Origin of the sequence: Halomonas sp. 5021, assembly GCF_036663435.1 — a bacterium.
Classification (GTDB): Bacteria; Pseudomonadota; Gammaproteobacteria; order Pseudomonadales; family Halomonadaceae; genus Vreelandella; species Vreelandella janggokensis.
This window is the reverse complement of the sequence record NZ_JAXOVU010000015.1, coordinates 1-93620: the sequence shown is the minus strand read 5'-3', so window position 1 is coordinate 93620 and position 93620 is coordinate 1. Positions and strand designations below refer to the sequence as shown.

Below are 93620 nucleotides of genomic sequence, written 5' to 3'. Positions count from 1 at the left end.
GAACTCAGCAGTGAAACCGCTTCGCGCCGATGGTAGTGTGGGGTCTCCCCATGCGAGAGTAGGTCATCGTCAGGCACTTATTTAACGAAGCCCCGGCCATTTGGTCGGGGCTTTGTTTTTAGGGGTCTCCCCATGGACCCGTTTGTCGGGAACAAACGGGAACCGCTTTAGCGGGCCCGAAGGGCGAGTCTCAGGATGAGACGAGTAAAGTAGCGGAGAGCCGCCCTGATCATCGTCAGGCACCTATACTGCAGAAACCCCCGAGCACATCGTGCTCGGGGGTTTTTGTTATGGGGCAAACAAAATAAATCGAGTCTTATAAGTGCTATGATGCGCGTCGATGAAATCAACCAGCGGCTGATACCGTTTGTGATGGGTAAATTTGAGGTGAAGTGGTGAGTGAAGCGGTACCTACGTCATGGTTAGTCTATTGCCGTCCTGGATTCGAGCATGATGCACTGTCAGAACTGCAGCATCACGCCGCCTTAAATGAGGTTAACTGTGTACCGTCCTATGGTGAAGGATGGGTAAGTTTAACCCGTTCCGATGGTGAGCCGATCAACGACCTGCATCGCCAGGCCGCGTTTAACAGGCTGATTTTCGCGCGGCAGAGCCTGGCGGCTCTACCGGCACTGGCGCTATCCCGTGATGACCGTTTGACGCCGGTCTTGGAACAGATAAAAGCCAGCCGCTGGAGTTTTGAAGAGATCTGGCACGAAACGCCGGATACCAACGATGGTAAAGCGCTGGCGGGGCTGATCAAGGCGCTGACCAGGCCGCTGGAAAGCATGTTGAAAAAACGGGGGGCGTTAAGGCGGAAAGCCGGTGGGCGTCGGCTGCATATCTTCTGGACGGAGGGTGATCGTGTACAGCTGGGGATGAGCTTTCCCGGCAACAGAAGCGAGCTGATCAATGGTATTCGTCGTCTCCGCTCACCTTCACGTGCGCCCAGCCGTTCCACGCTAAAACTGGAAGAGGCGTGGCATGAGTTCATACCCCGTGAGGAATGGGATGCGCGTCTGGCGGATCATATGCAGGCGGCTGATTTGGGCGCGGCGCCAGGGGGGTGGACATGGCAGCTCGTTCAACGAGGTATGTACGTTTATGCTATTGATAATGGGCCCATGGATAAGCAGTTAATGGCGACAGGGCAAATTGATCACCTAAAGGAAGATGGTTTTACCTGGGAGCCCCCGCAGCGTCTGGACTGGCTGGTATGCGATATTGTTGATAAACCGGTACGTGTCTTGGCAATGGTAGAGCGATGGTTAACGCGAAAATGGTGCCGCGAAGCCATTTTTAACCTCAAGCTGCCAATGAAGAAGCGCTGGGAAGAGGTATCACGTTGCCTGGCGATGTTAGAAAACTCATTATCCCAGGCAAGCGTTTCGGCAGATATTGCGTGTCGTCATCTCTACCATGACCGTGAAGAAGTGACAGTGCACGTAAGACTGAAGCATTGACGTCATTAGTAACTGGCTTCATAAATTCGAATTGTTTCATCTTCTGTCAGAAGCGGTAGAATTTGCTGCATCGCGTTGGCTCGCGCTTCACTGTGGTGCCATTCATTCCAGGCACGCAGGTCGCGCCATTTGGTAATCATTAAACGACGGTCCGTGTGGCCAAGTTCAACAAGACTTTCGCCGCCGACAAAGCCGCGAGCGCCCAATGAAGCCCGCATGGCCTCGCGGGCGGCTTGTTCATACTCTTCTTCAAGGCCGGGCATAATACGCCGTTCAATGATGATTTTGATCATGGATTAAGTCTCAACTCCGAGGGTATCAATGTCTGAGATTATAAAGGATGTGCCACATCACGATGCGCTACTGGATACCAGTGGCCTTTATTGCCCTGAGCCGATTATGCTGATGCACAATAAAGTCCGCGACATGGCCTCTGGCGATGTATTGAAGGTCATTGCAACAGATCCAGCAACTACCCGCGATGTGCCCAAGTTCTGTCAATTTCTAGGCCATGAGCTATTGCAGCAAACTTCAGATTCTGACCAATATTGGTACTTTATACGCTTGGCATAGCCGATGTCTGGCCGCACGGGTTAGTTTGATAACCCGTGAGCCCCTTATTTCTGTGGCAAAACGACCATGGCCAGTGCGTCAAGGGTAGCGGGGTCTTCTTCCAGAATACGATTGGCAATATGGCGCTGAAAAAAGTAGACACTTTGATGCATCGACTTTGCGCTGTAAAGACAGTCATCCCCCAGCAAGATGGGTGTCATTTTTGCCCTATCTTCATCAGCAAGCAGTGCATCAACGCTACCGTCGCTATAAAGGCGCCAGCCGTAGACGGGCTTCATATGCCATGGGCTATTGGGCTGGTTCATGCATAACGCATGGGTGCCTAACGTATCGGGCAATTGCTGGATAAGAGTGATATCACCCGAGGGTTCGTATTCGAAATACTCCGCGGCGGAGGCAAGCTCATCGGCTTTGTGGTCTGGCGGGGAGGTGAAGATTTCTTCCGTTTCAGGGTCGCGATAGCCGATAAATCGGCCATCTTCATGGCGATGAAGTTCATGGCAATCGGTTAGCTGTTCCATCCACGGGACTAAACCGACGACATTGCCGTCTTCCCTGAGACCCCAGGCAAGCAGGGGCATCCCATAATAGCTGTCCGGATCCGACGCCAACTGATATACCATTTCCAACCCATCCAGCTCTGGCGCTAGACGCACAAGGGTCTTTTGCGCCAGTTGACGCTGACGTACAGAATCCAGGTCGATGACCTGGGCAGAGCGGGGTGACAGGGGTGCGCCCATAGAGTCCCTCCTTCGTACTGCGTGGCCACGACATTAGCAAACCAGACGTGCATCTGTTCGCCGCATACATCACCAATAGCACAGGTTGGCCTGAAGGTTAAGGGTAAACGACGTTTTAATTAGGCGTGCAATTAGAAAATTGAGCCCTGGCGCGTTCATGGGATTTTATGGTGGCCTGATAGCGTTGCCAGGGCGCATCGGGCGCCTGCAGTGATAACCATCTGGACTGGTAAGCCTGTATTGCTTCAGGCACCACGATGGGGTATTGATTAATTAAGCCATTGACCGCGATTAACCATTGTTGGGCAGCGTCAGACAGTGCAGCCAAACGTTGCTTGTTCCATCGGGGTAGGCAGGTTTCGTCTGGCGTGGCATGCTCATTCAGGTATTCGCTAGCGTCTTCAAGCCGTTGAGAGGCCAGCATGAGCGTGCGCAACATCTCGGCAGTCAATGGGCGCGCCCGTAGCGTATTAAGCTGTTCCTCCAGTCTTGATGAGTCCTGATGCCAAGCGAGACTGAATTGATGCTCCACCATTTGCTGCAAGTAGCGTACGGCTTCAAGCTGGGGCTCAATTGACGGTATGGCGTCGATCTTCAGAGGATGACTGGCCCGCGCAAAACTGTCGGTCCATTCGTCAGAGTCAAAAATGGCATTCCAACTGACATAGGGAAGTTGCGCTGTTTTGGTACTCATCAGCTTGTTCAGTCGTTCACGGTTTTCTGAGCTCAGCGTTTCAGGAACATCGCTTGTCCAGCATAATGTTAAACGTTGCCACAGCGTTCGTTCATAAAGCCATTGCTGGCTGGGGGGAGCGACTTTGCCCAGTTGATTATTGCGGGCGGCTACCAGGGATGTGATCTCGCATTCGCGTAAGGCATAGACGTTGAGCAATGAGTCGCGGGTTTCGTCGATGTCGAACAGGCGTGCTTCACGAGCCGGAAATGCACCGATATTAGGTGGTGAGCGCGTCTCGACAGGCCCGTCTGCTAGTGCGCTTTCAAGCTGCTGGTGGTAAGCCTCCCAAGGCGCCTCGGCTTGATGTGGGTCTGTGCAGCCGAGCAGCGTCAAGGGCAACACCCATATACAGTTAAAGCGTTTCATGCTGACTCCTTGATAGCAGAGGTGCGTCGGCTTATAACGTGTAGCCGCCAAGCCAGAAGGAAGGCAGCGGTGCTCAAGCCCGCAATCAAGCCGATCCAGTAGCCATGCACACCCAGCGGGCCAAGGACATTGCCGAGTCCTCGTGTGGCCAGCCAGTGACCCCCGCCAAGGCCCACCAGCCAATATGACAATACCGTAATGGCCATGACGATCCGCGTATCTTTATAACCTCTGAGGGCGCCTGCCAGATTCACCTGAAGCGAATCGGAGAGCTGGAAAATAGCCGCCAGGGCAATAATCGAGAGCGCCAGTGTCTGTATGGCTTGATTGGACGTGTAGAGTGCAATGACAGGAGCGGCCGTTATCCATAGCAACAGGCTATTTAATGCGGCGACAATGACGCTGATAATAATACCGTTCCAGGCCACACGGCGGGCATGCGACATGCGTTGTTTGCCTAGCGTATTACCGACACGGACGGTTAGCGCCATGCTGAGCGACATGGGGAGCATAAACAGAATGGTGGTGTAACTAAGAGCGATCTGGTGGGCGCCGACGGTGACTTCGCCAAAGCTGGCGATAAATAATGCAATTAGCGTGAAAAGGGTAACTTCGACGAAAATGGCCACGCCAATAGGGACACCGACCACCAGTAGTTCCTGGATGCCATGCCTATTGGGAAGCGATAAGCGCTGCCACAATGAGATGCCGTGATAGTGATCGGTGTAGTGGGTGTAAAGGCTCATCGCGATCGCCATGGTCCACATGGACAGCGCGGTGGCGATACCGCATCCCAGCGCACCCAGGGCAGGTAGTTGTTGTACTGTATCAGGTAACCATGGCCCTAGCAGGCTGACCAAGCCGTCGCCACCGTTAATCAGTAGATAGTTGGCAGGTATGTTGACAGCTAAGCCAACCAGGCTGATCCATAGGGCAGGCCGGGTATGGTTCATGCCATCCGAAAAAGCCCTGAGCGCCTGGAAAAGGGCGATGCCCGGCATGCCAAAGGCGACGGCGGCAAGATACGCAGCGGAGGAGTGTGCCACCTGCGTCGGCACTTCCATCAACTCGAAAATGGGCAGTACGCTTACCCAAAGCAGCAGTGCCGCCAAAAGCCCCAGTACGATGGCAACCCAAAGTCCCTGGTGCACCGCTGGGCGAATAGCGTTGTGGCGCTGTCCGCCCAGCAGGTGCGCGACAATGGGCGTCAGCCCCATTAGTGTGCCGGTCATGAACAGCATTAACGGCATCCACAGACTGGACCCCACCGAGACAGCAGCCAGCGCAGTGGCATCATGGCGACCTGTCATGATGACATCGACCACGCTCATCCCCGCCTGGGCCAACTGAGCGCCACAGATGGGAAGGGCCAGACGAACAAGTTGGCGCGTTTCAAGCCAGTCGACCGGACTGAATTTTTCCAACACACGACCCACGGGTTAACTCCTGAGCAAAGCGGCCCTCAAAGCTCGCTAGATTAGCAGGTATACTGAGCAAAATTATGCTGCAGATGAGGCTAATGTGAGTAACACCCAACCGCAATGGACGCTCGACGACGTGATGGCATTATTTGATGGCGTCTTTTTCGAACGTTACCAAACCCGCTTGGTAAAAGGTGACGAGGAGCCCCTTTATCGACCGGCCGATGACAAGACGCCTTATCATCAAATTATTTTTGCTCATGGTTTTTTTGCCAGTGCGTTACACGAAATCAGTCATTGGTGTATTGCAGGCGCCGAGCGTCGACAAAAAGAAGACTATGGTTACTGGTATTTGCCTGATGGCCGGGACGCTGAACAACAGCGGGCGTTTGAGCAGTCTGAGGTAGGCCCACAAGCGCTGGAGTCGCTGTTTGCCGAGGCGTGTAGACGTGAATTTCATGTCAGCGTCGATAACCTGGGTGGCGATGCCGCGGTTGACCGTGAGGCATTTGCCGAAAAAGTGTCCCAGCGTGCCGCACGCTACAAGGAAGAAGGCCTGCCAGTGCGCGCCAACGCCTTTGCTTGTGCGTTGGCGCGTTATTATCGCCACCAGGGTACGTTAACCGAGGCCGTGGCCCATGGACATGCCGTGCTGGACCAAGCGGACTCAATGGCGAGCGCTTAATCGTCCTCGGTCAGCCTCTGATGCAAAGACAGCATGACCTCCAATTCATGCTCGGGCCGCATGGGTTCCAGCCCCAGCTCGCTGAACGTTTCTCGGCGCTGGCGGTGCCATTCGCCAGGCGTAATGGAAGGATAGAGCGCCGATGCCGGCGCCAGCTCCACAAAAGGGTCCAGTCCATAGGTGTCGAAGAGGCGTGCCAGAGCGGCTTCGTCATCGCCGTTATCGCTGGTATATAGCGTCGTGGAAAAGTGGTCGTTCTCAAGCTCACGGATCACTTCAAGGGGGCTGACCCCCAGGCTCTCCAGCTCTTCGATGCTGTAGGCACCCATGGCATTGGTATCTTCCTTGATCCAGCTATCGTCCGGGTGAATCAATGTCTGTTTAACTCGACCATCGGTTAGCGACCAGGCAATGGCTAGGGGGAGGCCATCATCTTCACCGGTCTCAATGGCAATAAACCCTGGATAATCGGCCACGCTAGTACTCCTTTAAAGATTCCGTGGGAAGGCGGAAAAAACGTTGGGCGGTCTGTGTGGTGGCAGCCCCCATGTCAGCCTCGCTGATGCCTCGGGACTCGGCAATTTCCCTGACAATCCATGGCAGCAGGGCAGGTTCGTGGCGGCGCCCTTTAAGTTTTGCCGGCAGGTTACGCGGCAGCAAATAGGGGCAATCGGTTTCCACCATCAGCCGGTCAAGTGGTATCTCACCCACCAAGGGGCGTAGATGATGGCCGCGCCGCTCGTCACAAATCCAGCCCGTCAGGCCTATATGCAAGTCTAGATCGAGATAGCCAAATAGCGTATCGCGGTCGGCGGTAAAACAATGCACCACGGCCTGGCTGATTTCATCACGCCAGGCATGCAGCATCTCGCGCATTCGGTGGCCGGCGTCCCGCTCATGCAGAAACAGCGGTAAACCGCTCTCAGCCGCCAGAGCAAGCTGTGCTTCAAACGCATGCTCCTGTTCACGGGGCGTCGAGAAATTGCGATTGAAATCAAGCCCGCATTCACCCACGGCAACAACTTCCGGCCTTGCATGCAGCCTGGCCATTTCACCCGCTATCGCGTTATTCCACTGGCTTGCATCGTGGGGGTGTATCCCGGCGGTGGCGTAGAGGCCTGGAAAACGCTGCGCGAGAGAAACAGCCTGCTCGGCGTGCTCAATGTCGGTGCCGGTAACGATCATTGTGGTTACCTGGGCTGCCTGCGCCCGTTGAATGACGGCTTCCAGGTCCCGCCCAAAGCTTTCATGGGTCAGGTTGGCCCCGATATCAACCAGCGGCGCGCTCGGACGGAACTGCAGTGCGTCGGGTAAAAAATCATCGATATAAGCGGTTCCCAAGCGGTACTCCCCTTAAGTCGTAAATGGACCATTGTAACGCCACGCGTCAGCTGACGGCTATCGGTGGTTCGAGGCATAAGGAATTTGTGCCTTATTAACGTTGTCCGCCCAGTCCGCGCATGCGTTACACTGTGCGCCTCATAATGAAGGAGGACACTGCGTGACCCTGTTACGACTTGAACAGCTGCAACTTGCCTACGGCACCCAGGTACTTCTCGACCGCGCCGATCTCACGGTTGAGAGAGGCGAGCGGCTGGCGCTAGTCGGTCGCAATGGCACCGGTAAGTCTACCTTGCTGAAATTGGTCGCCGGCGATATCCAGGCTGATGACGGCTCAATCTGGCGGGCACCTGGCTTGAAGATTGGCGTGTTGGCCCAGGAGCTGCCCGACTCTTCCGGCATGACGATTTTTGACATGGTGGCGCAAGGGCTGCCAGAGGCCGGAGAGTTACTGTCAGAATACCAGCATTTGATCAATGACCCTGATCCCGACATGAACCGCATGGCCACCTTGCAAACCCGCCTGGAAGCGATTGATGGCTGGTCGTTCCATCAGCAGATTGACGTGGTGCTGACGCGCTTGGGGCTGCCTCCGGAAGCCGAGATGAGCGCACTTTCCGGTGGCTGGCGGCGCCGCGTCGCATTGGCCCGGGCGTTGGTTGCCCAGCCTGACCTGCTGCTGCTTGACGAGCCGACCAACCACCTGGATCTGGACACCATCGCCTGGCTGGAAGAGCAGTTGCTAGCGTTTAACGGCGCGGTGTTGCTGATTACCCACGACCGGGCATTCCTCTCCAAGCTGGCGACCCATATTCTGGAATTGGATCGTGGCAAGCTTGGGCGCTATCCCGGTGACTATGCTGAGTACCAGGCGCGTAAACAGCACGAACTGGAGGTCGAAGCGCGGGAAAACGCCGAGTTCGATAAAAAGCTGGCGCAGGAAGAAGTCTGGATTCGTCAGGGCATCAAGGCACGCCGGACGCGTAACGAAGGCCGGGTCAGGGCGCTTGAGGCGATGCGCAGCGAGCGCAGTCAGCGCCGTGAGCGTCAGGGAACGGCCAATCTGTCGGTGGATAGCGGAGAAAGGACCGGCAAGCGCGTCGTCAAGCTGAAAGGCGTCAGTCAGCGGTTCGGCGATGACACCATCATCCGCGACTTGAACCTTGAGGTGATGCGCGGCGATCGAATTGGCTTTCTGGGGCGTAACGGGGCCGGCAAAACAACGCTGCTCAAGATATTGTTAGGCGAGATTGAGCCCACAGAAGGTACTGTTCAGTTGGGCACCAACCTTAAGGTGGCTTACTTTGACCAGCTTCGCGCAGGACTTGAGCTGGAGAAAACGGTCTACGATAACGTGGCGCAAGGGAGTGATCGGGTCAGTGTCGGTGGCAAAGACCGCCATGTCATGAGCTATCTCCAGGATTTCCTGTTCACGCCTGACCGCGTACGTCAGCCGGTAAAAGCACTCTCGGGTGGTGAGTCAAATCGGCTGTTGCTGGCCAAGCTGTTCACCCAGCCGGCCAATGTGCTGGTGCTCGATGAGCCAACCAACGACCTGGATATGGAAACCCTGGAGCTGCTTGAAGAGCTGCTGCTGAATTTCGAAGGAACGCTGCTGTTGGTGTCCCATGACCGGACCTTTATGGATAACGTGGTCACCAGTATGCTGGCGTTCGAAGGTGAGGGCGTGGTTCGCGAATACGTCGGCGGCTATACCGACTGGATTCGGCAGGGCGGCAAATTGCCACCTGCTCCCTGGGAAGGGGCGGCAAGGCAGAACACCGAACCGACTGCAACGGCGGCTAAAGAAAAGCACAGCGCAACCGCTGCTCCGGCGCAAAAGCCAGTCAAGCTTTCCTATAAGCTACAGCGTGAACTTGATGCGTTACCTGCCGAGATAGAGCGGTTGGAGAACGATGTGGAAGCACTGGAACAGGAAGCCGCCGACCCGGCATTCTACCAGCAGGACGCTAGCGACGTGACGACCAAGCTGCAGGCGTTAGAGCAGACGCAGCAAGCGCTAGATGCGGCCATGGAACGCTGGATGTCACTGGAAGCGATGGCCAACGGTGAATAATCAGCCTGCTGAAGGTGCCGGCATCACCGGCACCTTCAAACGCATAAGGCATTATTCGTCGCTTTCTTCACCTTTTTTACCTACGCGAACCGCCAGTACGTCGCACTGTGCGCCGTGCAGTACGCCGGTAGAGGTGGAGCCAAGCAACAGGGCAAACCCATGGCGTCCGTGAGAGCCGACGACAATCAAGTCAACGCCGTGCTCTTCAGCAAAGCGATGGATTTCAGTATCCGGCATACCGACCACCACGTGTTGATCTGCCTCGGCAATGTGGGGAGCCGCTATGTCGGCCAGGCGTTTCTTGGCGTGATCGTCAAGCTGGTCCTGAATGCTGGTCAAATCCATCGGGATATCGCCGCCGTAAGCAAATCCCAGGGGTTCAAGCGTGTGCATGATAGAAATTTTGGCGCGGTCATTACGCTCGGCAATCGCGATGGCCCGATCCAGAATTTTCTTAGAGTCTTTGGTCAAGTCGACGGCAACCAGAATATGGTGATAGCTCATGGCCTATCTCCTCAGTGAGTAACAAGCAGTCTTCTGTATCTAATGCTCTCTACTTTAAGTGGCGTGCCTCATCTTAACAACGACCTGGATCATGGTTTTTATGCACTCTCCATTCAAGTGTGGCTCAGTTTGAAGGAAATGTAGAAATGGAATGGTTGATTATTGTGTTTATCATGCTGTTTGTCTTGGCGCCGGTGATGTGGCTAAAACCGAGCCCACGACAAAAGAGAACCATGGCCATGCGCCTGCACGCCAGCCGAAAAGGGGTAACGATCAAGCAGCAAAAGCCACCGCTTCATGGGTTCAGAGGCACCATGCCTGCTTACCGCTGGTACTACCCCCAGCAGCAACCCGGGCCTGATTTCGTGCTCGTCCGCGACCAGCACGCCAGCCAGGAACTCGAGCCCTACCATGCAGGGTGGCGCTGGCGCATAGCACCACTAAGGCCCATTCCCGGTGCTGCTGAAGCGCCACTTAAAGCGCTGCTGGAACGCCTGCCACTGGATGCGCTGGTGCTTGAGTCAACGCCCAATTCACTGACGCTGTGGTGGTGGGAATCGCAGAATGCCTCGCGCTTTGATACCTATCTGGATGATTTTAATCAGCTACGCGATCAAATGTCGGGCCAGGCAGATAGCCTTCCTCAAGAACCACCCTCGTCAGGAAGCCGCTTCCTGTAGATCGCGCGCCTGAATGGCCAGTCCGTTTTGCTCAATGCGTTCCAGCCATTCACCCAGTTGTTCCAGATCCTCCTCCGAGAGACCTTCGAACATTTCTTTGCGGGCTTCCTTTGCCACATTGTCAATCTGTTCAAGCAGTGGCATGGCCGCATCTGTCAGGTGGATACGTTTGCTGCGACGGTCGCTATCGCAAGCGCGCCGCTCCACCAGGCCCTGGGCTTCGAGCTGACTGAGTGTCCGAACCAAGGAGGGAGCCTCGACACCTATGGCCCGTGCCAAGTCACATTGCGGCTGGCCGTCGCCCAGGCGCCACAGATGATAAAGCGTCACCCAACGCGTCTGTGTGAGGCCAAGCGGCGCCAGGCGGCGATCCAGTATGGAACGCCATAGATGGGGCAGGCGAGCAATGCGAAAACCAATTGATGATGCCATGATCTGCTAGTTACCAGTCAAAATGAATAGACGGATTGTCATAATCTCGAGCGATGAATGCAAGACACGATCACTACTCTGCGTCGGTTTGGTCAACGTCTCGATCACGACCAGGGATAAAGCGCTGAAGATTCAACCTGCTCAAACCCGCCGGCCGAATGTCACTATCTGCCATCGTCGCCTTTTCGGTATCTTCGCTGACGGTAAACCGGATCAGGCCTAACCGCTGGCCGCTGTCTGTCATGATATCCACCCGCCAGCGGCCAGATGGATTCTCGGGGAAGTTCAGCTTGTGGCTCCAGGCTCGGTAACCTTCTTCCCGCCCGCCATTGATATCCAGATCGACGACGTCCAGCTGTTCACCATTTTGATGCCATACATGGGAAATCGTTTCACTCAACCCCCGTGGGGCACGAATGGCGGTATACACATAAAGACCGTTTTGCTTAACCGCCTGGGGGGTCAAGGCAATGGAGCCGCGGGGTTCTCGTTGCTGAATATTGAGGGCCGGTGACAACGCCGTGCCGGTCATCCATAAGCTGGCTGGTGGCACCCAGGCGCGCCCGAACCAGGCCAGGCCCGCCACTATTAACATCATGGCGAGTAACGGAAACCAGCCGCTGAATGAGCGTTGCCTCAGCAGATGCCAAAAGCTGGGTATTGCGACCACCAACATGGTCGCAATGGCCAGTAGCAAACTCTGCCCGGTGGTTAAGTGAAGCATGATCGGCAACGTGACCAGCACCACCAAAAACACGCACAGCGCATGGAACATGAAGTAGGCACTGCGCCAGCGGCCAGCAACCTTGTAATACAGAGGATCAATAATCGACAGCACCGCCATGGCCACGACGCAAAGTGAGAAGAGACTTTGGCCGCTGTTCCATACGGTGGTGATCAAAATAAACGGCAGTGTGAAAAATAGCGTTTCCTGGTGGATCATCTGGGCGATGAACGAGGCAACGCCTTTGGGTAGGGTGGGATAGCCTCGACGGGCAAGCCAGCGACCGACCAGACTTTCTGAGAGAAGCAACAGCCAGGCGAACAAAAGCCCCAATGCCAGCGCTGCCCCCAGCCATTGCTGGCGATCCACAAGAAAGAAACTGCCCAGGCCAGCCGCAAAAGCTAAAGGGGGCCACAGCCAGCTCCATGGTTTTAAACGAACGACGAGTCGTTCCACAAATGATTGCAAAGCGGCGATGCGCGCCTGTGTGAGCAGCGTGCCCATATAAAATAACCCGGATGATCAACGAGCCGTGATCCTAACAGTCCGAACGCCCGGCGGGGAGCGCTGGTCGAAGAAGTTTATAGAATTAGCCAAAAGTCAGGGCTTGACGTTCTTGGGTAACTCAACCAAGCTTACGCAATCAAACGACCGTATGAAATGCGAGGTGCGTCCCGTTGATTGGGACCACCCGAACTTGTGGAGAGAGCGCGGATGATCTATCAAGGCAATGCCATCACGGTGGAGCGTCGTGACACCCAGGGTGGCAATGACATCGCAACGCTCACTTTCGATTTGAAAGATGAGTCCGTCAACAAGCTGTCCAGCGCCGTGGTGACAGAGCTGGGAGAAGCGGTAAAAGCCCTTCAGGCAGAAGCCGGTTTGCAGGGACTGGTCATTGGCAGTGCCAAAGAAGCCTTTATTGTCGGTGCTGATATTACCGAGTTCCACACCCTGTTCGATAAAGGCGAAGAGTACCTGGTGGAAATGAACCTCAAGGTTCATGACATCTTCAACGCCATTGAAGATTTACCTTTCCCCACGGTCACGGCGATCAACGGGCTGGCGTTGGGCGGCGGCTGCGAAGTACTGCTGACCACCGATTTCCGTGTGATGAGCGAAAAGGCCAAGATTGGCCTGCCGGAAACCAAGCTGGGCATTCTGCCGGGCTGGGGTGGTTGCGTTCGTCTGCCGCGGCTGATCGGCGCCGACAATGCGATTGAATGGATCGCCGGCGGTACGGAAAATCGTGCGGACGCTGCGCTCAAGATGGGAGCCGTCGATGCCGTCGTCGCCCATGAGCTGCTCGAAAGCGCCGCGCTGGATATCCTCGACCGCGCTAATGCCGGCGAGCTCGACTATCAAGCGCGCCGCGACGAAAAGACCAGCCCGCTCAAGCTCAATGCCATCGAGCAGATGATGGCGTTTGAAACCGCCAAGGGTTACGTGGCAGGCAAGGCGGGGCCGCACTATCCCGCGCCGGTCGAAGCCATCAAGGTAATCCAGAAGGGCGCTGGTGAGGAACGTGGTCGCGCTCAGGCGATCGAGGCCAAGGCCTTTGCCAAGCTGGCGCTGAGCAGCGTGGCGTTCAACCTGGTGGGTCTGTTCCTCAACGACCAGGTGGTCAAGAAAAAAGGCAGCCAGTACGAGAAACAGGCGCAGCCGGTCAACCAGACGGCGGTGCTGGGCGCGGGTATCATGGGCGGCGGTATCGCCTATCAAAGCGCCTCGAAAGGCACGCCCATCCTGATGAAAGATATCAAGGATGACGCCATCGAGCTGGGCCTCAAGGAAGCCCGCAAGCTGTTTGCCAAGCAGGTCGAGCGTAACAAGCTGACCACCGAGCAAATGGCCGAGAAGCTGAGCAATATTCGCCCAACGCTCTCCTACGGCGATTTCGGCAATGTCGACCTGGTGGTCGAGGCCGTGGTCGAAAACCCCAAGGTCAAGGACGCCGTGTTGACCGAAGTAGAAGGTATGGTCAGCGAGAATACGATTCTTACCTCCAACACCTCGACCATTTCCATCAACCGCCTGGCCAGGAACCTCAAGCGTCCGGAAAACTTCTGCGGCATGCACTTCTTCAACCCGGTGCACCGTATGCCGCTGGTGGAAGTAATCCGCGGTGAGAAAACCTCGGATGCCGCGGTAGCCGCCACGGTCGCCTACGCGCGTGCCATGGGCAAAACGCCGATCGTGGTCAACGACTGCCCCGGGTTCCTGGTCAACCGAGTGCTGTTCCCGTACTTCGGTGGTTTCAGCTTCCTGGTCGAGCAAGGCGCCGACTTCCAGCACGTCGACAAGGTAATGGAGAAGTTTGGCTGGCCGATGGGCCCTGCGTATCTGCTGGACGTGGTCGGTATGGATACGGCGGTTCACGCCAACGAGGTCATGGCCGAAGGCTTCCCGGATCGAATGGCCCGTGACGGCAAGACCGCCATCCAGGTCATGTACGACAATGAGCGCCTCGGTCAGAAGAATGACAAGGGCTTCTACGCCTACGAAGAGGATAAAAAGGGTAAGCCCAAGAAAGTCACCGATGAAGCGGCCTACACCTTGGTCAAAGAAGTGGTAAAAGAGCACAAGGAGTTTTCGGACGAGGACATTATCGCCCGCATGATGGTGCCCCTCTGCCTGGAGACCGTGCGCTGCCTGGAAGACGGTATTGTCGCGACGCCCGCCGAAGCTGATATGGCGCTTATTTATGGTATCGGGTTCCCGCCGTTCCGCGGCGGGGCGTTGCGCTACATTGACGCCATGGGTGTGGCCGAGTTCGTCAAGCTGGCCGAAGGCCTGGCCGATGAGTTGGGACCGCTCTACGCGCCCACCGACAAGCTGCGCCAGATGGCTAAGAATGGCGAACGCTTTTATACCGCCGACGGTCAGGCCTAAATCACCACGTACAGGAGAAATATGATGAGTTTGAATCCGAGAGATATCGTGGTGGTCGACGCCGTACGTACCGCCATGGCCAAAGCCAAGAATGGCGCGTTTCGTAACGTGCGGGCAGAAAATCTATCAGCGGCCGTCATGCAGGCCTTGTTTCAGCGCAATGCCAACCTGGATGCCTCAGAAGTCGACGACGTGATTTGGGGCTGTGTTAACCAAACGCTTGAACAATCGATGAACATTGCGCGTAACGCCGCCATCATGACCGGCATTCCGCGCTCGGTGCCGGCGCAGACCGTCAACCGCCTGTGCGGCTCTTCCATGAGCGCGCTGCATATCGCCTCGGCCAATATCAAGGCCGGTATGGGGGATTTCTACATCATCGGCGGCGTCGAGCACATGGAACACGTGCCAATGACCCACGGCGTTGACGTCAATCCCGCGGCCAGCAAGCACGCCGCGAAAGCCGCTATGATGATGGGCCTGACCGCCGAGCTACTGGGTAAAATGCACGGTGTCTCCCGTGAAGATCAGGACAAGTTTGGCGTACGCTCCCACCAGCGTGCCCAGGCGGCGATGGAAAAAGGTTACTTCGATAACGAAATCATCGGTGTCGAAGGCCATGACCAGCAAGGCTTCAAAGTCATGGTCAAGAACGATGAAGTGATCCGTCCCGATGCCAGCATGGAGTCAATGGCTAACCTCAAGCCGGTGTTTGACCCCCGCAATGGTACCGTGACCGCTGGCACGTCTTCGGCGCTATCGGTGGGCGCTTCCGCGATGGCGGTGATGAGCTACGAGCGTGCCCAGGCCCTGGGCCTCGAGCCGATTGCCAAGGTACTGTCTACTGGTGTGGCGGGCTGTGATGCGTCCATCATGGGGTATGGCCCGGTGCCTGCTTCCAAGAAGGCGCTGAAAGCCGCTGGGCTTTCCGCGGCCGACATTCAGACCGTCGAGCTTAACGAAGCCTTTGCCGCTCAGGGCATTCCCGTCCTGAAAGACCTGGGTTTCCTGGATGCCATGGACGAGAAGGTCAATCTGCACGGCGGCGCCATTGCGCTGGGGCACCCGCTGGGCTGCTCGGGGTCGCGCATCTGTACAACGCTGCTTAACGTCATGCAGCAGCGCGACACCACCCTCGGTCTCGCCACCATGTGTATCGGCATGGGGCAGGGGGTTGCCACGGTATTTGAACGCCTCAGATAACCATGGCGTTAGCCAGAGCGTAAAACGGCACCCTTCGGGGTGCCGTTTTTTTCCGCAAGCGCTTGGGGTATCGGCTATTCGGCCTGAAAGGCGCTGCGATGGAAATTGGCCGCTGCCTCGACGTCTGCAATACCGCAGCTGTCCGGGACGGGGATTGTCTGGCCGGCAAGTACGGCAAGGACGGCGCGCGTCCCGTTGGCCAGCGATTCGAGGTTGTAGCCGCCTTCGAGCACAAAGACCAGGCGGCCGTCGCAGTGTTTTTCGGCCAGCTGCTGTAAAAAGCCGGTCAAGGCACCAAACCCGTCGTAGGAAACATTGAGGGCCAGGTCGTGCCAGTGCGGGTCAAAGCCGGCGGAGACAAGAATGATATCGGGTTTGAACCAGTCGGCTGCCGGCGCCAGGATGTCTCGAAACGCCTTGAGATAGGCTTCATCTCCGGCGCCCGCCGGTAATGGCACGTTGACGGTGGTGCCTTCGGCAAGGCCCGCGCCGACGTCTTGCAGATGGCCGGAACCCGGATAGAAGGGCGCGGCGCGGTGGATATCAAAAAACATCACGTCGGGCTCGGCCCAGAAAATATCCTGGGTGCCGTTGCCGTGGTGAGCATCCCAATCGACGATCAAGACCCTTTCGCACCCCAGAGCGCTGCGCGCATGCGCTGCCGCGACTGCCACATTGTTGAACAGACAAAAGCCCCGTGCGCGCACGGGCTCGGCGTGGTGACCTGGGGGGCGAACGAGCGCAAAGGCGCTCCGGGTACGTTTTTCCATGACGGCCTCAACGGCGGCAATGGCGGTGCCGGCAGCGACTTCGGCGGCGTCCACGCTGCCCGGTGACACGGCGGTGGTATCCACATCCAGCCAGGCATTCTTGCCTCTCAAATTGAAGATGTCGCTCAGGTAGGAGGTCGTGTGCACCCGGGCCAGCTGTTCATGGGTGGCAGCTTTGCCACCTTCGAAGACAAGCCCCTCGATTGGGGCTTTGTTGAGTAACTGTTGAATAGCTTTTAGCCGACCGGGGTGTTCCGGGTATTTCCAGGGAACAGAGAGCCCCGACAGCAGCTGTCGAATCCGTTTATCAATGCGGTCAGGTAGAAAATCGGCATCAATATTGGGTTCGTGGGCAAGGACGCGATCATCATAGAAGGCGATAACGTTATGCATGGTCATATACCTGAGTTAGGGCGCGCGCAGTGCAGGCGTGTCACTTGTTGGTACCCCAAGCGCTAAAAAGGTTGCTTATAGTAAGGCAGGCTTGACGGCGTTATACAATGCCATTATCCAGGCTAAACGCTAAATAGAGCCCCAACTCCTCCACCTGGGTGGCAAAATCATCCTGCCACTCGCCCTGCAGGGTGAGTGGCGGCTGTACCCAGCGCCAGCGCAGGCCGGAAACGATGCTCTCAACCGCTCGTCTAGTGCCTGTACCGTCAAGCCCGGCACGAATGTACAGGGCACATGGCAGGCCCTGTTTTTCCTCTATGACCCCGTAGTAGCTGCGATCGAAAAAATCCTTGAGCGCACCGCTCATGTAACCCAGGTTTTCCGTGGTACCTAACAGTATGCCATCGCAGGCCACTACATCGTCAGGACCGGCTTCGAAAGGGGTCTTGACAACGCATCGCACGTTTTCAAGGTCGCTGTGCGTCGCGCCGCGATAGGCAGCATCACTGAGCGCCTGGGTATTCGGTGAAGGGGTATGAGCAACAATAAGTAGTTGTTTCATTAGTTAACCTGTGGGGATGAGGTTTGCGTCTTTGCAGCGACATGCCACACTAAGCGTTAACCTATTCCAAGAGCCTATATGCCCACGAATGCCATGATCAATGTGTATTATGATGCGATCTGCCCTGGCTGTCGCAAGGATCGACGGCGCTTTGAACGCTGGGCAGGCAAGCGTGCCAGAGATATTGATTGGCTCGATGTGACCGAGCATCAGCAGCTTCTGCGCGACAAGGGGATTGCGCCGGAAGCAGCTTTGCGATCGTTGCATATCGAGCTGAGTGACGGGCGCATGATTGAGGGTATTGATGCCTATCGATTACTCATGCAGCGTATACCGTTATTTTATCCCGTGGCATGGTTGATTGGTTTGCCTGGTATCAAGCAGGCGCTGCGTCGTTACTACGATCACTGGGTGAAGAAGCGCTTGGAGCGTGAGGGCCGCTGGCCGCCCCAATAAGGCATTCTGTCGCCTGATGACATTGACAACGACGCGCTTTTCGACAAGGCTTTTGGCACTTCTCACTGGATGATCAAGGAGAAAGAAAGCTATGGCGTTTGCTCTATCTTCAATGCAGGTAACCAGCAGTGCTTTTGCGAATCATCAAGCGATTCCGGCTAAACATAGTGCCGAGCAAGATGATGTATCGCCTGCACTGGCTTGGCAGGGCGCACCTGACGGTACCAAGGGGTTCGCCGTTGTGTGCCACGATCCCGATGCGCCGCTGGTTAAAGACGGCACCTACGGGTTTGTTCATTGGGTGCTGTATAACCTGCCGGGCGATCTCAACGAGCTGAGTGAAAATACGGCGCTGGGTACCGCCGGTGCCAATGACTTCGGCAACCAGGGATATGGTGGTCCCATGCCGCCAGAAGGCCATGGTACGCATTATTATTATTTTTGGGTGCTGGCGCTTGACCATCAAACGGCCTTGCCCGAGGGCCTGACACTCGCCGAGTTGCTGCGTGAAATTGAACCGAACCTGCTAGGTATGAATCGACTGGTCGGCACCTATCAGCGCGACTGATGCTGCCATAGTAACCGGGGAGCACCATTCTCCCATCGTTTTTTGACGAAACCCGCGAATTTACTCGCGGGTTTTTTTCGCTCAGCATCTCGATAGTTTTATTGAATGATAATGATTAGCTTTTTTGATGTTATCAGCGGCGAACGTGTCAGGAAATTGCGCTATTTGATAAGGAATTTGCAGAAGGGCTTCACATCAAATTTATACAGGACTAAAATGGTCCTCAATTGAGTGGACAGGCCAAATGCAATGGCTAATGGGAGTCGACATGCTTAAGCTTTCCCGGCTGACAGACTATGCCGCCGTGGTCATGGCGCAGATTGCTCGTCAGCCACAGGCGTCACATGCGGCGGCAGACTTGGCCGATGCGGTGCAGCTGCCTCATCCGACGGTAAGCAAAACGCTCAAAATGCTGGTAAAAGCAGGACTTCTTGAATCACAGCGTGGCGCCCAGGGTGGCTACCGGCTCGCTCGGCCTGCTTCCCAGATTACGGCGGCAGACATTATCTCCGCGATTGAAGGCCCAGTGGCAATGACCGAGTGCAGTCAGGCAGAAGGTGACTGCGATCTCGTGGCCACCTGTGGCGTGGCGGACAACTGGCAGCGCGTATCGCTTGCCATCCGCACACTGCTTGAAAGCGTGACGCTTGCACATTTGGCCGATACCACGCCGATCAAGCTACCCGTACAGCTACCAATTCAAAGCATAAGTCTATCGGCAGCTACTGCATGACCAGCATGACCGATACAGGCACTTATCTCTTATTGACGGCGAGCTAACCTCGCCACCCAACTGCCCGGAGGGTATGACCATGGCAACCGAAGAAATGGAACAGTTGGTTCGTCGCGATTACAAAGAAGGCTTTGTAACTGATATCGAAAGCGACACCCTGCCACCTGGCCTGGACGAAAACACCATCGCCTTTATTTCTAAAAAGAAAGGCGAACCGGAGTGGATGCTGGAGTGGCGTCTGGAGGCGTTCCACAAATGGCAGGAAATGAAAGAGCCATCCTGGGCGCACCTGAATTATCCGCCGATCGATTACCAGTCGATTTCCTACTTCAGTGCACCGAAGCGTCCCGAAGATCGTCCCCAGAGCCTCGACGAAGTCGATCCCAAGCTACTGGAAACCTACGAGAAACTGGGCATTCCGCTGCATGAGCGGGCAGCGCTTGCCGGTGTTGCGGTAGATGCCGTGTTTGACTCGGTGTCGGTCGCCACGACGTTCAAGGAGCAATTGGCAGAAGCCGGGGTGATCTTTTGTTCGATTTCTGAGGCGATTCGCGATTATCCAGAACTGGTCAAACAGTACCTGGGGACCGTGGTGCCGCAGAACGACAACTATTTTGCGGCGTTGAACTCTGCCGTGTTCACCGACGGGTCCTTTGTCTTCGTGCCGGAAGGCGTGACCTGCCCGATGGAGCTGTCGACCTACTTCCGTATCAATGCGGCCAACACCGGCCAGTTCGAGCGTACGCTGATCATCTGTGAAAGCCGGGCTCAGGTTTCCTATCTGGAAGGCTGCACCGCGCCAATGCGCGATGAAAACCAGCTGCACGCGGCGGTGGTAGAGCTTGTTGCATTGGACGATGCCTATATCAAGTATTCCACGGTCCAGAACTGGTATCCCGGTGATGAAGACGGCAAGGGCGGCATTTACAATTTCGTGACCAAGCGTGGCGAATGCCGCGGCGCGCGTTCGCGGATCAGTTGGACGCAGGTGGAAACCGGGTCAGCCATCACCTGGAAGTACCCCTCCTGCGTACTACGCGGTAAAGACAGTATCGGCGAATTCTATTCTGTCGCCGTGACGAATGGGCGCCAGCAGGCCGATACCGGTACCAAAATGATCCACATCGGGGAGGGCACCCGCTCCTATATCGTTGCCAAGGGTATCTCTGCCGGCAAGAGCGATCAGTCCTACCGCGGTCTGGTGAAAATCGGCCCACGCGCCAAAGGAGCCCGTAACTTTACCCAGTGCGACTCGCTGCTGATTGGTGACAAGTCAGGTGCGCATACCTTCCCGTACCAGGAAATAGGTAACAGCACGGCCAAAATTGAACACGAAGCGACCACGTCCAAAATTGGTGAAGACCAGCTGTTCTACTGTCAGAGCCGGGGTATCACCGAGGAAGACGCGGTCAGCATGATCGTTAACGGCTTCTGCAAGGATGTGTTCCAGGAATTGCCGATGGAGTTCGCGGTCGAGGCCGAGGCGCTCCTGAACGTGACACTGGAAGGCGCGGTAGGCTAAGTGCGCGCTACGGTACCAGACAACTTTTATGAGCGTCGCGTAAGCGATCTGTAAGCATTTGAAGGGTTTTTACTATGTTGGAAGTTAAAGATTTACACGTCACCGTCGAAGGCAGCGAGATTCTCAAAGGCCTCAGCCTCACAATCAACGAGGGTGAAGTGCATGCCCTGATGGGGCCTAACGGCGCGGGTAAATCCACGTTATCGGCTGTGATTGCGGGTAAGGATGGTTACGAAGTCACTCAGGGCAGCATTACCTTCAAAGGTCAGGACGTGCTGGAAATGGAAATCGAAGAGCGCGCCCAGGCAGGGCTGCTGCTGGGTTTCCAGTACCCGGTCGAAATCCCTGGGGTAAAGAATATCTACCTGCTCAAAGCAGCGCTCAACGCCCAGCGTGCCGCGCGGGGTGAAGATGAGTTGCCAGCGCCTGAGTTCATGAAGCTGGTAAAAGAGAAGCTTGGCCTGATGAAAATGGATGCCAGCTTTCTTCAGCGTGCGGTCAACGAAGGCTTCTCTGGCGGCGAGAAGAAGCGCAACGAAATTCTGCAAATGCTGGTGCTTCAACCCAAACTCGCCATGCTTGACGAGATCGACTCGGGGCTTGATATCGACGCCATGAAAGTTGTTGCCGACGGGGTTAACAGCTTGCGCGCCGAAGACCGTGCGATTCTGCTGGTTACCCACTACCAGCGCCTGCTCGATTACATCGTTCCGGACAAGGTTCACGTCCTGGTCGACGGGCGCATTGTCAAAACCGGTGATGCAGAGCTTGCCAAAGAGCTGGAAGCCAACGGGTACGAAGGCATTGAGGAGTCTGTGGCATGAGCGACACGCAAACGTTTTTGGACACGCTGAACGCGCGTAGCCAACAGCGCGACGCTGAGCCGACCTGGATCGCGGCTCGCCGTCAGGCTGGCGCGGCACGCTTCGAGGCCATTGGCTTTCCCACTCGCCGTGATGAAGAGTGGAAATACACCGATGTTCGCTCTATTGCCCAGGGCAATTTTGCCCTGGCGGAAAGTGCCGAGTTCTCTCAGGCTCAGGCAGCCGCATTGACGCTGCCCCTGGATGCCTACCGGCTGACGTTTGTCGACGGTGTGTTTTCATCAGCGCTTTCTGATCTGGACGCATTGCCCGATAGCGTTCAGGTGCTGCCGCTGTCCAAGGCATTGACCGACAACCATGAAGCTGTTGGCGGGCCGCTGGGTCGCCTGACAAGCGTTGATTTTTCCGCCTTTGCGGCACTCAATACGGCGTTTATGGAAGAAGGTGCCGTGGTGCGCATCGCACCGGGGACGGTGGTTGAAAAGCCAATCCTGCTACAGTTCCTTTCCCGTGCCGGTACGCCAGTGATGAGTCATCCGCGTATTCTGGTAGAGGCGGGCGGACGCAGCGAAGCGACGCTGATTGAGCACTATGCCGGCGAAACCGATGCCACAAACTTCACCAACGTGGTGGCTGAGTTGATGCTGGACCGTGGTGCGATTCTGAACCATTACAAGCTTCAGGAAGCCCCGCTGGGTGACATGCACGTGGCCAGTATCCACGTAGAGCAAAGTCGCGATACCCGGTACAGTTCCTACAACCTGAATCTGGGCGGTGCGCTGGTGCGTAACGACCTGATCAGTGATTTGAACGGCCAGGGTGCGGAAACCAATTTCCTCGGGCTGTTCTTTGGCCAGGGTCGCCAGCACGTCGATAACCACACCAAGGTCAACCACAATGCGCCGCTGACGTTCTCCAACGAGAACTACAAGGGCATCCTGGATGACCGTGCCCATGGCGTGTTTAACGGCAAGGTGTATGTCAAGCGCGACAGCCAGAAGATAGAAGGCTTCCAGAGTAATCAGAACCTGCTGCTCTCCGACCGCGCGCACATCGATGCCAAGCCCGAGCTTGAAATCTATGCGGACGACGTCAAGTGCTCCCACGGCACGACCACCGGCCAGCTCGATGAAGAAGCCATCTACGCATTGCGTACCCGGGGAATCGACGAAGCGACCGCTCGTGGCCTGCTGACGCTGGCGTTTGCCGGTGAAGTGCTGGATCAGGTGGCGCTGGATGCCGTGGCAGAGCGCGTGGAACTTGCCGTCGCCGGTAAATTGCCAGAGCGCTTTAACCTCGCCGGGTTGGTAGAAGCAGCGGTTTCGCTCAACGACTAATCAAGGAGCTATCGATGCCCCATACCGTGATTGAGACGCCCTTGGAGCAAGACAGCGCACGCTACGACCTGACCGCACTACGCCGGGAATTCCCGGTGCTGGAACGCGAGGTTAACGGCAAGGCGCTGATCTACCTGGACAATGCGGCGACCAGCCAGACGCCGCAGCCAGTGATAGACGTATTCAGCGATTACTATTCGCGCTATAACGCCAACATTCACCGTGGGCTGCACACTCTGGCGGATGAGGCCACCGCGGCGTTCGAGGGTACGCGTCAGCGGGTGAAAGGGTTTCTCAATGCGGAAGACGCGCGTCAGATTATCTTTACGCGGGGCACCACCGAGGCGATTAACCTGGTAGCGCAAAGCTGGGGGCGTAACCAGTTGCATCCAGGGGATGAAGTGTTGATCTCGATGCTGGAGCACCACTCCAACATCGTGCCCTGGCAACTGCTGGCAGCCGAGCGTGGTTTTACCATCAAGGTCATTCCCGTCGACTCAGATGGCGCGCTGGATATGGACGCCTACCGGGAGCTGTTAAGCGAGCGCACCAAGCTGGTCGCGGTCAATCACGTGTCCAATGCCTTGGGCACGATCAACCCCGTTAAAGAGATGGCAGCGCTGGCGCATCAGTTTGGCGCCTTGATCCTCATTGATGGCGCTCAGGCTGCGCCGCATCAACGGGTTGACGTGCAGGATATTGATGCCGATTTCTATGCCTTCTCGGGGCATAAGGTCTACGGACCTACCGGCGTTGGTGTGCTGTATGGCAAAAAAGCGCTGCTGGAAGCGATGCCCCCCTGGCAGGGCGGCGGTGAGATGATCGACACCGTTTCCTTTGACGTCGGCACTACCTTTGCGGCTATTCCGCACAAGTTCGAGGCGGGGACGCCGGCGATTGCCGAAGTCATTGCCTTGGGCCGCGCCCTTGAGTGGATGGAAGGTGTCGGGGTCGAGGCGATTAGTGCCTGGGAAGGCGTTTTGCTTCATCATGCCACCCAGGCGGTCAGCCAGGTGGACGGATTACGTATTCTGGGTACCGCACCGAACAAGGCCGGCGTGCTATCCTTCGTGGTTGACGGGGTGCATGCTCAGGATATTGGCCTGTTGATCGACCAGTTGGGCGTGGCAATCCGCACGGGGCATCACTGCGCTCAACCGCTCCTGCATCACTTCGGGGTAGACGCAACGTGCCGGGCGTCATTTGCTGCGTATAATACCCTTGAAGAGGTAGAGACGTTTGTGGCGGCGCTCAACCGCGTGATCGGAATGGTGCGCTAAGGGAGTTTATGGATATCGAGCAAGTAGCCAGTTTGCAGCGTGGACAAAGTTTACCGCTTCAGCGTGATGTGGAGGCGATCGCGATACCGTTTGGCAGTACCGAACAGTTGCCGGAAGATAGCGTTGTAAGCGTCATGCAGGCCAAGGGCAGCACGGTGAGCGTTGGTTTTGAGGGTCGGTTATTCTTGATCGAAGGCAGTAATCTTGATGCGCTGGGACTTCCACCACTGCCGCGACCGACGCTGCACGAAGATGCCACGGAAGACGAAATCGAGCAGTTCGTCTGGGATCAGTTGCGGACATGCTTTGACCCGGAGATACCCGTCAATATCGTCGACCTGGGGCTGGTTTACGGCTGCCGGATTGAGCGACTGATCAGCGGTGAACGAATGGTGACCATTCGTATGACGCTGACCGCCCCTGGCTGTGGCATGGGTGATGTGATTGCTGCCGACGCGCGTAACAAGATCCTGGGGGCGCCGCAGATCAGCAAGGTGCATACCGAGATTGTCTTCAGCCCGCCCTGGAGCCGTGACATGATGAGCGAAGAGGCGAAGCTTGAGCTGGGTATGTTCTAACGGCGGGATGGCGCTCTAGATGCGTATACTGCTGATCAGATGGATATCGCGCATGTTAATGTCGCTAGGAGCATTGCTGCTTCTGGCGACATTGCTATTTGTAGGTGGCAATCTATGGGTTCTGGGGCGAACAAGCGCTTATATCCATGAACAACTTTCCCAGTGTGTACCCGCAGAGGTAGGCGTCGTGTTTGGTACCTCGAACTGGACACGCAGCGGTATGCGCAACCCCCACTTCCATGCGCGAATGCGCACCGCGGCCCAACTGGTTGACCATCAAAAGGTACAGCATCTGCTGTTGTCAGGCGATAATCGTACTCAGGCCTATAATGAACCGCGGGCCATGTGGCGAGACTTAACACGCCGAGGCGTAGCGCCTGAGCAGTTGACAATGGACTTTGCCGGTTTCAGTACCTACGACACCCTGGCAAGAGCGCGTGACGTTTTTCAGCTAGACCAGGCGGTATTGATTACCCAGGACTGGCACTTACCCAGGGCGATCTTCATCGCCCAGGCATTGGGCATGCAGGTAACGGGCTGTGTCGCTGAAGAGCGCGATGGAGCGGGTGGCTGGCACGTGCTGATGCGTGAGTGGGCGGCCAGGGTAGCAACACTCGGTGATCTGTATATCTGGGGACGCGAGCCTTACTTTCTAGGCCCACCTGAGCCTATTCAAACCTTACCCGAGCGCACTGATTAGCTTCGTGACTTGCGTTTTTGCAGTTCGTATAGCTCGCGAATCAACTGACGACAGCCCTTCATGCAATCTTCGATAACCGGCTCAATGGGGGCGGGTAGCGGATGAGTGAAGAGCGTTGACAACGCCTGCATCAAAACACGTTCCTGCTCCAGTAGCTCATTGATCAGCACCTGACTGTCGTTGCCGACAAAACTTTTCAGACGGCTCCAGAGCCATAAAAAGTCGTCTCGCTCAACGTCAGCATCTCGGGGTAGCATCTTCAGATGTGTCCGAGCCAGGTCTTGTAACTGGTGCATGGATTCTAGGCGTGCAGCGTAATGCGGCTTCAATGCTTCGCGCAGGGAAGGGCGCAGGCGTTCTATATTGTCCTGAAAATAATCAATGCTATCGGCCAGCGCTTCCAATGCGCTGTCCATCGCCACTTGGCGATTGTCGAGAAACATGAGCGTCTACCTCCTTCGGTGACGCAGATTGTGGCGGGGGCGCGCTAGATTTGCCACCCCCTTGACGAATTATTTTTGCACAGACCGGTTAGCCTTTCGGCTTGGGGGGTGCTTTACGCGCCGGCATGGCATTTTTTTCGATGTGCTCAATAATCATGCTGGCGATATCTTTGCCAGTGGCACTTTCGATGCCATGCAAGCCAGGCGAGGAGTTCACCTCCATGATCACCGGACCATGATTGGAACGCAGCAAATCGACACCCGCAACCCGCAGCCCCATGGCTTTGGCCGCACGGATGGCGGTGGAGCGCTCTTCAGGCGTAATCCGGATGACGCTGGCGGTGCCGCCGCGGTGAAGGTTCGAACGGAATTCACCGTCGGCCGCCTGACGCTTCATCGAGGCCACGACTTTATCACCGATCACGAAACAGCGGATATCGGCACCGCGTGCTTCCTTGATGTACTCCTGCACCATGATGTTGGCTTTCATGCCCATAAAGGCCTGAATAACCGATTCCGCCGCCTGATTGGTTTCAGCCAATACCACACCAATGCCCTGGGTGCCTTCCAGTAGCTTAATGACCAGCGGGGCACTCTTTACCATGGTGATCAGGTCGGGAATATCATCCGGTGAGTGGGCAAAGCCGGTAATGGGGAGCCCCAACCCTTTGCGTGACAGTAACTGGAGTGAGCGCAGCTTATCCCTGGAGCGCGTAATCGAGACATTATCGTTGATAACGTAGGTGCCCATCATTTCAAACTGACGGAGCACCGCGCAGCCATAAAAGGTGACGGATGAGCCAATCCGCGGGATGACCGCATCAAAAGGCTCGATTTCCTGCCCCTTGTAGTGAATCGACGGATGGTGAGAGGCAATGCTCATGTAGCAGCGCAGGGTGTCGACCACTCGCGCCGTGTGTCCACGACCTTCAGCCGCTTCCACCAGGCGGCGCGTGGAGTAGAGGTTGCGATTACGGGAAAGCAAAGCGATATGCATGCGAAACTCCAAGCCTAGTCGAAGGGGCGTAGTGAAAGAGGAAGTGGAAAACTAGCGTGGAATGTTAACAAACTTAGGGTTCGCCGTGTAAAAACGCAGCGCCCGGTGCCACCAGCAAACGGCGCATCGCACGGCGTCCCAATAGCATGGGGTGTCGCATATTGCTACGGTCCGCCAGGCTTAGCTCAACCGGAAAGTTAAGATCGCCCAGGCGCATTGGGGTGCGGATCACATACCGCCATTCAGTGTGTCCGTTCGAGCTGGTCACCCGTCGGCGATCATGTAAATGCACTTTCAACCGGTGAGCCGGTGTTTCAGGCCCGCCACTATGGGTAATAAAACTGACCCATAGCTGACCATCTTCGTCTTCATGGGTCTCGATCTCCTCGGCGTGTAGCGCAGAGGTACGTGCACCCGTGTCTGCTTTGCAGCACAGATGAAGTGCCAGATCCGGCAAATAGACCATTTCTCGACGGCCAATAACCGCTTTGGCCTGGTAAGGGAGTTCTTTCAAAACCACTCCTTAGGAAGCCGATGATTAACAACATTGCGCTTTACTTTCATCGGGCGTTCCTCAGCATCATCAGTAATCAACCCTGGGATTATCCGCTATTGGCCGTCAGTTCAACCACGCGGGCGTGGATCCTTGAGCCTTCCGGTGCGTCACGCAGCGCCATCAGTAACGGCAGGCGTAGCCGGGGAATCAGCGCCAAGTCTTTTACCATCGCAATAAAATCGGTGCGTTCGTCATCAGCCAGTCGCGACAGGAAAAGCGGTAGACGTTCGCCGTCTTCCAAATGTGACCAGCCCCTTCCTGCCATCGCTGCCAGTACGTCGGGCCCACTGGTGGTCTCGTCGCGGAGCAACTGAGCATACCAATGGCCTACTTCGTCAGTTTCCGTGGCTCCGACGGCGCGCACACAGGCACACAGCATTTCCAGATCACCTGCAATGATGGCTTTTTCACCCCGTTGGCGCAATGCGGCGACCAAGCTGCCGGGCAGAGGCTCATGCTCCAGGCAAAGGCAAAATGCCTGAGCAACCTCTGTGGGTAAATGGGCGAGCTGGGTGGCTAACCGTTCCGCCGTCTCTTCATCGAGGCGGACTACCACGTCGGCGACACCCTGTAACCCCAACTGTTGCCAATCTAGCGCCTGTGGGTCACGGAGGTAAGCGTCAACGGGGTCAAAATGCTGGCTTGCAGGCAAGTCAAACGCATGGGTTGCCCTGGCATTAAGCATCGCCTGAAAAGGGGCGCTCGGGGTAAAGGCGAGCGGGTTGTCCTTCATCAGGTTGTCAGCTTCTGAGCCACGCGTCTGGCCTAGTTGTGAGACGTTGCGGCCCAGGGTTTCAAGTAGCCGATTCAGAAACGCATCGCGCTGGGCGGGCACCAGATAGCCTTCCTCGTCCAGCGGCAGGGCCAGAAACCAGATCGCCGGTTCGGGCATATCACCCAGACGAAACACGATGGCCACGCGCGCCTGACCTTGCCAGGGTGCAGGCCATGGGCTCTGGGCATTTTCAAGCTGGCGTAGTGCATCCATAGGGCACGGGGTAACGCACCGTCCCATATGATAAAGCGATACACTGGCGCCGCTGCGCTGAAAAAACTCGTCTAGGGTGCGAATTGGTTGCATAACGTCCTTTCCCATTGCAAGCCTGCACTCTACCTTGCGGATAGCAGCCTGTCAGCCGTAGGCATTGATAATATCACGCCTTTTTTACTGTCTGGTTAAAAATTAAACAGTCATCGCCAACCCGCATGGGGAACGCGGATGCGATACCTTTCCATAGCTTATCCACAGTCTCTTGCAGGTTTTCTGTGAATCTGTGAATAACGAAGATCTCGGTGGATGAGTGGCAACTCAGCCATAGAGTTGGGATAATGCCCTTTAAATATCTGATTCAACATAGGTGGTTTATGGGCGCACATCGCGAGCTTCATACCGCGCTTCTTGATCTTGAAGCGACGCTAAAGGCCGCTGACCTATGGCGTATGCCAATCCCTGAGACAGCGGCTTTTTCCAGCCAGCAGCCGTTCTGTGTCGATACAATGTCGCTGCTCCAGTGGCTGCGCTTTGTATTTATCGCGCGCCTGGAGTCGCTGGTTGAAGCTGGTGGGCCGATGCCGGCCAAATGTGAGGTGGCACCCGCCGTGGCGGCCTATTTGCAGCAGGAGCAGACACCCGCCCATCATCAACTGCTCGTTGTGCGGGCTGTGGAGAGAGTGGATAAGGTCGTCACTGAAAACTGAAGGCCGATGTAACAACAAAGCCCGCCGCAAGGCAGGCTTTGTGGATAACGCCTGAGAGTTATTGGCTGTCAGCCTAGAAACGATAGCTGAGGCCACCCATGACCACGACAGGGTCGATCTCAACGGTACCGGCCGCTGCACCGTTAATGCTGGCATCGGTATCAATGTCGATGTACCAAGCCGCGGCGTTCAGCGCCCAGTGGTCATCAATCAACAGGTCCACGCCTACCTGGCCTGCCGCGCCCCAGGAGTCATCCAGATCTAAATCACCAGTCGTCAGCTCTTCATCGGAGAAGTGGGTGTAGTTAACACCTGCACCCACATAAGGCTGTACCCGGGACTGCGTGCCGCCCAGCGGGTAATACTGGAGCGTCAGGGTTGGCGGTAGGTGCTTGGTGGAGGCGATATTACCACCGTTCAGGTGGATATCGTGCTCGAACGGCAGCGCCGCCAGGAGCTCCACGCCAACGTTATCGAGAAAGCGGTAGCCCAGGGTGAACGCAAACTCGGTTTCATCCTGTACATCCACGGCCAACGCACCGTTGGCCAGTGAGCCGTTGTCGCTTTTAGGCGCGACTTTGGCAACACCAACGCGGGTAAAGACATCACCCGCGCCGTAAGCGAAAGCCTGGCTGCTGGTTATCAGCGCCGCAGCGGCAACGGTGGATACAAGTAGGGTAGGCAGGGCGGCTTTACGCATGGGGGTACTCCTGATGTTAAAACAGACAGTTTCAAACGACTCGTTGCAACGCTGGACGGCTATTCGCTAGCCGTTTAACGATGTGACCAGTGTAACGAGATCCAGTGAGCGGATTATTGATCCAGGGCAAGGGTTGTTAGGCAGGTATTATCAAAGAGGAGAGGTATGTGGAGTGGCCTGATTCAGGGGCGGGCCACCGGTCAATTGGATAATCCAGAAAAACGCTATTGCCAATAAAAAAGCCACTCACGAGGAGTGGCTAACGATTGATTGCTGAGACAGCCTGGAAGGAGGAGGGCGCCGCATAAAACCGCTGCCCCCCTCCATGGCACTAACCACTCAATACCGGTCTATTCGGCGGTGGCCAGCAGGCTGGCGTTGCCACCGGCTGCGGTGGTGTCAATGCACAGATGGCGTTCGACCACGTAGCGATCCGGCGAGATGGTTTGGGTCTCGAGCGGTATGTTGGCGCCATCGCGCTTGGCCAGGGCTGTGCGCAGTTCACGGGTCCAGTCGCTGTCGCCAGCGGCGGCGACCGCCGCGATACCTTTGATGTCACTCAACGTCTCGGCCGAGACGCTTCCATCAAGCCCGGCGACGGGCACCCCGGCATCGATCAGCGGTTTCACCGCCTGTTCGGCGCCTGGCGCGACCAAGACGGCCGCACAGCCAGTACCGAGGGCCTGTGCGGCTTGGGCGATGGCAATATCCAGGGTTGGCCCGAGGCACAGAACCGCTCCCTTCGGGTACATCGCCAAGCGGTTACTTTCACCCGTTGGCCCCGGTAGCGTCTGCGGCGTCATGTCCAACGCAGCCGTCTCGTTGAGCGCCTTGCGTATCACGCCGCCTTTGCCGGATAGCGCCTTGCGTAGCACTTCGATCCGGTTGGGTCGCACCGCCCAGTTGCGCGCATCCAGTCCATCAAGCGCGGATTGGAGATCACCCAGTGAGACCGCTTTTCCTTCTGGTGCATTCCTGTGCTCGGCCTCCGCGGTGCGGCGGAAGCGTGTCACGTAGAGCGGGCCACCGGCCTTGGGGCCGGTGCCTGATAGGCCCTCGCCGCCGAACGGCTGGGAACCGACGATAGCACCGATCTGGTTACGGTTGACGTAGACGTTGCCGACATGGATGCGCTCGACGATCTGCTGCACGCGGTCATCGATACGAGTATGCAGGCCGAAGGTCAGCCCGTAGCCCTTGCCGTTGATGTCATCGACCACCTTGTCGATATCCCGCGCCTTGAAGGTGGCCACGTGCAACACCGGGCCAAAGATTTCACGCTCGAGATCCTCGATGCCGCCAACATCGATCACCGCCGGGGTAACGAAGGTGCCGGTCTCCGGCGCTGAAAGTTTCTTCAGCACCTTGCCGTTCTTCTCGTTCGTCGCTACATAATCGCTGATTTCCTGTTGGGCATCGGCGTCAATCACCGGCGACACGTCAGTATCGGTATTCCAGGGGTCGCCGATGGTCAGCGCGTCCATGGCACCGTAGAGCATGTTAAGCAACCGGTCCCGGGCCTCTTCCTGGACATACAGCATGCGCAGCGCGGAGCAGCGCTGACCGGCCGACTGGAAGGAGGAAATCAGGATGTCGCGTACCGCCTGCTCGGTGAGCGCCGTGGAATCGACGATCATGGAGTTGAGCCCGCCGGTTTCGGCGATCAGCACGGCATCAGGCCCGGCGTTCTCGGCCAGCGCCTTGTGGATGATCTGCGCCACCGGGGTCGAGCCGGTAAAGCAGACACCGGCAATTCGCGGATCGCTGGTCAGCGGTCCACCTACCGTCGGGCCATCGCCCGGGAGTAGCTGCAGCGCCGCTTCAGGCAAACCGGCTTCGCGCATCAACTCGACGGCACGGGCCGCGATCAGGGGCGTCTGCTCGGCTGGCTTGGCGAGCACTGCGTTACCGGCCACCAGGGCGGCCGCGATCTGCCCGGTGGTGATGGCCAGGGGGAAGTTCCACGGGCTGATGCAGACGAAGATACCGCGGGCGCTGCCGGGCTCTTCCGCTTCCAGCCGCTCGCCTTCGTTGGCGTAGTAGCGTAGGAAATCCACTGCCTCACGCACTTCGGCGATACCATCGAACATCATCTTGCCCGCTTCGCGGGTGGTGATCACGGTCAGTTCAGCGATGTGTTCTTCGTAGAGGTCGGCGGTGCGGCGCAGTACCGCGGCGCGCTCGGCCGCAGGGCGTGCCGACCACTCTTTGAAGCCTTGCTCGGCGGCGTCGAGGGCCGTGGCGACCTCTTCCGGGGTGGCTTCATGCACCTTACCGATTACCCGAGAGCCGTCGGCGGGGGAGACCGCATCACGTGCCGGGCCCTTGGGAGCCGGGTTGCCTGCCAGCATCGGGCCTGCAGTCCAGGTGGCGTCGGCAAAGGTTTCACGCGCATCGAGCAGCGGCAGGATCGAAGCCGGCTCGTTGATACGGTAGCCCTTGGAGTTCTTGCGATCAGGCTCGAACAGCTCGCCGGGCTGGCGGATCAGGGGGCTTGATACGTCATTGCCGAGCTGCTTAAACCCTTCAATGGGATCCTTCGAGACCTCGCTCGGGGGAATCGAACTATCCACTACCTGGTTAACGAACGAGGAGTTGGCGCCGTTCTCCAGCAGGCGGCGAACCAGATAGGCCAGCAGATCGCGGTGGGCGCCGACCGGCGCGTAGATGCGGCAGTGGGTGCCTTCCGACTCCTTGACGATGTGGTGCAGCGACTCGCCCATGCCGTGCAGGCGCTGAAACTCGTAGCTGTCCTTGTCATCGCCCGCCATCTCCACGACGGCAGCACAGGTGTGGGCATTGTGGGTCGCAAACTGCGGATAGATGCGGTCGCGCCGGTCGAGTAACATCTGGGCGCAGGCCATGTAGCTGACGTCGGTATTGACCTTGCGGGTGAAGACCGGGAAGGTTTTGACGCCCATTTCCTGGGAGAGCTTGATCTCGGTGTCCCAGTAAGCACCTTTTACCAGGCGTACCATGATTTTGCGATCGAAGCGCTCGGCGAGTTCGTAGAGCGTCTCGATCATCGGCGCTGCGCGGCGACCGTATGCCTGCACGACGACCCCGAAACCATCCCAGCCGTCCAGGCTGGGGTCGGCCATCAAGGCTTCGATCACGTCCAGGGACAGATCCAGCCGGTCTTGCTCTTCAGCGTCGATATTGAAACCGATATTGGCTTTGGCCGCTTGTTGCACCAACTCTTTAGCGCGGGGCAATAGCTCTGCCATCACCGTGTCACGGTGGGTGTATTCATAACGCGGGTGCAGCGCCGACAGCTTCACCGAAATGCCGGGGCTACCGCGGACATCACCCTTGGCCTGCTCGGCGATAGCAGAGATCGCCTTGGCATAAGCCTGGTGGTAGCGGACGGCATCTTCGTCGGTGCGCGCTGCTTCGCCCAGCATGTCGTAGGAGTAGGTATAGCCTTGCTTTTCGAGCTCACGGGCATTCTTCATGCCTTCTTCGATGGTCTGACCAAGCACGAACTGGCGGCCAAGGATCTTCATCGACTGGCCAACTGCTTTACGCACGACCGGCTCGCCCATGCGCCGAACCAGACCGCGCAGTGCCCGTGTGGGCCCCTTGGGATCTTCTTCCAGTACCTTACCGGTCAGCAACAGTGCCCAGGTCGAGGCGTTGACCATCGAGGATGCTGACTTGCCCAGGTGGGCGCCCCAGTCGGACGGCTCGATCTTGTCGTGGATCAGGTCGTCGATGGTTTCCGCATCGGGTACGCGCAGCAGCGCTTCTGCCAGACACATCAAGCCGACGCCTTCGGTAGTCGAGAGCCCGTACTCGGCCAGGAACGCCTCCATCATCGAGGGCGACCTTTCCTTGCGCACACGCTCTACGTACTTGGCGCCAACGGCGGCGACTTGCTTGCGGTCATCCTCCGACAGCTTGATACGCTCGATAAGCGCGTGCAGTACATCTGCCTCATTGGCGTCGTAATTCTTGCGAATGCGCGAGCGCAGGTCACTCACGTCGCTATGCAGATGAGGATTGGCTTCGTTCATAGGGGTCTCTCCTTGCTAGCCGACACGTAACGTTATTGCGTCGGTTAGGGTTTAGTCGGTCTTTTGGCAGCAAACACAAAAGATCAAACCAACAGAGGGCTCCTGGGGGGAGCCCTCCTGATACGTTGAATGTATCCTGCGCGCTCTTGCTAGCGGGTAATGTGCTGATACTCGCCGGCATCGGCCGTGGCGCTGCTTACCACCAGGATGGCAAGGAAGGCCGCGATGAAGCCGGGAATGATCTCGTAAATGCCCGGGCCACCCATGAAGGAAGCGTTCCAGCCCAGGGCAATCCAGATCATTACGGTGAGGGCACCCACGACCATGCCAGCAATGGCGCCATTGCCGTTGGTGCGCGACCACATCAGCGACAGGATGATCAGCGGGCCGAAGGCGGCGCCGAAGCCTGCCCAGGCGTTACTGACCAACCCGAGTACCTGCGAGTCTGGGTCCGACGCAATCACGGCGGCTATCAAGCCCACCAGGACGACGCTCACACGGCCCACGTTCACGCACTCCTTGTCCGTGGCCTCTTTACGCAGGAAGAGGCGATAGAAGTCCTCGGTCAGCGAAGAAGACGCTACCAGTAGCTGGCTGGAAATGGTGCTCATGACCGCCGCCAGCAGCGCTGCATACAGGAAGCCGGTGATCAGCGGGTGGAACAGCAACTCCGCCAGGATAATGAAGATGGTTTCCGGGTCTTCGACATTCATGCCGTTGCGAACCGCATAGGCGCGACCAAAAATACCCAGCGACACCGCGCCGATCAGCGAGATGGCCATCCAGCTCATGCCGATGTTGCGGGCAATCGGCACATCCTTGAGCGTGCGGATTGCCATGAAGCGCACGATGATGTGTGGCTGGCCGAAGTACCCAAGCCCCCAGGTCACCGCAGACAGCCAGCCGATAAAGGTCAAGCCTTCCGTCCACGACAGCAGCGTGGGATCGACTTCATTGAGGGTCTGTGATGCCTGACCGAAGCCGCCGCCGCCTTCGCCAAAGAGCACCACCGCCGGCATGATCACCAGGGCCAGCATCATGATGCAGCCTTGGACGAAATCGGTCATGCTCACCGCCAGAAAACCACCGACCACGGTGTAAACCAGCACGACGCCGAGGGTGATCAGCACGCCCGCACCATAGTCGCTCATGCCGCCAATGTTCACGACCCCCGCAAAGGCGCTTTCGAACAGCTTGCCGCCGGCCACCAGGCCCGATGCGGTGTAGACCGCAAAGAAGATGACGATCACGATGGCAGACACCGTGCGCAGGGAAAGCGACCGTGTCGGGAAGCGGTTTGCCAGGAAAGCCGGAATGGTGATCGCATTGCCATAGTGAACCGTCTGTTCACGCAGGCGCGGAGCGACCAGGATCCAGTTGAACAATGCCCCCACCAGCAAGCCAATACCGATCCAGGCCGATCCCAGGCCAGAAGCGAACATCGCCCCGGGCAAACCCAGCAGCAACCAACCGCTCATGTCCGACGCGCCAGCTGACAAGGCGGCCACTTTGGGGCTGAGGTTACGGCCACCCAGCATGTAGTCTTCCGAGGAAGAGGTAGCCTTGCGCATGGCATAAATGCCAATGGCAATCATGAGCGCAAAGTAGGCAATGAGACTAATCCAAACACCAATAGCCATGTAACTTCTCCAGTTCGTCAGGACGGCGTTAATTCCGCCCAGTTTGTGCGGTTACCGGGAAGTGCCCGGTAGTGATCCGCATTATTTTTATTAACCCTGTTTTCTACTCACACCACGAGGCCCAACGAGCGCCCGCTAGAACTAGAAAGAGTGTCAGAAGGGTTGATGGCACGGTTGTCAGCAACGACCCCAGTATTATTTTCGACCATAAGAGAGTTCCCTGTTCATGAGTTTTGGTTTGTCGATGATGAGCTGCTCACCCATCGCCCGGCGCCGAAAGCGGCGCATTTCCGCCCAGTGAAGCGGTAATATTGGTAACAGGACGTAAAGCCTGAGCTAACGCTCGAATGTAGAGCGGTGTGGCTATCGGTGTATGCCATTTCCGCGGGAAAATGTGTCAAATTCGAGGTAAGTCGATCACTTATAAGACGTTAGTTGAGTTTGGCAGGCTCTGCCAGCGGATTAAATGGACGGCTAGTCAACGGGCTGGAGAGTCTGCGGGATTGACGAAGCTGGCGGGGAGAAAGGCCATAGCTGCGGCGAAACGCATGCGATAGTGCACTCTGGTTGGCAAAGCCGGTTTGCAGCGCAATATCGGTCAACGACAAGTGGCTCTGTACCACAAGCTGATGCGCAGCATGCAGTCGCTGGCGCTTTACGTATTGCCACGGAGAGAGGCCTGTCTGTTGACGAAAACGTTCTGAAAAATGTGCCTCGCTCAGGCATACCAGTTTCGCCAGGTCGGCAACACGCAGATTGTCGGCCATATGCTGCTGAATAAAACGGTCAAGGTGGCGAATATCGAGGCGCGAGGGTGGTTCAGGGGCATTGCCCAGTCGCCCCTTGAGAGCACCTAGAAAGGTGGCAGCCAGTCGGTCATGTTGAAAGGGCGGCAGGCCAGGGGAGTCGGTCTGGCCAAGCTCGCATTCCATGAAGGCCAGGTAGTGGCGCAGTGAGGCATCCAGGGCAAAAAAACGTGGCGCATCGAACAAGGCGACAAGCTCGCGCTGCTCACCGGTAAGCGCCGGTGCATCTTCTGGCAGGTCCAGTATCAACTGTCGGTTATAGCCGCTGCCCGAGTAGTAATGCTCATGATTTGCGGGCACGATGCAACCCGAAAACGCATTGACACGCCCGCCCAGCCCCTCGATTTCAAACTCCGATGCACCGCACAGAGTAATAACGATCTGGTGAAAATCATGAGCGTGGTGACGCGTAGCGCTTTCCAGAGGAATTCGACGAATGGTGCTGGGCATAGGAGTCTCCGCCGCCACCTGAGTTAATGTGCATGGAGTTCTGTGTGAGCCGCCAAATGATCGCGCAGGGCTTTCAGCTCTGCCTGACCCTCTTCATTAAGCAGGGGCTTTCCCTGAGCCAGTTGCCAGCGCCTGCCATGTTGATCCATCAAGTGGGATGCCCGTCTCCGCACGCCCTCTAAGTATTCGTTATGCCGGATGGGGTAGCCGATCAGGGCGTTCCATTCCGTTTCGCTCACCTGGCTGGCCAACGCTTTGTCAAAAAGCGCCAGCAGATCTTTCGGTTCAGTGCGGTAGCGTGGCGTGCGCGAGGTCAGCAAAACGGCCAGGACACTGCCAATCACCAGAAAACACACCCCAAATACCAAAAGATAAAGTGCCATGCAGTACTCCCTTGGGGATTGAGCGTGAAATGACGATAAAGGCCATTATACCGTTCACATTTTTCGAAACGAAAATTTTGCAGATTGCCGAACTTTTTCAGAACAGCGTGTCTGAGTATGTACAGGCAACGTAGTGATAGCAGTCGCTAAAGGTGTTGCCTCGATATTGTTTTGATCCCTTGCTTCCGCTGCTCCATGAGCAGCGGTTTTTTTTGCCTGGCGATAATGGCTTCACGGCAGTGTGCTTTTGCAACGTTCTGCGACAGCCTTCTCAGTGACGGCGAATGGTTAGCAGGGCGACAAGAATATCGCGTCGTGTGACAATCCCTACCAGGCGGCGTTGTTCAACCACCGGATATATTTTGGGTTTTGCGCCCAGCATTTCCTGAGCCAGATCGGTGATGCTTTTCGCCGGGGTGACGCTGAGCACCTCATTGCGCATCAGTTCCTTGACCAATGGCGCCTCATCGTCATGGTACACGCTGTCAAGAACGCGGCCCAATACATCCTGTTCTGAAATAAAACCGATCAGGTTGTCGTGCCGATCAACCACAGGCGCACCCGGCAGACGATGCAGCGCGAGTCCCTGGGCCAACGTGGTGATCGACATTTCCGGCGAGACACGATAACAATCGCGAGACATGATATCGCGTACATTGTGTGGCGTGGGTTTTGACATTGCGGCTCTCCTTTTGCGTGAGCATGGCGAACGTTTTGTTAACCGTCACTTTATTCACTTTAGAAGATTTACATACAGATGCGATGATCATCCTGCAGGGGCATTCAACGTTTTAAAGGCGCTTGTAAAGGGGCGCGAGCGTCGCAATTGTTACTCTTATCTGGTCGAATAACCCAAAGGGCTAACGACAACTGACCCTAATGACTTAGCGTGAGGAAACATTATGGACGCACGTGAATATTTGAATCGTAAAGGGGTGCCGCTGGATCGCGATGCCGACCGCCCCAACACGCTGGAAGAAAAATCCTGGGAGCGTGCGCGTGAGGCCGGGCATCAACGTCCCAAGGTGGGGACACCCCACGATTGGGAAGAGTGGGAGCGTTATCATGATGATCTGGCGCACGACGCTGACGCGCTGACGCAAAAAATCGACAAGGACGCACACCGCAAGACGAAGGTTAACGAGTCCACCAAGGCTGAAGCGACGCCCACTGTTGATAAAAGCGTTGAATTTTACACTCCTGAAAAACCATCCGGTAATGAATCGGCGACGCAGCCACCGCCGCTGACAGACATGCCTTCATCGGTGAAGGCGGCGTATTATGCATTGGCAGTGCTATTCCCGCCATTGGCGGTAGCGCTGACGGATGGGGGCGCACGACGCGTCACCATCGCGACCTTACTGACGCTCTGTGTCTGGCTACCAGGGGTTGTTTTCGCTCTTGTATGGCTTCGCCGACAATAAGGCGCCAATTCCCAGGCAGATTCACCTACACAGGCGATGTTTTTGCCCGTCAGCCATTGGCAATAGCGATGCGCGACGTATAATCCACGTCAACTTTTATATTATCTGGGGTTTACGATGGCGTATCTCGTCGGTGTCACCGCGCTGTGGGCGTTCTCTTTTTCGCTGATAGGCGTTTACCTGGCAGGCCAGGTTGACAGTTATTTTGCGGTACTCCTTCGGGTAGGGCTTGCCGCCTTGGTGTTCTTGCCGTTCCTGCGGCCGAGCCTGTTAAAAGGCAAACAGCGTTTGGCACTGATGGTGCTGGGCGCCATTCAGCTTGGCATTATGTACACCTTCTTCTACCAGTCGTTTATATTGCTGTCGGTTCCCGAAGTTCTACTTTTTACTATCTTTACGCCTGTTTACATCGCATTGCTGGATGATCTGCTGTTTGGTCGCTTCACGCCGATCTACCTGTTAAGTGCTGCCCTGGCCGTGATTGGCGCGGCGGTTATTCGCTACGATGGGGTGGATAGTGGTTTTTGGGCAGGCTTTTTAGTCGTCCAGGGAGCCAATCTGTGCTTTGCCATTGGCCAGGTCGGCTACCGGCGTTTAGCGGCTGACTTGCCCGCTGACTTGCCTTGGCACAATGTGTTTGGCTGGTTTTTTATCGGCGCCATGGTGATTGCGCTGCCGGTCTTTCTAGTGTTCGGTAATAGCGCCGCCTTGCCAACAACCAGCGTGCAGTGGGGCGTGCTGGCCTGGCTTGGACTGGTCGCGTCGGGCGTCGGTTATTTTGCCTGGAACCAGGGTGCCACGCGGGTAGATGCAGGCACGCTTGCGGTCATGAACAACGCGCTGGTACCCGCAGGGCTGGCCGTCAACCTGTTGATCTGGAACCGTGAAGCCGATGTGGCTCGGCTGTTGCTCGGCGCGGGGATCATGGCAGCGTCGCTGTGGCTGAATCACTGGTGGCTGCAGCGCAAGCAGGCACACCCTGCCTAGGGCCTGTTGACGTTTCACTCACGTAAGTCCATTTGCCCGCACTGCCTGCTCTGGCCATAATGGCTTGATCTTACTTGTGTCGACTCACGACCCATCATGTTCAGGAAGCTGCTGTGCCATCGAATACGCCAAAGGAGTCAGGGCGGCCATTTAGTACCATCGGGCTAATTGGCCGCCTGGGCAGCGATAAAGTCGTCGACTCGCTGCAGCGCTTAGTTAACTACCTGGTTGAGCATCGCTACCGTGTGCTGGTCGAGGACCGCACGGCCACGGTAATCCCGCACCATGGTCAGCCCGAGGCCAGTCGTCGTGCGCTGGGGGAAATGTGTGACCTGGTGATCGTGGTCGGCGGCGATGGAAGCTTGCTTGGCGCGGCCCGCACCCTGTGCCATAGCGGTACGCTGATTCTAGGCGTTAACCGCGGGCGGCTGGGGTTTTTGACCGATATCTCCCCGGATGAACTGGAAACCCGCGTTAGCGAAGTGCTGGCCGGCGAGTTCGAGCGCGAAGAACGCTTTCTGCTGGATATGGCGTTATATCGCAACGGTGTGATGGTGGGGTCGGGGGAAGCGCTCAACGAAGTCGTTGTCCATCCTGGCAAAGCGGTGCGCATGATCGAGTTCGAACTTTTCATCGATGGCCAGTTCGTATACAGCCAGCGTAGCGATGGGTTGATTATCGCTACGCCGACAGGCTCTACTGCCTATGCGTTATCCGGGGGTGGGCCGATCATGCACCCCAAGCTGGATGTGATTACCCTGGTGCCGATGTTTCCGCATACGCTTTCAAGCCGCCCCATTGTGATTGATGCGGCCAGCGAGATTCGCCTGCACATCGGTGAGACCAACCAGTCCTATCCCCACGTCAGCTGCGATGGGCAAACCCGCTCGGTTGCCAAACCGGATGATGTTGTAGTCATTACGCGTAAGCCAGAGCGAGTCCAACTGGTGCATCCCATTGGGCATAATTTTTACGAGGTGCTGCGCAGCAAACTTGGCTGGAGCAACCGGTTGGGAGACTGAAGATGGTTCATCAAGTCGCCGCCAAGCCGGTGTTTGAAGGCTATGATCTGATTGGGGACGTGCACGGCTGCGGAGCAACACTTGCAGCGCTGCTCGAAAAGCTTGGCTATCGCCAGCGCAATGGCGTCTATCGCCACCCGCGGCGTCGGGTGATATTTCTTGGTGATCTTATCGACCGGGGGCCACGTATCCGTCTTGCCGTGACGATAGCCCGGCGTATGGTCGAGTCCGGCGAGGCCCAGATTGTCATGGGCAACCATGAATATAACGCCCTGGCGTATACTCACCCGGCACCGCCGGGTAGCCAGCAGCGCTGGTTACGCGAGCACACACCGCGTCACAACCGGATTATTCAAGACACGCTGGAACAATACCGCGACCACACCAATGAATGGGAAGATACGCTGGCGTGGTTTAAAACGCTGCCGCTGTTTCTCGAACAGGATGGCTTTCGGGTGGTACACGCCTGCTGGGATCATCAGCTGATAGAGCAGTTCAAACAGGATTACCCCGATGGTTGCATGGACGACGATTTTCTTGTCGCCTCGACCGATCCGACGACCCAGGCATTCCGCATCCTGGATCGCCTGACGCGGGGCAGCCATCTATCGCTTCCTGATAATGTCGCTATTCACTCGGGAGATGGGTTTACACGGCGCAGCTTCCGAACCCATTTCTGGGCGGCATCGCCACAGTACTGGGGCGATGTTGCCTTCCAGCCCGATAATTTACCCGGCGATCTAGAACAGCGGCCGCTTACCCAAAATGAGCGTAAGACGCTGAGTTATTACGGTCCCGACGAACCGCCTTTGTTTATTGGCCATTACTGGTGTGAAGGCATACCTGCGTTACCCACCGCGAACATTGCCTGTCTGGATTACAGTGCGGTGAAGTATGGCCGTCTGGTTGCCTATCGTTGGAATGGCGAACAAAACTTGAATGCTGACCAGTTTGTCTGGATTCGTGTCGCCAGAGAAGAGCAACGTGTTTTAAACACCTTGCAGGACGACGATGATTGAGCTGAATTGTTGTTGTTACATTAATTTACATAAATTTTGCAAAACATATGAACTAACGCTGCCGCCGCTCGTCAGATTAGGTGTTCCCTTGAATGATCCCTTGCTATTTACCCGGCGGCCCCCTCCGCCGGTTTTTTTTGGTGAAAATAATAACCACTGTATTGCCACGTCCAGGCGTGATCTATCCAATGGGTTGCCAAGCTTAGCGTTTGTATGAAAAGCCTATGTCGTTATCATAAAGGAAGCCTATGCACCCCGTAATGCGTTTACCCCCTGACGTCGACACCCAGGCGCTTCGCAAAGCGCTCTGGCGTTATCGTATTGGGCACCGGATTACCGCTGAAGGCGATGCCCAGGTGCTCTGGGTCGCCGACCCGGGTCAGCGTGAAGCGCTTCTCGCGCTGGTGGCCCGCTGGCAGCAGGGTGAACCTCTTGAGTTAGCGGAGCAGGTCTCAAAGGTGGATTCCCCGGCGCTATTCTCAACGCTTAAACGGTTGCCGGTTACCGTGGCCATGGTGGTGGCGAGTCTGGTGATCTTCGCGCTGATAGGTGTGTTTGGTGATCTGTTGATTGTGGCCCTCACCATTGTGCCGATTGGCATCGTGGGTGGTGAGCTAACCTACGGGTCGCTGACGGAGACGCTGGCCAGCGGCCAGGTATGGCGCCTACTGTCGCCAGCGTTTCTGCATTTTGGCTGGATGCACCTGATCTTCAACCTGATGTGGGTATGGTATTTCGGTCGGCAGGTTGAAGCGTTACAGGGCGGAAGGACGCTGCTCCTGCTGCTGGTCGTCGCAGGGGTGTTGGCGAATCTGGCCCAGTACGCGACGGGTACAGTGTTATTCGGCGGTATGTCGGGCGTCGTTTATGCCTTGCTGGGGCACGTATGGCTGATGTCTAGACGGGTTCCGGGAAGCGGTTTTTTTGTGCCGCAGATGCTCGTCGTGTTCATGCTGGGCTGGATGGTGTTTACCATGACCGACATGGCCGGGCTGGTAGGCTTTGGCAATGTTGCCAATGAGGCCCATCTTGGCGGATTGATCGTCGGCCTGATAACGGGCTGGTATTATAGCGCGCGGCGTTTACGGTCTTAACTGAGGAGTTTGGCATGAGCGACATGACCTTCGACAAAATGATCAACCAGATGACCCCGGCGATTTACGAGAGCCTCAAGCAGGCCGTATCGCTGCGCAAGTGGCCGGATGGACGCTACCTCACGGCTGAGCAGACCGAGTTGTGTCTGGAAGCCGTGATGCGCTATGAAGCGGAAAACAACGTGCCCGAAGCGAACCGTGTCGGGTATCTGGAACAGCGCACCTGTGGTGCTGGCGCCACCGGGCAGGGCGTTTCACCGGAAATGGCCGGTCTTGCCAAGGATGCGTCGCGTGACTGATGGGGTACAGGGGTGCTTGCGTAAAATGGCGGTGGAACCGGGCCCGACCCAGGCTCAACCTGTCAGCTACCAGCTGCGCGCGGGTGAACACCGCATTGACTTGAACGAGCGGTTGGGGTTGCCTTTACAGCTGCGTTGGAGTGGTGCTATCGCCTGCACCCACTGCGGTCGTGCAACCAAGAAAAGCTTTGCCCAGGGTTACTGCTACCCCTGCTTCAAGCGTCTGGCCCAATGTGATACCTGCATCATGAAGCCGGAAACGTGCCATTATTTTCAAGGCACCTGTCGCGACCCTGAATGGGGAGAGCAGCATTGCTTTCAGCCGCATATCGTTTACCTGGCCAACTCGTCGGGTTTGAAAGTGGGAATTACCCGTAAAACGCAAATGCCCACCCGTTGGCTGGACCAGGGGGCGATACAGGCCTTGCCGATTCTGGAAGTCGATACCCGCCAGCAATCAGGCTTTGTGGAGATGCTGTTCAAGGAACATGTCGGTGATCGCACCAACTGGCGGGCCATGCTCAAAGGCGATGTGGCGGAGCTTGATCTGAAAGCCGAACGCGATCGCCTGATGGCCGCAACCGCCAGCGGCCTTGGGCAACTTAGAAGCGAGTATGGGGCGGATGCCATTCGCGAACTGGATGGCCAATACCATGCCTTTCACTATCCGGTGGAGACCTTCCCACGCAAGATTATGTCGCACAACTTTGACAAACAGCCGGAGGTCAGCGGTATCTTGCAGGGGATTAAAGGCCAGTACTTGATGCTGGATACCGGCGTGATCAATCTGCGTAAGTTTACCGGTTATGAGGTTAGCGTCGCTTAATACTGCTTAGGCGTCACCGTAGCCCAGTGCCTCTTGCAGGTATTGGGCGTGACTTGCCACCCAGCGTGGGTCAATCGCCCCCCAATCACGTATCTGATAGCGGCCGATGTTATGCCGCTCTCCCTTATCCTTTTCGAACACACAGTCGATATCCAACTCAGCAAGCGAAGTAATGGTATCTTGCGCGGTGCGCCTTGGCATGCCGGTCGCCTCAATCAAGGCCGGGACGCTGGCAGCGCCTTGGTCAATCAGGTACGCCACGTACAGGCGACGGTAAAAGCTCGATTTGGTTTTGCTTAATGGCGCGGGCATGGCGCATCCTTTATGGGGTTCGACAGTAACGCTGCCCAGTCTAATAGAATAAATCCCCTTGCGCGCGCGGCGGGCGAAAATCGCGGGTATTCAATCCCTGCTCGGTGCGGGACTGCAACTTCCACTGGCGGCTGGCACGATTAAACCGCTGGCTGATCATTTCGGCAAACACCCCTTCACCGCGGAAACGCTTGCCAAAGCGGGCGTCATAATCCTTCCCACCACGGCACTGTCGAATCAAGCTCATCACTTTGGCAGCCCGCTCGGGGTAGTGGGCTTCCAGCCACGCCTCGAACAACGGCGCCACTTCATGGGGCAGGCGCAATAGCATCCAGGTAGCGGTGCGCGCCCCCGCTCGGCTGGCGGCTTCAAGAATCCGCTCAATTTCATGGTCGGTCAGCCCAGGGATAATCGGCGAAACCAGCGTGCCCACAGGAATCCCCGCCGTATTCAGCTCGCGGATGATTTTCAGACGGGCTTGAGGCGACGCCGTGCGCGGCTCCAGGGTGCGTTTCAGGTTGGCATCCAGACTGGTAAGGCTGACAAAAACCCGCACCAAACGGTGTTCGGCCATTTCCGAAAGCAACTCCAAGTCTCTCAGTATCAGGCTGCTTTTAGTCACAATGGTGACCGGATGGCGACATTCCAATAACAACTCAAGCAAGCGACGGGTGGTTTGGTGTTTCGCCTCCAGTGGCTGGTAGCAGTCGGTATTGCCGGAAAGGTTAATCGGACGGCATACGTAATTAGGGTGGCACAGCTCGTCGGTTAACCGCTCCACTAAACCGCTGCGGGCAATCAGCCTGGTTTCAAAATCCAGCCCTGGCGATAAATCCCAATACGCATGGGAAGGGCGGGCATAGCAGTAAACGCAGCCATGCTCGCAGCCACGGTATGGATTCAGCGAGCGATCAAACGGCAAATCCGGCGAGGTGTTCCACGACAGCGCGCTTTTGCTCACTTCCTCGCGCACCTCGGTTACGATACTTGTGGATGTTTCCTCCCGCCACCAGCCATCGTCTTCCGCAACGCTTTGGGTGGGTGCAAAGCGGTTATGCGGGTCGTACGTCGCTCCACGTCCTTTGCGCACCGAGGAGCTGCCATCAGCGTAATGAAAAGCCGTCATTTGCCACCCCGTTTATATATGGCTATATATACAGTATATGATGTTTTGTCCAGTGTGCAAGAATGAGTAAAGAGCCATGTTTGGTTGCTTCACCCTATTCCCAGCCAACCAGGGAAACAGGCTAGGTCAGGCGGTGGGGTAAGTCGGGATATCGAAAAATGGTTGTATGGACGGTAAATGCAAAACGCCTTGGCTCTCTAAAGCCAAGGCGTTTCGCGTTATCCAGTACGTGACTCGCTAGCGCTTAGCGTTTTTTCCGTGTGGTTTTTTTAGCGTCGTTGGCTTTTTCGGCGCTGTCTTCACTTCCCCCATTGCCGGGAAAATGGCCGCGCAATAGCTCCAGCAGTCCCTGGGTCGAGGCATCGAAGTCGGCGGCGTTGGTGTCGATGCGTTCGCTGATTTCACCGGCGATGCGCTTGCCCAGCTGCACGCCCCACTGGTCGAAAGAGTTGATGTTCCAGATAACGCCTTGCACGAACACCTTATGCTCGTAGAGCGCGATCAGGGCACCCAGGTTTTTCGGAGTCAGCTCGTCCAGCAGCAGGGTGCTTGATGGGCGGTTGCCGGGGCAGCTGTAGGGATCGTGCTGGCTGAGCTCCTTGCTGTCTCCCTGGCTGCCTTCCATAAAGGCGTTGGCCTGGGCGAGCATGTTGGTCAGCAGCGCGAAGTGGTGGTCTTCGACACCCGGCTCGGGCTTGAGTGAGGCGATAAAGTCGATGGGCACGTAGCGCGTGCCCTGGTGCAGCAACTGGAAGAAAGCGTGCTGACCGTTGGAGCCGGTCTGGCCCCAGACAATCGGGCCGGTCTTGTAATTCACCGGATGGCCGAAGATGTCCACTGACTTGCCGTTGGACTCCATATCCAACTGCTGGAGAAACGACGGCAGCTGGTGCAGGGCCTGGTCGTAAGGCACGATGGCTTGGGTTTCCGCACCAATGAAATTGATGTACCAGATACCGATCAGCGCCATCAGCACGGGCATGTTCTCGGAGAAGGGCGCTTCAATGAAGTGGTTATCCATCTCGTGAGCGCCTTCCAGCAGCTCGATGAAGCCCTCAAAGCCAATCGAGAGCGCAATCGGCAGGCCAATTGATGACCACATGGAGTAACGCCCGCCGACCCAGGCCCAGAACTCGAACACATTCTCTTCACGAATGCCGAATTCCATCGCTGCCTTGCGGTTGGTGGAGGCAGCGATAAAGTGCGCGCCCACATCGGCGTCTTCGCCAGCATTCTCCAGGAACCAGCGCCGCGCGGTCTTGGCGTTGAGCAGGGTTTCCTGGGTAGAGAAGGTCTTGGTCGAGACGATGAACAGCGTGGTGGCTGGGTCGAGACGCGACAGCACCTTCTGAATATGGGTGCCGTCTACGTTGGAAACAAAGTGGAAGTGCAACTCTGGGTGGCGGTACTTCAATAGCGCACGGACGGCCATGTTGGGGCCCAGGTCCGACCCGCCAATGCCAATGTTGACCACGTCCTTGATGCGCTTGCCGCTATAGCCTTTCCACTCGCCGCTGCGCACCGCCTCGGAAAACTGCTTGATCTGCTCGCGGGTACGGGTGATTTCGGGCATCACGTCCTTGCCGTCGACAAATACCGGATCATCGCCGAGGTGGCGAAGCGCGGTGTGGAGAACCGGACGGTCTTCGGTGACGTTGATGATATCGCCCGAAAACATCTGGGCTCGGCGCTGGACGAGGGCGGAGTGGTCGGCCAGTTCGATCAGTTTGGCCTTGACCTCGTCGGATACGTGGTGCTTCGAGTAGTCAAGGAAAAGACCGCCCACCCGCAGGCTCATTTTTTCAAAGCGCTGCGGGTCATTGGTGAAATAGTCACGAATGCGATCGTTAGCGGTTTTGTCGCGCAGGCGTTCGAGCGCCTGCCACGTCACACTGCGGGTCAGCTGAAACATAGCGGTGTCCGTTGTTGTAGGTCGGCGAGTTGCCTTGATGTTATGTGTGTAAAAATACTACATAAAACGCGTGCTGTGGCAAACCATCGTGAACAAAAGCATGTTGTACGGTAATAAAACCAATAGCGAGCCCAATAAAAAGGCGGGCCTTGGCCCGCCTGGCATTGTTTAGCTGGCAATGGCCACTTGAGTAGCGCCCCGTTTGATCATGGCATAGCTCAGACCGGTAATCAGCGAGCCGACCACAATCGCGCTCAGGTAGAGCAGCACGGGGGTAATGGCATTGGGGATCAGCAGGACAAAAATGCCGCCGTGGGGGGCCATCAGTTTAGCGCCTACCAGCATGGAAAGTGCGCCGGTAACGGCACCGCCCAGCATGCAAGCAGGGATTACCCGCAGCGGATCTTTGGCGGCAAACGGAATCGCCCCTTCGCTGATAAAGCACATGCCGAGTACAAACGATGCCTTGCCTGCCTCGCGCTCGGGCGCGGAAAATTTATTGCGTGCCACCAGACTGGCAATGCCCATGCCGATGGCAGGTACCATGCCAGCGGCCATGATCGCCGCCATGGGACCATAGGTTTCCGAGGCCAGAAGTCCGACGCCAAAGGTATATGCGGCTTTGTTGACCGGGCCACCCAGGTCGAAACACATCATGGCGCCCAGCAGAATGCCCAGCAGCACGGCGTTGGTGGAGCCCATGTTTTCAAGGAAGCTGGTCAGCGCGGTAAGAATGCCCGCCACCGGCTCGCCGACGATATAGATCATTACCAGGCCAGTCACCAGGCTGGCGATGAGTGGAATAATCAGGATCGGCTTCAGCGATTCGATGCTCGAAGGCAGTTTAACGTAGCGGGTAACCGCCAGGGCGACGTAACCGGCCAAGAAACCGGCCAGAATACCGCCGATAAAGCCGGAGCCTATATCGGCTGCCAGCATGCCGCCAATCATGCCCGGCGCGATACCGGGGCGGTCGGCAATCGAGTAGGCAATATAACCGGCGAGTACCGGAATCATCAGCGCGAAGGCGGTGCCGCCGCCGATTTTCATCAGCGCGGCGGCCAGTGAGCCTTCTTCCTCGGCGGCGTTGATACCGAACACAAACGACAGTGCGATCAGCAAGCCACCCGCGACCACCATCGGCAGCATGAACGACACACCGGTCAGCAGGTGCTTGTAAACCCCTTTCTCTTTGACGCTTTTGCCTTCACTGCTGGCACTGGGCTGGTTGCCGTCTTCAATGCTGGCGTGAGCGAGGGCAGCTTCCAATGTGGGGCGCGGTTTTTTCAAGGCACTGCCGGTGGAAGTGCGGTAAATGCGCTTGCCCGCAAAGCGGGCAGGGTCAACGTCGATGTCGCAGGCCAGCACGACCACATCAGCATCAGCGATCTCTTTATCCGTCAGCTGATCTTGTGCGCCTACCGAGCCTTGGGTTTCCACGCGGATAGCGTGGCCCATGGCTTTGCCGGCTTCTGCGAGTGCCTCGGCCGCCATGAAGGTGTGCGCAACGCCCGTCGGGCAGGCCGTCACGGCGACAATATTCTGTCCTTCAGTGGCGCTTGGCGCCGCAGAACGGGCTGCGGGTGCATCGGTGGGTGCCTGATAAAGCGGCGCATCGCGTTTCGCCGTGGTCAGAAAGCCACTCGGGTCAGGGAGCGCGTCGGCAATCGGCGCTTGATAAAGCCGCTTACCTTCAAAGCGCTCGGGCGCGGGCACATGATCTGCCGCGACGACGATCAGGTCGGCATTGGCAATCTGCTCGGCGGTGGCCGCCTGAAGCGGCGCCAGCTCACCGTGCATTTCCACATGAACGTGCCAGCCCTGGCGTTTTGCAGCCTGCTCCAGCCGCTTGGCGGCGAGGAAGGTGGTCGCCATGCCGCTTGGGCAGGCGGTAATCAGAATAATATTCATAGCGTGGCTCCCTCGGTGATGGTGTCGTCAAGACGCCGTACCCGGGTCTGTTGTTGGAGTGAGTCGAAGTCGTCGGCCTGGGGGTTACCCACGCCCACATGGCGGACCGCATCGGCAGATAATGCCGTGGCGAAACGAAGGGTTGTTTCGGGATCGTGGCCGCTGAGCAGGCCGTGGAGCATGCCCGCAACGAGCGTATCACCGGCGCACACGGTGTTGACGGCGGTCACGGACGGTGGCGTTGCCTGCCAGCTGCCCTGGGCATTCACCCACAGCACGCCATCGGCGCCGGCAGAAACAAGCGCCTGTTCCACGCCGCCCTGATGCAGACGACGCACCGCCTCGGTCAGCGCAAGGCTGGTTTCAAGCGGCGCACCGGCCCAGTGTGCAAGCTCAAGTTCGTTGGGCTTGACGGCGGTGGGCTTTACCTCAATGGCGGCGTTAAGTGCCGCGCCGCTGGTATCCACCCAGAGAGGAACGCCGCTGGCCTTCAGGTGCTTTAGAAAAGCACGAAAGTCATCGAGACTGAGCCCCGGCGGTAAACTGCCCGCCACCACGACGGCGTGAGGCGGTGTGGCGTTATATAAATGTGCATCCACCCTTGCCGTTAAGCGTTGCAGATCCTTTGAGGTGATCGGCGTGCCGGGCCCGTTGATGTCGGTGACCCGGCCGCTTTGTTCAGCAAGCTTGGCATTGATGCGTGTTTCCCCTGCTACGCGCACAAAGTCATCGTGCAAGGCGGCGTGCTGAAAGGCCAGCGCGAAAGGCGCGTCGTTGTCAGCGCCCAGAAAACCGCTCACGGTAACGTCATGGCCTAACCCTGCCAGTACCCGGGCAACATTGACGCCTTTACCCGCGGCCTCCAGCTGGGCGCTGTGGGGGCGGTTAACCGCCCCTGGAATGAGCTGATCAAGGCTGAACGCCAGGTCCAATGCCGGGTTGAGCGTAATGCATAACACGCGAGCCATCAGCGAGCCTCCAGCGCGTCGCGCACGTCATCGCTGGTGGCCTGAGCCAGCGCCAGTTGAGCACTGGCCTTGGCATCCGCCAGATCAAATTCGCGCAGCCGCGCCTTGACCAACGGAATCTGGCGCGCGCTGACCGACAGTTCATCGACGCCCAGGCCGACCAGTACCGGCACCGCCATGGCGTCGGAGGCCAGTTCGCCGCAGACACCGACCCATTTGCCCTGGGCATGGGCGGCGTCAACGGTCATCTGGATCAAGCGCAGTACCGCGGGATGCAGCCCGTCGGCCTGGGCGGAAAGCTCCGGATGGCCACGGTCGATGGCCAGGGTGTACTGGGTCAAATCGTTGGTGCCCACCGAGAAGAAATCCACCTCGGCGGCCAGTGACGGCGCCAGCAGGGCACTGGAGGGCACTTCGATCATCACGCCGAGCTGCACGTCAGTGGCACGTTGTGATGGCGAAATTTCGCTCAGCAGCCGATCATAGATCGCCTTGGCGGCGCGGAACTCGGCGATGTCCTTGACCATCGGCAGCATGATGCGCAAAGGGCTGTCTTTGCCGGCCATCAACAGCGCGCGAAACTGGGTTTCGAGCACTTCCGGCTGGGTCAGCGCCAGGCGAATGCCGCGCAGGCCAAGGAAGGGATTATCTTCTTGAGGCACCGGCCAGTAGGGCAGCGGTTTGTCGCCGCCGACATCAAGGGTGCGGGCTACCAGCGGGCGGCCACCAAGGGCGTCAATCGCCTGGCGGTATTCATCGATTTGGGTGGACAGGTCCGGCGCGCTGGCGTGGGCCATGAACAGGAATTCAGTGCGCAGCAGGCCAACCCCCTCGGCGCCGCGTTCAACGGCGTCTTCCGCATGAGCGGTGTTGCCCAGGTTGGCGGCGACTTCGACCCGGTGTCCGTCGCGGGTTTGAGCCGTTTCAAAGCGCGTTTCCCAGGCGTCGGCTTCGCGCTGCTGCTGGTCAAGCAATTGCTGCTCGGCGCGCTGCAGGCGGTCTTCCGAAGGCTTGTGGGTGACCCGTCCGCGTTCGCCATCAAGAATCATCATGCCGCCGTCAGGTAGCGCCATGACGGCGTCACCGGCACCGACAACCGCCGGAATGCCTAACGCGCGGGCCAGAATCGCGCTGTGCGCTGTAGCGCCGCCGCGAACGGTGAGCAGGCCACGCACTCGCGAGGTATCCAGTCGCGCGACATCAGACGGGCCAATATCGTCCATCACAAGAATATACGGATGGTCGGGCGGCTCGGGCAGCTTGACGTCACACAGCACGCCAAGGACTCGGCGGCCCACGTCGCGCAGGTCGGCGGCGCGTTCGGCCAGTAGCCGGTCGGCAAGCATTTCCTGGGCGTGGGCGGCGGTGTCGATGGCTTCCCACCAGCCGGCCTCTGCCGACGCCCCTTCGCGGATAGCATCAATGGCGGCCTGGTGCAGCTCCGGGTCGTCGAGCATTTCTTCGTGCATGGAAAGAATGTCGGCGACTTCACCGCCCGGCGCGTCATGCACCAGTGTTTCCAACTGGGTGGCACCTTCCTTCAGCGCCTCGCGAAGACGGGCAGCCTCTTGTTCGGGGTCGTCGGCGTGTTGCGGGTATTCAAAGCTTACCGGGCGAATGACAAATACCGGTGCAATGGCAAGCCCCGGGGAGGCGGCCACGCCCGCATGTGGCGTATCGTTAACCAGCGGCTCGGCGGCGGGTTTGGTGCTTTCGGTGGCGGGAGAGAGGCTTTCCCGGCCGCCATCAAATGGGGCAACCTTCTCGCCCAGGCCAGACTCGACGGCCTCGCTGACGGCCGCGAGTGCCTGGCTTGCCTGCTCGCCCTCGGCAGAAAACACGAGCCATTGCCCCCGTCTCGCGCCCATGCCAATCACCTTGGTCAAGCTGGCGGCGGAAACCGGCGTGGCACTGCCTTCTTCCAGTCGAACGTTGATCGGCACCGCCTGGGCGCGGGCAATTTGTACCAGTTGCTTGGCCGGGCGGGCGTGCAGGCCGTGAGGGTTCAGCACGCGGGCACGTTGAGTTTGTGTGCTGGCAGTTTCACCCGCCAAGGCGGCCAGCCACTGGGCGCTGGTTTTATTGACCAGGCTTTTGCTTTCGCTGTGATCAAGGAGTGGCAGTAATTGCTCAAGCAGCGAACGATGGCTCTCACCGCTGGCCGCGAGGCAGAACAAGGCATGCACGGGATGTTCCTGATGGCTCAGTGATGTATCTGCCGGGGTTGCGACACCCAGTGCAGGCTGGGCGACACCATGAGGGTGGCTTGCCAGCCATAGGCCATTCCCCAGCCAGGTGGGTTCGACAGAGGCAATGGCACTAATAAACGTATTATCGACACAGCCGCTTTGACGCAGTCGCGCGGCAGCGGCTAGCGTCAATTCCTGCAGGTCCTTGGCGGGGAAGCTAACGCACAGCGTTTCGTTATCCAGACGTGGCACCACGGCTGGCTTGGAAAGCAGGCGCGCCACGTCGTCGGCGGAGGTGGCGTTAGCCAGTTGCTCAGCGACACCTTCGCGGTCCAATACATGGGTCAGTTGGCGCAGGATATCGAGGTGCTCGTCGTTTTGCGCGGCGATAGTCACCAGTACGTGCACCTGTTGGCCGTCGTGCCACTGAACGCCGTGGGGGAATTGTAAAACGCGTACCCCGGTTTGCTTGACGTATTGGCGGCTTTCCGGGGTGCCGTGGGGGATGGCGATGGCATTGCCCAGAAACGTCGAGGATTGAGCTTCCCGGTCGAGCAGGCCGTCACGGTAATCAGGGTCGACAAACCCCGCCGCCACCAGCGCATCGGCAGCGCTGTTGAGTGCTGCTTGCCAGTCGTCAGCATGGCAGTCCAGCAATATGTCATCAGAGCCGAGCGTCAGCATAGGTGTCTCCGTGTAGAACCATGGTCGTAGCGCACCGAAGTGGGCTGGATGAATCGTGTCATCTGTGTATAGTTGGCTATGCTGAATCGATTCACTTCAGGACACAAGAGGTTCGCGCCTAGACTTTGGTCTGATGGGCGTCTGTCGACTGTTAAACTGGCGGCAATCAGAGGGGAAATTCATGACACTTGCCGATATAGCCCGGCTTGCCGGGGTATCACGTACTACCGCCAGCTATGTGATTAATGGCCAGGCCGAAAAGCGCCGCATTAGCCAGGCGACCATCGACAAGGTGATGTCGGTCGTTCGCCAGCACCGCTATCACATTGACCCCCAGGCGGCCGCATTGCGCCGGGGAGCGAGTCGTTTACTGGGGTTGATCGTGCCCGATCTGGAAAACATCAGTTACGCGCGGCTTGCCAAGCGCATAGAGCGGGGCGCTCGCGAACGCGGCTATCAACTGCTGGTGGTGAGCTCCGATGACTGCCCGGACAGCGAGCGGGCGCTGGCGCTAGCGCTGCGTGCGCAGCGCTGTGAAGTGCTTATCACGGCGAGTTGTCTGGCCAGCGATGATCCGTTTTACGCAGATCTGGTAAAAGAGGGCTGGAGCGTGGTGGGAATGGACCGGGGGCTGGATCCTGCGCGTTTTGCCAGTGTGGTCAGTAACGACCGCCAAGCATCGCTGGCGCTGACCCACTCGGTGATTGATCCTGCTACCCGGCGCGTTGCATGGCTGGAAGCGATGCCTGACCTTTCCATCAGCCGAGAACGCAGGGCGGGGTTCGAACAAGCGCTTGCGGGCACGTCCATTACGCCGCTATATCTAAGCGGTACGCACTATGAGCGTAGCGAAGGTGCCCGGCTGGCGGTCAAGCTACTGGATGAAGAGGGCGGGGCAGATGCATTGGTCACCGCGTCCTATACGCTGTTGGAAGGTGCGTTTGATGTCTTTCTGGAGCGAGGAGGTTTGCCGGAAGGGATGCGGTTGGCCACCTTTGGGGATCATCGCCTGCTGGACTTTTTGCCTCAGCCGGTCAATTCAGCCTTGCAGGATTACGATCGCATCGCTGAGCTGACGCTGCGCTGTGCCTTGGCCGCGACAGAGGGCGAACCTCAATGCGGCCAGCAAGTGGTCGCAAGGCATTTGCGCACCCGCCATCCCGGTGCGCAAATGAGGGCCTGAGCCAAGGGGTTGAGCTGACTCATTAGCAGCCGGTCGGTGGTCAGTCACTCCGTGCGTGCCGCGGCCCAGGCGTTGGCATCGGGAATCGACATGTCGTAGCTTTCATCCAGGTAAGGCGAGGAAAGGACAAAGTCGGCGCTCGCTGCATTGCATGCCACCGGGACGTTCCATAGTGCCGCAAGGCGAAGCAGCGCTTTGACATCCGGGTCATGGGGCTGGGGAGCGAACGGGTCCCAGAAAAAAATCAGCACGTCGAGCGCCTGCTCGGCGATGCGCGCGCCAATCTGTTGGTCGCCGCCAAGCGGTCCGCTCATCAACCCTTCGATAGGCAGTCCCAGCGCGTCGTGCAAGCGCTTTGCTGTCGTGCCGGTGCCGAGCAGTTCGTGGCGGCCCAGCGTATCCTTCCAGCGCGTCGCCCATTCAAGCATTTCGGTTTTCTTGCCGTCATGAGCGATCAACGCAATCCGCTTGCGGGCCTGGAGCGTACGAATCGCCTGACGAGGAGGGCGCGCATCATTCATGGTATGGATCTCCAAAGCAGGATCATTGCGACTCGGCCGCCACCGCTAACACCTTCATGGTGTTGGTGCCGCCATGGGCGTTCATATGGTCGCCTCGGGTGAGAATGACATGCTCGCCGGGATCCGCCAAGCCGTGGGCTTTTAATAATCTCAGCGCCTCGCCGTTGACGTCTTCTGCCTGCATATGGGTCGTGTCGAACGGTATCGAGACAACGCCCCGATACAACGCCATGCGTCGCTGAGCAATGGGGCTATGGGCCAGGCCGACAATTGGCAGCTTGGAGCGAATGCGCGACGCAATCAGGGGCGTGTAGCCGGTGGCAGTCATGCAGGCGATGACACTGACGCCCTCGAGATGGTTGGCTGCATACATCGCGGATAGTGCGATCGTCTCGTCAATGCGCTCGAAGCCTTCGTGAATGCGGTGGCTCGACTCCTGGGCAATGCGCTCGCGCTCGGCGCCCAGGCAGACGCGGTTCATCGCCTCGATGGTTTCAACCGGATAATCGCCCGCGGCGGTTTCGGCCGAGAGCATTACCGCATCGGTGGCATCCAGCACCGCGTTGGCCACGTCGAACACTTCGGCGCGCGTGGGCAGAGGCGACTCGATCATCGATTCCATCATCTGCGTGGCGGTAATCACTGCACGATTCAGAGTGCGGGCATGCTTGATGATGCGTTTTTGCGTGCCAATCAGCGCTTCGTCACCAATTTCCACGCCCAGATCGCCGCGGGCTACCATCACCGCTTCTGAGGCCAGGATAATGCCATCCAGGGTTTCGTCGTTGGCCACGGCTTCGGCGCGCTCGAGCTTGGCGACCAGGCCGATTTCTCTTCCAGCCTCGCCCAGCAGGTCGCGTGCCTCTTGCATATCGGCAGCACTACGCGGGAAGGAAACCGCCAAATAGTCCACGCCGATATCCAGGGCGGTAATCAGGTCAGCCTTGTCCTTTTCAGTGAGCGCTGGGGCGGAAAGACCGCCGCCTTGCTTGTTGATGCCTTTATTGTTGGACAGTTTGCCACCCACATGAACTCGGGTGTGAACTTCCTGGTCAACCACTTGGGTGACATCCAGTACCACGCGGCCGTCGTCAAGCAGCAGGCGGTCGCCGGTGGTGACGTCATCGATCAGCGATTTGTAGTCACAGCCGACCCGCTCCTGGTCGCCCTGATCGGCCTCCATTGCCATGTCGAGGATAAACGGCTGGCCCTGGGTGAGGTGGATGGCCGCATCCTTGAAGCGGGCAATACGAATCTTGGGTCCCTGGAGGTCGCCCAATACGGCAACGCTGCGGCCCAGTCGTTGGGCGATTTCGCGGACGTCCTGGAGACGCCGCCGGTGGTCATCGGCAGCGCCATGGGAAAAGTTGAGGCGAACGACGTCGACGCCCGCTTTAAGCATGGCTTCCAGAACGCCTGGGCGGTCGCTGGCAGGGCCTAGCGTGGCCACGATCTTGGTGCGGCGTAAGGGGAGCGAGAGGGGTTGGCTCGTCATTGCACATTCTCCTGGGTCGGCCATTGGTTATTGTTGGCGCTGCGCTGGATATTGAAATTGCAGGCTATTAAGTTGTGGACTACGATAGCGTCTATATAGTAATTTTACTACATATTGATTGATGGTTTGCCTTTTTGGAGGCTTGAGACACACCGACGACCCCAATAAGGTGCTTAACTACGTATTTTTAGTAATTTTTTACGAAATATACAATTGGTTATGTAGCAAAAAATCAGCTATGTATTTTTGTTACAAACGTTCTCTGCAAAGGTGAGGTGCTCCATGACAACAAGAGTCGCTATCAACGGTTTCGGTCGGATTGGCCGTAACGTACTACGCGCCCTCTATGAAAACGGCTACCGTGATCGTATGCAGGTCGTTGCGATCAACGACCTGGGCGATCCGTCGCTTAACTCCCACCTGCTTCGCCATGACACCGTCCACGGTCACTTTCCCTATTCTGTCGATCATGACGCGGAAAGCATCAGCGTCGACGGCGACCGCATCGCGATCTCCTCCGAGCGGGATCCTGCTAAATTGCCCTGGGCGTCGATGGATATCGATATCGTCATGGAATGCACCGGCTTATTCACCAAGCGTGAAGCGGCAGCCAAGCATATTGAGGCGGGTGCCAAGCGCGTATTGATCTCGGCCCCCAGCCCCGATGCCGATGCCATGATTGTTTACGGCGTCAATGAAGAGACGCTCACCGCCGACCATAAAGTGGTCTCGAATGCCTCCTGCACAACGAATTGCCTGGCACCGGTTGCCAAGGCGTTAAACGATGCCGTGGGTATCGAGAATGGCCTGATGACGACGGTGCATGCCTATACCAACGACCAGAATCTGTCGGATGTCTATCACACTGACCCCTACCGGGCGCGCAGTGCAACCCAGTCGATGATTCCGACCAAGACCGGCGCCGCGGCTGCCGTTGGCAAGGTGCTGCCAGAGCTTGAGGGGAAATTCGATGGCCTGGCGGTTCGGGTGCCGGTGATCAACGTCTCGCTGGTGGACCTGACCTTCACCGCTGGCCGTGACACCACTGCAGAAGAGATCAACGCGGTTGTTGAAAAAGCGGCTGTCAATTCACCGGTCTTGGCGGTCAACGCGCAGCCATTGGTGTCTATCGATTTCAACCACGACGCCAACTCGTCCACGTTCGATACCAACCATACCCGGGTGAACGGGCGGCTGGTGAAAATCATGGCCTGGTACGACAACGAGTGGGGCTTCTCCAACCGCATGCTGGATACCGCAGAAGCCATGCAGGCCGCCGCCAAGTAATCCAACGGATCAGGGGCAGGTATCGCCGAGCAACAGCTCCGTTTTCAGCAGTTGTTGCTCGGCAGGCAACAGGCCGAGAATCATCTGTGCCGCGACCCGTCCCTTGCCTTCGCTATCCTGACGAACGGTGGTTAAACGAGGAGCGCGGTACTGGCCCTCTGCAATGCCGTCAAACCCGGTAATCCTCAGATCTTCAGGCACCCGAATGCCGCGCTGTTCGGCCAACGTCAGCGCCGTCAGGGCAATGCGATCCGACATGCACAGCAGCAGGTCGGGCCGCTGATGCTCAGGTTGGTCGAGCAACTCTGCCAACACCGGCCCGCACACCTCGAACGTATTCTCCTCAATATTCCACAGCGGTACTTGTTGTGTATCCACCCCGTGTTCGCTGAGTGCGGTATGGAAACCTTCCAGCCGTGCGCGGCTGATCGTACTGGTATTGGGCAGCAGGGTGTGCTCGGGCGTCACGCGACCGTTGCAGGCTTCTTTAGTCAACCGTAGGTTGATGATGGCCGGGCGCATAGGTTGTTGTTTCAGGGCATGACAGGCGATGTGATAGCTGGCCTCGCTATCGTCTATGTGCACCGTTGGGCAGTCAACCACATCAAAGTCCACGGACACGATCGGACGCTGCGCCGGTAGTCGATTCAACAGCTGATTGTTGGGCATCAAGCCGTAGACGATAAAACCGTCGGCAATATTCGCCGAGCCGGCCGGCTGTGAGTCGTGCCCCCGCCCTGGCAAGAGCAACAAGGTGTGCCCATGGGCGTCGAGCACCTCGGCGACGCCGGATAAAAATTCACTGGCCACCGCATCATTCAAGCTGTAAGTGAGACTCTCCGCTAGCACCACGGCGATGATCCGTGAGCGTCCGGTACGCAAGCTGCGGGCCTTGGCATCAGGGCCGCTATAGCCCAGACGGGCCGCCTCACTCAAGATGCGTTCGCGTAGGGTGGGAGATAGCTGGTCCGGCCGGTTAAAGGCGTTGGAAATGGAGGCAGTCGAGACGCCGAGTTCACGGGCAAGGTCCTTGAGCGTCATTCGGCGGGGTGGTGTCACGGGTTTTCCTATGCAAACTAATGATGAGACGTCCATTCTCAAGAATACCGACCCACGCTGTCTCCCGACAAGCCTCGCCTCATAATGCTTGTCGCGATCGGCGTGGGTCAGTAAGTGGAGTGGTCAAGTTGTGCCGATTAAGCGGCCTGTCGTTGAGCAGGCAAATCCAGGGCGGCACCGCCCTCGTCGAACAGGTGAACATGCTGGGTGTCAGGCACCAGCGCGACGTGCTGCCCCAGTTTCCACTGGCTCGGGGCTTCACTGCGATGGATCAATAGCGTATCCCCTGCTTTTGGGTCCAGATATACGTAGACTTCGTTACCCAGGTATTCCACGTTGACGATTTCGAAGCGATTGTCTCCAGAAGGTTCTGCCAAGCGGAGGTGTTCCGGGCGCACGCCAATACTGAGCGGGGCACTTTGCGGCTGCGCCCTTGCATCCTGTGGCAAGGCAAGTTCGCCGACTCCAGCAGCGAGTACCCGGCAGCCATTGTCATCGTTTGCCAGCAGTTGGGCAGGTATGAAATTCATGGTGGGCGAGCCGATGAACCCGGCAACGAATTTGGTCGCGGGGCGCTGGTAAAGCTCTTGAGGGCTGCCCACCTGTTCGACATGGCCGCCGTTGAGCACCACGATCTTGTCGGCGAGGGTCATGGCTTCCACCTGGTCGTGGGTCACGTAAATCATGGTGGAGCCCAGGCGATAATGCAGACGCGCGATCTCGTTGCGCATTTGCACGCGCAGCGAGGCATCGAGGTTGGAAAGCGGCTCATCGAACAGCAGAATACGTGGCTCCCGGGCCATGGCACGCCCCATGGCCACACGCTGACGCTGTCCACCGGAAAGCGCCTTGGGTTTGCGGTGCAGTAGCTCCTCCAGCTGCAGGATGCGGGCCGTCGCCATCACGCGGTCGTCGATAGTTTCCTTGGTCTTTTTCGCCAGCTTTAGGCCGAAGGCCATGTTCTCGTAGACCGACATATGCGGGTAGAGCGCGTAGGACTGGAAGACCATGCCGACACCGCGTTCACGTGGTGGTAAGTCGTTGACCACAGTGTCGTCGATACGTAAATCGCCATCGGTAATCGACTCAAGACCGGCAATCAGGCGTAGCAGGGTGGATTTACCGCAGCCCGATGGGCCGACGAAAACGACGAATTCGCCGTCGCCGATTTCAAGGTCGACATCGTCGATGATGTGGTCGCGGCCAAACACCTTATTAATTTTTTCAAGCGTAACACTTGCCATGGGTGACTCCTTGCCAACCTCAAGACTTTTGCCCTGGGTTGGCCTGTTGTTGTTTAAAACGGTCTAGGCGGTGCGCATAAAGGCCGCCTGGTAAGCAGGGAGCCTCAGCCGGTTGCCGTCGCGCTGATAGTTGAAGCCATGACCATTGAGGTCGCCGGCCACCGTAACGGGGAGCGAGACCTCTTGCGCTTGGCCGGTCAGGTTGAAAACGCACAGCAGGGATTCGTCGTCGTGTTGACGGGTAAAGCCCAGCAGTTCATCGCCCACGTCGACCAGCGTCAAATTGCCATCAAACAGCGCAGCGTGCTGGCGACGAAACGCCAGCAACTGGCGTGTGGCATTAAGGGGGGACGCCGGGTCGCCCTGTTGCTGACTGACGGCAAGCTCGCGATGTCGTGGTGAGATCGGCAGCCATGGCTCAGCGTTTGAAAAGCCAGCCTGTGGCGAGCCATCCCAGGGCATCGGGGTGCGACAGCCATCGCGGCCCTTGAACTCGGGCCATAGCACCTTGCCATAGGGATCCTGAATGCGTTCAAAGGGGACGTCGGCTTCGGGAAGGCCAAGCTCTTCGCCCTGGTAAAGGCAGACGCTGCCACGTAGTGAAAACAGCATCGCCAGGGCAACTTTAGGATAAGCCGTTGGGTCTTCGTCAGCGCCCCAGCGCGAGGCACTGCGCTCAACATCGTGATTCGAGGTGGCCCAGCACGGCCAGGCATCGCCCGCCAGCCGCTGGAAACGCTCGATCACTTCACGTAGATACGCAGCGGAATGCGGCTTGTTGAGCAGGTCAAAGGTATAAGCCATGTGCAGCTTGTCGCCGCCTGCGGTGTACTCGGCCATGCGCTCCAGCGGATTGTCATCGCCAATTTCACCCACAGTCGTGGTGCCGGGGTACTCATCCATCAGCGCGCGCAGGTCTTTAAGGAAGTCGAGATTTTCCGGGCGGCTGAGATCATAAACATGACGTTGCCAGGTATACGGATTGCTGTCCGGGGCGCCCAGGGTTTTGGCTTCGCCTTTGGGAACAGGCGGGTTGTCGCGTAACGCCGCGTCATGGAAGAAAAAGTTGACCGTGTCCAGGCGGAAGCCATCGACACCCAGCTCCAGCCAGAAGCGCATATTATCCAGCTGGGCCTGACGTGCTTCCGGTTTATGGAAGTTGACGTCCGGCTGGCTGGTTAAAAAGTTATGCATGTAATACTGCTGGCGGCGTGGCTCAAAGGTCCATGCCGGCCCGCCAAAAATCGACAGCCAGTTGTTGGGTGGCGTGCCGTCTGGCTTGGGGTCTGCCCATACAAACCAGTCGGCCTTGGGGTTGGTGCGATCCTGACGGCTTTCCTGAAACCAGGCATGCTGATCCGAGGTATGGCTGATGACCTGGTCGATCATCACTTTCAGGCCAAGCCTGTGCGCTTTGGCCAACAGCGCCTTGAAGTCGTCCAGGGTGCCGAACATCGGATCAACGTCGCGGTAGTTGCTGATGTCGTAGCCGAAGTCGAGCATTGGCGAGGTAAAGAAAGGCGATAGCCAGATACCGTCGACATTGAGTGATGCTACATAGTCGAGCTTTTCAGTAACGCCGGGTAAATCACCGATACCGTCACCGCGGCTGTCCATGAAGCTGCGCGGATAAATCTGATAGATAACGCCGCCGCGCCACCAGGCTTTTGTGTCTTGGGTATCTTGCATGAGAGAGTCCGTTGATGACATTAAAAATCCTTAGCCTTTGACGGCGCCAGCGGTGAGTCCAGAGACGATGCGGCGTTGGAAGATGATCACCAGCACCACCAGCGGAACTGTTACCACGACAGACGCAGCCATGATGGGGCCCCAGGGCAATTCGTAGGCGCTGCCGCCGGACAGCAGGGCGATCGCCACCGGTACGGTGCGCTGGGTGTCGGTCAGGGTGAAGGTAAGCGCGAACAGAAACTCGTTCCACGCGGCAATAAAGGCGAGCAGCCCGGTGGTCGCCATGGCAGGCCACATCAGGGGTAAAAACACCTTGGTAATGGTGATCCACGGTGTGGCGCCATCCATGATGGCGGCTTCTTCAAGTTCCATGGGGAGCTGCTTCATGAAGGTGGTCAGCACCCACACCGTGAAGGGCAGGGTGAAGATGGTGTAACTCAAGATCAGCCCGGCCGGGTTGTTGTAGAGGTTGAGCGTGCGGATAACTTCAAACAGCCCGGAGAGCACTGCCACCTGGGGAAACATCGATACCCCCAGAATGACCAGCAATACCGTTGAGCGCCCGCGAAAACGTACGCGACCCAGGGCATAAGAGGCCGTGATACCCAGCAACAGGGCGATAAATACCACGCTGGTCGCCACCACAATGGAGTTCAAGATGGCGCGTAAAAAGCTGGCTTGGGTCAATACTTGAACATAGTTGCCCAGGTGCCAGGAAGAAGGCCATAGCTCGACACGGAACAGCTCGCTCGATGGCTTGAACGAGGTAATCACGGCGTAATAAAACGGGAAGACGGCGTAAACCATGATCAGCACGATTAGTGCCCAGAAGCCGATCTGCTTGGCTATTTTACTCAACTGACGTGCGTTCATGCCTCACCTCCCAGTTGTAGTTGCTTGCGGCCAGCATAGATGTAGGCAACGGTTGCCAAGGCAATAATCAGGAACAGCAGGGTGGACGCCGCGCTGCCATAACCGACGTCCTGGAACTCAACCAGCTGTTGGCGTGCATACACCGACATGGACATGGTGCTGGTGGAATTCGAGGTCAGTACGTAGATGACATCGAACACCCGCAGCGCGTCGAGCAGACGGAAAATCACCGCCACCATCAAGGCAGGCGTTATCAGTGGCAGCGTTACCTTGAAAAACACCCGCACTGGATGAATGCCGTCGACCTCGGCGGCCTCGTAACAGTCCTTGGGCAGCATCTGCAGCGCAGCAAGCACCAGCAGGGCGACAAACGGAGTGGTTTTCCAGACGTCGACCATGATCACTGCCCACATCGAGTAGGTGGCGCTGGCGGTCCAGGCAATAGGGTTGTCGATGACGCCGATCCCCATCAGCATGTGGTTGATGATGCCGAACTGGTCGTTGAGCATCCATGCCCACATTTGCGCCGAGACGATGGTGGGGATGGCCCAGGGAATCAGCACGGCGGCACGCACAATGGTGCGCCCTTTAAACTCCGCGTTGAGAATCAGCGCGACGATGACGCCAAAGACAACCTCAAGCGATACCGACACCACCGAGAAATAGACGGTGTTCCATACCGACTGCCACCATACGGGGTCGGCCATGATGCCAAACCAGCGGCCGTTATCGTGAACCAGATAGTTTTCAAAGCCGATGAAGTTGGCTGTGCCCAGGTCAGACAGCGAGGCGTCGGTAAAACTTAAAAAGAAGGTGCGAAATAAAGGCCAGCCAGCCACCAGGGCTAGCGCGACCAGCATGGGCGTCAGGAATAACCAGGCCGCTTTGACGCGCTGGCGCCGCACCTTGGTGCCGCGAGAGCGCCGCGCCGTCAATGCGGCTGTGCGCGCCCCATCGGGCGCGCTTGAGTGAGAAGTCGTCATTAGGCTCTCCAGCGTTACCAGTTACGACGCTTCAAACGGAGAAGCTCGTTTTCCAGGTCCTCAACGGCTTGGGCGCCATCTTTCGTGCCTGACAGTACTTCGTGTGAAGCGCTAAAGAAGGCGTTGCTCACCCGGCCGTAGGCATCACCGGTGGGAGCTGACGGGCGTGCCACCGCATTGGTGAACGTCTCGTAAAGGGTGCCGAAGAAGGGGACGGCGTCGAGCACCTCTTCATCCTGGTAGAGCGCATCGATAGTGGGGTTATAAGAGGCTTCAATGGCGCGTCGCTTCTGCTCTTCTTCGCTGGTCAGAAAGGCGACGAGCTCGGCGGCCAGTTCAGGGTTTTCAGTGTAGCGTGATACCGCCAGGTTCCAGCCACCCAGGCCAGCGGCGCTTTTACCGTCTTCGCCGCCCGCCGGTAACTGGGTGACGCCAACCTTATCGCGCACGTCGCTGTCTTCGCTCTGCGCCAGCGCCCAGGCGTAGGGCCAGTTACGCATGAACACCGCGTTGCCGCTCTGGAAAACACCACGGGCCTCTTCTTCGGTGTAATTGAGCACGCCATTGGGCGAGATGTCGCCGATCCACGATGCGGCAAGGTCGAGGGCTTCGGCGGCCTGCGGGTTATTGATGCTGATAGTACCGTCGGCCTCGACAATGTTGCCGCCACCGTGGCTAGCTACCCATTCAAGGGCGTTCACCGTCAAGCCTTCATAGGCGCGTCCCTGGAAGACATAGCCCTGCATGCGGTCGTTGCCTGCCTCGCGCTCGGCCTGTTTGATCTCGCGGGCGGTCTCGGTAAGTTCTTGCCAGGTGCTGGGCACGTCATGACCATGTTTTTCGAGCAGATCTTCGCGGTAGTAGAGCACGCCCGCGTCGGTAAACCACGGCATGGCGACCAGCCGGTCGTCGATGGTGTTGTTGGTCACGATGGTCTCGAAATGCCCAGCAGCGACGTCATTACCCAGCACTTCGCGCAAATCCAGCAGGTGGTTGGCCAACAGGCCCGGCCAGACAACGTCAATTTGCATCACATCGATATCGCTGGAATTAGCCGACAAGATCTGCTGATAAAGCGATAACCGCTCGGTGGACGAGTTGGGTGTCGAGACCACATCGACCTCATGACCGGTTTTTTCTTCCCACGCTTCAATGCCTTCTTCACAAAGCGTCAGTTCGGCACCCACAGCACCGCATGAAATGGTCAGGTCAGCCGCCTGGGCCTGACTGATGCCACCGGTTGCGCTGGCGAGTGCAATGGCGGTCGTTAAAAGCGTTTTTTTCATGATGGTTCCTCGGCGTTTGTTGTTGTCGGGTAGCGCACCGTTCAAGCCCGTCAAATTTGAACTTAAACGATTAAGTTGATGCGCCTAGTTAGCCGCCTCTTGCCAGCAAGTTCAATAGAGACTTTTGTCTAATTATTTATCCAGGTTGTGCTAACCCGCTGCCTGGTGTTTAGACATTGGTCGATAATTAGTGATTACTGGTTGGTTTACGAAGTCTTAATCGATTAAGTTTCACGTGTTCCAGCGTTTTGGTTGGTAGCAATAGTTGCTTTACCAACTGTTGGAATAAATACGCTTTACAACGATCGACTCAAACGCGACCGCTTTAATGCGCATCGGATTGAAAAAGCAGTGATGGGCGGGGCGTCGAACAACAACAGGGTTTAAAACAATGGATAAAATGACTTTCAAAACACCGCTGGCGATTGCCATCGCCGCCGCCAGCCTGGGTGTCAGCGGTGCGGCCATGGCCGATACCACCATGGAAGAGCGGCTTGCCGAGTTGGAAGCCCGGATTATCGCCGCTGAACAGCGGGCCGTCGCCGCCGAGCAGCGTGCCGCCGAGGCTGAACAGCAGCGCGCCGCAACCGCCGATATTGAAAGCGATGCTGAAATTGAAGAGCGTCTGGCAAGGGTAGAGCGCTATGCTGATGGCGAAGAAGGGTTTTCATTCAATGTCTACGCGCGCTCGGGCCTGTTGATCGGTGAAGATGGCAAAAGTGCAGAGGGTGGCCCTTACGTCACCCCTGCAGGCCCTGAAGGCGGCGCGGTGGGTCGCTTGGGTAACGAGCCAGATACCTATGCCGAAGCGATTCTGAACTACCGCATGCGTTTCGATAACGGTGCCAAAGCGCTATACCGCACCATGATTGCCGACGGCACCACCTCGAGCAATGACTGGACTGGCGGCGAGTCGGATATCAATGTCCGTCAGGTATATGCCGAATTCAGTGATCTACCGAGCTTTACCGGTGCGTTTGAAAACGCCTCCATCTGGGCCGGTAAACGTTTTGACCGCGACAACTTCGACATCCACTGGCTGGATAGCGATGTGGTCTTCCTCGCCGGTACCGGCGGCGGTATTTACGACATGCAGCTGGCCAACAACTGGAAATCCAACCTGTCGATTTACGGCCGCAGCTTTGCCGACTTTGACGTGGTTAGCAGTGAAGACCCCGGCCTTGAGGGCAATACCGATAACCTGATCCTGACTTCCAACAACTACTTTGGTAACTGGCAGTGGATGGTCAACGGCATGTCGGCAGCCGATAACGACACCCGTGATATCGGCGCCGGGCAGGAAGCTGCCGAAAATGGTTTCCACACCATGGTGGCCTATCATGGCGACAGCTTCTTCGGCATGGGCGAGGGCAGTTATAAAGCGGCGGTGCTGCATGGCCAGGGCCTGGGCGCCGAGACGAAAAACATCGGCGCCAACGGTGATTTGACCGATGATGCCAACTCAACCCGTCTAGCGCTTTATGGGACTACCTATCTTGCACCCAAATGGCGTATTGCGCCCTCAGTGCTTGCTGAAACCAGCGAAGACCGTTTTGCAGAAGGCGATTCGTATGACTGGGCCACGCTCAACGTCCGCTTGGCCAACGAGCTGACTGAAAACTTCGAAATGCAGTACGAAGCCAGCTACCAGATGATCGATATTGATCCTCAGGGCTATTCTGACCGCAATGAGGTAGATGGGGACTACACCAAGTTTACTATCGCGCCGACGTTTAAACCCGAAGTGGGAGGGTTCTGGCAACGGCCTGAAATTCGTCTGTTCGCAACCTGGAGTGATTGGGACGACGAGCTTAACGATTACTCAGCGACTGATTCGTTTGGCTCTGATGAATTTACCGGCAGCCAATGGGCCTTTGGCATTCAAAGCGAAGTCTGGTTCTAAGCTAGTAAGCCTGGCAGAAGGCCAGGCCGCTTGTTGTTTCTCCGTTTCTGTTTGCCCGCGACACGTCGCGGGCTTTTTTACGTTTTTTAGAAATATTATGAATTGACTGCATCCAAAAGGCTTCCTCACGGGTATTCCCTATACAGCTGCTATGAAAGGCAGCTGATATTTAACCCTTAGGAGACTGAAAATGACCATTCATCATCTAACGCGCGCTACCTTGGCCGCCACTCTGATTGCATCCTTCAGTCACGCTGCGTTGGCAGACATGACGCCCGCGGATGTCCAGGTACCGGACGGCAATGCCGTTGCGCTCGAAACTGTCGGTGTTGGCGCAATCACGTATATGTGTGAAATGAACGACGACGACACCATGGCTTGGGTATTTAAAGGCCCGCACGCTGCACTTAATGATAGCGACGGTAGCCAGGTCGGCAGTTACTACGGTCCGCCCGCCACCTGGGAAGCGTTGGATGGCTCAAAAGTAACCGGTACCCAACTGGCTACGGCTGCCAATGGAGATGGCAACATTCCGCTCCAGCTTGTTGAAGCCAACCCCGCTGAAGGTGAAGGTGCAATGACTGGCGTCAGCTACATCCAGCGCCTGAACACCCAGGGTGGCGTTGCTCCGGATGTGGCCTGCGATATGGATCATGACGGTGCCACCGCCGTCGTTACCTACCAAGCCGATTACATCTTCTGGGCGGCTGAATAAGTCGGCAGGAACGCCAATTACGCTGAGGACTCGTTTGTCGAGCCCTCAGCGACTATGCTGTCTGAGAGTACGACGACTGGCGTCGGTGCCGTCACCAGGGAGCTAGGGTTTGACTGACGTGTCCACAGAATTTGATCATGCTGGCGCATTAGCGAGATGTGCTCGCGGCGAGCATGATGCCTTGCACCAGCTATACGTCCATGAAGGTGCCAGGCTGTTGGGTGTTGTCTTAAGAATCGTCAAGGATCGTGGCATGGCCGAAGATATTGTCCACGATGCCTGCATTAATATTTGGCAACGCGCCAATAGCTTCGACCCAGCCAAAGGGTCGGCGCGAACATGGATATTCAGCGTGGCGCGCCATCAGGCATTAAACGCCATACGTTACCGTGATCGTGAAATCACGTTTGATAGTAATGACCCCACCGAGATAGACCTCGACGAACATTTCCAGCATTCGTCCGTTGTCGAAGACGCCTTCGATTGGCAGACCGGCCAGCGCATGGATGATTGTCTGCATCAGTTAGAGACCGAGCGGCGAAACTGTGTGCTCCATGCGTATGTGGATGGTCTCAGTCACGCGGAAATTTCCGCGCACACGGGTGCGCCGCTGGGTACCGTTAAAGCCTGGATAAAACGCAGCCTGCTGCGCCTAAGGGAGTGTATGGCATGACCGGTCCCATTGAGCACGACGACCACGCCCTGGCAGGTGAATACGTACTGGGAACACTATCGTTGGCACAGCGTAAGGCAGTCGAAGCGCGACTCAAAAACGAGCCGGAATTACTCCGGGCTGTGATGGCGTGGGAAGAACGCTTCATGCCCTATACTGCGCTGACTCAGCCAGTAAGGCCTTCTGACTATTTATGGCCACGTATCGAACGCAGCCTTGATGCTTCGCATGCCCCAGAACCAGAGAGCATGATGCCACCGCCACGCCGTCGTTGGGTCAACCACCTGCCGTTTTGGCAGGGGGCCGCCGGTATCGGCATGGCCGCTGCGTTAGTGTTGGGCGTGGTGTTGACCAATGTGTCTACCACCCCCACAACGCCGGAATACATGGTCGTACTGCTGGCTCCGCAAAGTCAGTCCGCCGGCTGGGTGGTGCAGGCGTCAACCCGCCAGGACATCGAGCTGATACCGTTGGGTACCTTTGAAGTACCGGAAGGCAAGGCGCTGGAGTTCTGGACCAAGGCCGACGAATGGCAGGCCCCAGTATCGCTTGGCTTGGTAGAGCCGGGAGAGCCAATTCGCGTGCAGCTAGATAACCTGCCGCCGCTTGAGGACAACCAGCTGTTTGAGCTGACGCTGGAAGAAGAAACCGGCTCACCTACTGGCTTGCCTACTGGCCCTATCCAGTTCATCGGCCGTGCGGTGGAGATATAGCGTATTCGGTCGTCATCAACCCGAGCCCGGTTTTAGAAGAACGTCAGCCCTACCTGGAACAAGCGCTCCACGTCGCGAATGCGCCGCTTGTCGATGACGAACAGGATGACGTGGTCTCCACTTTCCACCACGATGTGGTCGTGGGCGATCATCACCTCTTTACCACGCACGATCGCGCCGATGGTGGTGCCCTCGGGCAGGTCGATCTCGCGAATGGTGCGCCCGACCACCCTTGATGACTGCTTGTCGCCATGGGCGATGGCCTCGATGGCCTCGGCGGCGCCCCGGCGCAGCGAGTGGACGTTGACGATATCGCCCCGGCGCACGTGGGTCAGCAGGCTGCCGATCGTTGCCTGTTGAGGGGAAATGGCAATATCGATCTCGCCGCCCTGAACCAGATCGACATAGGCGGCGTTATTGATCAGCGTCAGCACCTTTTTGGCGCCCATCCGCTTGGCCAGCAGCGACGACATGATATTGACTTCATCGTCGTTGGTCAGCGCGCAGAAAATATCGCAGTCTTCGATGTTCTCTTCTTCCAGCAGCCGCTTGCTGGTGGCGCTGCCGTGGAGCACCACGGTACGGTCGAGCCGCTCGGAGAGCGTGGTGCAGCGCTCCAGGCTGTGTTCGATAATCTTGACCTGGTGGCTGTGCTCCAGATGCTCCGCCAGGCGCTCGCCGATATTGCCGCCCCCGGCGATCACCACGCGGCGGAAATCCCGTTCGACGCGGCGCAGCTCGCTCATTACCGCGCGGATATCGCGCCGGGCGGCGAGGAAGAAGACCTCGTCGTCGGCTTCAATGACGGTATCGCCACGGGGAATGATCGGTCGATTGCGGCGGTAGATCGCTGCCACCCGGGTATCCACGTTGGGCATATGGCGGCGTAGAAAAGCCAGGTCCTGACCCACCAGCGGGCCGCCGTAGAAAGCCTTGACGGCCACCAGTTGTACAAGCCCACCCGCGAATTCCAACACCTGCAGCGCGCCGGGGTGCTCGATAAGGCGGCGCACGTGGTCGGTGACCACCTGCTCGGGGCTGATCAGCACGTCGATGGGAATCGCTTCGTGGGCGAACAGCCCCTTGCGGGTCAGGTACGCCGAGGAGCGCACCCGGGCGATCTTGGTCGGGGTACGAAACAGAGTGTGCGCGACCTGGCAGGCGATCATGTTGATTTCGTCGCTGCTGGTCACGGCAATCAGCATGTCGGCGTCTTCGCCGCCCGCCTGGCGCAGCACGATGGGGTAAGAGCCCGCGCCGGTGACCGTGCGGATATCGAGCTTGGTGTGCAGCTCGCGCAGCTTTTTGGCATCGGTATCGACGACGGTGATGTCGTTTTCCTCACGGGCGAGGTATTCCGCAAGGGTGCCGCCGACTTGGCCGGCGCCGAGAATGATGATTTTCATGGAGTGTTTTCCTCTCGGTCTGGCTCAAAGGCAAGGCGGTAGCCAATCCCCGGCTCGGTCTGCAATATGCTGGGGGACTGGGGGTCGTCGCCTAATTTTTGACGCAGCTTGCTGATGATGATGCGCAGGTAATGGGTGTCGTCCTGGTGGCTGGGCCCCCATATATCACGCAGCAGCTGGGTTTGCGTAATCACGCGACCGGCGTGGGAAACGAGCGGGGCGAGCACGGCAAATTCTTTCGGCGTGAGGTGCACGGGCGTTCCATTGACGCTGACCTGATAGGTGGTCAGGTCAATCCGCAGGCCGCCGTGTTGGTAACGTCCTTCGCGACTGCCAAGTGTCTGGCGGCGCAGCAGGGCGCGAATACGCGCCAGTAGTTCCTGGATGCCGAACGGCTTGGTGACATAGTCGTTGGCGCCGCTGTCGAGGGCGCGTACCTTCTCAGCCTCATGCCCGCGGACCGAGACGACAATGACGGGCACCTGGTGATGCTCACGAATGGCACTGAGTACCTGCTGACCGTCCATATCCGGCAAGCCAAGGTCGAGCAGGACAAGGTCATAGCGAGTGGGACCGGCGCCGAGTCGCGCCAGCCCTTCATGACCGGTCGCCGCTTCGGTCACCGTAAAATTCTGCGATGTCAGGCTGATGCGCAGGAAATGACGGATCTGGGGTTCATCATCGATAACCAGGATCCGGTGATGGTCAGTCGTCATGGGGTGGCTCCTGATGGGGCGGCGGCAGCGGAAGCGACATCTCCATGCAGGTGCCCAGGCCACCGGGACCGTCGCAGGCTCTGATCCGGCCGCCGTGGGCACCGAGCATGGCCTGGCAAATGGCCAGGCCCAGCCCGCTGCCATGGGGGCCACGATCACCGTCGCTGCCGGTCACGAACATATCGAAGACGCGCTCGCGCAGCTCAGCGGGAATGCCTGGCCCCTGGTCGGTGATGGAGAATATCAGCTGTGTCGCGCCGGGCGGCGATTCGGCATGAATGGCAATCTGCCCGCCGGGTGGAGAGAAACGCGCCGCATTGTCGAGGACGTTGACCAGCGCCTGCTCGATGAGTGCCGGATGGACATGGAGCAGCGGCAAGTCGTCAGGCCAATGCTGCACGAAATGACAATGCCCCAGGGCACTGCCGAGACGCTTGCGGGCCGATACCACCAGGTCGTCGAAGGCGATCCAGTCACGCTCGATTTTTAAATCGCCGTGGCCCAGCCGGGTCATGTCCAGCAGGTTCTGGATATAGCGGTTTAGCCGCTCGCTTTCACTCAAGACACTGTCGAGCAGCGCGAAACGGTCTTCCTGACTAAGCTGAGCGTCAAGTGTGCGTAAGGAACTGGTGGCGCCAATGATGGATGCCAGCGGCGTACGAAAATCATGGGAGACCGATGACAGCAGCGCCGAACGTAAACGCTCGCGGTCTTCGGCCAGGCGCGCCGCATTCAGGTCCAGCAGCCGCTGACGGCTGTCTCCTGCAAGCTTGCCGACCACCAAGGCGACCAGGAGGAAAAACAATAGCGTGATGAGCTGTTCCCTTTCTTCGACGGCCAGGGAAAAGTGCGGCACCGTGAAGCAGAAGTTAAAGGTCAGAAAGCCCAGCACGGCGCTGATCAGCGCCGCCGAGCTGCCCGCCATCACGGCGCTTGCCAGCACCGCCGTCAAAAAAATCAGTGAAAGATTGGCCAGCGCCATCCAGGCGTATAGGCCCCAGGCAACAAGCAGCGCGACGATGGTCGTGATCAGTGCCGTGGCAACCTCGCGCAGGGTTGGCCAATGCCAGCGTTGCGCAAACCGTGGGAGGCGATCAATCAGGGGAGTCATCAATGACATAGGTGTCCTCTCCTTAGCTTACGCTAGCGTCGCCAGAACATGGGCGTCAGCAGCACAATGACGGTAAGAATTTCCAATCGCCCCATCAGCATGCCGATACACAGCAGCCATTTGGCGGCGTCGGGCAACGAGGCAAAATTACCGGCGGGGCCGATGATGTCGCCAAGACCTGGACCTACATTGGTTACCGCTGTTGCTGCACCGGAAAGGGATGTCACCAGGTCGAGGCCCAGAGTCGATAAACCCAGTGCCAATGCCGCGATGGTAATAAAAAAGAAGAACGAAAAAGCCACTACGCTTCGGGATATGTCGCTGGTCACCATTTGTTCGTTATAGCGAGTAGTGAAAACCCCATTGGCATGAATCAGGTAGCGGAGCTGGTCACGCAGCATCAGCATGGCGATCTGGAAACGAAAGATTTTCATGCCGCCGCTGGTGGAACCGCTGCAGCCGCCCACGAAGGTCAGGTAGAAAAACGCGACAATGGCCAGTGCGCCCCATTGCGTGTAGTCGTCCGAGGCATAGCCGGTGGTCGTGACAATGGAGACGACGTTGAAGGTGACGTGGGTAAGCGATTCAAACCCGGCGCCACCATTCATGATCCGCCAAAGGGTGAGCAGGCCAATCGCTATGCATAGCACGCCCAATAGACCCCGGACCTGCTGGTCTTTCCAAAGGGCGCTTCTGGAACCGCGAAGAAAGCGGATATAGAGCACAAACGGCAACGCCCCGCTGAGCATGAACAGACTGGCTATCCACAGTAGCCAGGGCTGATCGGCATAGGCACCAAACGAAGCGTCTGAGTTCGCAAAACCGCCGGTCGCAAGCGACGTCATGCCGTGGACGATGGCGTCCAATAGATCCATACCGCCTAGCCAATAGCTCAGCATGGCCAGTAGCGTCATCGTCACATAGATGCTCAGCGTTGCCTTGGCGATGCCCCCGGTTCGGGGCATGACCTTGTCCGACCAGTCGGACGATTCTGTATGGAAAAGCCGCATCCCGCCGACTTTCAGAAACGGCAGGATGGCGATCCCCATGACGATAATGCCGATGCCCCCCATCCACTGCATGATTCCCCGCCAGAGCTTGAGTCCGTCGGAGAGGCCGTCAATGCCTACCAGAACCGTCGAGCCGGTTGTGGTGATAGCAGACACTGACTCAAAGACGGCGTTGGTAAAGCTGAGTTGCGGGGCGCCAAGCACCAGCGGAAGGCTGGCAAAGCCACTGATGCTGACCCAACTCGCAGCCGTCAGGATGAACATCTGCCAGGGTTTTAGTTCGAGGGTGGCGCGATAGGTAAGCAGCCAGGCGCTCGCCACGGCGGCAAGTACCAGCAGCACCGACACCCCGAAGGCCAAGGCATCGGGGTCGCGTTCGACCAACAGCACCGCCAGCGGTACCATCATGAATAATGCAAGAATCAGCCAAAGCACCGATAGTACTTTGACCACGGGAGCCCATTGGCGATAGGTGTGTCGGCTGCGATAAACCCAGGGCGTGAGGTATGCCATTTCTTAGCTCGCTAGTTAATCGTTTTTAGCATGGCTTATCACATCACGAACTCGTATAAAAAGTCCGTAAAAATCGTCATTTATTCTTGGTGTCTCGCAGTGACACGAACCTGCTTTACTTGTCGCTTTAGGATGCCGTAATGGTTGCCTGCGTCGCGAGTTTCTTCATAGCTGTCGATTATTGAGGAGAGCTGTTGCTAACCCGAGATACGTAGATCGGTGCCATCTGGTATTTTCAGGCGTAGTCTCAGGAGTATTGCGAGGGGCTAGATGCGCTTCGCACATGCAAAGCGCAGCCACAGCTAATCATATTGCAACAGTGCAACACCATAATAGCGTTAAGGTAACGCTTGAAGGTTTTTTGTAGTAAAATTACACGAAATATTGCGTATAATACCTTTTTTCAGATAGATTTTAGGTAATCTAACAACATTAGATCATCTAATGGTCAACAGGAGCTGAGATGAGCCCGTCACCTGCTTCCCAGGGTGCCCCGTTGGGCGATCCGAATAACGCCATCGACCTAGCGCTGTTTGGCGCGCTGGGCGATTTGGCGATGCGCAAGCTGTTTCCTGCGCTCTACCACCTCGACCGTGAAGGATTAATGCCCGAAAGCACGCGTATTCTGGGGTTGGCACGCCAAGAGTATGAACCCGATGCGTTTCGTCAATTGGTTAGCGGTGCGCTGCAAAAACGGTTAAAAAAGGACGAGCAGGATAAAGAAAGCATGGAGCGCTTTCTAGATCGCCTCGATTACTTGAAGCTGGATTTCACCAGCGTGGAAGGCTTTGATGCCGTTCGACAATGGCGTGAGGGTTCGCCGCGCCCGATGGTGGTCTATCTGTCGGTGGGCGCTAAAATCTACGGCGATATCTGTCGAAACCTTCAGCAAAGCGGCAGCCTGGATGATGCCACGCGCGTCGTGGTGGAAAAGCCGATCGGTTTCGATCTGGCGTCTTCCGAGGAGATTAATGACGCCATTGGCGACGTCTTCCCCGAGTCGCGGGTGTATCGCATCGATCATTACCTGGGCAAAGAAACCGTTCAGAACCTGATTGCATTGCGCTTTGCCAACCCCTTGTTCGGCACCCAGTGGAACCAGAACCATATCTCCCATGTGGAAATCACCGTGGCCGAAAAAGTCGGCATTGAGGGCCGCTGGGGGTATTTCGACGAAGCCGGTCAGCTGCGCGACATGGTGCAGAACCACCTGCTGCAGTTGCTCTGCCTGATTGCCATGGACCCGCCCTCGAATCTGGATGCCGACGCCATTCGCGACGAAAAGGTCAAGGTGCTCAAGGCGCTCAAGCCGTTTACCGGCGAAGCCCTGGGTCGCGATGTGGTGCGCGGCCAGTACACGGCAGGCACCAGCGACGGCCAGCAGGTGCCGGGCTACCTGGAAGAAGAGGGCGCCAACACCGAGAGCCAGACGGAAACCTTTGTGGCGATGAAAACCGAGGTCGCCAACTGGCGCTGGGCGGGCGTGCCGTTCTATCTGCGTACCGGTAAACGCATGCCGGAGAAGCTGTCGCAGATCGTGATCCACTTCCGCCAGCAGCCGCACTACATCTTTGACCCGGATCAGCGCAATATTGCGGCCAACAAGTTGATCATCCGCTTGCAGCCGGAAGAGGGTATCGCGCTCCAGGTCTTGACCAAGGACAGCGGCCTGGACAAAGGCATGCGCCTGCGCCCCGGCCCGCTGCATCTGGATTTCAACAACGCCTTCCCCAAATCGCGCATTCCCGATGCCTACGAACGGTTGCTGCTGGAAGTCATGAAAGGCCAGCAGTACCTGTTCGTGCGCCGTGACGAAGTCGAGCACGCCTGGCGCTGGTGCGATCAACTGATTGATGGCTGGAAGGCCCGGGAAACCCCACCGCGGCGTTATCCGGCAGGTTCCTGGGGGCCGGTCGCCTCCATTGCCATGATTACCCAGGATGGTCGCAGCTGGTACGAGGATTATTAACATGAGCGATGCACGCACACAGCTTGCCGAACAGCTGGCCGAGGCCGTTTTTCAGGCCTTGAACGACGACCTGGAACTCCAGGAAAACGCCTTGTTGGTGGTCTCCGGCGGCTCGACGCCAGTCCCCTTTTTCAAAGCCCTGGCGGCCAAGCCGCTGCCCTGGGAGCGGGTGGAGATCACGTTGGCGGACGAGCGTTGGGTGGATGCACAGAGTGATGATAGCAACGCTAAATTGGTCCGCGAGCACCTGCTTCAGGGGGCAGCGGCGGCGGCCCATTTTGAACCCTTGACCAGCGACGCAGGCACTCCTGAAGAAGGCGTGCCTGATGTCAGCGAGCGTGCGCTATCGCTTAGCTGGCCGGCAAGCGTGGTGATCCTGGGCATGGGCGGCGACGGCCATACGGCCTCGCTGTTTCCTGACAGCCTGGAGCTTGGCCTGGCGCTCGCCACGGAGGAGCCGCTGGTCGCCGTGCGAACGCCCAGCCAACCGCAGCCACGCATCACGTTTTCGGCAGACCGGCTGCATCAGGCGCGCCGTCACATTTTACATATTACCGGCGACGATAAGCGGGCCGTGTTGGCCAAGGCACTGAGCGGGGACGACATGCGTCAACTGCCCATTCGTGCCTTTCTATCCTGCCCCTTGGCGATTTACTGGGCGCCTTAGCGCCAGGTTTTACAGATAATAATTTGCTTGGAGACTCACGCATGACCATCGATAAACAGCTGCCGTCGACCCGCACCGCAGAGCTGGACAGCATTTGCCTGAAAGCCGAAGTGATCCCGGTGATTACCATCGACCGCTTGGAAGACGCCGTGCCATTGGGCCGTGCCCTGGTCGAAGGTGGCCTGACCGTGCTGGAGATTACCCTGCGGACCGAGTGCGCGCTGGACGCCATCAAGCGCATGAAAGACGCCCTGCCCGGGGCGAGTATCGGCGTAGGCACGGTATTGACCCCTGCCCAGTATCGCCAGGCCGAGCAGGTCGGCGCTGACTTCGTGGTAACCCCAGGAGCGACCGAGGCGCTTTATCGCTACGGCGTGGAAAGCCCGGTGCCGATGCTGCCTGGCGTATCCACCATTTCGGAGCTGATGACCGGCTGGCAGTACGGCTATCGTCGGTTCAAGTTCTTCCCCGCCGAATCCAGCGGTGGCTCAAAAGCGATCAAGGCGTTTGGCGCGCCGATTCCGGAAGCACGCTTCTGCCCGACTGGCGGTATCACGGTGGATAACGCTGAAGAGTACCTCAAGCTGCCGAACGTCATGTGCGTGGGCGGCTCCTGGGTCACGCCCAAGGCGATGGTCGAGGCGGAAGACTGGGACGGCATCCGCGAACTGGCCCGCCAGGCCGCCGAACGCTTCCACCACTAACCTGAATCGCCCCGGACTTGCGCCGGGGCTTTTTTTACTCAAGCGTCAGTAACGGATCGGCGAGGCCGTGAACGCCTACGTTGGCCTTGAATAACCCGCCTGCCAGCGGCTCTTCGCGGCGCTGTGCGTCGCTGAATCCCTCCTGCGCCGTGGTGATATAGAGCGTTTCAAGGCCAGGGCCTGCAAACGCCGGGCAGGAGGGCTGGCTGACCGGCACATGCACTTCGTCAATCACCTGACCCGCGGTATCGAGCCGCACGACCTTACCCGCGCCCCAGAGGGCAAGCCACAGGCAGCCTTCGCTGTCGATCACCGCGCCGTCCGGGTTGCCTTCAAGCGCCGTGAAGTCCGCCCAGGCAACCGGTTCGCCCACTGGCCACCCTTGGCTATCCAATGCCCAGCGCATCACGATGCCGGTGGCTGTGTCGGTAAAATACGCCGCGTCACCCATGGGTGAAAAGCAGACGGCATTGGGAATGGTCAGCCCGCTGCGCAGCCGAGTCAGCTCCCCACGATGCAACCGATAGAGGCTGCCCGCTTCGGATTCGGCGGTCTTGCCCATGGTGGAAAGCCACAGGCTACCGTGGCGGTCCACGCGGGCATCGTTGCTGCGCGTAACGGGGTTGTCGGCTTCAAAGTCGGCAAAATGCTCAAGGCGTTGCGTCGCCGGATTCAACAGGCTCAGGCTGTGCTCGCCGACCAGCATTAGTCGGCCATCGTTCAGTGGTGTGGCGAGCGATACCCTTTGCTCAAGCGGGTAATGGCCATGCTCGCCGTTTTCAAGTGACAGCCAGTGAAGGCATTTGCCCAGAATATCGCACCAGTAAAGCCGTCCGCTCCCGGCGTCCCACTGGGGGCCTTCGCCCAGCTCGCAGCGGCAATCCACCGCCAGTTCCGCCATCTTGTTGTGATTCATAAACGATCTCCTGCGGCTTGCCAGGCGTCTACCAGCGCCTGGGCCTGCTTGCCGACTTGCTGAGGCGTTTGCCCCGGTTGGTAAAGCGCGCTGCCCAGGCCTGCGCCATCCACGCCCGCGGCGCGCCAGGCGGCAAAATTGTCGATACCGATACCTCCCACCGCATATAGCAAGGTGTTAAGGGGCAGCACGGCGCGGACAGCCTTCATCCCCTCGATGCCCACCTGTACCGCCGGGAAGAGCTTTAGCCCGGTCGCACCGGCATCCAGGGCATCAAAGGCTTCGGAAGGCGTCACAATGCCTGGCCAACTGGCCATTGAGAGTCGATAAGATTCTTCGATGACGGCAGGGCGGCAGTTGGGCGAGACGATCAATCGACCGCCTGCAGCATGAACATCACGTACCTGCTCAGCGCTTAATACCGTTCCCGCACCGATCAGCGCCTGGTCGCCAAAGGCGTCCGCCAGGCGCTGGATGCTGGTGAATGGGTCGGGGGAATTAAGCGGCACCTCAATTTGCGTGATGCCCGCATCAAGCAAGGCGCCGCCAACGGCCACCGCATCATCGGGCGTTACCCCACGTAAAATGCCAATTAAAGGCAGTGTCATAGCGCTCTCCTTGTTTAGCTGATGCTTATTACCGGGTGCTTTGGTAGGCGAGGGTCAGTCCGGCCAATACCGCTGTGTCGCCGTCAACGCGCTGGGTGCCGATGTCGAGGGCTTCCAGGGCGAGTGCGTAGCGGTGGTTGAGCGCCTCGTTGCCGATCAGGGTCACGCTTTCCCCTGGCGTCAGCTCGTGGCAGGCACCGGCCAGTTCGAGACCGATCGCCAACCCCGAGAGATGTGCGGCAAGCACGGCACCTCGGGCATCACCGCTCGGCAAGGTATTAGCCAGCAAGTCCTGCGCGCGGACGCCGAATAGCCGCTGGCTGAAGCGTTCGGGCGCCTGATAGATTGCCTTGACCGCTTGGGTAAACGCCTGGCGACAGCTGTCTTGATGCAGGTCGTCCTGCCCTACGGAGTGCTTCAATACGGATTGATGAGCAAGCAATTGATACAGCTCGCCAGTCAAGTAGGTTGCAAACTCGGTAACGGCACCATCGGTTAAGCGTGCCCATTTGGCATGGGTGCCGGGCAGGCAGACAAGACCGTTAAAGCGGTACGAATCGGCCAGAAGGCCCGCTAACTGGGTTTCTTCGCCGCGCATCACATCGTAGAGATGCGTATTGCTCCCGGACTGACTTAATCCAGGCAGCAAGTAAACCTGCAGGCGAGCGTCGGCGAGAGCCGGCATCACCGCGCCACGAGAGAGTTGATCGAGACGCGTGGGCGTCGCCAGATAAGCGGCCTCTTGCCAGCCCTGCCGTGCGCCCGCCATACCGCATACCATCACAGGCGTTTGGCCGTTATCGGGCAACCAGGCGTCGACGATCCCAAGCAGCTCGGCCTCATACTCGGCGGCGGTCAGCGACAGCATGCCGCGAGGGCTGGAGGCACTCGCCATGACGTGATTCTGGGCATCCATGGCCCAGGCGCGCAGGTTGCTTGACCCCCAGTCCACCGCAATCCACGCTAAAGGATGTGTTAACTCACTCGCGCCCATAGGGCTATCTCCCGGTTAGTCGCTTGGTTTACCACTCGGCAATAGAGCCATCTTCATGGGTCCATACCGGGTTGCGCCAGCGATGGCCAACGTTGGCGCGCTCTTCAACGAAGGCTTCGTCAATCTCCACACCTAGCCCCGGCCCCTGAGGAATCGCACAGAAACCGTCTTCAATGCTGAGCGCCGATTTGTCGACCAGGTAGTCGAGAACATCGTTGCCCTGATTGTAGTGAATGCCCATGCTCTGCTCTTGAATAAAGGCATTGTGGCTGACAGCGTCCAACTGTAGCGACGCGGCCAGGGTCAGGGGGCCAAGTGGGCAGTGGGGCGCCAGGGCGACATCGTAGGCGGACGCCAAGGCGGCGATTTTAAGCCCCTCGCTGATGCCACCGCAGTGGGAGATATCCGGCTGAATAATGTCGATCATGCCGTCTTTAAGCAGGTCGCGGAATTCAAAGCGGGTATGCAGCCGTTCGCCGGTGGCGAGCGGGTACCCAAGGCCACCGGCAATGTCTTTCAGGCAGGGCAAGTGCTCGGGTGCAACCGGCTCCTCGACGAACATCGGGTGGTAGGGCTCCAGCTCGCGCAGCAGTGCTTTGGCCATGGGGCGGTGCACACGGCCATGAAAATCGATACCAATGCCCACATCCGGGCCGACCGCATTGCGCGCTTCGGCCACCCGGGCGACCGCTTCGTCTACCTTGCGGTGTGAGTCGACGATTTGCAGCTCGGGTGTGCCGTTCATCTTGAAGGCGGTAAAGCCCTTGTCAGCCAGTGCTTTGGCGCCTGCACCCACGTCGCTAGGACGGTCGCCGCCGGTCCAGGCGTACATGCGCATTTTATCGCGCACCGCGCCGCCCAGTAGCTGGTGCACGGGCACACCCAGATCGCGCCCTTTAAGATCCCACAGCGCCTGGTCGATACCCGCAATGGCGCTCATCAATATTGGCCCGCCGCGGTAAAACCCGGCGCGATACAGCGTGTTCCACAGGTGTTCGATACGGTGCGGGTCCTGGCCAACCAGGTAGTCAGAAAGCTCATGAACGGCAGCCTCGACAGTCGCCGCGCGGCCTTCGATGACCGGCTCGCCCCAGCCGTAGCAGCCTTCGTCGGTTTCGATCTTGAGAAACAGCCAGCGCGGGGGGACTTGCCAGGTTTTCAGTCGGGTAATTTTCATAGGGTCAGATCCTAGTCAGTGGTCGATGGCCGGTTAATTGACGATACCCAGATCGATCGCCGTGCGGCGAAGCACTTCCCGCGCGGCGAAAGACGCCGCCTCGGCATCCCGGCGCACAATGGCTTCAAGAACGCGGCGATGCCGTGACAGGCTGTCGTCGAAGGTGTCGGTGCGGTGCTGAGAGCCATGTACCAGGGCCATGATCGAAGGGCGCAACAGGTGTCCCATTTGCCGCCACACCAAATTGTGGCTGGCCTGGTAGGTGGCATCGTGAAACATGACGTCGTACTCGGCGTGCTGGGCGCGAGCGGCGGCTGACTGGGCAGTTTTCTGCATGCCTTCAAAGGCGGCTTCCAGCCGGGCGATATCGTCCGCATCGGCCGCTTCGGCGGCAAGGCCCGCCACGATGGGCTCGGCCGAAAAGCGAAACGCATAGATGGCGCGCGTGAGCTGCGGGTCGAGGTCGGTAAGCCCCGTCATCCATTCGCTCATCAGCGGATCCAGCAGGTGCCAGTCGCTCATTTCGCGGACTTGCGTGCCACGCCCGGCGGTGCGGTCTAAAAGCCCTGCGGAGGTCAAACGGGTCAGCGCATTGCGCACCTGATTACGGCTCACATCGAAGTGCGTGCCGATGTCCATTTCCTTGGGGAAGGCGTCACCCGGCTGCCAGTGGCCTGCCAGCAGGGCTTGGGCGAGTAAACGGGCTAATTGTTCAGCGCCACCCTGGTGGGCTGGTAGAGCGTCCAGCGGCATCGGTGATCTCTTATCTTTTATTGGATGTAATTTATTCTAGTAAATGTCTGACATTTAAACAAGTCGTGCCATGGCGTCTCTAACGGCCGATGAAGACGTCTCCAATCAAAAAAGCCCACACCAGCTTGCAACAGATGTGGGTCAATAATGGTTAGCCAGTCAAAGAAGTACCGTGGTTTAGCATTCAATTTTGGAAAGTAATCTGTCATTACCCCGTCATCTCTCCTCGATAACGTATCTGAAAAACCAATGGAGAACATGATGCGGAAAAAACTATTACTTACGAGCGTAGCGTGCATGGCGGTTTTAGCATCCTCTGCTCAGGCTCAGGCTCAGGCGCTAGGCGGATTGGCGTTTTCTGACACCACGCCCATTGCCCAAAACATGACCGCAACAGATGAGTTCACTATCGTGGGTGAAGAAGACTTGATGGCGATGAATGCCATCAATGCAGAGGGTTCGGTAAGAGCCATCGTTGAAATACCCGCGGGCACATCGGCGAAATGGGAAGTCAGTAAAGATGATCCCAAAGCGGTTTACTGGGAGTATAAAGACGGTGAACCGCGCGTCGTGAATTACCTAGGCTACCCCGGTAATTATGGCGCTATTCCAGGCACTGCTTTGCCAAAAGAGTTGGGGGGTGATGGTGACCCACTGGATGTGATTGTGCTGGGCCAAGCCGTTCCACGAGGTGAAATTGTCGACGTGAACGTTATTGGTGTTCTTAAAATGCTGGATGACGGAGAGCAAGACGACAAGCTCATTGCCGTTCTCGCTCAGGATTCACCTTTTGCAAATATTGAAAACATGACACAGTTGGACCGCGAGTATCCAGGTGTCAGTCAGATCATTGATTTGTGGTTTGCCAATTACAAAGGGCCTGACGGTGGTATGGAAGGGCTAGGGTTTGAAGATGCGGAATCGGCTAGATCGGTGTTAGAAGCCGCTGCGGAAAACTTTACAGCCACGCAATAACGACCACATCCCAGTCATCGGGAGTTGTGGCTTTCAGCTTATCATTGCGACTGCCTCACTCACATCGGTGACCGTCCAGCGGTCACCGAACTATATAGCTATTAACTGTTTCGAAGCGCTTCGATATCCGCATGGGTGGGGAGAGAGGCGTAAGCGCCTGGTCGGGTGACCGCATGGGCGCCACAGCGGCAGGCGAGGTCCACCGCGCGGGAGAGGAAGTCAATATCCTGGTGCCAGCCTTCCTCGATACCGTGCTTTGACAACTCGGCCAGCAGGCCGCCGATGAACGCATCGCCACCGGCGGTGGTGTCCACGGCGTCAACCCTGGGGGGCGCGATGGTCTGATCGAGACCCGCGCCCTTGAGGGCGACGCTATTGGGACCGTCGGTTACCAGCATGACTTTCACGCCCGCGGCAAGGCGCTCTGCTATCCAGGCGTCTTGGGGGTGATCGCCGCGCAGGTAATCAAGTTCGTCGAGCGATACCTTGACCAGCTCGGCGCTATCCAGCAGTTGCGTCACCAATCCCATATCCGCTTCGCCTTCTGGCCAGAGATTGTGGCGCAGGTTGGCATCAACGCTAACCAGGCAACCTGTGCGTTTCGCCATGGTCGCCATGGCCAGCGTCACGTCGGCGATTTCCGGGTCGGTCAGGCTATTGCTGCACAGGTGAAGAATCGCGGGGTTCTCGAAAACGCCCTGGGGGAGGTGTTCAAGACGGTAGAGCAGGTCGGCGGCAGGTGGGCGGTAAAAGTCAAAGGTACGCTCGCCGTCGCTGTCCCGGGAAACAAACGCCAGCGCCGTACGTGCTTCTTGGGTGAGTACCACGCCCTGGGTGTCCACGCCGTGGTGCTGTAACTCTCGGATGATGAAATGCCCAAAGGTATCTTCACCCACCATGCCCAGAAACTGGCTGGGGACGCCCAGCCTTGCGCAGGCAACCGCCACATTGGCGGGGGCGCCGCCAGCGTAAGGCGTGAAGGTTTCGGGGCCGGATGCGTCACCCAGGCGGCTTGAAAGCATGTCGACGAGGGCTTCGCCAAAGGCAATTATCGGCGTCATCATGGGATCCTTGTGATTATTGGTCAGATGGAGAGGAGATACACCTAAGCGACGCAGTGGCCGCGAGCAGCTTCGAGCAATGCGTACCAATCTTCTCTGGGCAGCGTGTCGGGGCCTTTGAGCATATCGGCAATGCGCTCGGATTTCACGCTACCGACCACCGGCACTGGCCGATGGGGCAGGCGACGCAGCCAGGCAAGCGCCAGAGCGCCTGGGGTGCTGGTGTGTTCCTCGGCGAGCCGCCCAAGCGTGTGATTGACTTCACCTTGCAGTAGCTTGCCGCCCGCGAGCGGCGACCAGGCCATCGGTGCGTGGCCGTCGGCACATAGGTCGTCGAAGCTGCCGTCGAATAGCGGCGTGCTATGGGCAATGGATAGCTCGATTTGATTGGCGCGCAAAGGCTGGTGCATGGCGTTTTGTAATCTGCGCCACTGACTGGGCAGGTGGTTGGAAACGCCAGCAGCGCCAATTTTGCCTGCTTCGATGGCCTTGTCCAGGGCGCGTCCGGTGGCTTCGGCATCCATTAACAGGTCGGGGCGGTGAATCAGAAAGTGATCGATACGCTCGACGCTCAAGCGGTCTAGCGCGTCGTCGATCGCCCGGTTTAGGTAGGCCGGGCTGGCGTTATAGTGCTTCACCTTGCCGTCCCCCGGGGTCGGGTTATCGTTGGCGATACTGGCTTTCGTTACCACGTGAAGCTGTTTGGCAAGCGCGGGGCGCGCGCGCAGTGCCTGACCAAACAGCGTCTCGCCAGCACCCTTGCCGTAGATATCGGCGTGGTCAAACCAGTGCAGGCCCTGCTCGAGTCGTGCCTCTATCCAGTCAGCCAGGTGGTTGGCCTGATGCATCTCGGCGGTTTCGTGGAGACGCATCATGCCAAGGACAAAGGGCACGTCGAAGGTTGGCGCGGGCATAGGGAGGTTCCTGTTGGTGGGCTTAAAACACTTCTTCGTTGTGCAACGCCTCAGCGGCACCCAGCAACCCTGTCCAAGGATGGGTGACCACCCAAACGGGGATGTCGGCGTTATAGGCGCCCATGCGGCCCTTGTTGACAAAGGCCTCGCGCAGTTGGCTTGTCGGCAGCCAGTCAAGAAGGCGTGGCAAGATTCCGCCGCATAGGTAAACGCCACCTCTGGCGCCCATGGTCAGCGTGGCATCGCCACATACATCGCCGAGGATTTTCAGGAACCGTAACAGCGTGGCGGTGGCGATCGAGTCGCCCTCGTTGGCTGCCTGGGTCACCTCCGCGGGGGAGGCGCAGCGGGGTGCCTGATCGTCGAGCGCGCAGTGGGCCTGATAGAGCTCGAGTAAGCCTTGGCCACACAGAATGCGCTCGACGCTAACACGTTGGTGGCGCTGTAAAAACACGTCAAGCAGCGCGCGCTCGGTGTCATCGGTGGGCGCGAAGGTGACGTGGCCACCCTCGGTAGGCAGCGGTATCCAGGCATGCTGGCCGGGGAAGACACCGGCTACGCCAAGCCCCGTGCCGGGGCCAATCACCAGGCGGGTGGAATGTGCCTGGCCGTCACCGGCCTGAACCGCGACGAGGTCATCGGCCGTCACGTGGGGCACGCCCAGGGCCTGAGCAGTAAAATCGTTGATAACCTTGAATAGCGACAGGTTCAGCGTTTCGCGAACCTCGCGCTTCATGAAGTCCCAGTGGTTGTTGGTCATCTTCACCCGCTCGGCGTGAACCGGGCAGGCAAACGCCAGGCATGCCTCGCGAGGGGCGTTGTTACCGGTCGCCCCCACTCGGGTCAGGTAGTCCTGAATCGCCTCAATAACGCCTGGGTAGTCGGCGCAGGGGAGGTTGATAATATCGTGCGGGGTGATGTCGCCTGGCGTCACCAGCGCCAGGCGTGCATTGGTCCCGCCGATATCGCCGATCAAGGCTGGTCGCATCAGGCGTCCTCTTCGAAGATCTGACCTTGCTGGCGGGCGAGATCGTCGGCTTCGAAGCCGCCAAAGACACCTGCGCCTTCCTCGCCGCGCATGGCCAAGTGGCGGAAGCCTGAAAACAACTCGCGACCCAGGCCAACGTGGTAGTGGTCAAGATTGCCGATGGCCAGTTCACGCTGCCCCCAGGTGACAGGGTCTACCTTGGCGTCGAGCGTGCCGGCGTTGGCATCCAGGCGGACGATGTCGCCATCGCGGAGTTTCGCCAGCGGGCCGCCGTCCAGGGCCTCCGGGCTCATGTGAATGGAAGCCGGTACCTTGCCCGATGCGCCCGACATGCGGCCGTCAGTCACCAGCGCCACTTTATAGCCACGATCCTGTAGCACACCCAAGAACGGCGTCAGTTTGTGCAGTTCCGGCATGCCGTTGGCTTTGGGGCCCTGGAAACGGACGACCACGATCACGTCGCGATCCAGGTCGCCGGATTCGAAGGCCGCTTTCATCTCGTTCTGGTCTTCGAAGATCTTCACCGGCGCTTCCACCACGCGGTGCTCTTCGGTAACCGCCGAGACCTTGATCACGCCCCGGCCCAGGTTGCCTTTCATCACCGTCAGGCCGCCGGTGGGCGCAAAGGGCGATGAAACCGGGCGTACAACGTCTTCGTCGAGGCTTTTTTCAGGACCTTCGTGCCAGACGACCTTGCCGTCTTCAAGGAAGGGCTCCTGGGTGTAGGCGGTCAGGTCGGTACCGAACACGGTGGGAATATCGCCATGGAGCAGGCCAGCGCCCAGCAGCTCGCGGAACAGGTAGCTCATGCCGCCTGCTGCCTGGAAGTGGTTGATGTCTGCCTGGCCGTTGGGATACACCTTCATCAGGCTGGGCGTGACCGCGGAAAGGTCGGTGAAATCGTCCCAGTTCAGGGTAATGCCTGCCGCTGCCGCCATGGCGATCAGGTGCATGGTATGGTTCGTGGAACCGCCGGAGGCGAGTAGCCCGACGACGGCATTGACGATAGCACGCTCGTCGATCTGCTTATAGAACGGGCGGTAGTCACCGCCAGGCTCGGTGTTGCGGATCGCCTGCTCGGTCGCGTAGCGGGTCAGGGCTTCGCGCATTTCGGTGCCAGGGTTGACGAACGAAGTGCCCGGCAGGTGCAGGCCCATCACTTCCATCATCAGCTGGTTGGAGTTGGCCGTGCCGTAGAAGGTGCAGGTGCCAGGGCTGTGATAAGACTCGGATTCCGCCTCCAGCAGCGCATCGCGACCCACCTTGCCTTCGGCGTAAAGCTGGCGAATGCGGGCTTTTTCCTTGTTGGGCAGGCCGCTGGGCATGGGGCCTGCCGGCACGAACATCGCGGGCAGGTGGCCGAAGCGTGCGGCACTGATAAACAGCCCGGGGATAATCTTGTCGCACACGCCCAGGTAAAGTGCCGCATCGAACATGTTATGGGAAAGGCCCACGGCGGCGGCCATGGCAATTACATCCCGTGAGAATAGCGACAGCTCCATCCCCGGCTGGCCCTGGGTCACGCCATCGCACATCGCCGGTACGCCACCGGCAAACTGGGCTGTGGACCCCATCGCGCTGGCTGCGGCTTTGATAGTGGCCGGGAAGGTTTCGAATGGCTGGTGGGCCGACAGCATGTCGTTGTAGGCCGAAATGATCCCCAGGTTGGCGCTATTCATCAGCTTGAGGGAATTTTTGTCCTGCGGGTTGCAGGCAGCAAAGCCGTGGGCCAGGTTACCGCAGGAGAGCTCGCCGCGATGCACGCCGCGCTTGTGCTGATCGGCCATGCGGCGCTCATAGAGGGCGCGCCGTTCGGCAGAACGCTCACGTATGCGTTGGGTAACCTCGGCAACGGTGGGATTTAAAGGGGCGTGTGTTGAGCTCGGCATAATTACCTCTGCATGGTAGAGACGGTGAGTCAAACCTGTAGTTATTTTACATTTTTTGGTGGCGATAGGAGAGACTTTACGGCAATAAAATTGCTATTTGTAGTTTTATTACCCTAATTGATGACAACTATCGCTCTGAACAACCGGGGCTAAAGAGGACTGGCTGATCGTGGCGGTCAGTGCCCGCTTGCCAAGTTTAAACCGCAAGTATAGCAGGCCTGCATTTGCTACCATTCCCCCTTCCTTTATGTTGAACGCTTTGGAGCCACCATGCCCCCCGATGTTGCCCCGTCGATGATCGCGCGTATCGTGCCGGTAGACGCTTGCGCAGGTGAACGTGCGCGTGCCTATCTTGATACGCTCACCAAACCGCCGGGCAGCCTTGGAAAGCTAGAAGCGCTCGCGGTTCAGCTAAGCAGCATTACCGGTGAGCTAATGCCCAGGGTAACGCCGCCCGGCGTGCTGGTGTTCGCCGCCGACCACGGTGTGGCGGCAGAAGGCGTGTCGGCGTTTCCCCAGGCCGTGACCGCCCAGATGGTCGCCAACTTCGCCAGCGGTGGGGCGGCAATTAATGTGTTTGCCCGGCAGATTGACGCCCATGTCGAGATCGTGGATGTGGGCGTGGCGTCTAACTTGACGATGCCTGGCGTGACCCACGCCAAGGTGCGTCAGGGTACGGCCAATATGGCACTCGAAAATGCCATGCAACCTGAGGAAGCCCAGGCGGCGATTGAGGTAGGCGTGGCCGCCGTGGAGCGGGCTCGGCAGGCAGGTGCTAAATGCCTCATCGTCGGCGAAATGGGGATTGCCAATACCACCGCCAGTAGCGCCATGCTGGCGGTGTTGGCCGGCACCCCGGTGGCCCAGGCAGTCGGTGCCGGGACGGGTATCAATAGCGTCCAGCAAGCGCATAAGGTGGCGGTAATCGAACGCGCCATTCAGGCACGCCAGGCCGACCCCGATGACCCTTTAGACGTACTTGCGAAACTCGGCGGGCTGGAAATTGCTGCCATGGTGGGTGCTTATTTAGCCGCAGCGGTTCACCGGCTGCCCGCCGTTGTGGATGGCTTTATCGCCACGGTGGCAGCGCTTGTGGCGTGCCGCCTATGCCCGGCGGTGCGAGGTTATCTGGTGTTTGGCCACCGCTCGGAAGAGCCCGGCCACGCCACGGCCCTGGAGGCACTTGACGCCCAACCGCTGCTGGCGCTGGGCATGCGGCTGGGTGAAGGCAGTGGCGCGGCGCTGGCATTCCCGCTGCTCCAGGCGGCTGCCGGAATGCTCAATGAGATGGCGACCTTCGCCGATGCAGGCGTTAGCGACAACAACTCCCAATGATGCCGTTCAGCGACTATTTTCCGGCCATGCTGGTTTGGGTGACCGTGGCGATCGTAATTGACCTGATCGTCGGTGATCCGCGATCGCTGCCGCACCCCGTGGTGATCATCGGCCGAGCCATCAGTGCGCTGGAAAAACGTTGGAACCAGGGCGCCGCCAAGCGTCGATGGCGGTTGGGGTTTTTACTCACCGCCGTTATCGTGCTGGGGACCTTTGGCGTTGCGTGGCTGGTGCTGGCACTGTTGAGCGCGCTGCACCCATGGCTTGGCGTTGTCGCCGAGATAGGGCTGTTAGCCACGACGCTGGCGATTAAAGGGCTGGCGGAGGCAGGGCGTGCCATTGCCGTTCCGCTTGCCAAAGGCGATTTGCCTGCTGCTCGGCAAGCGCTGGCCATGATAGTGGGGCGCGATACTCAGGGCCTGGATGAAGCCGGGATCACCCGCGGGGCGGTGGAAACCGTGGCGGAAAATACCGTCGATGGCATTACCGCACCGCTGTTTTTTGCCCTGATCGGCGGTGCCCCCCTGGCGCTGGCGTACAAGGCGGTGAATACTCTGGATTCGATGGTCGGTTACCGCAACGCACGCTATAACGAGTTTGGCTACGCCTCGGCCAAGCTGGATGACGTGGCCAACTGGCTGCCAGCACGCTTGACGGCCTTGTGTCTGTGGCTTGCAGGGCTGTTGCTCAGCGTTTCAGGCGTTTCAGGCGTTTCAGGCGTTTCAGGCGTTTTACGGTTGCGCTGGCGGGGCGCGTTGCGTGACACCTGCCGCGAGGCGCCCCGCCACCCAAGCCCCAACGCCGGCTGGCCGGAAGCCATGGTGGCATGTTTGCTCGGCGTTCAGTTAGGGGGCACTAATTTCTATCAGGGTGTTGCCTCTCATCGTGCGACGCTGGGCGAGCCGTTGGAGGCGCTGCACGTCGCCCATATCGACGCAACGATTCGCTTGATGCACGGTGGCTGGATGCTGTTTATGTGGCTGTCAGCTGTCTTGATGGTTGGGCTGAGTTTGATTCTTCCGAGGCTTTTATGAGCATACCCGAATGGCCCAGCCACGGCGGGCAGTCCGAGGCGTTATTAGCACACTTCGGCTTGCCACCAGGGCACCGGCTGTACGACTTTAGCGCCAATCTGAATCCCTTGGGGCCTCCCGCCTGGGTACGCGACTGTTTGACACAACAGCTGGCTGGCCTTGAGCACTACCCGGCGCCGGACTATTCCGCTGCCCGTGATGCCATCGCCAGCCATCACCAGCTTCAGCCCGAACAGGTGCTGCTGACCAACGGTGGCGCTGAGGCGATTTTTCTTGCCGCCGCGCTACACGCTTGGCAGCGGGCGGCGATTATGACGCCAAGCTTTGGCGAGTACGCCCGAGCGTGTTGCGCCCATCGGCTTTCAGTCACTGAGATCGTACTACCCGCACCGCACTTTGCCCTGGATCTTGATGCGCTGTTGGCAGCACTTAATGGTATCGATGTGCTGTTTCTATGTCGGCCCAATAACCCCACGGCGACGCTTATCGATACATCAGTCATGGAGACATTGCTGGATTACACGGCTTGGACGGGCTGCCGAGTGGTGGTGGACGAGGCCTTTGTGGATATGGTCGGCGATACGCATGATGCAGTGTCGCTGGTACCGCTGCTGGATCGCTACCCGCATCTGATGCTGCTGCGCTCAATGACCAAGTTTTATACGCTGCCAGGGCTACGGCTAGGCTATATGCTGGCGGATACGGCCACGATTCAAGCAGCACAGACCCACCAGCCGCCCTGGAGCGTGAATCACCTGGCAGCGGAGCTGGTAGCGCCGTTGCTGGCGGACGGCGCCTTCACCCGGCGCACCCAACGCTGGTTAGCCAGCGAGCGTCCATGTATGACCCAAGCGCTTAGCGAGCTGGGGCTGGACGTGGTACCCAGCCAGGCCTGCTTTTTCCTTACCCGCCCGGGTACCGAGCAGCGCGCCGCAGGCATCTCCAGCGATGTGCTATTTGAGCGACTGCTACACGAAGGCATGCTGGTGCGCCATACCCACAATTTTGCCGGGCTCGATGGCGACTGGCTCCGTGTGGCCCTGCGCGACAAGCCTGACAATCAGCGGTTATTGAATGTATTAAAAAAGGTACTGCATGATTGTCTTCGTTAGCGGCGGGGCGCGTTCCGGCAAAAGCGACATCGCCGAGCAGCGGGTGCTGGACGTGGCAGCCAGTTCAACCTGTTACTATCTAGCTACCGCAGACGTATATGACGACGAGATGGCCGCGCGTGTTGCTCGTCATCGGCAATCCAGGGGCGCGCAGTGGCTGACGTTGGAAGCGCCGTTGGCCATTGATCGAGCACTGCAAAAAGTGCCTGATGGCAGCAGCGTGCTTTTGGACTGCCTGACCCTCTGGGCCAGTCAGGTACTGTATGCCAGTGAGCTTAGCGAAGACGAAGGCTTGGCGTTACTGGCAGACGCCCTCGCAGATGCCCAGGCGCGCCGCGTGCATCTAGTGATTGTCTCTAACGATATCAACGAAACGTTACCGCCCAGCGATGTCGAGACCTGGCGCTACCTGGCCTTTCTTCAGCGTGCCCACCGCAGCGTGGCGGCAGAGGCGGGTTCGGTGCTGGAAGTGGTCGCGGGCTGTGCCATCGAGTGGAAAAACGACGGGAAGTTGATGTGAAAGAAAGTACTGTAAAAGAACACGCGGTGAAAAACGTTCTGTTCGGTCTCTTGCTCGCACTGCAGTTTTTGACCCGAATCCCGATCCCTGTCGCTTGCCCCTGGACGCCTGCAACCCGGCGCTGGGCGGTGCGTGCCTATCCTCTGGTCGGCTTGCTCATCGGCAGCGTGTTGGTGCTGGTGGCATTCGCCATGCAAAACGTCCCCACGCCTATGACCGCGCTGGCGCTGCTTAGCCTTTGGGTCGCGCTTTCCGGTGGGCTGCACCTGGATGGCGTCATGGACATCGCCGATGCGCTGGGCAGCAATCAACCCTTGGAACGCCGCTGGGCAATCATGAAGGACCCGCAAATCGGCAGTTTCGGCATGCTGGCGCTGGTGTTTCTACTTGCCTGGAAGGGCGTTCTACTGTGGGCATTACTTACCTATCAAGCGCCGCTCTGGTGGCTGCTGGTGGTGCCCGCGCTCGGGCGCTGGGCAGGTGTGGCATTGCTGGTGCTGACCCCTTGCGCCCAGCCTAAGGGCTTGGCCTGGAGCTGGCAGCAGTCGCTTAGCGGCCAGGATGTGGCGCTGGCGCTGGTACCGCTGGCGGTGATAGCCCTGCTGGCACCCACACTGGTGGTGATGCTGCTGACGGCCTGCGTTTTTGTGGGACTTATGCGCTGGCTTATGCAGCGCCTGTTTAATGGCATCAACGGTGACATGGTCGGTGCCACCATCGAAGGAGGAGAGCTTTGGTTACTGATCTTAGTGTGGAGCTGGTGGCAGTTCGCCACGGTATCACCGCCTGGAATCTAGAGCGCCGTTACCAGGGCCAGCGCGATATTGCGCTGCTGTTTCCTGAGGCTGAAGAGGGCTTGATCGCACTGCGCGACGCAATGGTGGATGAGCGTTTTGATGCCATTTACTCAAGCGACTTGAACCGCTGCCAACAGACGCTTGAGTGGATCCAGGCGGCAAAAGAGGGCGTGCCGGTTGCGCTGGAGCCGCGTCTGCGCGAACTCGATTTTGGCGACTATGAAGGCAAGGTCTACGACGAACTAAAAGATTTGCCCCATTACCGCGCCTGGATCGACAGCGTCGGCGAGCTGCAAATCCCTGGCGGTGAATCCGCCGCCCAACTGCGCACACGCCTGGAGGCCTGGTTGCATGATGTCGCCGTGAATGCCCGGCAGGGCGGCCAGCGAAAGATTCTAGCGGTCACTCATGGTGGTGTGATTCGCGAACTGCGCCGTCGTTTTGAAACCCTTCACTTCTGGGATGGCTCAGTGAGTCAGGCCCAGGGCAGGCGCTGGACACTCACTTATCAAACCGATGCGAATGGCAAAGGAGATTGGCAATGCAGCTCTTCATCGGCGGTGCCTGCGCTGGTAAACGCGACGCCGTAACGGCTCGCTTTCCCGACGCCGTATGGCATCGCCTCGCACCGGGAAAGCGGCTGGAAGAGTGCCAGCAAGCCCTGGTTGCCGACACCCCGCTGGTGATAACCGGTGTGCTCGAGTGGCTCGAAGCCGCTTTAGCAAACGCGGAAAACGATGCACTGCGCCAACAGTGGCAGGGCGATATGACACGGCTCTGCCAGCGTGCTGGCGAGCTAAAGGCGCCGCTGATCATTATTGCCAATGACGTTGGCCGGGGTATTGTGCCCATGCAACCCAAGCAGCGCCGCCTGCGCGACCTCAATGGCTGGTTCACTCAAGACGCCACCGCCCAGGCAGACAAGGTTTGGTACGTACGGCATGGATTGGTGCAGTTGATCAAGTAGTTATCCCGGCTTTTATCACGCTAATTCGGGCGAATTCTTGCCCATTTTGTAAGCTATTTCTTACACGGTGTAAGAGATCGCTGTGACGTGCCCTGCAAGGGTTGCGCTTCGCTTCCGGCTCGCTATTCTGACCGTTTTCATTAGCGATTGATGGTCCAGGGAGCGGCATTATGTCGGAAAGGACGGGGGCGAACAAAACAGGCCTGCAATTCACCCTAGCGCTACCGGGGGTGGATGATATCGCGGTGATCGACTTCACCCATCGCGAAGCACTCTCCCAGCCTTTCGAGCTGGCGCTCAACCTGGCCAGCCGCGACGGCAGCCTGGATGCCGCCGACCTCCTGGATCGTGAAGCCACCCTGACTATCTGGCAGGACGGCGAACCGCTACGCCGGGTGCACGGTATCGTCAGCGAATTTGGCCGCGGCGACCGCGGCCACCGGCGTACCTTCTACTCCCTGGTACTGCGCCCGGCGCTCTGGCGGCTCTCGCTGCGCCAGAACTCGCGCATCTTTCAGAAGGTCGACCCGCTCACCATTATCAATACCCTATGCGATGAGCGAGGCATCCGGGATGTAGCCTTTGCGGTCACTCGCGAGCTCCCCGAGCGCGAGTACTGCGTGCAGTACCGCGAGACCGACCTTGCCTTTATCGAGCGCCTGGCCGCCGAAGAAGGGCTGTTTTACTTTCATGAGTTCGAGGAGAGTGCCAACGGCGCCCATCGGCTGGTGTTTGCCGATGATCCGCAGGTACTGACCCATCTCGGCGAGCGCACGTACCACAGCCGTGCCGGGGGCACTGCGCCCACGCGCCATGTACGCAAGCTTAGCCACACCGC

General features: G+C 58.2%; 90 protein-coding genes and 1 rRNA gene. 43 read left to right on the top strand and 48 right to left on the bottom strand.

What is annotated here, in order from left to right; genetic code table 11:
* Together rrf and rlmM are read left to right on the top strand one after the other, a co-directional pair.
* Nucleotides 1-75, top strand: a 5S ribosomal RNA gene (gene rrf, locus R3F64_RS19460); the annotation flags it as partial.
* Between the two features lie 317 nt (nt 76-392).
* Nucleotides 393-1463 (top strand): 23S rRNA (cytidine(2498)-2'-O)-methyltransferase RlmM, encoded by a 1071-nt coding sequence (gene rlmM / locus R3F64_RS17525; RefSeq protein ID WP_332612806.1) that lies wholly within the window; start codon nt 393-395, stop codon nt 1461-1463.
* 5 nt (nt 1464-1468) lie between these two features.
* Here rlmM and R3F64_RS17520 read toward each other — a convergent pair whose 3' ends face one another.
* Nucleotides 1469-1756, bottom strand: a complete 288-nt coding sequence (locus R3F64_RS17520; RefSeq protein WP_066317450.1) for an antibiotic biosynthesis monooxygenase family protein — start codon at nt 1754-1756, stop codon at nt 1469-1471.
* Between the two features lie 28 nt (nt 1757-1784).
* Here R3F64_RS17520 and tusA point away from each other — a divergent pair, with 28 nt between their 5' ends.
* Nucleotides 1785-2036, top strand: a complete 252-nt coding sequence (gene tusA / locus R3F64_RS17515; RefSeq protein ID WP_199285099.1) for a sulfurtransferase TusA — start codon at nt 1785-1787, stop codon at nt 2034-2036.
* A 44-nt stretch (nt 2037-2080) separates the two neighbouring features.
* Here tusA and R3F64_RS17510 read toward each other — a convergent pair whose 3' ends face one another.
* The 3 genes from R3F64_RS17510 to R3F64_RS17500 all read right to left on the bottom strand — a co-directional run bounded on the left by R3F64_RS17510 (nt 2081) and on the right by R3F64_RS17500 (nt 5314).
* Nucleotides 2081-2776 (bottom strand): hypothetical protein, encoded by a 696-nt coding sequence (locus tag R3F64_RS17510; protein ID WP_085919934.1) that lies wholly within the window; start codon nt 2774-2776, stop codon nt 2081-2083.
* A 115-nt stretch (nt 2777-2891) separates the two neighbouring features.
* Nucleotides 2892-3878 (bottom strand): DUF3080 family protein, encoded by a 987-nt coding sequence (locus R3F64_RS17505; protein ID WP_268902261.1) that lies wholly within the window; start codon nt 3876-3878, stop codon nt 2892-2894.
* A complete protein-coding gene (locus tag R3F64_RS17500) occupies nt 3875-5314 on the bottom strand; it encodes an MATE family efflux transporter (RefSeq protein ID WP_332612802.1) in 1440 nt (479 codons plus the stop codon). Before R3F64_RS17500 ends, R3F64_RS17505 begins: the two co-directional genes overlap by 4 nt.
* A gap of 124 nt (nt 5315-5438) precedes the next feature.
* On the opposite strand from R3F64_RS17500, the gene R3F64_RS17495 reads away from it, so the two are divergent.
* On the top strand, nt 5439-5984 hold the full coding sequence (locus tag R3F64_RS17495; protein ID WP_085919941.1) for an elongation factor P hydroxylase: 546 nt from the start codon (nt 5439-5441) through the stop codon (nt 5982-5984).
* On the opposite strand, the gene R3F64_RS17490 is transcribed toward R3F64_RS17495, so the two are convergent.
* Nucleotides 5981-6460, bottom strand: coding sequence for a hypothetical protein (locus R3F64_RS17490; protein ID WP_085919931.1), 480 nt, complete (start codon nt 6458-6460; stop codon nt 5981-5983). The two genes, R3F64_RS17495 and R3F64_RS17490, sit on opposite strands and share 4 nt — an antisense overlap.
* A gap of 1 nt (nt 6461) precedes the next feature.
* Complete coding sequence (locus R3F64_RS17485) at nt 6462-7325, bottom strand: TatD family hydrolase (protein WP_264827023.1); 864 nt, start codon at nt 7323-7325, stop codon at nt 6462-6464.
* Between the two features lie 160 nt (nt 7326-7485).
* Between R3F64_RS17485 and R3F64_RS17480 the strand changes: the two genes are divergently transcribed.
* Nucleotides 7486-9402, top strand: coding sequence for an ATP-binding cassette domain-containing protein (locus R3F64_RS17480; protein ID WP_199285101.1), 1917 nt, complete (start codon nt 7486-7488; stop codon nt 9400-9402).
* Between the two features lie 51 nt (nt 9403-9453).
* On the opposite strand, the gene R3F64_RS17475 is transcribed toward R3F64_RS17480, so the two are convergent.
* Nucleotides 9454-9906 carry a universal stress protein gene (locus R3F64_RS17475; RefSeq protein ID WP_085919928.1) on the bottom strand — a complete coding sequence of 151 codons (453 nt, stop codon included), beginning with the start codon at nt 9904-9906 and terminating at the stop codon, nt 9454-9456.
* A 146-nt stretch (nt 9907-10052) separates the two neighbouring features.
* Between R3F64_RS17475 and R3F64_RS17470 the strand changes: the two genes are divergently transcribed.
* On the top strand, nt 10053-10586 hold the full coding sequence (locus R3F64_RS17470) for a preprotein translocase subunit YajC (RefSeq protein ID WP_264827025.1): 534 nt from the start codon (nt 10053-10055) through the stop codon (nt 10584-10586).
* Here R3F64_RS17470 and slyA read toward each other — a convergent pair.
* Nucleotides 10566-11018 (bottom strand): transcriptional regulator SlyA, encoded by a 453-nt coding sequence (gene slyA, locus R3F64_RS17465; RefSeq protein WP_264827026.1) that lies wholly within the window; start codon nt 11016-11018, stop codon nt 10566-10568. The two genes, R3F64_RS17470 and slyA, sit on opposite strands and share 21 nt — an antisense overlap.
* Before the next feature lie 73 nt (nt 11019-11091).
* The gene (locus tag R3F64_RS17460; protein ID WP_199285102.1) at nt 11092-12246 is read right to left on the bottom strand and encodes a DUF5924 family protein; all 1155 of its coding nucleotides are present in this window, start codon (nt 12244-12246) and stop codon (nt 11092-11094) included.
* Nucleotides 12247-12456: 210 nt separating this feature from the next.
* Here R3F64_RS17460 and fadB point away from each other — a divergent pair, with 210 nt between their 5' ends.
* Nucleotides 12457-14634: a fatty acid oxidation complex subunit alpha FadB gene (gene fadB, locus R3F64_RS17455; protein WP_085919924.1), complete on the top strand. Its 2178-nt coding sequence runs from the start codon at nt 12457-12459 to the stop codon at nt 14632-14634.
* A 24-nt stretch (nt 14635-14658) separates the two neighbouring features.
* A complete protein-coding gene (fadA, locus tag R3F64_RS17450; RefSeq protein WP_442908839.1) occupies nt 14659-15837 on the top strand; it encodes an acetyl-CoA C-acyltransferase FadA in 1179 nt (392 codons plus the stop codon).
* Between the two features lie 74 nt (nt 15838-15911).
* Here fadA and R3F64_RS17445 read toward each other — a convergent pair whose 3' ends face one another.
* Nucleotides 15912-17000: a histone deacetylase family protein gene (locus tag R3F64_RS17445; protein ID WP_264827030.1), complete on the bottom strand. Its 1089-nt coding sequence runs from the start codon at nt 16998-17000 to the stop codon at nt 15912-15914.
* 100 nt (nt 17001-17100) lie between these two features.
* Complete coding sequence (locus tag R3F64_RS17440) at nt 17101-17562, bottom strand: flavodoxin family protein (RefSeq protein WP_199285106.1); 462 nt, start codon at nt 17560-17562, stop codon at nt 17101-17103.
* Nucleotides 17563-17640: 78 nt separating this feature from the next.
* Between R3F64_RS17440 and R3F64_RS17435 the strand changes: the two genes are divergently transcribed.
* From R3F64_RS17435 to R3F64_RS17395, 9 genes are all read left to right on the top strand, one after another.
* Entirely contained in the window at nt 17641-18018 is a 378-nt protein-coding gene (locus R3F64_RS17435; RefSeq protein WP_085919920.1) for a thiol-disulfide oxidoreductase DCC family protein, read from the top strand.
* 91 nt (nt 18019-18109) lie between these two features.
* Nucleotides 18110-18586, top strand: coding sequence for a YbhB/YbcL family Raf kinase inhibitor-like protein (locus R3F64_RS17430; protein WP_085919919.1), 477 nt, complete (start codon nt 18110-18112; stop codon nt 18584-18586).
* A 268-nt stretch (nt 18587-18854) separates the two neighbouring features.
* Nucleotides 18855-19319, top strand: coding sequence for an SUF system Fe-S cluster assembly regulator (locus R3F64_RS17425; protein ID WP_264827034.1), 465 nt, complete (start codon nt 18855-18857; stop codon nt 19317-19319).
* 79 nt (nt 19320-19398) lie between these two features.
* Nucleotides 19399-20841 (top strand): Fe-S cluster assembly protein SufB, encoded by a 1443-nt coding sequence (gene sufB / locus R3F64_RS17420; protein WP_085919940.1) that lies wholly within the window; start codon nt 19399-19401, stop codon nt 20839-20841.
* Between the two features lie 74 nt (nt 20842-20915).
* Nucleotides 20916-21665, top strand: a complete 750-nt coding sequence (gene sufC, locus R3F64_RS17415; RefSeq protein WP_085919917.1) for a Fe-S cluster assembly ATPase SufC — start codon at nt 20916-20918, stop codon at nt 21663-21665.
* Complete coding sequence (sufD, locus tag R3F64_RS17410) at nt 21662-23002, top strand: Fe-S cluster assembly protein SufD (protein WP_264827035.1); 1341 nt, start codon at nt 21662-21664, stop codon at nt 23000-23002. Before sufC ends, sufD begins: the two co-directional genes overlap by 4 nt.
* Before the next feature lie 14 nt (nt 23003-23016).
* Nucleotides 23017-24282, top strand: coding sequence for an aminotransferase class V-fold PLP-dependent enzyme (locus tag R3F64_RS17405; protein ID WP_268902256.1), 1266 nt, complete (start codon nt 23017-23019; stop codon nt 24280-24282).
* Nucleotides 24283-24290: 8 nt separating this feature from the next.
* A complete protein-coding gene (sufT, locus tag R3F64_RS17400) occupies nt 24291-24860 on the top strand; it encodes a putative Fe-S cluster assembly protein SufT (protein WP_066317380.1) in 570 nt (189 codons plus the stop codon).
* A gap of 19 nt (nt 24861-24879) precedes the next feature.
* Nucleotides 24880-25560, top strand: a complete 681-nt coding sequence (locus R3F64_RS17395) for a SanA/YdcF family protein (protein ID WP_264827038.1) — start codon at nt 24880-24882, stop codon at nt 25558-25560.
* Here R3F64_RS17395 and R3F64_RS17390 read toward each other — a convergent pair.
* From R3F64_RS17390 to R3F64_RS17375, 4 genes are all read right to left on the bottom strand, one after another.
* The gene (locus tag R3F64_RS17390; RefSeq protein WP_264827039.1) at nt 25557-26003 is read right to left on the bottom strand and encodes a hypothetical protein; all 447 of its coding nucleotides are present in this window, start codon (nt 26001-26003) and stop codon (nt 25557-25559) included. The two genes, R3F64_RS17395 and R3F64_RS17390, sit on opposite strands and share 4 nt — an antisense overlap.
* Nucleotides 26004-26091: 88 nt before the next feature.
* Nucleotides 26092-27000, bottom strand: a complete 909-nt coding sequence (rimK, locus tag R3F64_RS17385) for a 30S ribosomal protein S6--L-glutamate ligase (RefSeq protein ID WP_085919913.1) — start codon at nt 26998-27000, stop codon at nt 26092-26094.
* Between the two features lie 73 nt (nt 27001-27073).
* Nucleotides 27074-27514, bottom strand: a complete 441-nt coding sequence (locus R3F64_RS17380) for an ATP-dependent zinc protease family protein (protein ID WP_085919912.1) — start codon at nt 27512-27514, stop codon at nt 27074-27076.
* 88 nt (nt 27515-27602) lie between these two features.
* Nucleotides 27603-28637, bottom strand: a complete 1035-nt coding sequence (locus R3F64_RS17375) for a DUF3549 family protein (protein ID WP_332612788.1) — start codon at nt 28635-28637, stop codon at nt 27603-27605.
* A 284-nt stretch (nt 28638-28921) separates the two neighbouring features.
* On the opposite strand from R3F64_RS17375, the gene R3F64_RS17370 reads away from it, so the two are divergent.
* Entirely contained in the window at nt 28922-29254 is a 333-nt protein-coding gene (locus R3F64_RS17370) for a YqcC family protein (protein WP_085919939.1), read from the top strand.
* Between the two features lie 73 nt (nt 29255-29327).
* On the opposite strand, the gene R3F64_RS17365 is transcribed toward R3F64_RS17370, so the two are convergent.
* The 6 genes from R3F64_RS17365 to R3F64_RS17340 form a co-directional block, all read right to left on the bottom strand.
* Nucleotides 29328-29954 (bottom strand): OmpW/AlkL family protein, encoded by a 627-nt coding sequence (locus tag R3F64_RS17365; RefSeq protein ID WP_264827042.1) that lies wholly within the window; start codon nt 29952-29954, stop codon nt 29328-29330.
* Between the two features lie 350 nt (nt 29955-30304).
* Nucleotides 30305-33970, bottom strand: a complete 3666-nt coding sequence (gene putA, locus R3F64_RS17360) for a bifunctional proline dehydrogenase/L-glutamate gamma-semialdehyde dehydrogenase PutA (protein ID WP_332612784.1) — start codon at nt 33968-33970, stop codon at nt 30305-30307.
* A gap of 149 nt (nt 33971-34119) precedes the next feature.
* Nucleotides 34120-35610, bottom strand: a complete 1491-nt coding sequence (gene putP / locus R3F64_RS17355) for a sodium/proline symporter PutP (protein ID WP_085919908.1) — start codon at nt 35608-35610, stop codon at nt 34120-34122.
* Nucleotides 35611-36041: 431 nt separating this feature from the next.
* Nucleotides 36042-36866 carry an AraC family transcriptional regulator gene (locus R3F64_RS17350; RefSeq protein WP_085919907.1) on the bottom strand — a complete coding sequence of 275 codons (825 nt, stop codon included), beginning with the start codon at nt 36864-36866 and terminating at the stop codon, nt 36042-36044.
* A gap of 23 nt (nt 36867-36889) precedes the next feature.
* Nucleotides 36890-37249, bottom strand: coding sequence for a hypothetical protein (locus R3F64_RS17345; protein WP_085919906.1), 360 nt, complete (start codon nt 37247-37249; stop codon nt 36890-36892).
* 271 nt (nt 37250-37520) lie between these two features.
* On the bottom strand, nt 37521-37928 hold the full coding sequence (locus R3F64_RS17340; RefSeq protein ID WP_085919905.1) for a CBS domain-containing protein: 408 nt from the start codon (nt 37926-37928) through the stop codon (nt 37521-37523).
* Nucleotides 37929-38151: 223 nt separating this feature from the next.
* Here R3F64_RS17340 and R3F64_RS17335 point away from each other — a divergent pair, with 223 nt between their 5' ends.
* The 7 genes from R3F64_RS17335 to R3F64_RS17305 all read left to right on the top strand — a co-directional run bounded on the left by R3F64_RS17335 (nt 38152) and on the right by R3F64_RS17305 (nt 43920).
* Nucleotides 38152-38673, top strand: coding sequence for a YqaE/Pmp3 family membrane protein (locus R3F64_RS17335; protein ID WP_085919904.1), 522 nt, complete (start codon nt 38152-38154; stop codon nt 38671-38673).
* Nucleotides 38674-38790: 117 nt separating this feature from the next.
* Nucleotides 38791-39660, top strand: a complete 870-nt coding sequence (locus R3F64_RS17330) for a carboxylate/amino acid/amine transporter (protein WP_085919903.1) — start codon at nt 38791-38793, stop codon at nt 39658-39660.
* Nucleotides 39661-39773: 113 nt separating this feature from the next.
* Complete coding sequence (locus tag R3F64_RS17325; RefSeq protein ID WP_085919902.1) at nt 39774-40682, top strand: NAD(+) kinase; 909 nt, start codon at nt 39774-39776, stop codon at nt 40680-40682.
* Between the two features lie 2 nt (nt 40683-40684).
* Nucleotides 40685-41701, top strand: a complete 1017-nt coding sequence (locus R3F64_RS17320; protein WP_085919901.1) for a metallophosphoesterase — start codon at nt 40685-40687, stop codon at nt 41699-41701.
* 248 nt (nt 41702-41949) lie between these two features.
* Complete coding sequence (locus tag R3F64_RS17315; protein ID WP_085919900.1) at nt 41950-42795, top strand: rhomboid family intramembrane serine protease; 846 nt, start codon at nt 41950-41952, stop codon at nt 42793-42795.
* Between the two features lie 14 nt (nt 42796-42809).
* Entirely contained in the window at nt 42810-43094 is a 285-nt protein-coding gene (locus tag R3F64_RS17310; protein WP_085919899.1) for a YeaC family protein, read from the top strand.
* Nucleotides 43095-43119: 25 nt separating this feature from the next.
* Entirely contained in the window at nt 43120-43920 is an 801-nt protein-coding gene (locus R3F64_RS17305) for a DUF2797 domain-containing protein (protein ID WP_264827122.1), read from the top strand.
* Between the two features lie 6 nt (nt 43921-43926).
* Here R3F64_RS17305 and R3F64_RS17300 read toward each other — a convergent pair whose 3' ends face one another.
* The 6 genes from R3F64_RS17300 to ptsP all read right to left on the bottom strand — a co-directional run bounded on the left by R3F64_RS17300 (nt 43927) and on the right by ptsP (nt 53022).
* A complete protein-coding gene (locus R3F64_RS17300; protein ID WP_332612779.1) occupies nt 43927-44232 on the bottom strand; it encodes a winged helix-turn-helix domain-containing protein in 306 nt (101 codons plus the stop codon).
* 40 nt (nt 44233-44272) lie between these two features.
* Nucleotides 44273-45358 (bottom strand): PA0069 family radical SAM protein, encoded by a 1086-nt coding sequence (locus R3F64_RS17295; RefSeq protein ID WP_085919897.1) that lies wholly within the window; start codon nt 45356-45358, stop codon nt 44273-44275.
* Nucleotides 45359-45602: 244 nt separating this feature from the next.
* Nucleotides 45603-47270 (bottom strand): glucose-6-phosphate isomerase, encoded by a 1668-nt coding sequence (gene pgi, locus R3F64_RS17290; RefSeq protein ID WP_332612777.1) that lies wholly within the window; start codon nt 47268-47270, stop codon nt 45603-45605.
* Between the two features lie 168 nt (nt 47271-47438).
* Nucleotides 47439-49181 (bottom strand): PTS fructose-like transporter subunit IIB, encoded by a 1743-nt coding sequence (locus R3F64_RS17285; RefSeq protein ID WP_332612776.1) that lies wholly within the window; start codon nt 49179-49181, stop codon nt 47439-47441.
* A complete protein-coding gene (gene pfkB / locus R3F64_RS17280) occupies nt 49178-50149 on the bottom strand; it encodes a 1-phosphofructokinase (RefSeq protein WP_332612774.1) in 972 nt (323 codons plus the stop codon). The genes R3F64_RS17285 and pfkB overlap by 4 nt, the downstream gene beginning before the upstream one ends.
* On the bottom strand, nt 50149-53022 hold the full coding sequence (gene ptsP, locus R3F64_RS17275) for a phosphoenolpyruvate--protein phosphotransferase (protein WP_332612773.1): 2874 nt from the start codon (nt 53020-53022) through the stop codon (nt 50149-50151). The genes pfkB and ptsP overlap by 1 nt, the downstream gene beginning before the upstream one ends.
* Before the next feature lie 181 nt (nt 53023-53203).
* Between ptsP and cra the strand changes: the two genes are divergently transcribed.
* Nucleotides 53204-54205, top strand: coding sequence for a catabolite repressor/activator (gene cra / locus R3F64_RS17270; RefSeq protein WP_085919892.1), 1002 nt, complete (start codon nt 53204-53206; stop codon nt 54203-54205).
* Nucleotides 54206-54249: 44 nt separating this feature from the next.
* Here the strand turns inward: cra and R3F64_RS17265 are convergent, their stop codons facing one another.
* Complete coding sequence (locus tag R3F64_RS17265) at nt 54250-54726, bottom strand: methylglyoxal synthase (protein ID WP_332612772.1); 477 nt, start codon at nt 54724-54726, stop codon at nt 54250-54252.
* Nucleotides 54727-54748: 22 nt separating this feature from the next.
* Entirely contained in the window at nt 54749-56221 is a 1473-nt protein-coding gene (gene pyk, locus R3F64_RS17260) for a pyruvate kinase (protein ID WP_085919890.1), read from the bottom strand.
* 282 nt (nt 56222-56503) lie between these two features.
* Between pyk and gap the strand changes: the two genes are divergently transcribed.
* Entirely contained in the window at nt 56504-57508 is a 1005-nt protein-coding gene (gene gap / locus R3F64_RS17255) for a type I glyceraldehyde-3-phosphate dehydrogenase (protein WP_085919889.1), read from the top strand.
* A 9-nt stretch (nt 57509-57517) separates the two neighbouring features.
* On the opposite strand, the gene R3F64_RS17250 is transcribed toward gap, so the two are convergent.
* The 6 genes from R3F64_RS17250 to R3F64_RS17225 form a co-directional block, all read right to left on the bottom strand.
* The gene (locus R3F64_RS17250; protein ID WP_254902960.1) at nt 57518-58567 is read right to left on the bottom strand and encodes a LacI family DNA-binding transcriptional regulator; all 1050 of its coding nucleotides are present in this window, start codon (nt 58565-58567) and stop codon (nt 57518-57520) included.
* Between the two features lie 137 nt (nt 58568-58704).
* Nucleotides 58705-59811, bottom strand: a complete 1107-nt coding sequence (locus tag R3F64_RS17245; RefSeq protein WP_264827062.1) for an ABC transporter ATP-binding protein — start codon at nt 59809-59811, stop codon at nt 58705-58707.
* A gap of 63 nt (nt 59812-59874) precedes the next feature.
* The gene (locus R3F64_RS17240; RefSeq protein WP_332612767.1) at nt 59875-61500 is read right to left on the bottom strand and encodes an alpha-glucosidase family protein; all 1626 of its coding nucleotides are present in this window, start codon (nt 61498-61500) and stop codon (nt 59875-59877) included.
* Nucleotides 61501-61530: 30 nt separating this feature from the next.
* Complete coding sequence (locus tag R3F64_RS17235) at nt 61531-62373, bottom strand: carbohydrate ABC transporter permease (RefSeq protein WP_085919885.1); 843 nt, start codon at nt 62371-62373, stop codon at nt 61531-61533.
* Nucleotides 62370-63356 (bottom strand): carbohydrate ABC transporter permease, encoded by a 987-nt coding sequence (locus R3F64_RS17230; protein WP_085919884.1) that lies wholly within the window; start codon nt 63354-63356, stop codon nt 62370-62372. The genes R3F64_RS17235 and R3F64_RS17230 overlap by 4 nt, the downstream gene beginning before the upstream one ends.
* Nucleotides 63357-63370: 14 nt before the next feature.
* Nucleotides 63371-64642 carry an ABC transporter substrate-binding protein gene (locus R3F64_RS17225; RefSeq protein ID WP_332612764.1) on the bottom strand — a complete coding sequence of 424 codons (1272 nt, stop codon included), beginning with the start codon at nt 64640-64642 and terminating at the stop codon, nt 63371-63373.
* A 391-nt stretch (nt 64643-65033) separates the two neighbouring features.
* On the opposite strand from R3F64_RS17225, the gene R3F64_RS17220 reads away from it, so the two are divergent.
* The 4 genes from R3F64_RS17220 to R3F64_RS17205 all read left to right on the top strand — a co-directional run bounded on the left by R3F64_RS17220 (nt 65034) and on the right by R3F64_RS17205 (nt 68646).
* Nucleotides 65034-66545, top strand: coding sequence for a carbohydrate porin (locus R3F64_RS17220; RefSeq protein WP_264827065.1), 1512 nt, complete (start codon nt 65034-65036; stop codon nt 66543-66545).
* 190 nt (nt 66546-66735) lie between these two features.
* A complete protein-coding gene (locus R3F64_RS17215; RefSeq protein WP_199285140.1) occupies nt 66736-67260 on the top strand; it encodes a DUF3455 domain-containing protein in 525 nt (174 codons plus the stop codon).
* 118 nt (nt 67261-67378) lie between these two features.
* Nucleotides 67379-67933 (top strand): sigma-70 family RNA polymerase sigma factor, encoded by a 555-nt coding sequence (locus R3F64_RS17210; protein ID WP_264827123.1) that lies wholly within the window; start codon nt 67379-67381, stop codon nt 67931-67933.
* Complete coding sequence (locus R3F64_RS17205; protein ID WP_264827066.1) at nt 67930-68646, top strand: anti-sigma factor; 717 nt, start codon at nt 67930-67932, stop codon at nt 68644-68646. Before R3F64_RS17210 ends, R3F64_RS17205 begins: the two co-directional genes overlap by 4 nt.
* A 32-nt stretch (nt 68647-68678) precedes the next feature.
* Here the strand turns inward: R3F64_RS17205 and trkA are convergent, their stop codons facing one another.
* From trkA to R3F64_RS17185, 4 genes are read right to left on the bottom strand one after another with little or no spacing between them, the layout of a single operon-like run.
* The gene (gene trkA / locus R3F64_RS17200) at nt 68679-70052 is read right to left on the bottom strand and encodes a Trk system potassium transporter TrkA (protein ID WP_332612762.1); all 1374 of its coding nucleotides are present in this window, start codon (nt 70050-70052) and stop codon (nt 68679-68681) included.
* The gene (locus R3F64_RS17195) at nt 70049-70768 is read right to left on the bottom strand and encodes a response regulator transcription factor (protein ID WP_332612760.1); all 720 of its coding nucleotides are present in this window, start codon (nt 70766-70768) and stop codon (nt 70049-70051) included. The genes trkA and R3F64_RS17195 overlap by 4 nt, the downstream gene beginning before the upstream one ends.
* Nucleotides 70758-71888 carry a sensor histidine kinase gene (locus R3F64_RS17190; RefSeq protein ID WP_332612758.1) on the bottom strand — a complete coding sequence of 377 codons (1131 nt, stop codon included), beginning with the start codon at nt 71886-71888 and terminating at the stop codon, nt 70758-70760. The genes R3F64_RS17195 and R3F64_RS17190 overlap by 11 nt, the downstream gene beginning before the upstream one ends.
* A 23-nt stretch (nt 71889-71911) precedes the next feature.
* Nucleotides 71912-73402, bottom strand: a complete 1491-nt coding sequence (locus R3F64_RS17185) for a TrkH family potassium uptake protein (protein WP_264827071.1) — start codon at nt 73400-73402, stop codon at nt 71912-71914.
* Nucleotides 73403-73865: 463 nt separating this feature from the next.
* On the opposite strand from R3F64_RS17185, the gene zwf reads away from it, so the two are divergent.
* From zwf to R3F64_RS17170, 3 genes are read left to right on the top strand one after another with little or no spacing between them, the layout of a single operon-like run.
* On the top strand, nt 73866-75371 hold the full coding sequence (zwf, locus tag R3F64_RS17180; protein WP_085919878.1) for a glucose-6-phosphate dehydrogenase: 1506 nt from the start codon (nt 73866-73868) through the stop codon (nt 75369-75371).
* Between the two features lies 1 nt (nt 75372).
* On the top strand, nt 75373-76038 hold the full coding sequence (gene pgl / locus R3F64_RS17175) for a 6-phosphogluconolactonase (protein ID WP_332612756.1): 666 nt from the start codon (nt 75373-75375) through the stop codon (nt 76036-76038).
* Nucleotides 76039-76079: 41 nt separating this feature from the next.
* The gene (locus R3F64_RS17170; protein WP_085919876.1) at nt 76080-76742 is read left to right on the top strand and encodes a bifunctional 4-hydroxy-2-oxoglutarate aldolase/2-dehydro-3-deoxy-phosphogluconate aldolase; all 663 of its coding nucleotides are present in this window, start codon (nt 76080-76082) and stop codon (nt 76740-76742) included.
* 34 nt (nt 76743-76776) lie between these two features.
* On the opposite strand, the gene R3F64_RS17165 is transcribed toward R3F64_RS17170, so the two are convergent.
* Genes R3F64_RS17165 through R3F64_RS17145 form a run of 5 tightly spaced genes read right to left on the bottom strand, consistent with a single transcriptional unit; the run spans nt 76777 to nt 81190 of the window.
* Nucleotides 76777-77658: an SMP-30/gluconolactonase/LRE family protein gene (locus tag R3F64_RS17165; protein ID WP_309783101.1), complete on the bottom strand. Its 882-nt coding sequence runs from the start codon at nt 77656-77658 to the stop codon at nt 76777-76779.
* Nucleotides 77655-78266 carry a 2-dehydro-3-deoxy-6-phosphogalactonate aldolase gene (locus tag R3F64_RS17160; protein ID WP_332612753.1) on the bottom strand — a complete coding sequence of 204 codons (612 nt, stop codon included), beginning with the start codon at nt 78264-78266 and terminating at the stop codon, nt 77655-77657. Before R3F64_RS17160 ends, R3F64_RS17165 begins: the two co-directional genes overlap by 4 nt.
* A 28-nt stretch (nt 78267-78294) precedes the next feature.
* The gene (locus tag R3F64_RS17155; RefSeq protein ID WP_332612751.1) at nt 78295-79260 is read right to left on the bottom strand and encodes a 2-dehydro-3-deoxygalactonokinase; all 966 of its coding nucleotides are present in this window, start codon (nt 79258-79260) and stop codon (nt 78295-78297) included.
* 28 nt (nt 79261-79288) lie between these two features.
* Nucleotides 79289-80437: a galactonate dehydratase gene (gene dgoD, locus R3F64_RS17150; RefSeq protein ID WP_085919872.1), complete on the bottom strand. Its 1149-nt coding sequence runs from the start codon at nt 80435-80437 to the stop codon at nt 79289-79291.
* 33 nt (nt 80438-80470) lie between these two features.
* Nucleotides 80471-81190: a FadR/GntR family transcriptional regulator gene (locus R3F64_RS17145; RefSeq protein ID WP_332612748.1), complete on the bottom strand. Its 720-nt coding sequence runs from the start codon at nt 81188-81190 to the stop codon at nt 80471-80473.
* Between the two features lie 261 nt (nt 81191-81451).
* On the opposite strand from R3F64_RS17145, the gene R3F64_RS17140 reads away from it, so the two are divergent.
* On the top strand, nt 81452-82165 hold the full coding sequence (locus tag R3F64_RS17140; RefSeq protein WP_332612746.1) for an inorganic diphosphatase: 714 nt from the start codon (nt 81452-81454) through the stop codon (nt 82163-82165).
* 101 nt (nt 82166-82266) lie between these two features.
* On the opposite strand, the gene R3F64_RS17135 is transcribed toward R3F64_RS17140, so the two are convergent.
* Genes R3F64_RS17135 through edd form a run of 4 tightly spaced genes read right to left on the bottom strand, consistent with a single transcriptional unit; the run spans nt 82267 to nt 87017 of the window.
* Nucleotides 82267-83226: a carbohydrate kinase family protein gene (locus R3F64_RS17135; protein WP_332612744.1), complete on the bottom strand. Its 960-nt coding sequence runs from the start codon at nt 83224-83226 to the stop codon at nt 82267-82269.
* Nucleotides 83227-83270: 44 nt separating this feature from the next.
* Complete coding sequence (locus R3F64_RS17130; RefSeq protein WP_085919869.1) at nt 83271-84140, bottom strand: aldo/keto reductase; 870 nt, start codon at nt 84138-84140, stop codon at nt 83271-83273.
* A gap of 22 nt (nt 84141-84162) precedes the next feature.
* A complete protein-coding gene (gene glk, locus R3F64_RS17125) occupies nt 84163-85128 on the bottom strand; it encodes a glucokinase (protein WP_199285147.1) in 966 nt (321 codons plus the stop codon).
* Nucleotides 85128-87017 (bottom strand): phosphogluconate dehydratase, encoded by a 1890-nt coding sequence (edd, locus tag R3F64_RS17120; RefSeq protein ID WP_199285148.1) that lies wholly within the window; start codon nt 87015-87017, stop codon nt 85128-85130. The genes glk and edd overlap by 1 nt, the downstream gene beginning before the upstream one ends.
* A gap of 270 nt (nt 87018-87287) precedes the next feature.
* Between edd and cobT the strand changes: the two genes are divergently transcribed.
* The 8 genes from cobT to tssI all read left to right on the top strand — a co-directional run.
* Nucleotides 87288-88352, top strand: coding sequence for a nicotinate-nucleotide--dimethylbenzimidazole phosphoribosyltransferase (gene cobT / locus R3F64_RS17115; RefSeq protein WP_199285149.1), 1065 nt, complete (start codon nt 87288-87290; stop codon nt 88350-88352).
* The gene (cbiB, locus tag R3F64_RS17110; protein WP_085919865.1) at nt 88349-89386 is read left to right on the top strand and encodes an adenosylcobinamide-phosphate synthase CbiB; all 1038 of its coding nucleotides are present in this window, start codon (nt 88349-88351) and stop codon (nt 89384-89386) included. The genes cobT and cbiB overlap by 4 nt, the downstream gene beginning before the upstream one ends.
* Complete coding sequence (gene cobD, locus R3F64_RS17105) at nt 89383-90498, top strand: threonine-phosphate decarboxylase CobD (protein ID WP_199285150.1); 1116 nt, start codon at nt 89383-89385, stop codon at nt 90496-90498. The genes cbiB and cobD overlap by 4 nt, the downstream gene beginning before the upstream one ends.
* Nucleotides 90482-91018, top strand: coding sequence for a bifunctional adenosylcobinamide kinase/adenosylcobinamide-phosphate guanylyltransferase (locus R3F64_RS17100; protein WP_199285151.1), 537 nt, complete (start codon nt 90482-90484; stop codon nt 91016-91018). Before cobD ends, R3F64_RS17100 begins: the two co-directional genes overlap by 17 nt.
* A 26-nt stretch (nt 91019-91044) precedes the next feature.
* Nucleotides 91045-91815: an adenosylcobinamide-GDP ribazoletransferase gene (gene cobS / locus R3F64_RS17095; RefSeq protein WP_199285433.1), complete on the top strand. Its 771-nt coding sequence runs from the start codon at nt 91045-91047 to the stop codon at nt 91813-91815.
* Nucleotides 91752-92405 carry a histidine phosphatase family protein gene (locus R3F64_RS17090; RefSeq protein WP_085919862.1) on the top strand — a complete coding sequence of 218 codons (654 nt, stop codon included), beginning with the start codon at nt 91752-91754 and terminating at the stop codon, nt 92403-92405. Before cobS ends, R3F64_RS17090 begins: the two co-directional genes overlap by 64 nt.
* The gene (locus R3F64_RS17085; protein WP_085919861.1) at nt 92357-92782 is read left to right on the top strand and encodes a bifunctional adenosylcobinamide kinase/adenosylcobinamide-phosphate guanylyltransferase; all 426 of its coding nucleotides are present in this window, start codon (nt 92357-92359) and stop codon (nt 92780-92782) included. The genes R3F64_RS17090 and R3F64_RS17085 overlap by 49 nt, the downstream gene beginning before the upstream one ends.
* A gap of 170 nt (nt 92783-92952) precedes the next feature.
* Nucleotides 92953-93620: type VI secretion system tip protein TssI/VgrG (gene tssI, locus R3F64_RS17080; protein ID WP_332612738.1), on the top strand; the 668-nt coding region annotated here is incomplete at its 3' end.

What these genes read in the sequence shown, in the direction of transcription:
- R3F64_RS17205 (WP_264827066.1), top strand. Translation starts at nt 67,930, where the DNA reads ATGACCGGTCCCATTGAGCACGACGACCACGCCCTGGCAGGTGAATAC.
- slyA (WP_264827026.1), bottom strand. Translation starts at nt 11,018, where the DNA reads ATGGCATCATCAATTGGTTTTCGCATTGCTCGCCTGCCCCATCTATGG.
- pyk (WP_085919890.1), bottom strand. Translation starts at nt 56,221, where the DNA reads ATGACGAGCCAACCCCTCTCGCTCCCCTTACGCCGCACCAAGATCGTG.
- R3F64_RS17100 (WP_199285151.1), top strand. Translation starts at nt 90,482, where the DNA reads ATGATTGTCTTCGTTAGCGGCGGGGCGCGTTCCGGCAAAAGCGACATC.
- R3F64_RS17310 (WP_085919899.1), top strand. Translation starts at nt 42,810, where the DNA reads ATGAGCGACATGACCTTCGACAAAATGATCAACCAGATGACCCCGGCG.
- glk (WP_199285147.1), bottom strand. Translation starts at nt 85,128, where the DNA reads ATGCGACCAGCCTTGATCGGCGATATCGGCGGGACCAATGCACGCCTG.
- R3F64_RS17335 (WP_085919904.1), top strand. Translation starts at nt 38,152, where the DNA reads ATGGACGCACGTGAATATTTGAATCGTAAAGGGGTGCCGCTGGATCGC.
- pfkB (WP_332612774.1), bottom strand. Translation starts at nt 50,149, where the DNA reads ATGGCTCGCGTGTTATGCATTACGCTCAACCCGGCATTGGACCTGGCG.
- rimK (WP_085919913.1), bottom strand. Translation starts at nt 27,000, where the DNA reads ATGCATATCGCTTTGCTTTCCCGTAATCGCAACCTCTACTCCACGCGC.
- R3F64_RS17395 (WP_264827038.1), top strand. Translation starts at nt 24,880, where the DNA reads ATGCGTATACTGCTGATCAGATGGATATCGCGCATGTTAATGTCGCTA.
- R3F64_RS17165 (WP_309783101.1), bottom strand. Translation starts at nt 77,658, where the DNA reads ATGAATCACAACAAGATGGCGGAACTGGCGGTGGATTGCCGCTGCGAG.
- cra (WP_085919892.1), top strand. Translation starts at nt 53,204, where the DNA reads ATGACACTTGCCGATATAGCCCGGCTTGCCGGGGTATCACGTACTACC.
- fadA (WP_442908839.1), top strand. Translation starts at nt 14,659, where the DNA reads ATGAGTTTGAATCCGAGAGATATCGTGGTGGTCGACGCCGTACGTACC.
- pgl (WP_332612756.1), top strand. Translation starts at nt 75,373, where the DNA reads ATGAGCGATGCACGCACACAGCTTGCCGAACAGCTGGCCGAGGCCGTT.
- sufB (WP_085919940.1), top strand. Translation starts at nt 19,399, where the DNA reads ATGGCAACCGAAGAAATGGAACAGTTGGTTCGTCGCGATTACAAAGAA.
- R3F64_RS17135 (WP_332612744.1), bottom strand. Translation starts at nt 83,226, where the DNA reads ATGACGCCGATAATTGCCTTTGGCGAAGCCCTCGTCGACATGCTTTCA.
- R3F64_RS17460 (WP_199285102.1), bottom strand. Translation starts at nt 12,246, where the DNA reads ATGGGCACGCTGCTCACACAGGCGCGCATCGCCGCTTTGCAATCATTT.
- R3F64_RS17085 (WP_085919861.1), top strand. Translation starts at nt 92,357, where the DNA reads ATGCAGCTCTTCATCGGCGGTGCCTGCGCTGGTAAACGCGACGCCGTA.
- sufC (WP_085919917.1), top strand. Translation starts at nt 20,916, where the DNA reads ATGTTGGAAGTTAAAGATTTACACGTCACCGTCGAAGGCAGCGAGATT.
- R3F64_RS17505 (WP_268902261.1), bottom strand. Translation starts at nt 3,878, where the DNA reads ATGAAACGCTTTAACTGTATATGGGTGTTGCCCTTGACGCTGCTCGGC.
- R3F64_RS17220 (WP_264827065.1), top strand. Translation starts at nt 65,034, where the DNA reads ATGGATAAAATGACTTTCAAAACACCGCTGGCGATTGCCATCGCCGCC.
- R3F64_RS17320 (WP_085919901.1), top strand. Translation starts at nt 40,685, where the DNA reads ATGGTTCATCAAGTCGCCGCCAAGCCGGTGTTTGAAGGCTATGATCTG.
- sufT (WP_066317380.1), top strand. Translation starts at nt 24,291, where the DNA reads ATGGATATCGAGCAAGTAGCCAGTTTGCAGCGTGGACAAAGTTTACCG.
- R3F64_RS17510 (WP_085919934.1), bottom strand. Translation starts at nt 2,776, where the DNA reads ATGGGCGCACCCCTGTCACCCCGCTCTGCCCAGGTCATCGACCTGGAT.
- R3F64_RS17435 (WP_085919920.1), top strand. Translation starts at nt 17,641, where the DNA reads ATGCCCACGAATGCCATGATCAATGTGTATTATGATGCGATCTGCCCT.
- R3F64_RS17375 (WP_332612788.1), bottom strand. Translation starts at nt 28,637, where the DNA reads ATGCAACCAATTCGCACCCTAGACGAGTTTTTTCAGCGCAGCGGCGCC.
- R3F64_RS17365 (WP_264827042.1), bottom strand. Translation starts at nt 29,954, where the DNA reads ATGCGTAAAGCCGCCCTGCCTACCCTACTTGTATCCACCGTTGCCGCT.
- zwf (WP_085919878.1), top strand. Translation starts at nt 73,866, where the DNA reads ATGAGCCCGTCACCTGCTTCCCAGGGTGCCCCGTTGGGCGATCCGAAT.
- R3F64_RS17155 (WP_332612751.1), bottom strand. Translation starts at nt 79,260, where the DNA reads ATGGGCGCGAGTGAGTTAACACATCCTTTAGCGTGGATTGCGGTGGAC.
- R3F64_RS17160 (WP_332612753.1), bottom strand. Translation starts at nt 78,266, where the DNA reads ATGACACTGCCTTTAATTGGCATTTTACGTGGGGTAACGCCCGATGAT.
- R3F64_RS17425 (WP_264827034.1), top strand. Translation starts at nt 18,855, where the DNA reads ATGCTTAAGCTTTCCCGGCTGACAGACTATGCCGCCGTGGTCATGGCG.
- R3F64_RS17235 (WP_085919885.1), bottom strand. Translation starts at nt 62,373, where the DNA reads ATGAACGCACGTCAGTTGAGTAAAATAGCCAAGCAGATCGGCTTCTGG.
- gap (WP_085919889.1), top strand. Translation starts at nt 56,504, where the DNA reads ATGACAACAAGAGTCGCTATCAACGGTTTCGGTCGGATTGGCCGTAAC.
- R3F64_RS17195 (WP_332612760.1), bottom strand. Translation starts at nt 70,768, where the DNA reads ATGACGACTGACCATCACCGGATCCTGGTTATCGATGATGAACCCCAG.
- R3F64_RS17185 (WP_264827071.1), bottom strand. Translation starts at nt 73,402, where the DNA reads ATGGCATACCTCACGCCCTGGGTTTATCGCAGCCGACACACCTATCGC.
- R3F64_RS17305 (WP_264827122.1), top strand. Translation starts at nt 43,120, where the DNA reads ATGGCGGTGGAACCGGGCCCGACCCAGGCTCAACCTGTCAGCTACCAG.
- pgi (WP_332612777.1), bottom strand. Translation starts at nt 47,270, where the DNA reads ATGTTTCAGCTGACCCGCAGTGTGACGTGGCAGGCGCTCGAACGCCTG.
- edd (WP_199285148.1), bottom strand. Translation starts at nt 87,017, where the DNA reads ATGCCGAGCTCAACACACGCCCCTTTAAATCCCACCGTTGCCGAGGTT.
- cobD (WP_199285150.1), top strand. Translation starts at nt 89,383, where the DNA reads ATGAGCATACCCGAATGGCCCAGCCACGGCGGGCAGTCCGAGGCGTTA.
- R3F64_RS17440 (WP_199285106.1), bottom strand. Translation starts at nt 17,562, where the DNA reads ATGAAACAACTACTTATTGTTGCTCATACCCCTTCACCGAATACCCAG.
- tusA (WP_199285099.1), top strand. Translation starts at nt 1,785, where the DNA reads ATGTCTGAGATTATAAAGGATGTGCCACATCACGATGCGCTACTGGAT.
- R3F64_RS17345 (WP_085919906.1), bottom strand. Translation starts at nt 37,249, where the DNA reads ATGGCACTTTATCTTTTGGTATTTGGGGTGTGTTTTCTGGTGATTGGC.
- R3F64_RS17475 (WP_085919928.1), bottom strand. Translation starts at nt 9,906, where the DNA reads ATGAGCTATCACCATATTCTGGTTGCCGTCGACTTGACCAAAGACTCT.
- R3F64_RS17350 (WP_085919907.1), bottom strand. Translation starts at nt 36,866, where the DNA reads ATGCCCAGCACCATTCGTCGAATTCCTCTGGAAAGCGCTACGCGTCAC.
- R3F64_RS17140 (WP_332612746.1), top strand. Translation starts at nt 81,452, where the DNA reads ATGCGGAAAAAACTATTACTTACGAGCGTAGCGTGCATGGCGGTTTTA.
- R3F64_RS17520 (WP_066317450.1), bottom strand. Translation starts at nt 1,756, where the DNA reads ATGATCAAAATCATCATTGAACGGCGTATTATGCCCGGCCTTGAAGAA.
- R3F64_RS17215 (WP_199285140.1), top strand. Translation starts at nt 66,736, where the DNA reads ATGACCATTCATCATCTAACGCGCGCTACCTTGGCCGCCACTCTGATT.
- R3F64_RS17190 (WP_332612758.1), bottom strand. Translation starts at nt 71,888, where the DNA reads ATGTCATTGATGACTCCCCTGATTGATCGCCTCCCACGGTTTGCGCAA.
- R3F64_RS17295 (WP_085919897.1), bottom strand. Translation starts at nt 45,358, where the DNA reads ATGACGGCTTTTCATTACGCTGATGGCAGCTCCTCGGTGCGCAAAGGA.
- R3F64_RS17145 (WP_332612748.1), bottom strand. Translation starts at nt 81,190, where the DNA reads ATGCCGCTGGACGCTCTACCAGCCCACCAGGGTGGCGCTGAACAATTA.
- fadB (WP_085919924.1), top strand. Translation starts at nt 12,457, where the DNA reads ATGATCTATCAAGGCAATGCCATCACGGTGGAGCGTCGTGACACCCAG.
- R3F64_RS17265 (WP_332612772.1), bottom strand. Translation starts at nt 54,726, where the DNA reads ATGAATGATGCGCGCCCTCCTCGTCAGGCGATTCGTACGCTCCAGGCC.
- R3F64_RS17390 (WP_264827039.1), bottom strand. Translation starts at nt 26,003, where the DNA reads ATGTTTCTCGACAATCGCCAAGTGGCGATGGACAGCGCATTGGAAGCG.
- ptsP (WP_332612773.1), bottom strand. Translation starts at nt 53,022, where the DNA reads ATGCTGACGCTCGGCTCTGATGACATATTGCTGGACTGCCATGCTGAC.
- R3F64_RS17230 (WP_085919884.1), bottom strand. Translation starts at nt 63,356, where the DNA reads ATGACGACTTCTCACTCAAGCGCGCCCGATGGGGCGCGCACAGCCGCA.
- R3F64_RS17370 (WP_085919939.1), top strand. Translation starts at nt 28,922, where the DNA reads ATGGGCGCACATCGCGAGCTTCATACCGCGCTTCTTGATCTTGAAGCG.
- R3F64_RS17330 (WP_085919903.1), top strand. Translation starts at nt 38,791, where the DNA reads ATGGCGTATCTCGTCGGTGTCACCGCGCTGTGGGCGTTCTCTTTTTCG.
- R3F64_RS17405 (WP_268902256.1), top strand. Translation starts at nt 23,017, where the DNA reads ATGCCCCATACCGTGATTGAGACGCCCTTGGAGCAAGACAGCGCACGC.
- R3F64_RS17245 (WP_264827062.1), bottom strand. Translation starts at nt 59,811, where the DNA reads ATGGCAAGTGTTACGCTTGAAAAAATTAATAAGGTGTTTGGCCGCGAC.
- cbiB (WP_085919865.1), top strand. Translation starts at nt 88,349, where the DNA reads ATGATGCCGTTCAGCGACTATTTTCCGGCCATGCTGGTTTGGGTGACC.
- R3F64_RS17300 (WP_332612779.1), bottom strand. Translation starts at nt 44,232, where the DNA reads ATGCCCGCGCCATTAAGCAAAACCAAATCGAGCTTTTACCGTCGCCTG.
- R3F64_RS17285 (WP_332612776.1), bottom strand. Translation starts at nt 49,181, where the DNA reads ATGAATATTATTCTGATTACCGCCTGCCCAAGCGGCATGGCGACCACC.
- R3F64_RS17225 (WP_332612764.1), bottom strand. Translation starts at nt 64,642, where the DNA reads ATGAAAAAAACGCTTTTAACGACCGCCATTGCACTCGCCAGCGCAACC.
- R3F64_RS17130 (WP_085919869.1), bottom strand. Translation starts at nt 84,140, where the DNA reads ATGCCCGCGCCAACCTTCGACGTGCCCTTTGTCCTTGGCATGATGCGT.
- putP (WP_085919908.1), bottom strand. Translation starts at nt 35,610, where the DNA reads ATGGCTATTGGTGTTTGGATTAGTCTCATTGCCTACTTTGCGCTCATG.
- trkA (WP_332612762.1), bottom strand. Translation starts at nt 70,052, where the DNA reads ATGAAAATCATCATTCTCGGCGCCGGCCAAGTCGGCGGCACCCTTGCG.
- R3F64_RS17470 (WP_264827025.1), top strand. Translation starts at nt 10,053, where the DNA reads ATGGAATGGTTGATTATTGTGTTTATCATGCTGTTTGTCTTGGCGCCG.
- sufD (WP_264827035.1), top strand. Translation starts at nt 21,662, where the DNA reads ATGAGCGACACGCAAACGTTTTTGGACACGCTGAACGCGCGTAGCCAA.
- R3F64_RS17340 (WP_085919905.1), bottom strand. Translation starts at nt 37,928, where the DNA reads ATGTCAAAACCCACGCCACACAATGTACGCGATATCATGTCTCGCGAT.
- R3F64_RS17240 (WP_332612767.1), bottom strand. Translation starts at nt 61,500, where the DNA reads ATGCAAGATACCCAAGACACAAAAGCCTGGTGGCGCGGCGGCGTTATC.
- R3F64_RS17445 (WP_264827030.1), bottom strand. Translation starts at nt 17,000, where the DNA reads ATGCATAACGTTATCGCCTTCTATGATGATCGCGTCCTTGCCCACGAA.
- R3F64_RS17315 (WP_085919900.1), top strand. Translation starts at nt 41,950, where the DNA reads ATGCACCCCGTAATGCGTTTACCCCCTGACGTCGACACCCAGGCGCTT.
- cobT (WP_199285149.1), top strand. Translation starts at nt 87,288, where the DNA reads ATGCCCCCCGATGTTGCCCCGTCGATGATCGCGCGTATCGTGCCGGTA.
- R3F64_RS17430 (WP_085919919.1), top strand. Translation starts at nt 18,110, where the DNA reads ATGGCGTTTGCTCTATCTTCAATGCAGGTAACCAGCAGTGCTTTTGCG.
- putA (WP_332612784.1), bottom strand. Translation starts at nt 33,970, where the DNA reads ATGAACGAAGCCAATCCTCATCTGCATAGCGACGTGAGTGACCTGCGC.
- R3F64_RS17495 (WP_085919941.1), top strand. Translation starts at nt 5,439, where the DNA reads ATGGCATTATTTGATGGCGTCTTTTTCGAACGTTACCAAACCCGCTTG.
- R3F64_RS17170 (WP_085919876.1), top strand. Translation starts at nt 76,080, where the DNA reads ATGACCATCGATAAACAGCTGCCGTCGACCCGCACCGCAGAGCTGGAC.
- dgoD (WP_085919872.1), bottom strand. Translation starts at nt 80,437, where the DNA reads ATGAAAATTACCCGACTGAAAACCTGGCAAGTCCCCCCGCGCTGGCTG.